General features: G+C 69.5%; 109 protein-coding genes (2 of these 109 only partly in view). 55 read left to right on the forward strand and 54 right to left on the reverse strand.

Translation table 11 applies throughout. The annotated features are described in order from the left end of the window. Both IU476_RS24295 and IU476_RS24300 read right to left on the reverse strand, forming a co-directional pair. Nucleotides 1-174 carry the 5' end (the start) of a phosphomannomutase/phosphoglucomutase gene (locus IU476_RS24295; RefSeq protein WP_195103742.1) on the reverse strand. Its footprint begins 1,218 nt before the window's first position, so only the first 174 of its 1,392 coding nucleotides appear in the window; the start codon lies at nt 172-174; its stop codon lies off the left edge, out of view. A 168-nt stretch (nt 175-342) separates the two neighbouring features. Beyond that, the gene (locus IU476_RS24300; RefSeq protein ID WP_228824266.1) at nt 343-735 is read right to left on the reverse strand and encodes a DUF3499 domain-containing protein; all 393 of its coding nucleotides are present in this window, start codon (nt 733-735) and stop codon (nt 343-345) included. A gap of 79 nt (nt 736-814) precedes the next feature. Here IU476_RS24300 and IU476_RS24305 point away from each other — a divergent pair, with 79 nt between their 5' ends. Further along, on the forward strand, nt 815-1,291 hold the full coding sequence (locus IU476_RS24305; RefSeq protein ID WP_195103745.1) for a metallopeptidase family protein: 477 nt from the start codon (nt 815-817) through the stop codon (nt 1,289-1,291). A gap of 39 nt (nt 1,292-1,330) precedes the next feature. On the opposite strand, the gene IU476_RS24310 is transcribed toward IU476_RS24305, so the two are convergent. Beyond that, nucleotides 1,331-1,564: a WhiB family transcriptional regulator gene (locus tag IU476_RS24310; RefSeq protein WP_024799873.1), complete on the reverse strand. Its 234-nt coding sequence runs from the start codon at nt 1,562-1,564 to the stop codon at nt 1,331-1,333. Nucleotides 1,565-2,121: 557 nt separating this feature from the next. On the opposite strand from IU476_RS24310, the gene cofD reads away from it, so the two are divergent. Genes cofD through IU476_RS24325 form a run of 3 tightly spaced genes read left to right on the forward strand, consistent with a single transcriptional unit; the run spans nt 2,122 to nt 4,994 of the window. Next, entirely contained in the window at nt 2,122-3,120 is a 999-nt protein-coding gene (gene cofD / locus IU476_RS24315; protein WP_324194253.1) for a 2-phospho-L-lactate transferase, read from the forward strand. Beyond that, nucleotides 3,117-4,472, forward strand: a complete 1,356-nt coding sequence (locus IU476_RS24320; protein WP_195103749.1) for a coenzyme F420-0:L-glutamate ligase — start codon at nt 3,117-3,119, stop codon at nt 4,470-4,472. Before cofD ends, IU476_RS24320 begins: the two co-directional genes overlap by 4 nt. A 3-nt stretch (nt 4,473-4,475) precedes the next feature. After that, entirely contained in the window at nt 4,476-4,994 is a 519-nt protein-coding gene (locus IU476_RS24325; protein ID WP_195103751.1) for an NUDIX hydrolase, read from the forward strand. A gap of 229 nt (nt 4,995-5,223) precedes the next feature. Here the strand turns inward: IU476_RS24325 and IU476_RS24330 are convergent, their stop codons facing one another. Next, a complete protein-coding gene (locus IU476_RS24330) occupies nt 5,224-6,576 on the reverse strand; it encodes a cation:dicarboxylate symporter family transporter (RefSeq protein ID WP_195103753.1) in 1,353 nt (450 codons plus the stop codon). Nucleotides 6,577-6,776: 200 nt separating this feature from the next. Here IU476_RS24330 and IU476_RS24335 point away from each other — a divergent pair, with 200 nt between their 5' ends. From IU476_RS24335 to IU476_RS24410, 16 genes are all read left to right on the forward strand, one after another. Then, nucleotides 6,777-8,303 carry a sensor histidine kinase gene (locus tag IU476_RS24335; RefSeq protein ID WP_195103984.1) on the forward strand — a complete coding sequence of 509 codons (1,527 nt, stop codon included), beginning with the start codon at nt 6,777-6,779 and terminating at the stop codon, nt 8,301-8,303. After that, entirely contained in the window at nt 8,300-8,995 is a 696-nt protein-coding gene (locus IU476_RS24340) for a response regulator (protein ID WP_195103755.1), read from the forward strand. The genes IU476_RS24335 and IU476_RS24340 overlap by 4 nt, the downstream gene beginning before the upstream one ends. 380 nt (nt 8,996-9,375) lie before the next feature. Beyond that, complete coding sequence (locus IU476_RS24345) at nt 9,376-10,476, forward strand: alkane 1-monooxygenase (RefSeq protein WP_228824208.1); 1,101 nt, start codon at nt 9,376-9,378, stop codon at nt 10,474-10,476. A gap of 110 nt (nt 10,477-10,586) precedes the next feature. Next, nucleotides 10,587-12,062 (forward strand): adenosylhomocysteinase, encoded by a 1,476-nt coding sequence (gene ahcY, locus IU476_RS24350; protein ID WP_195103759.1) that lies wholly within the window; start codon nt 10,587-10,589, stop codon nt 12,060-12,062. 218 nt (nt 12,063-12,280) lie between these two features. Then, a complete protein-coding gene (locus tag IU476_RS24355; protein ID WP_195103761.1) occupies nt 12,281-12,928 on the forward strand; it encodes a dTMP kinase in 648 nt (215 codons plus the stop codon). Between the two features lie 78 nt (nt 12,929-13,006). After that, entirely contained in the window at nt 13,007-13,684 is a 678-nt protein-coding gene (gene mtrA / locus IU476_RS24360) for an MtrAB system response regulator MtrA (RefSeq protein ID WP_228824209.1), read from the forward strand. Nucleotides 13,685-13,715: 31 nt separating this feature from the next. Continuing rightward, a complete protein-coding gene (mtrB, locus tag IU476_RS24365) occupies nt 13,716-15,572 on the forward strand; it encodes an MtrAB system histidine kinase MtrB (RefSeq protein WP_195103764.1) in 1,857 nt (618 codons plus the stop codon). Next, nucleotides 15,569-17,383 (forward strand): MtrAB system accessory lipoprotein LpqB, encoded by a 1,815-nt coding sequence (gene lpqB / locus IU476_RS24370; protein ID WP_228824210.1) that lies wholly within the window; start codon nt 15,569-15,571, stop codon nt 17,381-17,383. The genes mtrB and lpqB overlap by 4 nt, the downstream gene beginning before the upstream one ends. Before the next feature lie 52 nt (nt 17,384-17,435). Next, a complete protein-coding gene (locus IU476_RS24375; RefSeq protein WP_195103766.1) occupies nt 17,436-18,080 on the forward strand; it encodes a ComF family protein in 645 nt (214 codons plus the stop codon). Between the two features lie 334 nt (nt 18,081-18,414). Beyond that, nucleotides 18,415-19,023, forward strand: coding sequence for a ribosome hibernation-promoting factor, HPF/YfiA family (gene hpf / locus IU476_RS24380; RefSeq protein WP_324194274.1), 609 nt, complete (start codon nt 18,415-18,417; stop codon nt 19,021-19,023). 253 nt (nt 19,024-19,276) lie between these two features. Further along, nucleotides 19,277-19,390, forward strand: a complete 114-nt coding sequence (locus IU476_RS24385; RefSeq protein WP_195103776.1) for a lasso RiPP family leader peptide-containing protein — start codon at nt 19,277-19,279, stop codon at nt 19,388-19,390. 111 nt (nt 19,391-19,501) lie between these two features. Beyond that, nucleotides 19,502-21,334, forward strand: coding sequence for an asparagine synthase-related protein (locus IU476_RS24390; protein ID WP_195103778.1), 1,833 nt, complete (start codon nt 19,502-19,504; stop codon nt 21,332-21,334). Beyond that, complete coding sequence (locus IU476_RS24395) at nt 21,331-21,594, forward strand: lasso peptide biosynthesis PqqD family chaperone (RefSeq protein WP_195103779.1); 264 nt, start codon at nt 21,331-21,333, stop codon at nt 21,592-21,594. The genes IU476_RS24390 and IU476_RS24395 overlap by 4 nt, the downstream gene beginning before the upstream one ends. A 13-nt stretch (nt 21,595-21,607) precedes the next feature. Beyond that, nucleotides 21,608-22,039: a lasso peptide biosynthesis B2 protein gene (locus IU476_RS24400; protein WP_195103781.1), complete on the forward strand. Its 432-nt coding sequence runs from the start codon at nt 21,608-21,610 to the stop codon at nt 22,037-22,039. Nucleotides 22,040-22,129: 90 nt separating this feature from the next. Continuing rightward, nucleotides 22,130-23,419 carry an acetyl-CoA C-acyltransferase gene (locus tag IU476_RS24405; protein WP_195103783.1) on the forward strand — a complete coding sequence of 430 codons (1,290 nt, stop codon included), beginning with the start codon at nt 22,130-22,132 and terminating at the stop codon, nt 23,417-23,419. A 114-nt stretch (nt 23,420-23,533) separates the two neighbouring features. Beyond that, a complete protein-coding gene (locus IU476_RS24410; protein ID WP_195103990.1) occupies nt 23,534-24,574 on the forward strand; it encodes a fused (3R)-hydroxyacyl-ACP dehydratase subunits HadA/HadB in 1,041 nt (346 codons plus the stop codon). A 7-nt stretch (nt 24,575-24,581) separates the two neighbouring features. Here IU476_RS24410 and bluB read toward each other — a convergent pair whose 3' ends face one another. From bluB to IU476_RS24440, 6 genes are all read right to left on the reverse strand, one after another. Beyond that, nucleotides 24,582-25,211 (reverse strand): 5,6-dimethylbenzimidazole synthase, encoded by a 630-nt coding sequence (bluB, locus tag IU476_RS24415; protein ID WP_228824272.1) that lies wholly within the window; start codon nt 25,209-25,211, stop codon nt 24,582-24,584. 130 nt (nt 25,212-25,341) lie between these two features. Further along, complete coding sequence (locus IU476_RS24420) at nt 25,342-26,595, reverse strand: fatty acid desaturase family protein (protein WP_195103785.1); 1,254 nt, start codon at nt 26,593-26,595, stop codon at nt 25,342-25,344. 97 nt (nt 26,596-26,692) lie between these two features. Beyond that, the gene (locus tag IU476_RS24425; protein ID WP_195103787.1) at nt 26,693-28,093 is read right to left on the reverse strand and encodes a fatty acid desaturase family protein; all 1,401 of its coding nucleotides are present in this window, start codon (nt 28,091-28,093) and stop codon (nt 26,693-26,695) included. Between the two features lie 139 nt (nt 28,094-28,232). Further along, nucleotides 28,233-29,396 carry a ferredoxin reductase gene (locus IU476_RS24430; RefSeq protein WP_438944059.1) on the reverse strand — a complete coding sequence of 388 codons (1,164 nt, stop codon included), beginning with the start codon at nt 29,394-29,396 and terminating at the stop codon, nt 28,233-28,235. Nucleotides 29,397-29,480: 84 nt separating this feature from the next. Next, nucleotides 29,481-30,065: a DUF6912 family protein gene (locus IU476_RS24435; protein WP_438944060.1), complete on the reverse strand. Its 585-nt coding sequence runs from the start codon at nt 30,063-30,065 to the stop codon at nt 29,481-29,483. Next, a complete protein-coding gene (locus tag IU476_RS24440; RefSeq protein ID WP_195103788.1) occupies nt 30,049-31,473 on the reverse strand; it encodes a WS/DGAT/MGAT family O-acyltransferase in 1,425 nt (474 codons plus the stop codon). Before IU476_RS24440 ends, IU476_RS24435 begins: the two co-directional genes overlap by 17 nt. Nucleotides 31,474-31,884: 411 nt before the next feature. On the opposite strand from IU476_RS24440, the gene IU476_RS24445 reads away from it, so the two are divergent. The 4 genes from IU476_RS24445 (at nt 31,885) to IU476_RS24460 (ending at nt 36,078) form a co-directional block, all read left to right on the forward strand. After that, nucleotides 31,885-32,190, forward strand: coding sequence for an Rv3235 family protein (locus tag IU476_RS24445; RefSeq protein ID WP_195103789.1), 306 nt, complete (start codon nt 31,885-31,887; stop codon nt 32,188-32,190). Nucleotides 32,191-32,322: 132 nt separating this feature from the next. After that, nucleotides 32,323-35,160 (forward strand): preprotein translocase subunit SecA, encoded by a 2,838-nt coding sequence (secA, locus tag IU476_RS24450; RefSeq protein ID WP_195103790.1) that lies wholly within the window; start codon nt 32,323-32,325, stop codon nt 35,158-35,160. 102 nt (nt 35,161-35,262) lie between these two features. Further along, nucleotides 35,263-35,721 (forward strand): hypothetical protein, encoded by a 459-nt coding sequence (locus IU476_RS24455; protein ID WP_195103791.1) that lies wholly within the window; start codon nt 35,263-35,265, stop codon nt 35,719-35,721. Between the two features lie 3 nt (nt 35,722-35,724). Further along, a complete protein-coding gene (locus tag IU476_RS24460) occupies nt 35,725-36,078 on the forward strand; it encodes a hypothetical protein (RefSeq protein WP_195103792.1) in 354 nt (117 codons plus the stop codon). On the opposite strand, the gene IU476_RS24465 is transcribed toward IU476_RS24460, so the two are convergent. Both IU476_RS24465 and IU476_RS24470 read right to left on the reverse strand, forming a co-directional pair. Continuing rightward, the gene (locus IU476_RS24465) at nt 36,079-37,248 is read right to left on the reverse strand and encodes a macrolide family glycosyltransferase (RefSeq protein WP_228824212.1); all 1,170 of its coding nucleotides are present in this window, start codon (nt 37,246-37,248) and stop codon (nt 36,079-36,081) included. Nucleotides 37,249-37,432: 184 nt separating this feature from the next. Next, nucleotides 37,433-38,251, reverse strand: coding sequence for a hypothetical protein (locus tag IU476_RS24470; RefSeq protein WP_195103793.1), 819 nt, complete (start codon nt 38,249-38,251; stop codon nt 37,433-37,435). Between the two features lie 969 nt (nt 38,252-39,220). Here IU476_RS24470 and IU476_RS24475 point away from each other — a divergent pair. Beyond that, complete coding sequence (locus IU476_RS24475) at nt 39,221-39,982, forward strand: DUF8176 domain-containing protein (RefSeq protein WP_195103795.1); 762 nt, start codon at nt 39,221-39,223, stop codon at nt 39,980-39,982. A gap of 9 nt (nt 39,983-39,991) precedes the next feature. Here the strand turns inward: IU476_RS24475 and rsgA are convergent, their stop codons facing one another. The 3 genes from rsgA to IU476_RS24490 all read right to left on the reverse strand — a co-directional run bounded on the left by rsgA (nt 39,992) and on the right by IU476_RS24490 (nt 43,987). After that, entirely contained in the window at nt 39,992-40,993 is a 1,002-nt protein-coding gene (gene rsgA, locus IU476_RS24480; protein ID WP_195104000.1) for a ribosome small subunit-dependent GTPase A, read from the reverse strand. Then, a complete protein-coding gene (gene aroA, locus IU476_RS24485) occupies nt 40,990-42,339 on the reverse strand; it encodes a 3-phosphoshikimate 1-carboxyvinyltransferase (protein WP_195103797.1) in 1,350 nt (449 codons plus the stop codon). Before aroA ends, rsgA begins: the two co-directional genes overlap by 4 nt. Before the next feature lie 139 nt (nt 42,340-42,478). After that, on the reverse strand, nt 42,479-43,987 hold the full coding sequence (locus IU476_RS24490; RefSeq protein WP_195103799.1) for an aldehyde dehydrogenase family protein: 1,509 nt from the start codon (nt 43,985-43,987) through the stop codon (nt 42,479-42,481). Nucleotides 43,988-44,160: 173 nt separating this feature from the next. Here IU476_RS24490 and IU476_RS24495 point away from each other — a divergent pair, with 173 nt between their 5' ends. Beyond that, the gene (locus tag IU476_RS24495) at nt 44,161-44,958 is read left to right on the forward strand and encodes an SOS response-associated peptidase (protein WP_195103801.1); all 798 of its coding nucleotides are present in this window, start codon (nt 44,161-44,163) and stop codon (nt 44,956-44,958) included. A 27-nt stretch (nt 44,959-44,985) separates the two neighbouring features. Here the strand turns inward: IU476_RS24495 and IU476_RS24500 are convergent, their stop codons facing one another. From IU476_RS24500 to ybaK, 3 genes are all read right to left on the reverse strand, one after another. Then, on the reverse strand, nt 44,986-45,279 hold the full coding sequence (locus IU476_RS24500; RefSeq protein ID WP_195103804.1) for a hypothetical protein: 294 nt from the start codon (nt 45,277-45,279) through the stop codon (nt 44,986-44,988). An 86-nt stretch (nt 45,280-45,365) separates the two neighbouring features. Beyond that, entirely contained in the window at nt 45,366-45,851 is a 486-nt protein-coding gene (locus IU476_RS24505; protein WP_195103806.1) for a MarR family winged helix-turn-helix transcriptional regulator, read from the reverse strand. Nucleotides 45,852-45,895: 44 nt separating this feature from the next. After that, on the reverse strand, nt 45,896-46,387 hold the full coding sequence (gene ybaK, locus IU476_RS24510; protein WP_195103808.1) for a Cys-tRNA(Pro) deacylase: 492 nt from the start codon (nt 46,385-46,387) through the stop codon (nt 45,896-45,898). 258 nt (nt 46,388-46,645) lie between these two features. Between ybaK and IU476_RS24515 the strand changes: the two genes are divergently transcribed. Next, the gene (locus IU476_RS24515) at nt 46,646-47,401 is read left to right on the forward strand and encodes a sigma-70 family RNA polymerase sigma factor (protein ID WP_438944065.1); all 756 of its coding nucleotides are present in this window, start codon (nt 46,646-46,648) and stop codon (nt 47,399-47,401) included. An 8-nt stretch (nt 47,402-47,409) separates the two neighbouring features. Then, nucleotides 47,410-47,673 (forward strand): mycothiol system anti-sigma-R factor, encoded by a 264-nt coding sequence (gene rsrA, locus IU476_RS24520; RefSeq protein WP_195104005.1) that lies wholly within the window; start codon nt 47,410-47,412, stop codon nt 47,671-47,673. Between the two features lie 83 nt (nt 47,674-47,756). On the opposite strand, the gene IU476_RS37390 is transcribed toward rsrA, so the two are convergent. After that, on the reverse strand, nt 47,757-47,831 hold the full coding sequence (locus IU476_RS37390; protein WP_022597109.1) for a 50S ribosomal protein bL37: 75 nt from the start codon (nt 47,829-47,831) through the stop codon (nt 47,757-47,759). A 100-nt stretch (nt 47,832-47,931) separates the two neighbouring features. Here IU476_RS37390 and IU476_RS24525 point away from each other — a divergent pair, with 100 nt between their 5' ends. Beyond that, the gene (locus IU476_RS24525) at nt 47,932-48,147 is read left to right on the forward strand and encodes a biotin/lipoyl-binding carrier protein (RefSeq protein ID WP_195104007.1); all 216 of its coding nucleotides are present in this window, start codon (nt 47,932-47,934) and stop codon (nt 48,145-48,147) included. 71 nt (nt 48,148-48,218) lie between these two features. Further along, the gene (locus IU476_RS24530; protein WP_195103811.1) at nt 48,219-49,733 is read left to right on the forward strand and encodes a sensor histidine kinase; all 1,515 of its coding nucleotides are present in this window, start codon (nt 48,219-48,221) and stop codon (nt 49,731-49,733) included. A 116-nt stretch (nt 49,734-49,849) separates the two neighbouring features. Here the strand turns inward: IU476_RS24530 and IU476_RS24535 are convergent, their stop codons facing one another. Beyond that, nucleotides 49,850-50,104: a WhiB family transcriptional regulator gene (locus IU476_RS24535; RefSeq protein WP_062507827.1), complete on the reverse strand. Its 255-nt coding sequence runs from the start codon at nt 50,102-50,104 to the stop codon at nt 49,850-49,852. Between the two features lie 234 nt (nt 50,105-50,338). Beyond that, nucleotides 50,339-51,298 (reverse strand): diacylglycerol/lipid kinase family protein, encoded by a 960-nt coding sequence (locus IU476_RS24540; RefSeq protein WP_195103813.1) that lies wholly within the window; start codon nt 51,296-51,298, stop codon nt 50,339-50,341. A gap of 74 nt (nt 51,299-51,372) precedes the next feature. Between IU476_RS24540 and IU476_RS24545 the strand changes: the two genes are divergently transcribed. Further along, on the forward strand, nt 51,373-51,816 hold the full coding sequence (locus tag IU476_RS24545; RefSeq protein WP_324194256.1) for a hypothetical protein: 444 nt from the start codon (nt 51,373-51,375) through the stop codon (nt 51,814-51,816). A 71-nt stretch (nt 51,817-51,887) separates the two neighbouring features. Here IU476_RS24545 and IU476_RS24550 read toward each other — a convergent pair whose 3' ends face one another. Genes IU476_RS24550 through IU476_RS24560 form a run of 3 tightly spaced genes read right to left on the reverse strand, consistent with a single transcriptional unit; the run spans nt 51,888 to nt 53,612 of the window. After that, nucleotides 51,888-52,496 (reverse strand): GNAT family N-acetyltransferase, encoded by a 609-nt coding sequence (locus IU476_RS24550; protein WP_195103815.1) that lies wholly within the window; start codon nt 52,494-52,496, stop codon nt 51,888-51,890. Nucleotides 52,497-52,524: 28 nt separating this feature from the next. Then, nucleotides 52,525-52,725 carry a DUF397 domain-containing protein gene (locus tag IU476_RS24555; protein WP_195103817.1) on the reverse strand — a complete coding sequence of 67 codons (201 nt, stop codon included), beginning with the start codon at nt 52,723-52,725 and terminating at the stop codon, nt 52,525-52,527. Next, nucleotides 52,722-53,612 carry a helix-turn-helix domain-containing protein gene (locus IU476_RS24560; protein ID WP_195103819.1) on the reverse strand — a complete coding sequence of 297 codons (891 nt, stop codon included), beginning with the start codon at nt 53,610-53,612 and terminating at the stop codon, nt 52,722-52,724. Before IU476_RS24560 ends, IU476_RS24555 begins: the two co-directional genes overlap by 4 nt. A 474-nt stretch (nt 53,613-54,086) precedes the next feature. Here IU476_RS24560 and IU476_RS24565 point away from each other — a divergent pair, with 474 nt between their 5' ends. Continuing rightward, a complete protein-coding gene (locus IU476_RS24565) occupies nt 54,087-54,680 on the forward strand; it encodes a hypothetical protein (RefSeq protein ID WP_195103821.1) in 594 nt (197 codons plus the stop codon). A gap of 13 nt (nt 54,681-54,693) precedes the next feature. On the opposite strand, the gene IU476_RS24570 is transcribed toward IU476_RS24565, so the two are convergent. The 12 genes from IU476_RS24570 to IU476_RS24625 all read right to left on the reverse strand — a co-directional run bounded on the left by IU476_RS24570 (nt 54,694) and on the right by IU476_RS24625 (nt 65,718). Then, complete coding sequence (locus IU476_RS24570) at nt 54,694-55,449, reverse strand: ESX secretion-associated protein EspG (RefSeq protein ID WP_195103823.1); 756 nt, start codon at nt 55,447-55,449, stop codon at nt 54,694-54,696. A 25-nt stretch (nt 55,450-55,474) separates the two neighbouring features. Then, nucleotides 55,475-56,656, reverse strand: coding sequence for a hypothetical protein (locus IU476_RS24575; RefSeq protein ID WP_195103825.1), 1,182 nt, complete (start codon nt 56,654-56,656; stop codon nt 55,475-55,477). A 9-nt stretch (nt 56,657-56,665) separates the two neighbouring features. After that, on the reverse strand, nt 56,666-57,067 hold the full coding sequence (locus IU476_RS24580; RefSeq protein WP_195103827.1) for a hypothetical protein: 402 nt from the start codon (nt 57,065-57,067) through the stop codon (nt 56,666-56,668). Between the two features lie 116 nt (nt 57,068-57,183). Next, nucleotides 57,184-57,756, reverse strand: coding sequence for a DUF3558 domain-containing protein (locus IU476_RS24585; protein WP_195103830.1), 573 nt, complete (start codon nt 57,754-57,756; stop codon nt 57,184-57,186). 132 nt (nt 57,757-57,888) lie between these two features. Continuing rightward, a complete protein-coding gene (locus tag IU476_RS24590) occupies nt 57,889-58,362 on the reverse strand; it encodes a GNAT family N-acetyltransferase (RefSeq protein ID WP_195103832.1) in 474 nt (157 codons plus the stop codon). Continuing rightward, a complete protein-coding gene (locus tag IU476_RS24595; RefSeq protein WP_228824213.1) occupies nt 58,359-58,967 on the reverse strand; it encodes an acid phosphatase in 609 nt (202 codons plus the stop codon). The genes IU476_RS24590 and IU476_RS24595 overlap by 4 nt, the downstream gene beginning before the upstream one ends. Before the next feature lie 226 nt (nt 58,968-59,193). Then, nucleotides 59,194-59,958 carry an ectoine/hydroxyectoine ABC transporter ATP-binding protein EhuA gene (ehuA, locus tag IU476_RS24600; protein ID WP_195104012.1) on the reverse strand — a complete coding sequence of 255 codons (765 nt, stop codon included), beginning with the start codon at nt 59,956-59,958 and terminating at the stop codon, nt 59,194-59,196. Nucleotides 59,959-59,968: 10 nt separating this feature from the next. Next, nucleotides 59,969-60,646: an ectoine/hydroxyectoine ABC transporter permease subunit EhuD gene (gene ehuD, locus IU476_RS24605; RefSeq protein ID WP_195103836.1), complete on the reverse strand. Its 678-nt coding sequence runs from the start codon at nt 60,644-60,646 to the stop codon at nt 59,969-59,971. After that, nucleotides 60,646-61,371, reverse strand: coding sequence for an amino acid ABC transporter permease (locus tag IU476_RS24610; RefSeq protein ID WP_195103837.1), 726 nt, complete (start codon nt 61,369-61,371; stop codon nt 60,646-60,648). The genes ehuD and IU476_RS24610 overlap by 1 nt, the downstream gene beginning before the upstream one ends. A gap of 7 nt (nt 61,372-61,378) precedes the next feature. Further along, a complete protein-coding gene (gene ehuB, locus IU476_RS24615; RefSeq protein WP_195103838.1) occupies nt 61,379-62,263 on the reverse strand; it encodes an ectoine/hydroxyectoine ABC transporter substrate-binding protein EhuB in 885 nt (294 codons plus the stop codon). A gap of 147 nt (nt 62,264-62,410) precedes the next feature. After that, on the reverse strand, nt 62,411-63,628 hold the full coding sequence (locus tag IU476_RS24620) for an Rv3212 family protein (RefSeq protein ID WP_195103839.1): 1,218 nt from the start codon (nt 63,626-63,628) through the stop codon (nt 62,411-62,413). A 311-nt stretch (nt 63,629-63,939) separates the two neighbouring features. Then, complete coding sequence (locus IU476_RS24625; protein ID WP_438944066.1) at nt 63,940-65,718, reverse strand: DEAD/DEAH box helicase; 1,779 nt, start codon at nt 65,716-65,718, stop codon at nt 63,940-63,942. Between the two features lie 447 nt (nt 65,719-66,165). Here IU476_RS24625 and IU476_RS24630 point away from each other — a divergent pair, with 447 nt between their 5' ends. The 3 genes from IU476_RS24630 (at nt 66,166) to IU476_RS24640 (ending at nt 68,284) form a co-directional block, all read left to right on the forward strand. Then, nucleotides 66,166-67,221: an alpha/beta fold hydrolase gene (locus IU476_RS24630; protein ID WP_195103840.1), complete on the forward strand. Its 1,056-nt coding sequence runs from the start codon at nt 66,166-66,168 to the stop codon at nt 67,219-67,221. A 40-nt stretch (nt 67,222-67,261) separates the two neighbouring features. After that, the gene (locus IU476_RS24635) at nt 67,262-67,960 is read left to right on the forward strand and encodes a ferritin-like fold-containing protein (protein ID WP_195103841.1); all 699 of its coding nucleotides are present in this window, start codon (nt 67,262-67,264) and stop codon (nt 67,958-67,960) included. Nucleotides 67,961-68,056: 96 nt separating this feature from the next. After that, nucleotides 68,057-68,284, forward strand: coding sequence for a DUF3107 domain-containing protein (locus IU476_RS24640; RefSeq protein ID WP_195103842.1), 228 nt, complete (start codon nt 68,057-68,059; stop codon nt 68,282-68,284). 62 nt (nt 68,285-68,346) lie between these two features. Here IU476_RS24640 and fasR read toward each other — a convergent pair whose 3' ends face one another. Continuing rightward, nucleotides 68,347-69,003 (reverse strand): HTH-type transcriptional activator FasR, encoded by a 657-nt coding sequence (fasR, locus tag IU476_RS24645; RefSeq protein WP_195103844.1) that lies wholly within the window; start codon nt 69,001-69,003, stop codon nt 68,347-68,349. Nucleotides 69,004-69,279: 276 nt separating this feature from the next. On the opposite strand from fasR, the gene IU476_RS24650 reads away from it, so the two are divergent. The 3 genes from IU476_RS24650 (at nt 69,280) to IU476_RS24660 (ending at nt 72,923) form a co-directional block, all read left to right on the forward strand. Continuing rightward, on the forward strand, nt 69,280-70,455 hold the full coding sequence (locus IU476_RS24650) for a DUF3152 domain-containing protein (protein WP_438944061.1): 1,176 nt from the start codon (nt 69,280-69,282) through the stop codon (nt 70,453-70,455). 97 nt (nt 70,456-70,552) lie between these two features. Then, complete coding sequence (moeZ, locus tag IU476_RS24655) at nt 70,553-71,737, forward strand: adenylyltransferase/sulfurtransferase MoeZ (RefSeq protein ID WP_195103845.1); 1,185 nt, start codon at nt 70,553-70,555, stop codon at nt 71,735-71,737. Between the two features lie 334 nt (nt 71,738-72,071). Further along, on the forward strand, nt 72,072-72,923 hold the full coding sequence (locus IU476_RS24660) for a TIGR02569 family protein (RefSeq protein WP_195103846.1): 852 nt from the start codon (nt 72,072-72,074) through the stop codon (nt 72,921-72,923). Between the two features lie 356 nt (nt 72,924-73,279). On the opposite strand, the gene IU476_RS24665 is transcribed toward IU476_RS24660, so the two are convergent. Then, entirely contained in the window at nt 73,280-74,764 is a 1,485-nt protein-coding gene (locus tag IU476_RS24665; protein WP_195103847.1) for an MFS transporter, read from the reverse strand. Between the two features lie 177 nt (nt 74,765-74,941). Beyond that, nucleotides 74,942-75,610 (reverse strand): FadR/GntR family transcriptional regulator, encoded by a 669-nt coding sequence (locus tag IU476_RS24670; RefSeq protein WP_195103848.1) that lies wholly within the window; start codon nt 75,608-75,610, stop codon nt 74,942-74,944. Between the two features lie 155 nt (nt 75,611-75,765). Here IU476_RS24670 and IU476_RS24675 point away from each other — a divergent pair, with 155 nt between their 5' ends. The 6 genes from IU476_RS24675 to IU476_RS24700 all read left to right on the forward strand — a co-directional run bounded on the left by IU476_RS24675 (nt 75,766) and on the right by IU476_RS24700 (nt 83,779). Continuing rightward, on the forward strand, nt 75,766-76,914 hold the full coding sequence (locus IU476_RS24675) for an MFS transporter (protein ID WP_195104015.1): 1,149 nt from the start codon (nt 75,766-75,768) through the stop codon (nt 76,912-76,914). 371 nt (nt 76,915-77,285) lie between these two features. After that, on the forward strand, nt 77,286-78,779 hold the full coding sequence (locus tag IU476_RS24680; protein ID WP_438944062.1) for a nitrate/nitrite transporter: 1,494 nt from the start codon (nt 77,286-77,288) through the stop codon (nt 78,777-78,779). 23 nt (nt 78,780-78,802) lie between these two features. Further along, entirely contained in the window at nt 78,803-81,382 is a 2,580-nt protein-coding gene (gene nirB / locus IU476_RS24685; protein ID WP_195103850.1) for a nitrite reductase large subunit NirB, read from the forward strand. 65 nt (nt 81,383-81,447) lie between these two features. After that, entirely contained in the window at nt 81,448-81,843 is a 396-nt protein-coding gene (gene nirD / locus IU476_RS24690; protein WP_195103851.1) for a nitrite reductase small subunit NirD, read from the forward strand. Then, on the forward strand, nt 81,840-83,066 hold the full coding sequence (locus IU476_RS24695; RefSeq protein WP_195103854.1) for a uroporphyrinogen-III synthase: 1,227 nt from the start codon (nt 81,840-81,842) through the stop codon (nt 83,064-83,066). The genes nirD and IU476_RS24695 overlap by 4 nt, the downstream gene beginning before the upstream one ends. Then, nucleotides 83,063-83,779, forward strand: coding sequence for a sirohydrochlorin chelatase (locus IU476_RS24700; protein ID WP_195103856.1), 717 nt, complete (start codon nt 83,063-83,065; stop codon nt 83,777-83,779). Before IU476_RS24695 ends, IU476_RS24700 begins: the two co-directional genes overlap by 4 nt. Nucleotides 83,780-84,043: 264 nt before the next feature. Here the strand turns inward: IU476_RS24700 and IU476_RS24705 are convergent, their stop codons facing one another. After that, entirely contained in the window at nt 84,044-85,108 is a 1,065-nt protein-coding gene (locus IU476_RS24705) for an aldo/keto reductase (protein WP_195103858.1), read from the reverse strand. A 118-nt stretch (nt 85,109-85,226) separates the two neighbouring features. Between IU476_RS24705 and IU476_RS24710 the strand changes: the two genes are divergently transcribed. The 3 genes from IU476_RS24710 (at nt 85,227) to IU476_RS24720 (ending at nt 87,722) form a co-directional block, all read left to right on the forward strand. Next, the gene (locus tag IU476_RS24710) at nt 85,227-86,054 is read left to right on the forward strand and encodes a helix-turn-helix transcriptional regulator (protein ID WP_195103860.1); all 828 of its coding nucleotides are present in this window, start codon (nt 85,227-85,229) and stop codon (nt 86,052-86,054) included. Between the two features lie 112 nt (nt 86,055-86,166). Then, the gene (locus IU476_RS24715; RefSeq protein ID WP_195103862.1) at nt 86,167-86,613 is read left to right on the forward strand and encodes a VOC family protein; all 447 of its coding nucleotides are present in this window, start codon (nt 86,167-86,169) and stop codon (nt 86,611-86,613) included. Nucleotides 86,614-86,744: 131 nt separating this feature from the next. Then, nucleotides 86,745-87,722, forward strand: coding sequence for an alpha/beta hydrolase (locus IU476_RS24720; RefSeq protein ID WP_195103864.1), 978 nt, complete (start codon nt 86,745-86,747; stop codon nt 87,720-87,722). Nucleotides 87,723-87,725: 3 nt separating this feature from the next. On the opposite strand, the gene IU476_RS24725 is transcribed toward IU476_RS24720, so the two are convergent. Beyond that, nucleotides 87,726-89,429 (reverse strand): metallophosphoesterase, encoded by a 1,704-nt coding sequence (locus tag IU476_RS24725; RefSeq protein ID WP_195103866.1) that lies wholly within the window; start codon nt 89,427-89,429, stop codon nt 87,726-87,728. Between the two features lie 122 nt (nt 89,430-89,551). Here IU476_RS24725 and IU476_RS24730 point away from each other — a divergent pair, with 122 nt between their 5' ends. The 3 genes from IU476_RS24730 (at nt 89,552) to IU476_RS24740 (ending at nt 93,483) form a co-directional block, all read left to right on the forward strand. Continuing rightward, nucleotides 89,552-89,887, forward strand: coding sequence for a TfoX/Sxy family protein (locus tag IU476_RS24730; protein ID WP_195103869.1), 336 nt, complete (start codon nt 89,552-89,554; stop codon nt 89,885-89,887). 186 nt (nt 89,888-90,073) lie between these two features. Further along, nucleotides 90,074-91,711 carry a steroid-24-oyl-CoA synthetase gene (gene casG, locus IU476_RS24735; protein ID WP_228824214.1) on the forward strand — a complete coding sequence of 546 codons (1,638 nt, stop codon included), beginning with the start codon at nt 90,074-90,076 and terminating at the stop codon, nt 91,709-91,711. Between the two features lie 35 nt (nt 91,712-91,746). After that, complete coding sequence (locus IU476_RS24740; protein ID WP_195103871.1) at nt 91,747-93,483, forward strand: N-acyl-D-amino-acid deacylase family protein; 1,737 nt, start codon at nt 91,747-91,749, stop codon at nt 93,481-93,483. A 90-nt stretch (nt 93,484-93,573) separates the two neighbouring features. On the opposite strand, the gene IU476_RS24745 is transcribed toward IU476_RS24740, so the two are convergent. From IU476_RS24745 to IU476_RS24775, 7 genes are all read right to left on the reverse strand, one after another. Next, nucleotides 93,574-94,026, reverse strand: a complete 453-nt coding sequence (locus tag IU476_RS24745) for an anthrone oxygenase family protein (protein ID WP_324194259.1) — start codon at nt 94,024-94,026, stop codon at nt 93,574-93,576. 169 nt (nt 94,027-94,195) lie between these two features. Further along, nucleotides 94,196-94,939, reverse strand: coding sequence for a respiratory nitrate reductase subunit gamma (gene narI, locus IU476_RS24750; RefSeq protein ID WP_195103873.1), 744 nt, complete (start codon nt 94,937-94,939; stop codon nt 94,196-94,198). Continuing rightward, entirely contained in the window at nt 94,936-95,616 is a 681-nt protein-coding gene (gene narJ, locus IU476_RS24755) for a nitrate reductase molybdenum cofactor assembly chaperone (protein ID WP_195103874.1), read from the reverse strand. The genes narI and narJ overlap by 4 nt, the downstream gene beginning before the upstream one ends. A 31-nt stretch (nt 95,617-95,647) precedes the next feature. Then, nucleotides 95,648-97,381: a nitrate reductase subunit beta gene (gene narH / locus IU476_RS24760; RefSeq protein WP_228824292.1), complete on the reverse strand. Its 1,734-nt coding sequence runs from the start codon at nt 97,379-97,381 to the stop codon at nt 95,648-95,650. A 36-nt stretch (nt 97,382-97,417) separates the two neighbouring features. Beyond that, entirely contained in the window at nt 97,418-101,176 is a 3,759-nt protein-coding gene (locus tag IU476_RS24765; protein ID WP_438944063.1) for a nitrate reductase subunit alpha, read from the reverse strand. 302 nt (nt 101,177-101,478) lie between these two features. Next, complete coding sequence (locus tag IU476_RS24770; RefSeq protein ID WP_195103876.1) at nt 101,479-101,796, reverse strand: hypothetical protein; 318 nt, start codon at nt 101,794-101,796, stop codon at nt 101,479-101,481. Nucleotides 101,797-101,864: 68 nt separating this feature from the next. Further along, on the reverse strand, nt 101,865-104,162 hold the full coding sequence (locus tag IU476_RS24775; protein WP_195103877.1) for an arylsulfatase: 2,298 nt from the start codon (nt 104,160-104,162) through the stop codon (nt 101,865-101,867). A gap of 149 nt (nt 104,163-104,311) precedes the next feature. Here IU476_RS24775 and IU476_RS24780 point away from each other — a divergent pair, with 149 nt between their 5' ends. Genes IU476_RS24780 through IU476_RS24795 form a run of 4 tightly spaced genes read left to right on the forward strand, consistent with a single transcriptional unit; the run spans nt 104,312 to nt 109,405 of the window. Further along, nucleotides 104,312-105,901 (forward strand): ABC transporter substrate-binding protein, encoded by a 1,590-nt coding sequence (locus tag IU476_RS24780; protein WP_324194260.1) that lies wholly within the window; start codon nt 104,312-104,314, stop codon nt 105,899-105,901. Further along, on the forward strand, nt 105,898-106,857 hold the full coding sequence (locus tag IU476_RS24785; protein ID WP_195103879.1) for an ABC transporter permease: 960 nt from the start codon (nt 105,898-105,900) through the stop codon (nt 106,855-106,857). Before IU476_RS24780 ends, IU476_RS24785 begins: the two co-directional genes overlap by 4 nt. Continuing rightward, on the forward strand, nt 106,854-107,705 hold the full coding sequence (locus tag IU476_RS24790) for an ABC transporter permease (protein ID WP_195103881.1): 852 nt from the start codon (nt 106,854-106,856) through the stop codon (nt 107,703-107,705). The genes IU476_RS24785 and IU476_RS24790 overlap by 4 nt, the downstream gene beginning before the upstream one ends. After that, complete coding sequence (locus IU476_RS24795) at nt 107,702-109,405, forward strand: dipeptide ABC transporter ATP-binding protein (protein ID WP_195103883.1); 1,704 nt, start codon at nt 107,702-107,704, stop codon at nt 109,403-109,405. Before IU476_RS24790 ends, IU476_RS24795 begins: the two co-directional genes overlap by 4 nt. A gap of 3 nt (nt 109,406-109,408) precedes the next feature. On the opposite strand, the gene IU476_RS24800 is transcribed toward IU476_RS24795, so the two are convergent. The 5 genes from IU476_RS24800 to IU476_RS24820 all read right to left on the reverse strand — a co-directional run bounded on the left by IU476_RS24800 (nt 109,409) and on the right by IU476_RS24820 (nt 114,051). Then, the gene (locus IU476_RS24800) at nt 109,409-109,882 is read right to left on the reverse strand and encodes a GtrA family protein (protein ID WP_195103885.1); all 474 of its coding nucleotides are present in this window, start codon (nt 109,880-109,882) and stop codon (nt 109,409-109,411) included. 398 nt (nt 109,883-110,280) lie between these two features. After that, a complete protein-coding gene (locus tag IU476_RS24805; protein ID WP_195103887.1) occupies nt 110,281-112,017 on the reverse strand; it encodes an NTP transferase domain-containing protein in 1,737 nt (578 codons plus the stop codon). 75 nt (nt 112,018-112,092) lie between these two features. After that, on the reverse strand, nt 112,093-112,821 hold the full coding sequence (locus tag IU476_RS24810; RefSeq protein ID WP_195103890.1) for a VOC family protein: 729 nt from the start codon (nt 112,819-112,821) through the stop codon (nt 112,093-112,095). A gap of 173 nt (nt 112,822-112,994) precedes the next feature. Further along, nucleotides 112,995-113,288: an MGMT family protein gene (locus IU476_RS24815; protein ID WP_195103892.1), complete on the reverse strand. Its 294-nt coding sequence runs from the start codon at nt 113,286-113,288 to the stop codon at nt 112,995-112,997. Between the two features lies 1 nt (nt 113,289). Further along, a complete protein-coding gene (locus IU476_RS24820) occupies nt 113,290-114,051 on the reverse strand; it encodes an alpha/beta fold hydrolase (protein WP_324194262.1) in 762 nt (253 codons plus the stop codon). A 102-nt stretch (nt 114,052-114,153) separates the two neighbouring features. Here IU476_RS24820 and IU476_RS24825 point away from each other — a divergent pair, with 102 nt between their 5' ends. Beyond that, nucleotides 114,154-114,732, forward strand: a complete 579-nt coding sequence (locus IU476_RS24825) for a dihydrofolate reductase family protein (protein ID WP_195103895.1) — start codon at nt 114,154-114,156, stop codon at nt 114,730-114,732. 31 nt (nt 114,733-114,763) lie between these two features. Here IU476_RS24825 and IU476_RS24830 read toward each other — a convergent pair whose 3' ends face one another. After that, nucleotides 114,764-115,343 carry the 3' portion of a TetR/AcrR family transcriptional regulator gene (locus IU476_RS24830; RefSeq protein WP_324194263.1) on the reverse strand. The gene runs 47 nt beyond the window's last position, so the window shows 580 of its 627 coding nt (coding positions 48-627); its start codon lies beyond the right edge, outside the window — the gene reads right to left on this strand; the stop codon is at nt 114,764-114,766.

Consider the following 115,343-nt stretch of genomic DNA (forward strand, 5'->3'; position numbering starts at 1 on the left):
CCGCATGTCGTGCCCGATGACGACGCGGGCCGCGTCCTCGCCGCGCATCAGCCGGGCGAACGAGGCGCCCACGTCTCGCACGAAGTCGGCGTCGATCTGTTCCCCGACGACACCGCGAACGTCGTACGCCTTGACAACTGCATTCACGGACTCGGCAGACCGGGCGACTGTCATGGGGAACACCCTAGTAGGCCGACGGTGTGGAACGTATTCGGTACACCTGTGGGTGTGCCGAGAACGGCGCTACTTCGCCGTAGGCGAACACGCGGCCCGGACATCCCCGACATGTCGATCGATCAGGGGCGGGAGGAGGGCCGGGCGGACCGGCCGAGGGGAGCGACCTCAGTTGGGCGGGTCGGGGAGCACGCGCAGGTGTCCGCGGCGGCCGGTGCGCGGTGGGCGGCCGGTGCGGGCGGTGGGGTGCGGGGCGGGCTGGTAGTCGGAGTAGCCGCGCTGGTCGGGTTCCGGTGCGCGGCGGCGCATTCCGGCCTCCCGGACGGCCTCGGCCAGGGCGGTCAGGTCGTCCTCGTCGGGGGCGGAGAAGCCGCCCTCGTGGCGGACCAGTTCCCAACCCTTCGGCGCGGTGATGCGGGAGCCGTGGGTGTCGCACAGATCCCACGAATGCGGCTCGGCCACAGTGGCGAGCGGACCGACGACGGCCGTCGAGTCGGAGTACACATAGGTGAGCGTCGCGACGGCCGGATTCTTGCAGCCGGGTCGGCAGCAACGACGCATGGGTATCACGCCAAGGAGAGTAACCCTCCGCGGGCCCTCGCGCGGTGAGACACGCGAGCCGGAGTACTAGATTCGACACATGACCCGTTCACGCAAGCGGCCGCCCACGGCGCGGTCGGTGATCCGCCGTGGGCGTGGGGTGCGAGGGCCCATGCTGCCGCCGACCGTGCCCGCCTGGCGCACCCGGGGGCAGCAGTTCGACCGCCTGGTGCTGGAGGCGTTCGCGCCACTGGACAGCCGCTGGCACGACCGGCTCACCAAACTGGACATCGCGGTCGACGACGTGCCGAAGATCCGTCCGCTGCATCCGGATTCGGTGACCTGGCCGGACGAGGTGGTCGCGGACGGCCCGGTGCCGCTGTCGCGTCTCATCCCGGCCGGTGTGGACCGGCACGGCGCCGCGACCCGGGCCCGCGTCGTCCTGTTCCGCAAGCCGCTGGAGTTGCGCGCGGGTGACCCCGACGACCTGGTGGACCTCCTCCGCGAGGTGCTGGTGCAGCAGATCGCCACCTACCTGGGTGTCGATCCGGACGTCATCGATCCGGAGGAGGGCTGAGAAAGCCTGGGGGCCAAGGTATTTCCCTGACCCCCGGGCTCAGCTGATGCCGCGCTTGAGGCGCCGGCGCTCCCGCTCCGACAGACCGCCCCAGATGCCGAAGCGCTCGTCGTGGGCGAGCGCGTACTCCAGGCACTCGTCCCGGACCTCGCAGCCCATGCAGATGCGCTTGGCCTCGCGCGTGGAGCCGCCCTTCTCGGGGAAGAACGCCTCCGGATCCGTCTGGGCACACAGTGCCCGTTCCTGCCACTGCTCCTCGATGCTGTCGAACATCGCGTCGAAGTCGGTGACGATGAGGCTCAGTTTCGGCGGTTCGGGCGCGTGTTGCGTCCGTGCCCACTGTCCTCCCTGCGGTGGTGTCACCGTAGCTCCCCCCTCTCGGTCGTCGATCCAACTGTCGGCGCAGGCGCCAGGTGCTGCGCCTGCTGTGGAATCGGTTTGCGATACACCGCCCGGATTGCCCGACGGGGCCACGTCCTCGGCCATCGCTCCGCCTCCTCACTGTGTGTTAGCGCAGAATGATTATCCGTCGGAACCGATCTGCCCACCGACGGCCCAACACCGCGACGTTGTCCCGCGGACATCCCCGAGCGCGTCATCCCGGTACGAACGGGTGTTCGAAAAACGGTCAGCGCCTTGAACTCTCGCGCCGACCCGGAATGACATGTCTGTGATTAGACACGCCGGACGCGGCGATGGTCAAGCTGCCGACACAATTCCGTTACTATCCGCAGCCGTCTTCGGCGCGGTTCGGTAACCGCCGAGTAGCAAATGACCAGCAAATATGCTCTGGAGCATGCTGTTCGGGGCACCGCATAGGCTGTGCGGATGTGACTGGAGAACAAGCGGACATCGCGCCGGAGATCGGCCCGCGCATTGCCGTGTTGGTCGGCGGAGTCGGTGGCGCGCGCTTCCTGCTCGGCGTGCGCGAACTGCTGCCCGAGGCCGAGATCTCGGCCATCGTGAACGTCGGTGACGACGTCTGGATGCACGGCCTGCGCATCTGTCCCGACCTGGATACCTGCATGTACACCCTGGGTGACGGCATCGATCCCGAGCGCGGGTGGGGTCGGCGCGGAGAAACCTGGCATGCCAAGGAAGAGCTGGCGAAATACCACGCCCAGCCGGATTGGTTCGGACTGGGCGATCGGGATATCGCCACACACCTGGTTCGCAGCGAAATGTTGCGTGCCGGGTACCCGCTCTCGGCGGTTACGGAGGCGTTGTGCAATCGGTGGCAGCCCGGCGTGAAACTTGTACCGGCAACCGACGACAGATGTGAAACGCATGTTGTCATCAGCGACACGGAGAAGCCTGGCGAACGTCGCGCGATTCATTTCCAGGAGTGGTGGGTACGCTATCGGGCGGACGTCGAGACCCATGGATTCGTCACAATCGGGGCGGATCAGGCCAAGCCGGCCCCAAGTGTGACGCAAATCATAGAGTCGGCTGACGTTGTCCTGCTGGCCCCTTCGAACCCTGTGGTGAGCATCGGTGCCATCCTCGCGGTGCCCGGTATTCGCGGGGCGCTGCGCACTACGCGCGCCCGGGTCGTCGGGCTGTCGCCGGTGATCGATGGAAAGCCGTTGCGCGGCATGGCCGACGAGTGCCTGTCGGTGATCGGCGTGGAGACCACGGCGGAGGCGGTCGGCCGGCACTACGGGGCGCGGTCGGACACCGGCATCCTCGACGGCTGGCTGGTGCACTCCACCGATACGGCCGAGGTGCCGGGCGTGGAGGTGCGCAGCGTGCCGCTGCTGATGACCGACCCCGCCGCCACCGCCGAAATGGTCCGCGAGGCACTGGATGTCGCGGGGGTGAAGCCGTGAACGCTCCGCAGGGTACCGACCACGCGACCGGCGGGGAACTGCGCATCATTCCGGTGACCGGGCTCCCGGAGTTCCGGCCCGGCGACGACGTCGCCGAACACCTTGCGGCACAGGCGCCCTGGCTCGAGGACGGCGACGTGCTGGTCGTCACCAGCAAGATCGTCGCCAAGGCCGAGGGCCGGGTGGTGGCCGCGCCGCTGGACCCCGAGGAGCGGGATGCGCTGCGGCGCAAGCTGGTCCGCGAGGAGGCGGTGCGGGTGCTGGCGCAGAAGGGCCGCACGCTGATCACCGAGAACAAGATCGGCATCGTGCAGGCCGCGTCCGGCATCGACGGTTCCAACGTCGAACAGGACGAACTGGTGCTGCTGCCCACCGATCCCGACGGCAGCGCCAAGTCGCTGCGCGCCGCGCTCGCCGAGCGGCTGGGTGTGGATGTCGCGGTGGTCATCACCGACACCATGGGGCGCGCGTGGCGGGTCGGCCAGACCGACGCCGCGATCGGCGCGGCCGGGCTGCGCGTCGTGCACGACTACGCGGGCTCGATCGACGGGCAGGGCAACGAACTGCACGTCACCCAGGTCGCCGTCGCCGACGAGCTGGCCGCGGCGGCCGATCTGGTGAAGGGCAAACTGGGCGGCGTCCCGGTCGCGGTGGTGCGCGGCTGGGCCACCGACGACGACGGCTCCACCGCGACGGCGCTGCTGCGGCGCGGGGACGAGGACCTGTTCTGGCTCGGCACGGCCGAGGCGCTCGCCCGCGGGCGCTCCGAGGCCGTGCTGCTGCGCCGCTCGGTACGGCAGTTCGCCGACACCCCGGTCGATCCCGAGCTGATCCGCTCCGCGGTGTCGGTGGCGCTCACCGCGCCCGCGCCGCACCACACCCGGCCGGTGCGGTTCGTGTGGCTGCGCCGTGCCGAGGTGCGCGAGCGCCTGCTGACGGCGATGGCCGACAAGTGGCGGGCCGATCTCACCGCCGACGGGCTGCCGCCGGACCGGGTCGAGCGCCGAATCGCGCGGGGCCGCATCCTGTTCGACGCGCCCGAGGTGATCATCCCGTTCTGCGTGCCCGACGGCGCGCACGACTATCCCGACGAGCGTCGCCGCGCGGCCGAGTCGACGATGTTCACCGTGGCGGTCGGCGCGGCCGTGCAGGGACTGCTGGTGTCGCTGGCCACCGCGGGCGTCGGCAGCTGCTGGATCGGGTCCACCATCTTCGCCCCGGAGATCACCCGCGAGGTGCTGGGGTTGGAAGGCGACTGGAATCCGCTGGGCGGCATAGCGATCGGCTATCCCACCGAGGAGCTGACGCCCCGCGCGCCGCGCGAACCGGGCGTCGGCCTGCTGGAGCTGTAGCGGATGAGCGCGGAATCGCTGCACCGGTCGGCTACCGACCTGCTCGAAACCTGGTCTCCGCCAACGGGATCCGACCAGTCGCTGCGGCAGGCGATGCTGGCGTTCCTCGGCTCGGCGCCGCGCGGGTGCCTGCGCGAGCACGCGCCGGGGCACATCACCGCCTCGGCCATGGTGTTCTCGCACGACGAGCGGGAGGTGCTGCTGACCCTGCATCCCCGGGTCGGGTTGTGGATCCAGCTCGGCGGGCACTGTGAGGAGTACGACGACACCGTGCCCGCCGCCGCCCTGCGCGAGGCCACCGAGGAGTCCGGAATCGCCGCTCTCACACTGGAACCCGGGCTCTACGGGGTGCAGGCGCACCCGATCGTCTGCTCGCTCGGCGTGCCCACCCGCCACCTGGATCTGGTCTTCAAGGTCACGGCCCCGAAAGGTGCGGTGCCGGTGCGCAGTTCGGAATCCACCGACCTGCGCTGGTGGCCGGTGGACGCCCTCCCCGCCGACACCGACCTGATCCTGCGCTGACCCTCGGCCGCCCCCTCATGTCGGCGGCCGAGGGTGCGGGCAGGGCACCCACGCGGTGCGCGTCGTCGGCGCGGAAGCGATGCCGGGGCACCCGCGCGGCGCGGGTCGTCGGCGCGGAAGCGATGCCGTGTCGCCCGCGCGGCGTCGGCGTGGAAGCGCCGGCGCACTCACGCCCGGGGGGACGGCGGAGTGCGCCGGCGCGCTGGGCCCGGCCCGGGAACAAGGCGGGTTAGGCCGGGACCAGGTCTTTCTTCTCCTCGGGAGAGTCGGTGGGATGGGTGTCGACCATGGTGGTCTCGTCGAACGGGAGTTCGCGGTCCAGCACCGCGCGCACCCGTTCGGGGTCGATGGTCCTGGTCCAGGTGCCGACCAGGACGGTGGCGACGGCGTTGCCGGAGAAGTTGGTGACCGCGCGGGCCTCCGACATGAACCGGTCGATCCCCACGATCAGGCCGACGCCGTCGAGCAGTTCGGGCCGGTGGCTCTGCAACCCGCCGGCCAGCGTCGCCAGGCCCGCGCCGGTCACGCCCGCCGCGCCCTTGGACGCCACGATCATGAACAGCAGCAGCCCGAGCTGTTCGGTCCACGTCAGCGGCTTGCCCATGGCGTCGGCGATGAACAGCGTCGCCATGGTCAGGTAGATCGCGGTGCCGTCGAGGTTGAACGAGTAGCCGGTCGGCACCACGATGCCGACGGTGCCGCGCTCCACGCCCAGATGCTCCATCTTCGCGATCAGTCGCGGCAGCGCCGACTCCGACGACGACGTCGACACGATCAGCAGGTACTCCCGCGCCAGATACCGCACCAGCTTGAAGATCGACACGCCGGATGCGGCCCGCATCAGCACGCCCAGCACGCCGAACACGAACACCACACAGGTCAGATAGAACGCGACCATCAGCAGCGCCAGCTGTTTCACGGCCTCGAGCCCCGTGGACGCCACCACGTTCGCGATCGCGCCGAACGCGCCGATCGGCGCCAGCCACAGGATCATCGTCAAAATCCGGAAGACCAGTTTCTGAATCAGCCCGACCGCGTGCAGGATCGGCTCGCCCGTGGTCCCCATGGCCTGGATGCCGAAGCCGACCAGCAGCGCCACGAACAGCGTCTGCAACACACTGCCCGCCGTCAGCGAGGACAGCAGCGAGGTCGGGATGATGCTCTCCAGGAAGTGCCAGGTGCCGCCGGCGCCCTCCGCCTGCTTGGCGTACTTGGCGGCGTCGGACGCGTGCGAGGCGATGTTCAGCCCGGTGCCCGGCTCCAGCAGATTGCCGACCACCAGCCCGATCGCCAGCGCGATGGTCGACATCACCAGGAAGTACCCGATCGCCAGCCCGCCCACCTTGCCGACCCGGGAGGCCGCGCGGACCGACCCGATGCCCAGCACGATGGTGCAGAAGATGACCGGCGAGATCATCATCTTGATCAGGTTCACGAACATGGTGCCCAGTTCGCCGACCGACTTGCCGAACCCGGGCGCCAGCCAGCCGGCGAGGACGCCGGCCACCACCGCCACGACGACGGCGAGATAGAGCCAATGGGTGCGGTCGCGGCGGTGCGGCCGGGCGGTCTGGTCGGACATGAGACTGTGTTTCCTCCGGTACTGCGGTGTCCCTCGGTCGCCCTCGCGGGATCGCCGCGTGCGGGCCGGTCGCGGGCTCCGGCGGTGAGCCGGGCCACGCGTCCTGCCGACTATGGTGGTGGCTACCGTGACGGGGGTCACTATTTCGTACATTTCGTTCACCGGGAGGCGTCGTGCGGGTGAAACGCCGCGGCCGCGGCATGACGCTGGCGGGGCAGGTGTTCGCCGTGCAGCTGGTGGTGCTGGTCGCGGTGGTCGCGGTCGGGGTGGCGCTGACGGTGTGGGAACTGCGGCGCGATCAGGACGACGCGACCGCGCGGCGGGTCACCGGCATCGCGGTCGCCGTCGCGCAGGCGCCCTCGACCGCGGCCGCTGTGCAAGGTCCGGACCCCACGGCGCTGTTGCAGCCGGTGACCGAACGCATCCGGCTGGCGACCGGCGTGGACTTCATCGTCGTGATGGCCCCGGACCGCACCCGCTACACCCACACCGAGCCGGACCGGATCGGCAAGCCGTTCACCGGCAACATCGATCGCGCGCTGGCCGGGCAGACGTTCACCGAGACCTACGTCGGCACCCTCGGCCCGTCGATCCGCGCGGTGACGCCGGTCTACGCCGACGGCCGCATCGTCGCACTGGTCTCCGCGGGACTGACCCGCGCCCGCATCGGTGACCAAGTGCGCCAACAGCTTCCGCTGATCCTCGGTGCCGCCGGCGCGGGCCTGCTGCTGGCGGTGCTGGGTTCGCTGCTGCTGCGCCGCCGCCTGCTGCGCCAGACCCACGGCCTGGCGCCGGCCGAGCTGCGCAGTCTCTACGAGCACCACGACGCCGTGCTGCACTCCATCCACGAGGGCCTGGTGGTGTTCGACCGCGACGCCGACACCGCCGCGGTCGTCAACGACCAGGCGCGGCGCCTGCTGGAGCTGCCCGAGGGCCCGGTGCGCCGCGCCGACCTGCCGATCTCGTTGCGCCGGTTGGACATGCAGGTGGTGCGCGACGAGATGCACGTGACCGCCGAGCGCGTCCTGGTGGTGAACCAGGACGTCGTGCACTGGTCGGGCCGGCCGCTGGGCACGGTGCTCACGGTGCGCGACCACACCGAGCTGCGCGACATGATGGGCGAGCTGGATTCGGTACGCGGGCTGGCGGATTCGCTGCGCGCGCAGGCCCACGAGTCGGCCAATCGCCTGCACGCCGTCGTCACCATGGTGGAGCTGGGCCGCTACCGCGAGGCCGTCGAGTTCGCGACCGCCGAGCTGCGGCTGTCGCAGGCGCTGATCGACCGGCTGACCGGTGCGGTGCGGGAACCGGCGCTGGTGGCGCTGCTGCTGGGCAAGGTCGACCAGGCGATCGAGCGCGGCGTCGAGCTCACGGTGGCCGAGCAGACCCTGCTGGACACCGCCGCGCCGCTGACCGCCCACGAAATGGTCACTCTCGTAGGCAATCTCGTCGACAATGCCCTGGACGCGGTCGCCCAGACGCCCGACGCCTGGGTGGAGGTGACCGTGCGGCACGAGGCGGACGAGCTGTTCCTCCGGATCGCGGACAGCGGCCCGGGCATGTCCGAGGAGGTGTTCGCGCGCGCCATGGAACGCGGCTACTCGACCAAGACCGACCACCAGGGGCTCGGGCTGGCCCTGGTGCGGCGGCTGGTGGCACGCTACGGCGGCACGCTGCGCGCCGAACGCTCGCCGGAATCCGCTGTCGTGGTACGGATTCCGCGATGACCATCCGGGTACTGATCGTCGAGGACGAACCGCAGATCGCCGCCGCCCACCACGCCTACCTGGATCGGCTGGCGGGTTTCGCGACCGCCGCGGTCGCCCACACCGGCCGCGACGCGCTGCGCACGGCGACCCGCGCGGCCGAGGCGGGCGAGCCGATCGACCTGGTGCTGCTGGACATCGGCCTGCCCGACATCAGCGGTCTCGAGGTGGCGGCGGCCCTGGCCCGGCTGCGCCCGCGCCCCGACGTCATCGCCATCACCTCGGCCCGCGATCTCGAGATGGTGCGGTCGGCCGTCGCGCACGGCGTCGCGCTGTATCTGTTGAAGCCCTTCACCTTCGCGGCGTTTCGCGAAAAGCTGGACCGCTACCTGGAATTCCGGGCCGCGCTGCCGGCGGGCGAGGTCACCGTCACCCAGCACGACATCGACCGCGCGTTCAGCGCGCTGCGCACCGCCGACCCGAAGACCACCGCGCCCAAGGGCATCGCCCCGCACACCCTCGACGAGATCGCCCGCGCGGTCCGCGCCGCGGACGACGGGTTGTCGGCCACGGAAACCGGTCGGGCGGTAGGGGTTTCCCGGGTGACCGCGTGGCGCTATCTGGAGCGGCTGGCGCAGGATGGTGCGGTGCACCGGCGCACCGACTACGGCCGCGCGGGCCGCCCGCAGGTGCGGTACGTCTGGCGCCGCTGAGCGAGCACTCGATTTTCGAATCTCGTTGTGTTGTACAACAATTACCCCGCATCCCTATTGTGGAACATCGTGGTCGGCTGGCAGGGTTTCGGGCTGTCGCGGACGGCCGGCGACGCGGTGTCACGGTAGGGGGTGCCCGTGCACGCGGCGTTTGCCTGTGGTGTGCGGTGACAGACAACACCTGTGTAAAGGCTGAGAATGCGCTACGAGGTTTGTGACGACTACCACTGTTCCCTGTCGTGGTGAGGTGTAACGCCCCTACTGCCTGTACATATTAACTAGCAACCGTTCCAGGGTATTTTTAGCGGGGCAAAAACGTGCAAACGGTCGGCAAACGCTCGGGTTCGCCAGATCCGAAGCGGTATCTGTGGGTACTGGGGTTGTTGGCCCCCAGTTGCGCGCTGCTGCCGTCACAACTCGTGCTGCACACCGGATATCCGGTGTTCTGGTGGCTCGGGCCCATCGTCGTGCTCATCGTCATCCCGGTCCTGGACTGGGTGGTGGGCGAGGACGGCAACAACCCGAGCGACGAGGACTACGAGCGCCTATCCAACGACCGGTACTACCGGTGGTGCACCTATCTGTTCCTGCCGATCCAGCTCATCGGGCTGGGCATCGCCGCGTACATGTGGGCGAGCGACGAACTGAGCGTGGTCGACAAGCTCGGGCTCGCCGCGACGCTGGGCTTCATGAGTGGCATCGGCATCAACGCCGCGCACGAGCTGGGCCACCGGGTCGAGCACCTGGAGCGGTGGCTCGCCAAAGTCGCGCTGGCGCAGTCCGGCTACGGCCACTTCTACGTCGAGCACAACAAGGGCCACCACGCCCGGGTCGCGACGCCCTCGGATCCGGCCAGCGGCCGGCTGGGGGAGTCGCTGTGGGAATTCCTGCCGCGCAGCGTGATCGGCGGCTTCCGCTCCGGCATCCGGCTCGAGCGCGACCGCCTGCACCGCCGGAACCTGTCCTGGTGGAGCGTGCACAACAACATCCTGCAGGCCTGGGCGATGACCGCCGTGCTCTACGCCGGGCTGGTGCTCGTCTTCGGCCCGAAGCTGCTGCCCTACCTGCTACTACAGGCCGTCCTGGCGGCCGGGCTGCTGGAGACGGTCAACTACGTCGAACACTACGGACTGCTGCGCAGCAAGCGGCCGAACGGCATGTGGGCGCGCTGCTCGCCGGCCGACAGCTGGAACTCCGACCGGCTGGTCACCAACATCTTCCTGTTCCACCTGCAGCGCCACAGCGACCACCACGCCAATCCCGGCCGCCGCTACCAGACCCTGCGCAGCTCGCAGGAGGCGCCGCAACTTCCGGCCGGCTACGCGTCGATGATCCTGCTCGCGGCGATCCCGCCGCTGTGGCGGCGGGTGATGGATCCCCGGGTGCTCGCGCACTACGGCGGCGACATCAGCCGCGCGAACATCGCCCCGCGCAAGCGCGAGCGGATCCTGTCGAGTTACGGCCGGACCGCCGCCGCGTGAGGCAACAGGCCCTCGGCACAAGGGGTTTCGGCGCCGGACCCCGCCGTGCGTATCGCGTACGCAGCCGAGCGGCTAGCCTTTCCTGAGTACACGCCGACCAGGAGAGGCAGATGACGACCGCAGTGAGCAGCAAGATGACTGCCGACCACCGCAACGGGATCGATTACAAGGTGGCGGACCTGTCCTTGGCCGAGTTCGGCCGCAAAGAGATTCGACTGGCCGAACACGAGATGCCGGGCCTGATGGCGCTGCGGCGCGAGTACGCCGAGGTGCAACCGCTGAAGGGCGCCCGGATCTCCGGGTCGCTGCACATGACCGTGCAGACGGCGGTGCTGATCGAGACGCTGGTCGACCTGGGCGCACAGGTGCGCTGGGCGTCCTGCAACATCTTCTCCACCCAGGACCACGCGGCCGCGGCCGTGGTGGTCGGCCCGCACGGCACCGCCGACGAGCCAAAGGGCACCCCGGTGTTCGCCTGGAAGGGCGAGACCCTGGAGGAGTACTGGTGGGCCGCCGAGCAGATGCTGACCTGGCCCGGCGAGCCGGCCAACATGATCCTCGACGACGGCGGCGACGCCACCATGCTGGTGCTGCGCGGCGCCCAGTACGAGAAGGCCGGTGTGGTGCCGCCGCCGGACGAGAACCACTCCGCCGAGTTCACGGTCTTCCTGAACCTGCTGCGCGAGCGGTTCGAGACCGACAAGGGCAAGTGGACCGCGATCGCCGAGAGCGTCCGGGGCGTCACCGAGGAGACCACCACCGGCGTGCTGCGGCTCTACCAGTTCGCGGCCGCGGGTGAGCTGTCGTTCCCGGCGATCAACGTCAACGACTCGGTCACCAAGTCCAAGTTCGACAACAAGTACGGCACCCGGCACTCGCTCATCGACGGCATCAACCGCGGCACCGACGTGCTGATCGGCGGCAAGAAGGTGCTGATCTGCGGCTACGGCGACGTCGGCAAGGGCTGCGCGGAGTCGCTGGCGGGCCAGGGCGCGCGCGTGCAGGTCACCGAGATCGACCCGATCAACGCGCTGCAGGCGCTGATGGACGGCTATGACGTCGTCACCGTCGAGCAGGCCATCGCCTCGGCCGACATCGTGATCACCTCCACCGGCAACAAGGACATCATCACCCTCGACCATATGAAGGCGATGAAGGATCAGGCCATCCTGGGCAACATCGGCCACTTCGACAACGAGATCGACATGGCCGCCCTGGAGCGCTCCGGCGCCGAGCGGCTCAACATCAAGCCGCAGGTCGACCTGTGGACCTTCAAGGAGTCCGGCAGGTCGATCATCGTGCTGTCCGAGGGCCGCCTGCTCAACCTGGGCAACGCCACCGGCCACCCGTCGTTCGTCATGTCCAACAGCTTCTCCAACCAGGTCATCGCGCAGATCGAGCTGTGGACCAAGCCGGACGAGTACGACAACGAGGTCTACCGCCTGCCCAAGCACCTGGACGAGAAGGTGGCGCGGATCCACGTGGAGGCGCTGGGCGGGACGCTGACCAAGCTGACCAAGGACCAGGCGGAGTACATCGGGGTGGATGTGGAAGGGCCGTACAAGCCGGATCACTACCGGTATTAGTTCGCGCTGGATTTTTGGCCTTCGCTTCGCTCCGGCGGGTTCGCGGCCCTGAAGTCTCGCAGCTGGGACCCGTGTCGGGTACTCGTTCCTCGCACCCGCCACGCGTCCCAGCTGCGAGACGGGCCGCGAACCTCGGTTGTGTACGAGCCGGGGAAGTCGGTCCAGAAGTGGTGCATGCCCGTGTGGGGCTTGGTGGGGGTGGGTCTACCCTGCATCGCATGGGTGCGTTGGTTGCGGTGGAGGGTCTGGACGGGGCCGGGAAGCGCACGTTGATCGAGGCGGTCGCCGAGGGGCTGCGGGAGCGCGGGTTGCGGGTGGGGAGCCTGGCGTTTCCGCGGTACGGGCGGTCGATCCACGCCGATCTCGCGGCGGAGGCGCTGCGGGGGCGGCACGGGGACGTGGCCGCCTCGGTCAACGCGATGGCGCTGCTGTTCGCGCTGGACCGTGCCGACGCGCGCGACGAATTGTCGAAGTTGTTGGCGGACAACGATATCGTGCTGCTCGATCGCTATGTCGCGTCCAACGCTGCCTACAACGCGGCGCGGACCGGTCAGTCCGCCGACGGTGAAATCGCCTCGTGGGTGGCGGAATTGGAATTCGGCCGGTTCGAGCTGCCGGTGCCCGACGTGCAGGTGCTGCTCGACGTGCCCACCGAGGTGGCCGCCGAACGTGCCCGCCGCCGTGGCGAACTCGACCGGGCCCGCGCCCTGGACGCGTACGAAAGCGACAAAGGCCTGCAGGAGCGTACGGCGGCGGTCTATCGTGTGCTGGCCGAGTCGCGGTGGCACGGCCCGTGGTGGATCCATGCGCCGCATGACGATCCGGCAACACTGGCCGCGCGCCTCTCGGAAAAGGTTGCCCGATAGGGTTGGATGTGCGTCGGTAATGTACCAGTGTTGGCGTGGTTGCCCGTTCCGAGCCGGAGAGATGACAACATAGTAGTTATGAAGCCGAAGATTCTGGTCGTCGACGACGATATGGCGCTCGCGGAGATGCTCACGATCGTCTTGCGCGGCGAGGGTTTCGACCCCCACGTCGTCGGCGACGGCACGCAGGCGCTCACCGCGGTCCGGGAACTACGTCCGGACCTGGTGTTGCTGGATCTGATGCTGCCCGGCATGAACGGCATCGACGTATGCCGGGTGCTGCGGGCCGATTCCGGCGTGCCGATCGTCATGCTGACGGCCAAGACCGACACGGTCGATGTCGTGCTGGGGTTGGAATCGGGCGCCGACGATTACATCGTCAAGCCGTTCAAGCCGAAGGAACTCGTCGCTCGGGTGCGGGCCCGCCTGCGCCGCACCGAGGAGGAGCCGGCCGAGCTGCTGTCGATCGCGGACATCGTCATCGATGTGCCGGCGCACAAGGTCACCCGCTCCGGTCAGCAGATCTCGCTGACCCCGCTGGAGTTCGATCTGCTGGTGGCGCTGGCCCGCAAGCCGCGCCAGGTCTTCACCCGCGAGGTGCTGCTCGAGCAGGTGTGGGGCTACCGGCACGCCGCCGACACCCGCCTGGTCAACGTGCACGTGCAGCGGTTGCGCGCCAAGGTCGAGAAGGATCCCGAGAATCCGGAGATCGTGCTGACCGTCCGCGGCGTGGGCTACAAGGCCGGACCGCCGTGATCGAGCGGCCCTCCGGCACGGGGTTCGCGCCGTGATCGATGCCTCCAGAGACCGCGTGCAGCGGTTGCTGGCGGCCGTGGTGGCCTGGTCCAAATCCGTCGGAGAAGCACTGGGTCACGTGTGGCGGCGTTCGCTGCAGTTGCGTGTCGTGGTGTCCACGCTCACCCTGTCGCTGATCGTCATCACGATCCTCGGCGTCGTGCTGACCAGTCAGATCACCGACCGCCTGCTGCAGGCCAAGCAGAACGCCGGCATCGAGGAGATGGGCCGGGCGCGCAACACCGTCGAGACCCAGCTGACCGGCGCGAACGATTCCAGCAGCCAGGCGATCCGGCTGCAGGACGCGCTGCGGGCGCTGTCGACGGGCACCAGCTCGCAGTCGGTCGGCGCCGCCGGCAGCTACGAGGCGGCGCTGGTGATGGTCGGCGACGGCCAGCAGGAGATCCCCGCGGGGCCCATCCAGGACGTGCCCGCCGAACTGCGCCGGTTCGTGCAGCAGAACCAGGTGAGCTACCAGTTCACGACGGTGTCGGATCCGGAGCGCTATCGCGGCCCGGCGCTGATCATCGGCAGTCCCAGCCTCGAGGTGCCGACCCTCGAGATCTACCTGATCTTCCCGCTCACCAACGAGCACCGCAGCCGCGACCTGATGACCGGCACCATGCTGATCGGCGGCCTCGTCCTGCTGGTGCTGCTGGCCGCGATCACCGCGCTGGTGACCCGGCAGGTGGTGCTGCCGATCCGTTCCGCGGCGCGCATCGCCAGCCGCTTCGCCGACGGCCGGCTCAAGGAGCGGATGCTGGTCCGGGGCGAGGACGACATGGCCCGCTTGGCCATGTCGTTCAACGAGATGGCCGAGAGCCTGTCCAACCAGATCACCCAGCTCGAGGAGTTCGGCAACCTGCAACGCCGCTTCACCTCCGACGTCAGCCACGAACTGCGCACCCCGCTGACCACCGTGCGGATGGCCGCCGACCTGATCCACGGCTCCAGCGACGAACTGGATCCCGCGCTGGCCCGCAGCGCCGAACTGCTGGTCACCGAGCTGGATCGGTTCGAGGGCCTGCTCAACGACCTGCTGGAGATCAGCCGCCACGACGCGGGCGTCGCCGAGTTGCAGGTCGAGTCGCTGGACGTGCGGATGTGCGCGCGGGCCGCCATCTCCACCGTGCGGCATCTGGCCAAGGAGTCCGGTTGCGAACTGGTGGTGGATCTTCCGGAGGACCCGCTGGTGGCCGAGGTCGACCCGCGCCGCGTGGAGCGCGTGCTGCGCAACCTGCTCGCCAACGCCATCGACCACAGCGAGGGCAAGCCGGTGCTGATCCGGATGCGCGGCGACCTGGACGCCAACGCGGTCGGCATCGTGGTGCGCGACCAGGGTGTGGGCCTGCGGCCGGGCGAGGAGAAGCTGGTGTTCAACCGGTTCTGGCGCTCGGATCCGTCGCGGATGCGGCGCTCCGGCGGCACCGGTCTGGGCCTGTCGATCAGTGTCGAGGACGCCAATCTGCACGACGGCCGACTGGAGGCCTGGGGCGAACCCGGGCAGGGCGCCAGCTTCCGGCTGACGCTGCCCCTGGTCCGCGGCCGCAAGCTGGGCGCCAGCCCGCTGACGCTGGAACCGCCGAAGCGCAAGGTGCTCACCCCGGAAGCCGCTGCGCCGCAGGATGATCCGGGAGCCGACACCGTGCCCGCCGACGTCTTCGCCGACGATTCCGCCGAAACCCGTACGCCCGCACCGGACGAACCTGACGCGGCGGCGGGCAGCGCCTCGAACGACACCGAATCCACTGCGACAGAAGGAGACTCGCCGACTTCCGGTCGGAAGTCCACCGGCAACGGGGCCGGGGCGGCGGATGTGCTCAGCGACTCCGGAGATCCGAAGATATGAGCCTGTGGACTGCAATGCAGCGGTGGCGCGCCGCGCTCGGCCTCGCGCTGGCCGGCCTGCTCGCCCTGACCGGATGCGCCAACCTGCCCGACAACTCGGCTCCGCAGGCGCTGGGCACCATCGACCGCGGCACCACGACCCCCGGGCCGCCGCCGCCGAGTGCCGGCCGCGACCCGGACCTGCTGCTGCGAGATTTCCTGCAGGCCACCGCGGATCCGTCCAACCGGCATCAGACCGCGCGCCAGTACCTGACCCCCGCGGCGGCGGCGAGCTGGGACGACACCGCCCGCACGGTCATCGTCGAGAAGCCCGACACGCTGCGCGAATCCCGGTCCGGCGACACCGCGACCTACCAGATCCGCGCGCACAAGATCGGCGAACTGGAAGCCGACGGGTCCTACCGGGTCGCCGACAACACGCTCGAGGACCACATCGAGATGACCAAGGTCGGCAACGAATGGCGGATCGATGAGCTGCCGCCGGGCGTGGTGATGGACTCCACCGCGTTCGCCAAGACCTACCGGCGCTATCCGGTGAACTTCTCGAATGTGGCCGGGACCGCGATGGTTCCGGACCTGCGCTGGGTCGCGGTGCAGAAGGACCAGCTCACCCAGCGGATGCTGACGCTGCTCGCCGAGGGGCCGCAGCCGGCGCTCGCCCCGGCGGTCCGCAACATTCTGTCCGGCCCGGTCGCGGTGCGCGGCAGCATCACCAAACCCAACGGGGACACCGACGGCGTCGGCGTCGGATTGGGCGGTGTGCAAATAGATTTCGCCGCTGGTTCGACCCTCGACCAGCGCAGCAAGGAACTGCTCGCGGCGCAGGTCGTGCTGACGCTGGCCGACGCCGGCATTCTCGGGCCGTACTTCCTGCTGGGCGACGGCAAACCGCTCGACGAACGCTACGCGACCACGGGCTGGACCGTGCCCGACGTCAGCTCGATGAGCCCGACGGCCAACGCGCACAACCGGATCGGCCTGCACGCGGTCCGCGACGGCGCGCTGATGAAGGTGACCGACAGCGGAATCGCCCCGGTGCCGGGCTATTTCGGCGCGGCGCGCAATCTGCAGTCGGTGGGGCTCACCCCGGACGGCCAGCTGGTGGCGGCGGTCGCCGACAGCGGCCGGCCCGCGCCGGAACCCGCGCGCACCCTCGTGATCGGCAGCAACGACGGCACCGCCCTGGCCGTCGCCGAGGGCAATACCTTCACCCGGCCGTCGTGGACCGCCGACGGCGGTTCGGCCTGGTCCGTGGTCGACGGCGACCGCGTGGTGCGGGCCGTGCACGACCGCACCACCGGCAACGTGTCGGTGCAGGACGTCGACACCTCGGCCCTGTTCTCGTCGTCGGCGACGACGGCCGAGCCCATGCTGCGCACGCCGATCACCGAACTGCGGATGTCGCGCACCGGCGCTCGCGCCGCGATCGTGGCCGGGGGCCGGGCGTACGTGGTGGTCGTGGTGCCGCAACCGGACGGGAAGTACGCGCTGGCCTCGCCGCTGCCCATCGCCCTGAGCCTGAGCACGGCCGTGGTGTCGCTGGACTGGCTCAGTGGTGACACGCTCATGCTGGCCCGCGAGGGCAATGTCGACCCGGTGAAGACCGTGCTGATCGACGGCTCCCAATCCGACGCGGTCACCAGCCAGAACCTCACCCCGCCGGTGCGGACGCTGAGCGCGTCGATCGACACGCAGTACATCGCCGACTCCCGCGCGGTCATGCAGCTGCAGTCCGCCGAGCCGGGCGGGGAACGCTTCTGGCGCGAGGTCCCGGGCCTGGGCTCGAACGCCACCCCGGTGCTGCCGGGCTGAGCGGTCCTTCCCACTGCGGGGACTTGTCGGTGGCGAACGGCACACTGTGCCGATGCGAACGCTGCTGGATCTGATCCTGCCGCACGCGTGCGGAGGCTGCGGGGCGCTCGGCACCGGCTGGTGTGCCGCGTGCGCGGAAAGCCTTGCGGGCCCGCCGGTGCGGGTGCGCCCGCGCGCCGACCCGGGAGTGCCGTGCTGGGCGCTGGGCCCCTACGCGGGGTCGCGGCGGCGCGCGGTGCTGGCGGCGAAGGAACGCGGCCGCCGCGATCTGGCCGCACCGCTCGGCCTGGCCCTGGCGAGGGGCCTGGATGGGCTGCGGTCGCGCGATCGGCCGCTGGCGCTGGTCCCGGCGCCGAGCAGGCGGGTGGCCGCCCGGCGCCGCGGCGGCGACCCGGTGGCCCGGGCCGTGCGGGTCGCCAGCGGTTGGCTACCGGATTGCCGGTACGCCCCCGTGCTGGCCGCGGCCGCCGGCGTGCGCGACTCGGTCGGCCTGGGCCCGACCGACCGTCAGCGCAATCTCCGCGGCCGCGTCCGGCCCACCCGCGATTCGCTGCTCGCTGTCCTGCGCGACCCGAATATCGAGGTAGTACTGGTCGACGACGTCCTCACCACGGGCGCCACGGCCGGTGAGTCGGTGCGGGCACTGGCGCGATCGGGCGTGTCGACGCGTGGCGTGTTGGTGACATGTGCCGCTTGAAGCTTTGAAATTTGCGTGAACACTGGCGGTCGGATCGCTGTCGTAATAGCGTTGCTGACAGAGCGATCTGACACCCGAACCAGAGAGTTTGGAGGTGGCACCTCGGACGACTTCGTGCCGAGTTTCCCGGCATAGTGCTCGACTCGGCGCGGTTGAATCCCGCCGCACATGCATCAGGTTGTGTGGCCAAATCCGGGAGGTACGCGTGACGACTTCACGACCTTCAGTGAAAGCAGCAGATCCCTCGACCCGTGACGGCTCCGCGTTCGAATACGAACGCAACGGTGTCGAGCAACCTGCAGCGGACCGGCCCAGGACGCCTCGTGCGGACGTCGTGGTGAAGGGCCGCAACGTCGAGGTTCCCGATCATTTCCGCATCCACGTCGCGGAGAAGCTCTCCCGACTCGAGCGGTTCGACCCGTCGATCTACCTGTTCGACGTCGAGCTGTTCCACGAACGAAATCGCCGCCAGCGCAAGAGTTGTCAGCGCGTCGAGATCACCGTCCGCGGCAAGGGGCCGGTCGCCCGGTCCGAGGCCTGCGCGGAAAGCTTCTATGCCGCACTGGAATCCGCGGTGGAGAAGCTTGAGAGCCGGTTGCGCCGCAGCAAGGACCGGCGGCGCGTGCACTACGGGGAGAAGACCCCGCTGTCCGTGGCCGAGGCCACGGCCACACTGGTCGAGGAGGCACACCCGGCCGGTACCAACGGATCCGAGATCCACGACCACCGGCCCGACGAGGCGGAGTCCGGTGAGTACGCCGGCCCGGGCCACATCGTCCGGACGAAGGTGCATCCGGCCAACCCCATGTCGGTCGACGACGCGCTCTACCAGATGGAGCTCGTCGGCCACGACTTCTTCCTCTTCCACGACCGCGAGACCGACCGACCGTCGGTGGTCTACCGTCGCCACGCCTTCGACTACGGCCTGATCAGGCTCGCGTAGCAGGCGTCACCGTCCCCGCCCGGGGCCGTGCGGCCACCCGCCGCGCGGCCCCGGTTCGCATGTCCGGGCCGGACATTATTCACCTTGATTTCCGGTGGGCGTGCACTATTATGGGTTTCAGCGGTCTGTGACCGAGGGGAGGGGAATTCTATTATTGCGTCGTCGGGCGCGCAGACCGAGTCCGCCGATGGGTCGAGTCCTATTCGCGCGGCTATTCTCGAATTCATACGCATTGCTGGGGAGGAGCATACTCATGCTCGCATACGAACGACCGGCGCTGGTCCGGATCGGCAACTTCGCGGAAATCACCGAGGGCTTCTCGAGCTTCCTGCCCGAGTTCCCCTTCGGCGACCAGAACTGGCCCTGATCGGGGCCGCTACCAGGCGATCCGTGGCTCAGGCCCCGGGAGCCGGGCCGAGGCGCGGATCGCGTCGGCGGGGTTTCTACACGTAGTTGATGCGCACTCGAGGGGGGAGCGTTGGATATTCCATCGACCGCGCCGAAATGGTTCGTAGCCGTCGCGGACAACGACGAATCGGAATTCATCGCGCGCCGCGTCCGTGCGCATTACGGAGCCGTGCGGGAAATCGCCCATCCGAGCGGACGCCCGTGGATTCTGGGCGCCTGGGCAGATTCCGAAATCGTCGTGACTCGCACCGCCGACAGCGCGGGTGCCGCACTCGGTGAACACACGCTGTCGCCGCATCGGCTCGCCGGACTCTTCGGCAACGGGGCGCAGTCCGCGGAACCGGTTCCCGGCAGCTTCCATCTGATCGACTCGCGGTCGGGCCGCGTGCGGGTGCGCGGCACCGCCTCGGGATTGCGCCGGGTCTTCCACACGATGGTCGACGGCGTCCGGATCGCGAGCGACCGCGCCGATGTGCTTGCCGTCCTGGCGCATTCCGCCGTCGACGAGCACCGGCTCGCCATGCTGCTGCTCTACGTCGTGCCGTGGCCCTTGTCCTTCCGCTCGGTCTGGTCCGGGATAGACGTGGTGTCGCCCGGATACGAGGTCGAGTTCGACGAGCGCGGTCGCGTCGAGCAGCGCCGGTGGTGGCACCCACCCGCCGCCGAGCTCTCGCTGGCGGAGGGCGCGGAGTTGTTCCGTGCCCGGCTGCGCGCAGCCGTCGGCCTGCGAGTGGCGGGCAAGCACACGGTGGCAGCGGATTTGGGCGGTGTCGACTCGACAGCGCTGTGCTGCCTCGCGGCCGAGCGCGACGCCCGGGTCGTGGCCATCACCGCGGCGGGCGCCGACGCCCTGGACGACGACGTCCACTGGGCGCGGCAGACCGTCGCCGCGCTCGGCACCGTGACCCACGACGTCGTGGCCGCGGACGCCCTGCCGCTGACCTACGCCGGAATCGCCGCCACCGCCGACCGATTCGACGAGCCGTGCCTCGTCCAGGTCAACAAGGCCAGGCTCGAGGCGGTCTGCCACCGCAGCGTCGAGCAGGGCGCGCAGGTCAGGCTCGTCGGGTTCGGGGGCGACGAGATCCTGCGCGTCGGCTGGGGGTGGCTGCACTCGGTCGCGCGGAGGCATCCGGTGGCCGCGCTGCGCACGGCCCGCCGCTGGGCCGCGAAGCACAGGTACCCGCTGTGGCGAATGAGCCTGCGCATGGCCGCCGACCGGCCCTACAGCGACCACCTGACCGAGATCGCCCACGGCATCACCACCACGCCGTCCTGGGCGCCCGAACCGGCCGTCGACTGGGGGCTGGGCCTGGTGGCCCCGCCGTGGCTGACCGCCGATGCCACGGCAGCCGTGCGCGCCGCCGTGCTCGACAGCGCCCGCGACGCCTCCCCGGTGTCGCCGGATCGCGGTCTGCACCAGACCCTCGAGCAGCTGTACGGCGTCGCCCGCGGCGCCCGGCTGTGCGGCCAGTTCGCCGACCGCATCGGGGTGCCCATCGCGGCCCCCTACCTCGACGACGCGGTGGTGGCGGCGGCCCTGTCGGTGAATCCCGTGGACCGGGTCGACACCGAGCGCTACAAGCCGCTGCTGGCCGAGGCGATGGCCGGCATCGTGCCGGAGGCCACCCGCCACCGCGGCACCAAGGCCAACACCAGCGCCGGCGTGGCGCGCGGTCTGCGGCGGCACCGCGGCGAGATCGGCGCGCTGCTGGCGAACTCGCGGCTGGCCGACCTCGCCATCATCGACGCGCGCACCGTGCGGGAGTGCTGCCGGGAACCACTGCTGCTCGAAAAACACCGCGCCGCACTCGATCTGACCATCGCCGTCGAGGCCTGGCTGCAGGCCGAGGACCGATGGACGCGCAGCCACCGAACCGACCGCGAAGGCGTTACCTCATGAATACCTTGTTCCGGGACGGCGTGTCCCTGGCCGAGACCGACGACGGCATCACGCTGCTCGACGAGAAGAGCGGAATCTACTGGGGCCTCAACGGTTCGGCCGCCGTGGCGCTGCGGGAGCTGGCCGCGACCGGCAGCCTCGCCGCGGCAGCCGCCGCCGTCGCCGCGAAGTACGACGTCGGCACGCCCGACGCGGAGCGCGACATTCGCGCCCTGCTCGACGAATTACGTTCCGCCGCACTACTCGCCGACCCGGCGTGAGTTCGGAGCCCTCGTGACGACGCACCATCCGCTGTACCACGCCCCGGGCCGCGTGCCCGTGCGCGAACGAATCCTCATCCACGCGCTGGTCGCCCTCGCCCGCGTCCTGACGAAGGTGCCGCCGGCGCGCCTGCGCGCGGTGCTGGAACTACTGCGCCACCACGCCGCGCCCGCGACATTCCACGACACCCTCGTCGCGCGCGAGCACGTCGTCGCGGTCAGCTACGCCTGTGTCGGGCCGCGGTCCTGCCTGCTGCGCTCGATCACCGTCGCCCTGCTCTGCCGCACCCGGGGACAGTGGCCGACCTGGCGCGTCGGCGTCCGCAGGATGCCGCCGATCGCCGCGCACTCCTGGGTGGAGGCGGAGGGCCGCCCGGTCGGCGAGTCCTTCACCGGCGACTACTACGCCGCCCTGATGACCGTGCCGCCGGTCGCGCGGGCCTGACGCCCGCACTTGTGTGTGACATGGTGTATCGCCTTATTCCTTACCGTGCAGTAAGTTGGTAGTCCAGCATTCGTCGTGGAAGGACTGGCCGTGACCACCAAGGCTCGCCGTGCAGTGATCGTCTCCGGGGCCCGCACGCCGTTCGTGCGCGCGTTCACCGACTACACCCGGATGGACTCCATCGACCTGGCCGACGCCGCGGTCGCGGGCCTGCTGGAGCGGACCGGGCTGCCGAAGGACCTCGTGCAGGCGATCGTCTGGGGCGGGGTGATCCTGCCCGGCGCGGCGCCCAATATCGCGCGCGAGATCGCGCTGGACCTGAAGCTCGACCCGGGCTGCGAGGGCCACACCGTGACCCGGGCGTGCGCGTCCGGACTGCAGGCGGTCACGTCGGCGGCGGCCGCCATCGAGCGCGGCGAGTACGACATCATGATCGCCGGCGGCAGCGACTCCACCAGCAATGCCGAGGTCAAGCTGCCGCAGAAGATGGTGCACGCGGCGGCCCCGCTGGCCCTGGGCAAGCCGAAGGCGAAGGACTATCTCTCCGCGGTGGCGCAGCTGGCCCCGTTCACCGACCTGCTGCCGAAGCGGCCGAAGATCGAGGAGCGCACCACCGGCGAGGTGATGGGCGAGTCGGCGGAGAAGATGGCCGGCATCCACGGCGTCACCCGGGCCGCGCAGGACGAGTTCGCCGCCCGCTCCCATCACCGCGCCGCGGCCGCCATCGAGTCCGGCCGGTTCGACCGCGAGGTGCTGGAAGTCGTTACCCCCGAAGGGAAGTCGGTGACCCGCGACGGCCTGGTGCGGGCGGACACCAGCGTCGAGAAGCTGTCGAGGCTGGCGCCGGTGTTCGCGAAGGACGGCACCGTCACCGCCGGCAACGCCAGCCCGCTCACCGACGGGGCCGCCGCGGTGCTGCTGATGAGCGAGGAGAAGGCCCGCGAGCTCGGCCTGCAACCGCTGGCGGCGATCCGTTCCTGGAGCTACGTCAGTGTCGACCCGCGCGATCAGGTGCTGATCGGCCCGGCCATCTCCATGCCGCGCGCGCTCGACAAGGCCGGAATGTCGCTCGGCGACGTCGATTTCGTCGATATCCACGAGGCCTTCGCCGCCCAGACGCTGTCGGTGCTGGCCGCACTGGCCAGCGACGACTGGGCCAAGACCCGCCTCGATCGCGACACCGCGGTCGGCGAGATCGACCCGGCCGTCCTGAACGTGCACGGCGGATCGGTGTCGCTGGGCCACCCGTTCGGCGCGACCGGTGCGCGCATGGTCACCACCATGGCCAACGAATTGGCGTTGTCCGGCAAGAGCGCTGCCCTGCTGGGCATCTGCGCGGCCGGCGGCATCGGCGCGTCGGCCGTGCTGGAACGCGTCTGACCTGGTACAGCACAACGGGTTCCGGTTCGATCCTGGCCTGCGTCACAGCCCGGCCCGGCCGCGTCGTCCGCTAGTCTCCGGTGGGCAGCGTTCCTAGGTGAAGGGCTGGTGACTGTGACTGTTGAGGTCGATGCACCCGATGTGGCATCGCGGGTCGGGCACTACTACCGGGTGGAGAACCCGTACGAGGTCGGACGGGAGAAGGTCCGGGAGTACGCCAGAGCGGTGCAGGACGCGCATCCGGCGCATGCGACGGAGGACGCGGCGCTCGAGCGCGGATACCCCGGCCTGGTGGCGCCGCTGACATTCGTGTCCATCCCGGCCATGGCGGCCAACCGCAAGCTGTTCGAGGACGTCGTGGTCGGCTACGACATGTTCGTGCAGACCGAGCAGGTCTTCGAGCAGCACCGGCCGATCGTGGCGGGGGACCGGCTGCACACCGACGTGGAACTGTCGGCCGTGCGCCGCGTCGCGGGCAAGGACCTGATCACCGTGACCAACACCTTCACCGACGAGACCGGTGAGGTGGTGCACGTGATGCACACGACGGTCGTCGGCGTCACCGGGGAGGACGTCGACCCCGCCATCACCGGCGCGGTCGACGACCTGATGGTGCACGACGTGAAGCTGCTCGGCCGCACTCGCGCGGCGGACTCCGCGGCCGACGGACCGGTGCCGGTGCGGCCCGAGGGTGAGATGCGGCTCTCCACAAGGGGTTCCGAGCGGGCGCCGCACACGGTGGCGTCGTTCGACGACCTCGCCGTCGGCGATGAACTGCCCGTGCGCGACGCGCGCCTGTCCCGCGGCGATCTGGTCAACTACGCCGGCGTCTCCGGCGACTCGAACCCGATCCACTGGGACGACCACGTCGCCCGCCTCGCCGGGCTGCCGGACATCATCGCGCACGGCATGCTCACCATGGGCCTCGGCGCGGGCGTCGTGTCCGCCTGGTCCGGCGATCCCGGCGCGCTGACCCGCTACCGGGTCCGGCTCTCCAACTACGCGGTGGTGCCGCGCGCGGGCGGGCGGATCGAGTACTCCGGCCGGGTGAAGTCGCTCGACCCGGACACGCGCACCGCCGTGGTGGCCATCGTCGCGAAGTCGGACGGCCGCAAGATCTTCGGCCTCGCCACCGCCGAGGTCCGCTTCCGCTGACCCGCGGTCAGCTCCGGAACCGCTCCCAGTGGACGGCGTGCTCGAGGGGACGGCGGGCACGCCAGCCGAAGCGCTCCAGATCCGGCGTCTGCTGGAACTCGCGCACGGGACCGACACAGAGCCAGGCGATCGGGCGGATGCCCGGCGGCAGTTCGATCAGCTTGGTGAGGAACAGGGTGTCGTAGAAACTCACCCAGCCCACGCCGACCTGCTCGGCGGTGGCCGCCAGCCACAGGTTCTGGATCGCGAGAATCGTGGAGTAGAGCCCGGTTTCGGGCACGGTGGCGCGGCCGAGCACCTGCGGGCCGCCGCGGCGGTCGTCGTGGGTGACGACGATGCCCGTGCCGCTCTCGGTGATGCCCTCGATCTTGATCGGATCGAAGGTGCGGGCCCGCTCGGGCGGCAGCGCGGCGCGGAATTCGACGCGCTTCTCGGCGACGTGCGCGGCGAAGCGCGCCAGCCGCTTTCGATCCCGCACGACGACGAAGTCCCACGGCTGCGAATTGCCGACGCTGGGCGCGCGGTGCGCGGCATCGAGAATCCGCAGCAGCGTCTCGTCGTCGACCAGTTCCCCGGTGAATTCCGCGCGCACATCGCGTCGCTGCCGAATGACGTCGTAGATACCGGGTTGAGCCAACACGGGCCTCAGTCAATCAGGCGATGGTCGACCCCGACCCGCCGCACCCCCTACCCGAAGCGACCCCCTACCCGAACGCACCCCGCATCGGTGAGGGAAAACCGATGCGGGGTGCGTGGATACGGGAAGCTCAGCCGACGGCCACCGCGTCGCGGCGGGCGGCCAGGCGACGCCGGCCCTGCCGCAGCGCCGTGCGCAGGCCGCGCCGGCGGCCGGTGGCCGGGTCGATCGTGGCGGCGCCGCCGAAGGCCCGCTCCGACCTGGTCTCCGGGGCGTCGTCGGTGGTGCGGCGCAGGTACTTGTTGGGCAGCGACAGCTTGATGATGGTGCGCCACGACTTGGCGTACTGCACCGGCAGCGAGCCGGTGGTGTAGGGCAGGTCGTACTTGTCGCACAGTTCGCGCACCCGCACCGCGATCGCGGCGAGCCGGTTGCTCGGCAGGTCCGGGAACAGGTGGTGCTCGATCTGGTGCGAGAGGTTGCCGGTCATGAAGTGCAGCAGCGGGCCGCCGGAGATGTTGGCGCTGCCCAGCATCTGCCGCAGGTACCACTCGCCCTGGGTCTCGCCGTCGATGTCGGCCTTGGTGAACTTCTCGGCGCCGTCGGGGAAGTGGCCGCAGAAGATGACCGCGTTGGTCCACACGTTGCGCACGATGTTGGCGGTGAGGTTGGCCGTCAGCGTGGAGAAGAACGCGGGGCCGGTGAGCAGCGGGAAGATCAGGTAGTCCTTGGCGACCTGCTTGCCGACCTTCTTCAGCACCAGGCGGCGGTCCGCCTCGAACTGCTTGCGCTCCGGGCTGTCGGCGGGCCACTTCTTCTTGGCGACCTTGCCCAGCTCCAGGTGCTGGATCGCGACGCCGTACTCGAAGAACATCTGCAGCAGCAGGTTGTACACCGGCTGGCCGAGGTAGAACGGCGCCCAGCGCTGGTCGCGGGTGACGCGCAGCAGGCCGTAGCCGATGTCGTCGTCCATGCCCAGCACGTTGGTGTACTTGTGGTGCAGGAAGTTGTGCGTGATCTTCCAGTGTTCGGAGGGGCCGACGTTGTCCCACTCCCACGACGACGAGTGGATCTCCGGATCGTTCATCCAGTCCCACTGGCCGTGCATGACGTTGTGGCCGATCTCCATGTTCTCGATGATCTTGGCCGCGCTCAGCAGCGCCGTGCCGGCCAGCCAGGCCGGGGGCAGGAAGCTGGCGAACAGCACCGCGCGGCCGGAGATCTCAAGGCCGCGCTGGAGCCGGATCACGTTGCGGATGTATTTGGCGTCACGCTCGCCGCGGGACGCCTCGATCTCGCGTCGGATCGCGTCCAGCTCGGCGCCGATGGCCTCCACATCCTCGGGGGTGAGGTGGGCGTATTCCTTGACATCCGAGATTGCCATGCTGGTTACACTACCGTAGGTTACGGCTCCGTAGGTTGCCGACGGATTGATTCACAACTGTGGCGTACGCCGCATTGTGATCGTGACCAACATATGGTCAAATCGCCCGCTGACGTCGGCGCACCCGGCGAATCGCGCGCTCGCGCAACGCCCGCCGGCGCAGCAGCAGCTTCTCCTGCCGGGCCTTGTCCTGCAGCGCCGATTTGGCCTCGCGCAGCGCTTCCTTCTCCTGCCGCGCCTTCTCCCGCAGCGCCACCTTCGCCTCGGCCAGCGCCGAGCGCAGCCCGCGTCGCTCACCGGTCACCGGGTCCACGGGCCAATGGTTCTCGGCCCACTGCTCGGTGCTCGGCAGCGCCGGCAGGGTCAGCCCGGCGAACTTGCGTTCCGAGGAGGTCTCGGGGGCGTCGTCGGCGGTGCGCCGCAGGAATCGGTCCGGCAGTGCCAGCTTGTGGATCGTACGGAACGCGAGCAGATATTGCTTGCCGAGCGAACCGGTGGTGTACGGAAGATCGTATTTGTCGCACAGCTCCCGGACCCGGCGCGCGACCTCCGGATAGCGATTGCTCGGCAGATCGGGGAACAGGTGGTGCTCGATCTGGTAGCAGAGGTTACCGCTCATGAACGCCATGACCGGGCCCGCGGAGAAGTTCGCGCTGCCGAGCATTTGCCGCAGATACCACTCGCCGCGGGTCTCGCCCTCGAGCTGTTCGATCGTGAATTTCTCTGCGCCGTCCGGGAAATGGCCGCAGAAGATCACCGCGTAGGCCCACAGGTTCCGGACCAGATTGGCGGTGGCATTGGCCTTCAGCGTCGACTTCCAGCCCGGCCCGGTGAGCGCCGGGTAGATCACGAAGTCCTTGGCCACCTGCCGGGCGATCTTGCGGCCGAACGCCCGGTTCGGCTCGGACATCAGCTCCCAGCGCGGGGTGTCGGCCAGCTCCTTCTCGATGCTCCAGTCGTGCAGCGCGATTCCCCACTCGAAGGTCGCCGCCAGCACCAGGTTGGCCGCCGGCTGCGCCAGATGCAGCGGCTTCCATTCCTCGTCGCGGGTCATCCGCAGGATGCCGAAGCCGAGGTCCTCGTCCTTGCCGAGCACGTTGGTATAGGTGTGGTGGGAGTAGTTGTGCGCCCGCCGCCACTGCGCGGAGGGGCCGGTCATATCCCACTCCCAGGTGGTGGAGTGGATCTCCGGGTCGTTCATCCAATCCCACTGCCCGTGGCTGATGTTGTGCCCGAGCTCCATGTTCTCGATGATCTTGGCGACCGAGAGCATGGCGGTACCGGCCACCCAGGCCCAGCGGTTGCGCCCGGCGAACAGCGTCGCGCGGGCGGCCGTCTCCAATATCCGCTGGGCGCGGATGGTGCCCCGGATGTATCTCGCATCGCGTTCGCCGAGTGATTGCTCCACATCACGGCGAATCGTGTCGAGTTCCTCTCCCAGGGTCTCGATATCGGCTGCCGTGAGATGGGCGAACGCCTTGATATCGGTGATGGCCACCGCGTCTCCCTGCTCCTGTTGCTCGATGCCGCGGCTTCGGCGCGGCGTGTCCGCTGCCCTCGGGCGGCGAACCGGCTCGACTTCCCCGAGGGTATCGGGTTTCGACGAACCCGGTGTTCACCGCTCGTGGGGCGACCGGCTACACATCCAGTGTGCAGTCACCCGCCGCGGCGGAGATACAAGTCTGGATCTTCTCTCCCGCCTGGTGTTCCGCGCCGTTGCGCAGATCGCGCACGTGGCCGTCGGTGAGAGACACCACACACGTCTGGCAGATGCCCATGCGGCAGCCGAACGGCATCTGCACGCCGGCGTCCTCACCGGCCTGCATCAGCGTGGTGGCGCCGTCGACGGTCGCGGTGCGACCGCTGCGCGCGAAGGTGACGGTGCCGCCCTGCCCGACCGCGGAGCGTTCCACCTCGAACCGCTCGATGTGCAGCTGCTCGCTCAAACCGGCTGCGGCCCAATGCTTCTCGATATCGTCGAGCATGGCCAGCGGGCCGCACGCCCAGGTCTCGCGCTCGCGCCAGTCGGGGAACAGCTCGTCCAGGCTGTCCAGCGTGAACTTGCCCTGCTCGCCGGTCAGGTGCCGGTGCGAGGTGAAGCTCGGGTGCCGGTCGTGCAGCTCGCTCAGCTCCGCGCCGAACAGCACGTCCTCGGCGGTGCGGGCGGAGTGCACGTGCACCACGTCGGGCCAGTTGCCGCGCCGGTCGAGCGTGCGCAGCATGGCCATCACGGGGGTGATGCCGCTGCCCGCTGTCAGGAACAGCACCTTCGCCGGCGGCGGCTCGGGCAGCACGAAGCCGCCCTGCGGCGCTGCCAGCCGCACGATCGTGCCCTCCGGCACGCCGTTGACCAGGTGGCTGGACAGGAAACCCTCCGGCATCGCCTTGACCGCGATCGAGATCAGCCGCTTGGACCGGCTCTGCGGGTCCGTCCAGTCCGGTGGACAGGTCAGCGAGTAGGAGCGCCAGTGCCACCGGCCGCCGACCAGCACGCCGATGCCGATGTACTGGCCGGGGGTGAACTTGAAATCGAAGCCCCAGCCCGGCTTGATGACCAGCGTGACCGCGTCGGTGGTCTCCTTGCGCACCGAGACGATGCGGCCGCGCAGCTCACGCGCAGACCACAGCGGGTTGATCAGATGCAGATAGTCGTCGGGCAGCAGCGGGGTGGTGACGCGGGCGGCCGCGCCGCGCAAAGCGTTGAGCCGGGTGCGGCCGGACATCTTCGCCTCGGCGACCGGGGCCTCCAGCCACTCCCGAACGCCTTGTACCGATTTCAGGACCATCGTGCGGATGCTCATTTCCCTGTGTTGAACGACGCTCGCGCGCCGACCGCGCGCTCTCCCGGTGCAAGGTTACGGCATCGTAGGTTACGGCGGCGAGACCTACATGAGTTCGAGCAGAAACGGCAGTTCCTGGGTGGCGTACCAGGCCAGTTGATGATCTTCGGCGTCGCCCAGCACGAATTCGGCGTCCTCGTCGCCCAGGTCGGCGGCGTCGACGACGTCCACGGCCTTGGCCACCGCGGGCTCGGCCTCGGCGAGGTCCACGTGCACCGAGGCGATCCGGGCATAGGGGATCGGCGCGGACAGCCGCACCACGGCGTCGTCGAGGTCGGGGCGCAGGGTCGCGCCGGTGACGTCGGCGGCGATCACCGCGCGCCGGTAGACCGGGCCGGCATAGGGGTGGTCGGGGTCGTCGCCGGCGGGCTCGGTCGCGGCCTCGCGTTCGTCGGCGAGCAGCCGCAGCGCCGCGCGCGCCGCCTCGCCCATCGCGACCTCGGCCAGTTCCTCGTCGTCGCCGGAGGCGTAGGCCTCGCGCAGGGTCGGGGTCACCGCGAACGCCGTGTCGTTGATCGCGCGCAGCTCCCGGTCGGCCACCAGCTGCCGCAGCATCGGGACGGTCGCCGGGACGTAGACGCGTAGCTTCTTCTCGCCCGAGGGCGTGCCGGACTCACTGGACGCAGGCACCGAGCATCTCCTCCATGGATTCGTGCACCGCCGCGGACAGTACTCCGATATCGGCCATCGCATCGCGATCCGCGTTCAGGCCGTAGCACACCTGCCCGTCGTAGGACGTGATCCCGATGCTCGAGGCCTGATTGCGCAGCAGCGGCGACACCGGGTACATCTCCAGCATCCGCGCGCCGCCGATGTACATCGGCCGCTGCGGACCCGGCGCGTTGGTGATCACCAGATTGAACGTGTGCTCTGCGAACGTACTCGCCGCCCGCACGCTCATGGCGTGCAGGCTCGCCGGGGCGAAACCGGCCATGTGCACCAGCGTGCGGGCGCGCACGCCGCGCCGGTGCCGGGCGTGCGCCTCGGTCGCGTGCGAGATGTGCGAGAGCCGCATCACCGGATTCGGCTCGCCCACCGGCAGATCGATCACGAACGTCGACACCTCGCTGGCCGGTTTCAGCCGGTCGCCGTGCGGGCCCTCGACGTAGACCGACATCGGGACCACGGCCCGCAGCACCGCCGACGCGGTCAGCACCTCGTCGCGCGACTGCAGGAAGATCCGCAGCGCGCCGGTCACCACGGCCAGGATCACGTCGTTGATCGAGCAGTCGAAGCGGCGGCGGATCTTGCGGTAGTCCTCCAGGTCGGTGCGCACCACGTCGACGCGCCGATTGCGGGAGGTGCGGGTGTTGAACGGGCTGTCGCGGCAGCCGGTGGCGGCCCCGCGCGCCAGCGACAGCAGCCGGTCGACCGCCCGCCCGCCCGCACCGACCAGCGCGAACGCGTTCGCCCCCGCATGCCGCAGCGCCTCGAACGCCTCGCGCGGCTGCCCGGCGAGTTCCACCAGTGCCAGCGCCAGCAGCTCGACCTCGCCGGGCTCGCGGACGGCGATCCACGCGTCGTCGGCGACCTCGCGCGGCGACGGGCTCGAATCGAGGATGACGTGCCCGATCTCCAGTGCCGTGACGCCGTCCACCAGCGCCGAGTGCGTCTTGGTGAAGACCGCGCGGCGCCCGCCGGCGAGCCCTTCGATCAGGTACATCTCCCACAGCGGCCGGGTGTTGTCCAGGGGCCGCGACGCGAGCCGGGCCACCAGGTCGTGCAGTTGGTCGTCGGTGCCCGGGGCCGGCAGCGCCGAGCGGCGCACGTGATAGGTGATGTCGAAGGCGCTGTCGTCCACCCACACCGGCAGGCCCAGCCCGAAGGGGACCTCGCGGACCTTGCGCCGGTAGCGCGGCACCAGCGGCAGCCGGTTCTCCACCAGTTCGACCAGCCGGTCGTAGTCCAGCGGCGGATGCTCGGAATTGTCGCCGGGCACAGGATCGCCGACGATCGCGAGGGAGCCGATGTGCATCGGGTGGCTGCTCGATTCCAGCCGGTAGAACGACGCGTCCTGCGGCGTCAGTCTCGTGATCACGCTGGCCGGTGCTCCTTCCGATACCCGCTCCATTCTGGTGTCACCCGACCCGTCCGAGCCGGGCGTGTGGGACATTTCGCGATACCGGGGAAAACCTTCACGCGCGGCGGCCTCCGTGGCATGCTGGTGCGATTCGTGCCAGGGGGAGCCGACTACGAGGGGGAATTCGTGGGCAGCCGACGTCGATCACTGTCACTCGCGCCGTGTTTCGAGCCGCCGCTGGACGGCGCCGGGAGTTCCGGCGGTCCGGTGCGGCACGGTGGACCGGCGAGCCGAGCCACGCTGCCCTGCCATCACCGTGCGTCCGGCCCCGCGTCCGCGGCCGGCGCCCCGAGCCGGGCGCACCGCCGTTCGCCGCACGGCGGACGTCCTACATCGTACGCTTCCCCGGACGAAACCGATTCGGGGGCAATGCGATTCGCTGAACGATCGCTGCGCCGGGTGCTGGAGGCGGTGGACGGGCGGCGCCCGGTCGCGCAGCTGACACCGATCGCCGAGCCGACGGTGGTCGCGGCGGTCGCGACGCTGGCCCGCACCGGGGCGGCCGAGCGGCGGCTGGGCCCGGCGCTGCTGGTGTCGGTGCGGGCCAGTGTCGTGGCGCCCGGCACGGCCGAGGTCTTCGGCGGTTACGATCGCGGCAACCGGCGCTTCGCCGTCGCGGCGCGCATCGTCGCGCGCCGCGGTGAGTGGCGGTTGGCCGCGCTGCGGCTCAGGTGAGGGCGGCACCTACCATGGAGGCCGCATTACCATGGGCGTTGCCGCGGCATCCGCGGAACCGGACCCCGCCCGCGGGGAACCGGGGATGGAGCGCCGCAAACCACGACACCGACCAGAGGACTGACGAGACCCGTGCCTGCGCTGACACTGACGAGGTTGCTACGGATTGGTGAGGGCCGTGTCGTCAAGCGGCTCGCGCGGCTGGCCGACGAGGTGCTCGCCCTGGACGACGAGTACGCCGACCTCACCGACGGCGAGCTGCGGGCCAAGACCGACGAGTTCCGGGAGCGCTACGCCGACGGCGAGTCCCTGGACGAGATGCTGCTGGAGGCGTTCGCGGTCGCGCGCGAGGCGTCCTGGCGGGTGCTCAACCAGAAGCACTACAAGGTCCAGGTGATGGGCGGCGCGGCGCTGCACATCGGCAACATCGCCGAGATGAAGACCGGTGAGGGCAAGACCCTGACCTCGGTCCTGCCCGCCTACCTCAACGCCCTGAGCGGCGACGGCGTGCACATCGTCACCACCAACGACTATCTGGCCAAGCGCGACTCGGAGTGGATGGGCCGCGTGCACCGCTTCCTCGGTCTCGAGGTCGGGTCGATCCTGTCCGGCATGACCCCGGCCGAGCGCCGCGCCGCGTACAACGCCGACATCACCTACGGCACCAACAACGAGTTCGGCTTCGACTACCTGCGCGACAACATGACCCACTCGCTGGACGATCTGGTCCAGCGCGGGCACAACTTCGCCGTGGTCGACGAGGTCGACTCGATCCTGATCGACGAGGCCCGCACCCCGCTGATCATCTCCGGTCCCGCCGACGCCTCCTCGAAGTGGTACGCCGAGTTCGCGCGCATCGCGCCGCTGCTGAAGAAGGACGTGCACTACGAGGTCGACATCAAGAAGCGCACCATCGGCGTGCACGAACAGGGCGTCGAGTTCGTCGAGGATCAACTCGGCATCGACAACCTGTACGAGGCCGCCAATTCGCCGCTGGTCAGCTATCTGAACAACGCCATCAAGGCCAAGGAGCTGTACGTCCGCGACAAGGACTACATCGTCCGCAACGGCGAAGTGATCATCGTCGACGAATTCACCGGCCGCATCCTGGTGGGCCGCCGCTACAACGAGGGCATGCACCAGGCCATCGAGGCCAAGGAGAAGGTGGAGATCCAGCCGGAGAACCAGACGCTGGCCACCATCACGCTGCAGAACTACTTCCGCCTCTACGACAAGCTGTCCGGTATGACCGGTACCGCCGAAACCGAAGCGGCCGAACTGCATTCGATCTACAACCTCGGCGTGGTGCCGATCCCGACCAACCGGCCGATGGTCCGCGTGGACCAGTCGGACCTGATCTACAAGACCGAGGAGTCGAAGTTCGCCGCGGTCGCCGACGACATCGTCGAGCGGCACCAGCGGGATCAGCCGGTGCTGATCGGCACCACCTCGGTCGAGCGTTCGGAGTACCTGTCGAAGCTGCTGACCAAGCGCGGCATCCCGCACAACGTGCTCAACGCCAAGTTCCACGAGCAGGAAGCGCAGATCATCGCCGAGGCCGGTCGTCCCGGCGCGGTCACCGTGGCGACCAACATGGCCGGTCGCGGTACCGACATCGTGCTGGGCGGCAACCCCGACATCATCGCCGACACGCTGCTGCGCCGGCAGGGGCTGGACCCGGTCGAGACGCCGGAGGAGTACGAGCGGCACTGGCTGCCCACCCTCGAGCGGGTCAAGCAGCAGGTCGAGGAGGACGCCGAGCGGGTGCGCGAGGCCGGCGGCCTGTACGTGCTGGGCACCGAGCGGCACGAGTCGCGGCGCATCGACAACCAGCTGCGCGGCCGCGCCGGCCGTCAGGGCGACCCGGGCGAGTCCCGCTTCTATCTGTCGCTGGGCGACGAGCTGATGCGCCGCTTCAACGGCGCCGCGCTGGAGTCGATCATGACCCGGCTCAACCTGCCCGACGACGTGCCGATCGAGGCGAAGATGGTCTCGCGGGCCATCAAGAGCGCGCAGACCCAGGTCGAGCAGCAGAACTTCGAGATCCGCAAGAACGTCCTGAAGTACGACGAGGTGATGAACCAGCAGCGCACGGTCATCTACGCCGAGCGCCAGCGCATCCTGTCCGGTGAGGACATGGAGGGCCAGGTCGAGAACATGATCACCGACGTGATCACGGCCTACGTCAACGGTGCCACCGCCGATGGCTACGTCGAGGACTGGGATCTCGAGAAGCTGTGGACGGCGCTGAAGACGCTGTACCCGGTCGGCCTCGACTACCGGGACCTGACCGGCGAGAACGAGCACGGCGAGATCGGCGACCTGTCCCGCGAGGAACTGCTGGACGCCCTGCTCGACGACGCCCACCACGCCTACGAGCGTCGCGAGAAGGAGATCGACGACCTGGCCGGTCCGGGCAGCATGCGCAACCTGGAGCGGCAGGTGCTGCTGTCGGTGCTGGACCGCAAGTGGCGCGAGCACCTCTACGAGATGGACTACCTCAAGGAGGGCATCGGCCTGCGGGCCATGGCGCAGCGCGACCCGCTGGTCGAGTACCAGCGCGAGGGCTTCGACATGTTCGCCGCGATGCTCGAGGGCCTGAAGGAGGAGTCGGTCGGCTTCCTGTTCAACCTCCAGGTCGAGGTCCAGCAGCCCCAGCCGCAGCCCTCCGCCGTGGCCCCCGGTCTGCGCTCCCCGGTCGGCGCCGGCGCCCCCGCCGCCCCGGCCCCGATCGAAGAGCCGGTCAACGGCGCTCCGGCCGCTCTGCGCGCCAAGGGCATCGACCAGCGCGACGTCGGCGGCCTCACCTACTCCGGCCCGGACGAGGGCGGCCACGCCGCCCGCCACAGCGACCGCGAGGAATACGGCGACCACGACGCCGACGGCATGACCCGCCGCGAGCGCCGCGAGGCCGCCCGCGCCGACTCCCGCCACGGCGCCAAGCCCCCGAAGTCCAAGCGCCGCAGGTAATTCCAGCAACGAGAAGCGCCCACCCCGTCGCGGGGGTGGGCGCTTTTCGCGTCGGTCGGCGAGTGGCTTGCCAACAATCATGAAAAAGTTCAGAATTGTGGCATGGTCACCGAGGTGCAGTGGAGCGAGCTACAGCGCGATCCGAAGCAGGTCGCTCGTCTTGCCGAGGAGGGCACGGTTCGTGTGCGTCGGCGTGACGGTGCTCCGCTGCTCCTGATTCGGGAGGACAGCGCTCGGTCGCTGTCCGAGGGCTCCGTGGCGGCAGCGCGGGCTTTGCGCAATGTGCTGGTCCATCTTCCGCACGAGGCCGCGGCGCATTGGCTGTTGGACGAATTCCCTTGGGCCGATGTGCTTCCCGAGCCCTCTCGCATCGGATTCGTGCGCGATTTCGCCCGCGCGTTCCAGGCCTCCGCCGAGCTCGGCGAGTGGTCGGTACTGGCACAGACGATCCGGGAGTGGCGCAGCACGGCCGCGATCTACGCCGACCCCGCCCTCGCCGAGCAGCTCTCGGAGCCGATCGACGACGACTTCGGTCCCATCCTCGCACCGACGGACGATTGACGCGTGTCGGCCAAGCGGGGGGATCGCGTGGCGCCACCCGGGCGTCCGGGCATGTGGGAGGCGCGCTTCGCCACCTCCGAGGCGGCGAAGGGCTGGGAGGATCTGTGCCGGGCGGCGCGATCCGCTACGTGGGAAGCGTGGATCGTGCTGACGGAGCGGCCGACCGCACCGGAGAATCCGGCGCGACAGCATCGTCTCCGGGACTGTTTCGCCCACCGAGCAATCGGTGGGCGTCAGTTGGAGCAATGGCAGTACGAGGTCACCAGCGGCGGCCGGATCTGGTACTGCCCGGATGTCGAGCGACGGATCGTCTGGGTCGTCCTGGCGAGCGCGGCGCACCCGAAGTCGACGGAGTGATCAGCGGTCCAGCATTTCCTCGATGAGGTCGGCGGCTCGTAGGGTGCCGCCTTCGGCTCGGGTGGCGGTGCGGAGTTCGCGGGAGCGGCGGGTGCGTTCGGGGTCGGCGACGAGGGTGTGCAGGGCTTCCCGGAGGGTTTCGGGGGTGGCCGCTTCGGTGTCGATGCGGCGGGCTACGCCGAGTTCCACGAGGCGGTCGGCGTTGAGGAACTGCTCGGCGGCCTGGGGGACGGCGATCATCGGGACGCCCGCTCGCAGGCCTTCGCCGCAGCCGCCCATGCCGGCGTGGGTGACGAAGGCGTCGGCCTGTTCGAGGATGGCGCGCTGGGGGACCCAGGAGTGCACCTCGACATTGGCCGGGATGTCGCCGAGTTCCGTTGGGTCCGTGTACTTTCCGACCTGCAGGACGACGTGCCAGCCCGGCAGTCCGCCGAACGCGGCGAGGCAGCGGCGGTAGAACTCGGGCTGCTGCGTGTAGGCGGAGCCCAGGGAGATCAGCAGAATCCTCTCGTCCCCGGCGGGCCGCGTCCAGCCGGTGGCATCCTCGCGCGGATCGAAGCAAGGACCGACGAATGTCACCGCCTCGGCGTCGACGCGCTCGGCATGCGGCTGCATAGCCCGCGGAATCAATGCCAGAGTCCGCGCGGGCGGCCCGGAGAACGCGTCCACATCGGTCGTGGACGCACCACACTCGACCAGCCACCGCGCGAACTTCGCCCGATACGCATCCGCCCCCGGCAGCCCGTACAGCTGCGCCGCAACCTCTTCCCCATACCCTTCCCACGCCACGAACGTCGGCGACAACTGCATCACCGGCCGCCCCTGCCCCTCGGCAAGCGCCCGCCCCGCATAGGCCCCGATGTCATACAGATACAAATCCGCCGGATCATCGTCATAAGCTCCCCGCAACTGCGGCAACGCACCCATGGCGTTGTCCAGAAACAAATTCATCGCCCCCACCGGATCCCCGGGCCAGTCATTATCCGCAACCGGCAGCACCGAAGCGCACGAAACCAATTCGGCCCCCACCCCCACCACAAGCTCCCCAACCCCCACATCATTGGCATAACTCACCCGATGCCCCCGCCCCACCAACTCCCGAACAACCTCCAGACTCGGCAACACATGACTCACGATGGGCACACCGATCATCGCGATATGAGCAGGCATTAGAGATCACTCGTTTCGGGTCGGCGGTGAAGGTGCAGGTCGAACGCATCGGGACCCCGACCGCTCATTAGTGCAACATATGTCGCGTTAGCATGCTGTCATGTAGGTACCGCCTCGGGCAATCGAAAATGGGCGCCCGCTCCGAAGTGGAGCGAGCGCCCATCGGCGGTGCGTGGTGGAACCCTCAGCGCTCCGCGGCCGAACCGGCGAACAAGGCGTGTTCGGGGCGGTGGGTGGCGGCGGTGGTGGGGGCGAAGGGGAGGCGGATGGTCAGGCGCTCCAGGTCGGTGGGGGCGGGGTGCTGGGGGCGGGCCTCGGAGTGGGGTTGGGGAGTGGGGTGCGGGGTGGCCTGGCGGGCGACCGTGCGGGGGGTGCTGGGTGACTCCGGGTAGTGGGGGAGGCCGGGGGTCGGCTGGGGGGCCGTGTCCGGGGCCGGGGTGGAGGGGCGGTCGGTGGCGGCGGCGCGGTCGGTTCCGCGCAGGGGCATGACCGAGGTCAGGGCGAGCAGCAGGGCGCCGAGGGCGGTGATGCCGCCGAGCAGGGCCGCCATGCCGAGGCCGACGCTGGCGACCTCGCGGACGTTCGACGAGCCGCCGAACAGGTCGCGCAGGCCGCCGGTGCCGGAGTTTTCGACGAGCGTCTTGAACGCCGGGCCCTTGCCGTTCAGGTACAGCAGCGTGCAGAACACCGAGAGCGCTTGTCCCGCAGCGGATCCCAGGACGATCAGGGCGAGCGTGGCGCTGCCGTCGCGCAGGTACAGGCCCACCGCGAAAATGGTGAGGATCGCCAGGGCGGCGGTGAGAATTCCCCAGCCGCCGCTGATGTGCGCCGGGTACGCGCCTTCACCCCACTGGTCGCTGGTCGAGTCGGTGATGCCCTGCGTCCGGCCGAAGGCGTCGGAGACGACGCGGCCGTTGGGCCCCTGCGCCCGCAGCCAGGGCTGGAACAGCAGGACGACGGTGGAAAGACTCAGCGCTGCCGAGCATAGGAAACCCCAGTACATGCGTAGATCACGGCTGCCGGCCGGGAGATCGCGTGGGGCCCGCGCGGTTTCGGGCCGACCGTACTGAATTTCGTTGCTGTGCCGAGGGTTTGGCTGAGCCATTTTCTTCTGAGCCTGAGGCTTTCTTCGTCTAGGTGACCGGTGTGGTGAACGGGGATCGCCCATTCGCGCCGGTCGAATATCGGGTTCGAATTCGCAATGGGCGACATCGACCATCGGAAATGTACCGTAGAACCGACCTGTTCGCAGGTCAACCGCAAGATTCGCGGTACCCCGAGAGCTGGATCACAACGGCCGTTGCGAAATGTCCTCGACTCAGAATTTTCGCCGATCGTTCGTACGCCGTCCGATTCGGCTCTCCCGTGGGGGTTTGCCTGAAACTGGCCGACCGGCGCGCGACGCCGGCGTTCGGGCCGCGGGCATGCCCCACGCCCTGTACTTGTGATCGGACTAACAGGACAATCGTGAGACGCGGGTCACGTTTGTGCTGCTCGCAGCGCTGAGCGCGGCTGGCCAGACCACCTCTCGGCACCCGTCGCCGAGCCGGTGCGCCACCGAAGTCCGTGTTTCCGGGAAGTTACTGATAGCGAGCGGCGGTTGTCGCCCGTCGCCCGCCAGGGTCCAGCGTCGACGTCCCGGGGCCTGCCCGCTCGCACGATGATCGTGAATTAATCGGTCCGCTCCCGCCGTAGATTCGGCAAAAATTGTCGACGGTCCCCGAGGTGATCTTTTTCCATCCGGGAATATCGGAAGGTGATAAAGCGCCGATCGCCATACCGGGCCCGGTTTCCCCGAACTGATCTTGTTCCGCTGGCGCGAACTGTCCACATGCGAGAGACTGTTCGCGGCGCGACGCAACCAGCCATTGTTGCCAATGTTGGGAAGGCGGCGTTGTTGTGATAACCGGCTGTGCGGTGGCATCGTCATGCCGGCGTGAGACCTCTTGCGGGACAGGAGGGAAGGAGAACAGTGGGCGCGGATACCGGCCGGTCGAACCGGCCCACTGAAGCCGGCCCGAAACCGGCCACCGGATTCGGGCCCCCGCTCGGTCCGCCCGAGTGGCTGATGCGTGACGTGCCCGCCCAGCGGCCGGGCCTGACCTGGCAGCCGAGCGATCCGCCCGCCGTCGCCGCGCCGACACCGCCCCCGCCGCCGGAATGGGCGCTCGACCCCGACGTCGTGCAGCGCACCCTGGCCCCGCCGCCGCGCAAGACCCGTCGCGTGCCGGGCCGGATCCGCGTGGTGCTCGCCGTCGCGCTGGTGGCCACCGGCGTCGCCGTGGGCGCGATCGTCACCCTGGTCGTCGGCGGCGCCCGCGACGAGCCCGGCGCCCCCGTAGCCGCCCCGATCCCGCCGAAACCGTTCTGCGCGCCCGAGCAGACCGGCGGCCTCACCATCGGCAACGGCCCCGGCGACACCGCCAGCGGAACCGGCGCCATCCTCGGCTTCGAGCACGCCTACTACGCCGAGCGCAGCGGCCGCGGCGCGCAGGCCTTCGTCGCGCCCGACACGGTGAACGTCTCCGACGCCGAGAACATGCAGCGCGGCATCGATGCCGAGATCCCGATCGGCACGGTGCACTGCGTCCGTGTCGTCGAGCGGGCCTGGGACTCCTTCGACGTCGACATCGAGGAACGCCGCCCGAACGGCACGGTGAACGTCTACAAGCAGCACATGCGCACCGTCATCCGCGACGGCCGCCACGTGGTCTACGAGATCTCCGACCGCTGACCCGGCGCGCTAGCCGCTGCCGACCACCCACGGATCGTTGGAGTTCAGGGCGACCAGCAGCAGGCGGATCGCCGCGACCCGCCGCTGCTTGCCCGGCAGCTGGTCCAGCGCGCACTCCGGGTCGGCGGGCGGGCCGAGATGAGTGCAGCCGCGGGGACAGTCCTCGATGGCCTCGGCGAGATCGGCGAAGGCCTGGATGACGTCGTCGGGCGTGATGTGCGCCAGGCCGAAGGACCGGATGCCCGGGGTATCGATGACCCAGCCGCCGCCGGGCAGCGCCAGCGCCACCGACTGGGTCGAGGTGTGCCGCCCCTTGCCGACCCCGGACACCTCGCCCACGGCTCGTTCCGCTTGCGGCACAAGACGATTCACCAACGTCGACTTGCCGACCCCGGAATGCCCGAGCAGGCAGCTGAGCTTGTCGCGCAGCAGCGCCTCGATCCGGTCCAGCGGGTCGTCGCGACCCCCGAACACGATGGTGAGACCCAAATCCTCGAATTCCGAAGCGAATTCGGACTCGGCCGCCAGATCGTGTTTGGTCAGGCACAGAATCGGTTCCAGCCCACCGGCATACGCGGCGGCCATGGCCCGCTCCACGAAACCGGTGCGCGGCGGCGGGTCGGCCAGCGCCACCACGATGAACAACTGCTCGGCGTTGGCGACCACCACCCGCTCGAACGGATCGGTGTCATCGGCGGTGCGGCGCAACACCGTTCGGCGCTCGGCCACCCGCACGATGCGGGCGAGCGTGTCGGGCCGGCCGGTCAGGTCGCCCACCACGTCGACCCGATCGCCGACGACGATGGGGGTGCGGCCCAGTTCCCGGGCCCGCATCGCCACGATCGGCCGCTGCGGGTCGCCGTCCAGCACGCAGCTCCAGCGACCCCGGTCGACCGCGATCACCATGGCGGGCACCGCATCTCGATGCTCGGGCCGGGTCTTGGTGCGAGGACGCGAGCCCCTGCCCGGGCGCACCCGGACATCGGACTCGTCGTACTCGCGGCGTCTCAGTGCACCGCTCCCGCCGGGCCGGCGTCGACGTGGCCGTCGGAGAGCATCGTGTCCCACAGCTCGACGAAGTTCGGCAGGGTCTTGGCGGTGGTGCCGATGTCCTCGATCTCGACGCCGGGCACCCGCAGGCCGAGGATGGCGCCGGCGGTGGCCATGCGGTGGTCGGCGTAGGAGTGCCACTGCCCGCCCCGCAGCGGCGTCGGGTCGATCTGCAGACCGTCGTCGGTCTCGCTGACCTTGCCGCCCAGGCGGTTGATCTCGGTGGACAGCGCCGCGAGCCGGTCGGTCTCGTGCCCGCGCAGGTGCGCGATGCCCCGCAGCCGCGACGGCGAGTCGGCCAGCGCGGCCAGCGCGGCGACCGTCGGGGTCAGCTCTCCGACATCGTGCAAGTCGATATCGATGCCCGCAAGACGGTCCGGGCCCCGCACGACGAGCTTGCCGTCGTAGCGGCGGGCCTCGGCGCCCATGCGCACCAGGATCTCCCGGATCACGTCGCCGCCCTGCGTGGTCAGCGACGGCCAGTGCGGCACGGTGACCTCGCCGCCGGTGACCGCCGCCGCGGCCAGGAACGGAGTGGCGTTGGACAGGTCGGGCTCGACCTCCCAGTCCACGGCGTGGATCGGGCCGGGCTCGACCACCCAGACCTGTTCGGCGCGTGGGCCGCTGGGCGCCCGCACCACCACGCCCGCCTGCTCCAGCATCTGCACGGTCATCGCGATGTGTGGCAGCGACGGCAGCGGCGCACCGTCGTGCCGCACGGTCACGCCCTGGTCGAAACGGGCGGCCGACAGCAGCAGCCCGGAGACGAATTGCGAAGAGCCCGAGGCATCGATGGTCACCTCCCCGCCGCGCAGGGCGCCCTCGCCGCGCACCACGAACGGCAGCGAATCGCCCTCGATCTCCGCGCCGAGCTGCCGCACCGCGTCCAGGATCGGGCCCAGCGGGCGCAGCCGCGCCTGCTCGTCGCCGAAGAACGCGACGTCACCGTGCGCGAGCGCGGCCACTGGCGGCAGGAAGCGCATCACCGTGCCGGCCAAGCCGCAGTCGACGGTGGCGTTGTGCAGCGTCTCGGCCGGGGTGACGGTGAGTGTGTCCGCGTCCCCGTCGATCCGGGTGCCCATCGCTCGTAGCGCGCCGATCATCAGGTCGGTGTCGCGGCTGCGCAGCGCACCGGTGATGGTCGAGGGCCGGTCGGCGAGCGCGGCCAGGATCAGTGCCCGGTTCGTGATCGATTTCGACCCGGGCAGGGTCACGGTCGCGTGCACGGAATGGTCGGTATGGGGCGCGGGCCAGAAACTCACCCCCCTATCTTCTCCTACGAGCGGTCGGAGATACCGCTCGGTCATGAAGTTGTGTTCCGGCGAGTTCAGAATTTCCGCTCCGACCAGGTGTTTTCTCGGTTACTTCAGAGTAGGGGAGCAGCGCCCCGCCGCGTCCGACCGCCGGGGACGAGTCGGAAACCGCGGCGGGGCGCCCGCGTCGGAACTACTTGTGCCGGCCGTGCAGCAGCGGGACGACCCGGCGGAGCAGCTTCATGGTGCTCTCGGTGCGGGAGTAGCTGAGCAGCGCCATGCCCGGAATCTGGAAGCGCTGCACCGCGATCGAGTGCGGCGCGGTGAACTCCAGCATGCCGGGCGCGCCGTGGATGCGGCCGATCCCGGAGTCGCGGCCGCCGCCGAAGGGCAGCGCGGAGATCGCCGCGAAGCCCAGCACCGAGTTGACCGAGGTGGCGCCGGCCTTGATGCGCCGGGCGATCTCGAGCCCGTGCTTGCGCGAGAAGACCGCCGAGCCCAGCGAGTAGGTCGAGTTGTTGGCCAGGTCGACGGCCTCGTCGACGCTCGCGACCGTGCGGATGGTGACCGTCGGACCGAAGGTCTCCTCGCGCACCGCCGCGGCGCTCTCGTCCACGTCGACCAGCACGACCGGCTCGATGTAGGGACCCTGTACCGACTCCGGGCCGCCGAGCACCGCGGTGCCGCCGTTCTTCAGCGCGTCCTCGATGTGGCGGCGCACGACGTCGATCTGGCTCGGCATGGTCATCGGGCCGTAGGAGGCCTTGTCGTCGGAGCCGGGGTGCACGCTCGTCAGGATCTTCTTCACCTCGGCGACGAACTCGTCGCTGATCGAGGCGTCCACGTAGACGCGCTCGACGCCGGCGCAGGTCTGGCCGCTGTTCATGGTGGCGCCGTAGGCGACCGCGTCGGCGGCGGCCTTGATGTCGGCGTCGGCGGCGACGATGACCGCGTCCTTGCCGCCGCATTCCAGCAGCACCGGGGTGAGCCGGTCGGCGGCGGCCGCCATGATCTTCTTGCCGGTGGCGGCCGACCCGGTGAACGCGACCTTGTCGATGTCGGCGCGCACCAGCGCGGCGCCGGTCTCGCCGTAGCCGTTCACGGTCTCGAAGATCCCGGCGGGCAGTTCGGGGTTGGCCTCGGTGAAGGCCTTGGCGACGAAATTGCCGATGCTGGTGGAGTATTCGCTGGGCTTGTACACCACCGCGTTGCCGGCGGCCAGCGCGTAGGCGATCGACCCGTTCGGCGTGTAGACCGGGTAGTTCCACGGGCCGATCACACCGATGACGCCCAGCGGGCGCTGCTCGATGTAGGCGCCGAAGTTCGACATCAGCGCGCCGGGCGAGACCTTCTTGGGCTTGAGCACCTTCTCGGCGTTCTTCGCGGCCCAGGAGATGTGCTCGAGCGCGAGCAGCAGCTCGAGGAACGCGTCGTCGCGGGGTTTGCCGTTCTCCAGGTGGATGAGCTCGCACAGCTCGTCGGATTTGGCGACCAGGCGGCTGGCCCAGCGCAGCAGGTGCTTCTTGCGCTCGGCGTAGGACAGCGCGCCCCAGACCTCGGCGGCGCCGCGGGCCTTGTCGACCGCCGCGCGCACGGCCTGCGCGTCGGCGATCGGGTGGGTGGCGATGACCTCGCCGGTGGCCGGATTGACCGACGTCAGAGCGGTCTCGCCGGCGACGGCGGTGGACTCGGTGGTGGACATGGTTCGGCGACCCCTAGTGAGAGAGTTACGGCACGAAGTTCTCATACCCTAGATGTGAAGTCAACCGCCTTCAGTTGCATTTCCGGCCATCTTTCGCTCCGTTCGGCCATCGGTCGGTAGCGACGTCGGCGAGAGCGCCGGAATTCGTCGGTGGGCGGTGGCAGCATGGGGGCATGTGCGGCAGATATGCGACCACGGCCAACCCGGCCCGGCTGGCGGCCGAACTCGACGCGATCGATGAAACCGGCGACCCGCCCGACCTGGACCGCGCGAACTACAACGTGGCCCCCACGAATCAGGTGCTCACCGTGGTGGAGCGACACGACCACGACCACCCCGACGACGAGGCGAAGCTACGGATCCGGCGCATGCGCTGGGGCCTGATCCCGGTCTGGACCAAGGCCGCCGAGCCGGGCGTGCCCGCGAAGGGCAAGCCGCTGTTCAACGCCCGCTCCGATCGCGCGGCCACGGCGCCCTCGTTCCGCGACGCGGTGAAGAAGCGCCGCTGCCTGGTACCGATGGACGGCTGGTACGAATGGCTCGTCGAGGCCGCCCCCACAGGGAAGTCGAAAGCTGTCAAGCAGCCTTTCTACATGTCCTACGCCGACGGCTCCCGGCTGTACATGGCCGGCCTGTGGTCCACCTGGCGGGACCGCTCGGTCGAGGGCATGGACCCCATCCTGTCGTGCACCATCCTGACCACCGACGCGGTCGGCGACCTGACCCGCATCCACGACCGGATGCCCCTGGTCATGCCGCGCGAGCACTGGGACGCCTGGCTGGACCCGGACCACCCGGCCCCGCACGAACTCTTGGAATCGCCCGGCCCGGAACGGGTTTCGGGCATCGTCGCGCGGCCTGTCTCCCCGCTGGTCAACAGCGTCCGCAACAACGGGCCGGAATTGCTCGCCCCCGCCCCCGGCGCACCGGCGGCCGACAGCGAACAGGCCGGGCAGATCAGCTTGATCTGAACCCGGCCCGCACGGCGAGGGCGTCCCTCACAAATCGCACTTCACCGCCGGAGTGGCGATGTTGAGCCCGCACTTGATCAGGCTCGCGCCCAGGTCGAGGATCTTGGCGGTGGTGCTGCCGCCCAGCTTCTCCGCCTTCTCCGGGGCCTTCTCCAGCCGTTTCTCCGGCTGCTGCTGACTCGGCACGCCGGGGCTGGTGCCGAGCGGGAAATTCGGGTCGGGCGCCGCGCCCGCGGGGGCGACGGCGAGAGCGCCGGATCCTACGACGAGGACCGCGCCGCAGGCGACGACCATGGTGCGCACACGCTGCCGGTGGGACATTTTCGCATCACATCCTCACGCTCGAACGACTCTGGCCTGATCAAGTAAGGCACAGATACGCGTGGGGTTGATGTGATTTGTGTGATTTACACCTGTGGGCGCGGCGTGTCTCCGGTGGTCAGCAGCGCGGGCCGGGCCGTCTCGTAGTCGTCGACGAACCGGCGCAGCAGGGTGGCGAGCTGTTCGCGGTCGGCGGGATCCCAGTCCGCCACGATGTGCTCGAGCATCTCGACCCGCCGCTTGCGGAGCTGTGCGGCGAGGTCGCGGCCCGCGTCGGTGACGGTCAGCACGCTGGCCCGCCCGTCGTCGGGGTCGGCGCGGCGCTCGATCAGCCCGCGCTTCACCAGCCCCGCCACCTGGCGGCTGATGGTGGACGCGTCGGAGAACATCGCCTCGGCCAGCGTGCCCGAGCGCATCGGCCCGTCGGCGAGCAGCCGGAAGATGATGCTGTAGGCGGAGATCTCGATCTCACCGCCGGAGGCGGCCGCGATCTGCGCGTTGGTGCGTTCCCGGATGCGACCGAGCCGGATCAGCTGCTGGCCGATCGTGTCGATCACCTCGTCCTGGTTCACGCGTCGCTCACCTCCTCGACTACCGATTCTCCAGCGGACACTGCTCAGCCGCTCACCGGGGCCGTCACGGCGCTGGTCAGCCGGGCCAGATCCGCGGGCGCCAGCTCGATCTCCAGACCCCGTTTGCCCGCGCTGCACAGCACCCGGTCCCAGCGCAGCGCCGACTCGTCGAGCACGGTCGGCAGCGCCCGCTTCTGACCCAGCGGCGAGATGCCGCCGAGGACGTAGCCGGTGGTGCGCTCGGCCTTGGCGCGGTCGGCCATCGTCGCCTTCGGCGCGCCCAGCGCCGCCGCCGCGGCCTTGAGCGTCAGCGTCCGCGGCACGGGCAGCACGGCCACCGCCAGGCTTCCGGTCGACAGCTCGATGACCAGCGTCTTGAAGATCTGCTCGGCCACCACGCCCAGCTCGTCCGCGAGCGCGGCGACGGCCTCGGCCCCGTAGGAATCGCTGCGCGGGTCGTGCGCGTAGGAGTGCACCCGGTGCGCCACCTTCGCCTGGGTCAGCGCGCGGATCGCGGGAGTCGAAGCACCTGCCATGCCGGTCAACCTTAAGGGCCGAGCCGGGGCGGCGGCGAAATGCCGGGAACACAGCGGGGTCGAGTCCTGTTGCACGCGGTACGCCGAATGTCCGCCCAGCGCCCGGACGAGGCGAAAGAATTCCGGTCGACACGTTAGGAGATGCCGGTGACCGTGCTGGTCGACGAACGCCCGGTGGCCGTCGCTTGGTCGCCCCGCACCGGGTTCCCGCTGCCCCTCCCGCGCGCGGTAGATTCGAAAGCTACGGCGATCGAAGGGATGGGCGTGACGAGCGACGACACCGCGAGCAACGCTGAGGGCGAGAATGCCGAGCGTACGGACGTCGGCGCCGCCGACGACCCGGCGATCGACAACCCCGCCGACGACATCGAGGCGGAGTCCGACGAGGCGCAGTCGGGCGTGACCCGCAGCACGGCCGGCGACGCGGAACTGGCGGAGCGATTCGAGCGCGACGCTCTGCCGTTGCTGGACCAGCTCTACGGCGCGGCGCTGCGGATGACCCGCAACCCGGCCGACGCCGAGGATCTGGTGCAGGAGACCTTCGCCAAGGCGTACCAGGGCTTCCGGTCCTTCCGCGAGGGCACCAACCTGCGGGCCTGGCTGTACCGCATCCTCACCAACACCTACATCAACTCCTACCGCAAGAAGCAGCGCCAGCCCGCGCAGTATCCGACCGACGAGATCACCGACTGGCAGCTGGCGTCCACCGCCGAGCACACCTCGACGGGTCTGCGCTCGGCGGAGATGGAGGCGCTGGAAGCGCTCCCGGACGACGACATCAAGGCGGCGTTGCAGTCGCTACCCGAGGAATTCCGGATGGCGGTCTACTACGCCGACGTGGAGGGCTTCCCCTACAAGGAGATTGCCGAGATCATGGGGACTCCGATCGGCACGGTGATGTCCCGCCTGCACCGCGGCCGCAAGCAGCTCAAGGGTCTGCTGGCCGACGTGGCGCACGAGCGTGGATTCGATCGGGACCGAACGGGAAGTGCGCGGCAGGAGGTATCCCAGTGAGCGACGACATGGAACTGGATTGCTCGGCGGTCCTCGCCGACGTCTGGCTCATGCTCGACGGCGAGTGCGACGACGCCACGCGGGAGCGCCTCAAGCACCACATGGACCACTGTTCACCGTGCATCGAGGCCTACGGCCTGGAGGAGAAGCTGAAGCGGCTGCTCAGCACCAAGTGCGGCGGCGACCGCGCCCCGGAGTCCCTGCGCGAGCGGCTGACCCTGGAGATCCGCAAGTCCGTCGTCATCACCGAGACGCGGATCGAGAACCCCTAGCCGAAACGGCAGAGCGGCACGTCATCGACGAGATGACGTGCCGCTCAGTGCTTTTCGGCGCTACGCGCCTGGTCGCGGGCGACTCAGGCGTTGGGACGCTTGCCGTGGTTGGCCGCGTTGCCCTTGCGCGAGCGCTTCTTACGTCCTCGCTTACCCATGGGTATCCTCCTTCTGATCGAGCGCCATTGTTTCACGTGTGATTGGCTGTACCTCCAGCGGATGGGGGCGGCAACCGTGTCGATCGACCGAGAGGGTGTCATGGCCGAGGAAGTACTCGCCGAGATGGTGTCGACCGTCTACGAGATCGTCGCGACGGTGGGGGCGACGGTGCAGGAGGGCGACACCCTCGTGATGCTGGAGTCGATGAAGATGGAGATCCCGGTCGTGGCCGAGGGCACCGGCACCGTCACGTCGATCAACGTCGAACCCGGCCAGGTGCTGCAGAAGGGCGACCTGATCGCCGTGATCTCCTGACCCGGGAGGCCTACCCGCGCACCAAGTCCGACGGTTGAGGGAGAATCGCGTCGGGTGAAGGAGCGTGGTGCATGTCGACACTGAGTGACCTGCTGGCCGAGCACACCGATCTACCGGGTGCGGCGGTGGATCATCTGCAGCGGGTGGTGGGGGATTGGCAGTTGCTGTCGGATCTGTCGTTCGCGGATCTGCAGCTGTGGGTGGGCGCCGGCCCCGTCTCGGAGGGCGCCGACGTGGTGTGTGTGGCGCAGGCCCGGCCGACCACCGCGGCCACCGTGCACCCCGAGGACGTGGTGGGCACGCTCGCCTCCAAGGAGGATCATCCGCAGGTCTTCGAGGCCCTGCTGGGCGGGGAGATCGTGCGCGTGGAGTCCGACGGCGAGTCGGCGGGCGTCTATCACCCGAATCCGGTGCACGCCATCCGCGAGGCGATTCCGGTGCGGGTCGGCAGCGACGTGATCGCGGTGCTCGGCCGCGACACCGAGGTGCAGCGGTCCAAGACACACGGCACCCTCGAGCACGCCTACATGGCCTGCGCCGACGACCTGTGCCAGATGATCGCCGACGGCACCTTCCCGACGCTCGAGGATCGCACCGGTTCGCACTCGAGCCCCCGCGCCGGTGACGGATTCATCCGCATCGATACCGAGGGCACCGTGGTCTACGCCAGCCCGAACGCGTTGTCGGCGTATCACCGGATGGGCCTGCAGAGCGATCTGGCCGGTCAGGACCTCGCGCACACCACGCGTTCGCTGATCACCGATCCGTTCGACGCCCAGGAAGTGGTCAACGACATCCAGGCCGCGCTGGCCGGCAAGTCGGGACGCCGCATGGAGGTGGAGGCGCGCGGCGCGACGGTGCTGCTGCGCACGCTGGTGCTGCGCCCGCACGGCGAACTCGCCGGGGCCGCGGTGCTGGTGCGCGACGTCACCGAGGTCAAGCGGCGCGATCGCGCGCTGCTGTCCAAGGACGCCACCATCCGCGAGATCCACCACCGGGTGAAGAACAACCTGCAGACGGTGGCCGCGCTGCTGCGTTTACAGGCCCGCCGCACCGAGAACGAGGAGGCGCGGCTGGCGCTGACCGAATCGGTGCGCCGCGTCACCTCGATCGCGTCCGTGCACGAGATGCTGTCCATGTCGGTGGACGAGGAGGTCGACCTCGACGAGGTCGTGGACCGGCTGCTGCCGATCATGGCCGACGTCGCGACCGTGCACACCGCGCGGATCAAGGTCCGCCGGGCCGGTTCGCTGGGCGTGTTCTCCGCCGAACGCGCGACGCCGCTGGTCATGGTGCTGACCGAGCTGGTGCAGAACGCCATCGAGCACGCCTTCGACGCCGGGGAGAACGGCACGGTCACCATCCGCTCCGAGCGCTCGGCCCGCTGGCTGGACGTCATCATCAGCGACGACGGGCGCGGCCTCCCCGACGGTTTCAGCCTGGAAGGTTCCGACCGCCTGGGCCTGCAGATCGTCCGCACCCTGGTCACCGCCGAACTGGGCGGCTCCATCGGCCTGCACCCGGGCGCGGACATCGGCACGGACGCGGTCCTGCGAGTTCCCTTGGGCCGCCGGTCTTCTCGATAAGGTCACACTGCGCCCCACACACAATGAAGCCCGGCACCTTATCGGTGCCGGGCTGAAAACTGCGTTACGAGCCGGGGCTGTGCGGGTACCGCGGGTGGCCGTAACGCCCGGTGTCGTCAGACGACGCTGCGGGTGCGAGTGCGCGCGTTGCGACGCTTCAGCGCCCTACGCTCGTCTTCGCTCATACCGCCCCATACACCGGCGTCCTGTCCGGACTTCAGGGCCCAGGACAGGCATTCGGCGGTCACGGGGCAGCGGGCGCAGACCAGCTTGGCATCGGCAATCTGCGCGAGTGCGGGACCACTGTTACCGACCGGGAAGAACAGCTCGGGGTCCTCATCGCGACAGATGGCCTTGTGGCGCCAGTCCATTCTCTCTGCTCCTTTGCTGGGCGCACCAGGGCGCCTCGGGTTTGTGGTCCGTTCACTTGTGCGACTCGAATGTTTCCGCACGGTTGCTTGTGAATGCTTTCACGAACACCGTAGATGTCAATAGCTTTGTGGTGCACCGTGGGGAAGCTCACGCTGTAAGACCCCTACATCGGGGGCCTGCCGAGTCCTTTGTACTCGCTCGAGCCGGTTTTCGCAGCCCAACTGCGATGTTTCTCAGTTGTGTCGACCCGAATCGGGCCGTGGTGCGATCATCTCGAGCACCTCGGGGACCGAGGTGAAATCCACCACGTCGCGGCGGCCGATGAAGTCGCCATCGATTTGCAGGCCGATCGGTTGGTCGGCCGTGACCCGGACCGACGGCACATCGTCGTCGCGAAACAAATTGCGCGACTTGGGATTTCCGTCGGAGGCCAACAGCTGCCGAGCGACCCACAGTGTGGGCAGTACCCGCATCGTCTGCATGGCAAACACCCCGAGACCGGTTTCGAAACGAGTATCGGGATTGGTGACCACCGGAGTGGCGTCGAGATAGGTCCACGGACTGGTATTGGTCACGAAGGCGTAATGCACGTCCGTGACCGGTTCGTGATCGGGAATGTGCAGGGTGGCCGAGGGCTCCCGGCGCTTGGCGCGGAAGAACTGCCGGATGGTGGTGCGCAGGTAGCGGGCCGGTGTCGCGGCGTGGCCCTTGGCGCGGCTGTTGTCGATGGCCTCGCACACGTCGGCGTCCAGGCCGACGCCGGCGGAGAAGGTGAACCAGCGGTCGTCGGCGATGGCCAGGCCGATGCGGCGGTCCTTCGACACCGACAGCAGGTCGATGAGCTGATTGGTGGCGGCGACCGGATCCGGCTTGATGCCCAGCGAGCGCGCGAAGACGTTGGCCGAGCCGCCCGGGATGACGCCGAGCCGCGGAATCCACGCCTGCCCGTCGGCGACCTGCGGCAGCGGCAGGAAGCCGTTGATGGTCTCGTTGACCGTGCCGTCGCCGCCGTGCACCACGATCAGATCCATCTCGTTGGTGGCCGCCCACTGCGCGAGTTCGGCGGCGTGCCCGCGGTGCTGGGTGTGCGCGACGATCAGCTGGGTCCGGCTCTCCAGCGCGTGGGCGAGCAGATCGCGGGTGGCCGGTGTCGTCGAGGTGGCATTCGGATTCACGATCAGCAACGTCCGCACCCCAGCAGCCTACTGAGACAGGGCCCGCGACACCGCGACGGGGACAAGAGAATCGGCGGATCTAGGCTGGCGGGGTGGCGAAGCGGAACGCGGACGAAGGCCCGGCGGGCGAGAACACGGCCCCGGAGCGGGTGCCCTCGACGGTGCGCGCGGCCGGCGCGCTGGCCGCGCTCGAGGGCGGCATCGGGGTGATCGTGGCGGTGGTGCTGGTCGTGCGCGGTCTCACGGGTGTCGACCAGAGCCTGACCAGCGCCTACGGTACGGCGGCCTGGTTCCTGATCCTCGGCGGCGCGGTGCTGGCGGCCGGGATCGCGCTGCTGCGCGGGCGGCGCTGGGGCCGTGGCATCGTGATGATCGCGCAGATCCTGCTGCTGCCGGTCTCCTGGTACATGATCGGCGGCCAGCCTCAGTTCGGCATCCCCCTCGGCCTGGTCGCGTTGGTCGCCCTCGGCCTGCTGTTCTCGCCGCCGTCGACGCGCTGGGCCGCCGAGGTCTACGACACCGTCGACGAGGACTGAGGGAGCAGCGGGTCGTCGTCATCGGCCGGACCCGCCGTGATCACCGGCACACGTGCCTGCGAGCGGGACGGTCAGCGCGGCGCGCGCCACATCGGCCACACCGGCGGGCCGCCCGCGGTCACGTCGAGTTCGCCGGTGCGGTCGAAGCCGTAGCGCTCGTAGTACGGAATGTTCTCGCGCTTGCTCGACTCCAGGTAGGCGGGCACGCCGGTCGCATCGCACTGTTCGATGCGCGGCCCGAGCAGCGCGTGCGCCACCCCGCGCCCCCGCACACTCGGCAGCGTACCGACGAACGCGAGATACCAGTGCGGCTCGGTCGGATGCTCGGCCTGCATCCGCTGCGCGAGCTGCCCCGCCACGAGCAACCGGGTCCGAAACGCCCGAGCCAGCCCCGGCAGCGCCCGCAGCTCGGCGGCCGTCGAGGGCTTCCGATCACCGGGCGGCGACCACACCGCCGCCCCAACCATGCTCCCCGTTTCATCGAACGCCGCATCCACAGCCCCGAGTCCGATGAACTGGTGTCGCACGAGCGCCCCGAACATATGCGCGGCCCGCCGCGCCCGAACCCGCTCGTCCCGAATCAACCACCCGATAACCGGATCATCCGCAAACGCCTCCCCGAGCACCCGCGCAAGCTCCCGCACCTCCGGGCCCTCCGCCGAGCGGACCGTGATCTCCATCGCCCCACGATACGAGAACGCGGTCTTGTCAGCCGAGATCGCCCTTCCGGACCGTCGCCACGAAGGAGTCCCACTCACCAGGGGTGAAGACGAGTGCCGCGCCGGCTTGGTCCTTGGAGTCTCGCACCCCGACCGCACCACCGCTCAGGTATGCCACCTCGACGCACTCCTTGCCCGACGAGCTACGGCTCGACTTGAACCACCGTGCCCCGCAAAGGTCGATGTTCACTCGTACTCCCTCAATGCGTCCAGGATCAGCTGCCTCGACTGGGCCGAACCCGATGCTACACGGGCGATCTCGGCCAAAGCAGCCCGATAACGCCGGACTTCGCTCTCCCGCTCCAGGTACAAGTCGCCCACATACCCCTCGACGTAGACGATCGGGGGCTCGTTGAGCTTGGACTGGGGAAGATTCGGAAATTCGAGCAGGATGAACGAACCCGTGAGCGATCCGAGATGAGTGGCGGAGGCATACGGAACGATCCGGAGCGAAACATTTTGGCGCTCTGCAACTTTCGCGAGATGGTGCAGTTGGTGCTTCATCACGCCCGGCCCGCCCACCTGGTCGTGCAAGACTGCCTCGGACAGCAGGATATCTGCTCTGAAATCCGGGTCGTTCAGCCGAAGCTGTCGGTGAGCTGCGATCTCGAGACGTCCCTCGATGGCCTCGGGCGAGAGCTGGGGGACTTCCGACCACGCCAGCGCCCGCCGGTACTCCGGCGTCTGCAATAGGCCCGGAATGATGGTTGTCTTCCAAGCTGTGAGTCGTGAGGCGGCTTCCTCCAGCGACAGGTAGTGATCGAAACCTTCCGGTGTCTCGGCATCCACGTAGGCCCGCCACCAACGACCGCCGTACTCACGTGTTGCTCGTATTTCCTGCACGAGCCCCAACAGGATTCGCCGCTCCTCGTCTGTCGCCCCGTACGCATCGCACAGGGCGTTCACCTGGAGGCTGGTGATGCGGGTGGATCGACCCTCTTCGAAGCGGGAGATCGACTGCGCCGAGGTTTCCGCCAGCCGCGCCGCCTCCGCCTGGTACATCCCCTTCTCCAGCCGCAGGCGGCGCAGCTCGCGACCCAGGGCGCGACGCGCGAGTGTACTTCCGGCAACGCTCATCTCGTTAGCCTCGCTACTCAGTGAGTGGTTTTCTGGAAGTCCGCAATCGGCGACTTCCTCGCGATGGTCTCCGTGGTGGAAGTCCGGCGGAAATCGCCCGAAATCGCCTGCCGTTAGCGTGATTTCCCGGACCCACGGGTGTGTACTCGAATCGGAACGCGCCCTCAATGCCTTCGGAGAACATCATGTCATACGGTCTGCCTTTGACCAATCACCTTGCGGTACAGGTGATGTCGGCTGAATACGCGCACGTCGTCATGCAACTTCATATCGATTGTCCAATTTCGGTGTGCCCACTGAAGTTGCAGGCCAAAGCACGTCTCATCGAATGTGGTCGGCTGGTGCCCGCCGACGCACCGCATATCGGGAGTTGAATTGCTCTCTGCGAAGTCGCAATTGAATGTTCCGTCATGGCCGGACCAGAAATCGCCGTGCCGATGCAGGCTGGCCGAAAACTCGGATACGGGAGTCGAGATGCCGGACGCGGGTCTACTCGCGGAGCTGCGTCGGATCGTGAGCTGCGGTCACACCGACCTGGATGTGGCTGTGCAAACGTTGAGCGATCGCGAAATCGCCTTTCTCTCAGGTCAGCTCGCCAAGGTGGCCGTGCATCTCGCCACCAGGATCGGTGGCGCGGCCGGCCTGCCGCCGCCGGGCACTCTGCCCGGCGCAGGTGCCGAACAGCTCGATCTCTCGGCCCAGCGTTCCGCTTTGCCGGTTGCGCGAATGTTTGTGCGCAATAGCCTGTTTCGATGGCAGTGGGGCGACGTCCTGCACGACGCGGACGGGGTCACGCAAGTGATGTGCCGCTCGTTCGTTGCCGCCGTCGAGGCCTATGGCCTCGGCTATCCCACCCGGATGACGCTCCGTCTACGCGTTCTCTCCGCCGCTCGATTGATCGTCGAACTGCACGATTCCGCCGAGAACGCCGCGCTGGTATCAACTTCCGACCAGCTCGTCACCGCCGAGATCGAACAACGAAGCGTGCGGTGCGGACGACACCGAGCCGGAGGGCGAACTGTCCTCTGGGCCGAGTTGGCGCGACCAGAGTTCGGACGTTGGCAATGAAACCAACTGGTAGTCACCAGGGTTCGTACTCTTGCTCGCGTTGGAGGGCTATGGCGCGTTCGAACCAGGCGTGGAAGTGTGCGGCCAGGTCTTGGGTGGTGGCGGGGCGGAGGGTGAGGTGTTCGCCCTGTGTGCGGAGGTAGCGGCCGTCGGGGAGGTCGCACCACTGCACCTCGTTCGAGGGTTGCGGGTCGGTGTTGAAGGGGCCGACCAGGAGTTCGGCGGAGCCGTTGCCGTCGGCGGGGCCGGACAGCAGTCGGCGGTAGCGTTCGGCGGCGGAATTGCCTGTGCTGGAACGGCGTCCGTCGCGGACGTCGTCGGGATGGACGGTGAGTGGTGGGTGGGTGCCGGGCTCGCGGGCGGGGACTACGGCCGCTGTCCGGGAGGCCAGGGTGTCGGGGTGGCACAGTTGCAGTCTGATTCGGCCGTCGATCTCGCCCTGGGTGAACTGGTGCAGGATCGCCGCGTGGTACATGTTGCGGGCGCCGATGATTCGGTACATGCGCACCGTGCCGTCGCTGCCCTGGTATCTGCTTGTGCCGCCGAATATTTCGATGCGCATATCGGAGGTGGTCAGGGTGTGCAGGGCGAGTTCGATGCGCTCGAACTCGTCGCTGTCGTACCGTGCGCGGACGGTCGATCTGTGGCGCTCGAAATCGTCTCGCAGGGCGAAGCGGCTGGTGTAACGCAGCAGACCGGGGATCCGGTCGTTGGCGTCACTGAACCACAGCACCGCGAAATCGTCCGGCTCCCAAACCCATTCAGACATTCACAATCCCTGGTCGTGCGGTCGGTCAGCGGTCGGTCCGACCGGAGTCCCCATAGTCGCCGCCGATGACGCCGCCGGGAATCGTCCGTGGCGTCTCGCCGAGCAGTTCCTCCGCGTTGGCGGCGTTGATCAGGTAGTCGGGCGTCTTGTGATCCCGATCCTCGTCGCCCTCGCCTTTGCCGCGGCCCGCGCCGCCCATACCTGGCATGCCGCCCATGCCCGGTGCGCCGGCTGTCCCCGCCCCGCCGCGCGCGGCCGCCGCGGCCGGATTCCACCCTGCGCCAGGCACTCCCGTGCCGGGCACGCTGCGGCCGGGTCCGCCGCCGGGTGTCGGTCCGGAGCCGCCCATGCCGCTCGTCCCGCCCGTGTGGCCGCCACCGGTGACGCCGCTCGGCGACACACCGGCGGCCGTGGTCGAAGCGCCTGCGCCGGTGCCTGCCGGGCTTGCGGCATTCGGGTCGGCACCGGCCGTTTCCGTGCGCGAATCGTCGGAGCCGGGTGATTCCCGGCCGTCCTGGCTGCCGGACTGCTGTTCTTCCGAACCGGTCCCGTTCTCGGGTTTCGGTTCCTGGGTTCCGTTGGGACCGGTGCCGCCAGGGACCGGGTTGCCGCTGTCGTCGCCGCCCGGCCGCCAAGTATCGCCGCCGGGCACTACGCCGCCCGGCTGCGTCGGGTTGAAACTGGGCGGAAGCAGCGGGACGTTCTCGTCCAGCTTTCCGAAGGGCGTGACGTAGTGGTCGAGCATCGCCTGGCGCGACTCGGATTCCGCCTGATTGCGCGACCGTTCCTCCTCGGCCGCCCGGCCCCGCCCGAAGAACGGGATATTCGCCGTCCACGAGTGTGCGGCAGCCGGTTTGATGTTCTTCTTGGTCTGCACGATATTGTCGGCGGCCGCCTTGATATCGGTGCTCAGACTGGACAGCAGATCGGTGAGCTTCACCGCCTCGTCGACATACTGCGTGATAGCCCGCTTCGCCGACTCCGCCGCCGCCCCCTCCCAAGCCTCGGCGATAGACCCGTGGACCGACCGCTTGAACGTCTCGAGCCCCTGATCCCAATACGTCGCCGCCGACCCGTACTGCTGCGCCTGCCGCTGCGCATCGGCCGTATCGAGATGCGAAAACGCATCCTCGATCTGCCCCCGGCTCCACCCGAACACATTCTCCCCGGCCCCGGGAATCTTCTTCCCTTCGTTCTCCCTGGTCACCAGACGACCTCAGAACTCGAAGGGCAGGCCCGCGCCGAGCCAGCGCTGTGGTGCGGGGTTCTGCTGGGGGAGTGTGGCTTCCAGGTCTCGATAGTGGGCGGCGGCGTCGGTGTCGACGCCGGTGATGTTCTCCCGGATGGTGCGGAAGAGGGTTTGGAAGTCGTCCACGGTCTGCCAGTGGGATTCGAGGACCGCGTGGACGCTGTTGGGACTGCCGTGTGCTTTCTGGCGCCAGCGGCCGACCATTGTCTTGGCGGAGATCAGGTCGCGGTCACCGTCGGCCACGTGGCCCTCGCCGAGGCCCCAATGCTGTTGCTGGGCTATGAGTGTCATGCGCTGCTGGATTTTTCGGATGCTGTCCTTGAAGAAGGTGCAGTCACGATCGATGTAGACGAACTTCTCCAAGTCCATCCGAACGGTTATGTTCCCCTCCTTGGCGCTGTCCAGCACTCCTGTCAACGGTCGCGGTGGCGCGGGTGGTGTATCGCCGTCGGCCATCGTAGGTCCCCTCCCGGTTGATGCTTCTTCTACGCTGTGGCGGGCACGGAAGGCAGTACCTTCTCGGCCAGCGTCCGGGCGATCTGGCACGCGTCGAGACGCCCGGTATCCGGATTCGACGGTGGATTGTCGACATTGAATTCCAGTGTGCCGCCACGCAGTTCGGTGTTCAGGGTGCATGCCTCGTTCATCGAGGGCCCATCGAACTGGCGCGACGAGACCGCCTTGCGGCCACCGACCTGTAGGTCTTGTGTCTCAGGAAAGTTCTTGCCGTGAATCGCGTCGATAGTGAGGTTGGTCGTGCGAATGGACACCGTGTAACCGTTGCTGCGGACCCACATGCATCCCCGCCACTTGATTCCGCCACTCGCTTGATTGTCGGCATTCTCTTTGCCGTGCAACTTCTCGGAGTCCAGGACTGCCTGCGGGACTCCGTTACACGGGTCGTACCCGCGAGGGACATCCGCCGCCAGTGTCGAGCCGGTATCGGTGGCGGTACCGGTCGGCTGCGGGTCACCGTTTGTCGACGACCCGCACCCGGTCAGGAAAGCGAGTGCGGTGATGGTGGCGAGTGTTGTGGTTACCGGGCCCCGGCTGATCATGTGATCCTCTCGCCGGTGGGTCACGGTGGTTCGGCCGGGTCGGACCGGCTCCCCGCCCTGCTCGGTCGGGGTCGACGGTACCGTTCGGTGGGAGGGGGTGCAACAGAACTCGCGGGTGGCCGAGCGAAAGGGCTACTGGCCCAGGCGGTTCAGGGGTTCGCCTTGTAGGCGGTAGCCGGTCCATTCGTCTTGGGGGGTGGCGCCGAGGGATTTGTAGAAGTCTATGGAGGGGGTGTTCCAATCGAGGACGGCCCAGTCGACGCGGTGGTAGCCGCGGGTGACGGCCTCGCGGGCCAGTTCGGCGAGGAGGGCCTTGCCGAGGCCGAGGCCGCGGGCTTCCGGTTTGACGTAGAGGTCTTCCAGGTAGATGCCGTGGGTGCCGGTCCAGGTCGAGTAGTTCAGGAACCAGATCGCGCAACCGAGTACCTCGCCGTCCGAATCACGTTGTGCGACATGGGCGAAGAGGGCCGGGTTCGGGCCGAACAGGGCGGTGTGCAGTTGGTCGGCGGTGAGGTGGCATTCGTGCCGGGCCTTCTCGTACTCGGCGAGGTCGTGGACGAGGCCGACGAGGGCGGGGACGTCCTCGGGGGTCGCGCGGCGGATCATCGGACACCTCCGTCGAGGGTGGGGACCAGGTTGTGGGCCAGGACGGTGCGGGCCTGATGGTCGTGGCCCAGGACGCTGACGCCCGCGGTGGACATGAAGAAGCGCCGGCCCTCCCGGACGTCGAAGCCTGCCCAGCGGGCGATCAGGGCGCGGGAGAAATGGCCGTGGCCGACCAGGACCACATCACGCTCGCGCAGCGCCGGCTCGACCGACGCCAGCACCCGGTCGGCACGGGCCTGGACCTCGGCGCGAGATTCGCCGCCGGGCACCTCGCCGGTGAAGATGGTCCAGCCCGGGACGGATTGCTGGATCTCCGGCGTGGTGATGCCCTCGTAGTCGCCGTAGTCCCATTCGAGCAGGTCGGCGTCGGTGCGGGGATCGGTGAGCCCGGCCAGTTCGGCGGTGCGGACGGCGCGCTGTTTGGGGCTGGTGAGTACGAGCGGGTCGTGCAGGTCAAGGGTGCTCAGCAGGCGGGCGGCCGCGCGGGCCTGCTCCTCGCCGAGCGGCGTCAGCGGCACGTCGGTGCGCCCGGTGTGCCGGCGTGCCCGCGACCATTCGGTTTCCCCGTGGCGCAGGAGTACCAGCCGGAAGTCTGTGTCGCCCATGCCGTCGATCATGCCGGACCGGAGGTGGGGCGCGGTCAGGGAGTGTTGTGTGCGGGGCGGTGGATCCCGGCCAAGGGCGTGCCGGAATGGCGGTGGGGCGTGGCGGGATGATGGTGGGGCGTGGCGGGATGATGGTGGGGCGTGGCGGGATGACGGTGGGGCGTGCCGGGATGACGGTGGAGCGTGCCGGGATGACGGTGGAGCGTACTGGGACGACGGGCGCGGCTCACGACCTGTCCAGGACCGCGCGGAGGAAATCTCGGGTGCGCTGGTTCTCCGGGGCGGTGAAGATGTGTTCCGGCTCGCCCTGCTCGATGACTCGGCCGTTGTCGAACATCATGACGCGGTGCGAGACGTCGCGGGCGAACTGCATTTCGTGGGTGACGCAGAGGAAGGTGATGTCGGTGGTGGCGGCGATGTCCTCGAGCAGGCGGAGGACGCCGGCGACGAGTTCGGGGTCCAGCGCGGAGGTGATCTCGTCGAGCAACAGGACCGACGGGTCCATCGCGAGCGCGCGGGCGATCGCCACCCGCTGCTGCTGACCGCCGGACAGCTGGGTGGGCCGCGCGGTCACCTTGTCCGACAGGCCGACCAGTTCCAGCAGCTCCCGGGCGCGCGCCTCGGCCTCGGCCTTCGGCTTGCCGAGGCTGCGCACCGGGCCCTCGGTGACGTTGCGCAGCACGTTCATATTGGGGAACAGGTTGAACTGCTGGAACACCATCCCGATCCGGCGGCGCGCGCGGCGCAGGTGCGCCTCGTCGGCGGGCACCAGCCGCTCGCCCCGGCGCATGTGGCTCAGGTACTCCCCGCCGACCTCGATGGTGCCGGAGGTGACCCGCTCGAGGGTCATCAGCAGCCGCAGGATGGTCGTCTTCCCGGACCCCGACGGACCGATCAGAGTGACGAATTCGCCTGGCGCGACGGTGAAGTCGAGCCCGTCGAGGACGGTGTTCGCGCCGTAGCGCTTCACCACGTCGGTGAACCGGATCAGGGGCGAGACCTCAGAGTGTTCCGACACGCTGTGCCAACTTTCGTACCAGGAGTGAGCACGGATAGCTCAGCGCGAAGAAGGTGAGGCCGACGGCCAGCCACGCCTCGGGACCCGCCCCGCCGATATCGGCCGCGTACTCGGTCTTGACCTGATAGACCATGTCCAGCACGACGATCGCCGAGAGCAGCGGCACCTCTTTGAACATGGCGATGGTGTAGTTGCCCAGCGCCGGCAGTACCCGCGGAATCGCTTGCGGCAGCACGACATCGGTCCACGTGCGGGTCCGGGGCAGGTTCAGCGCGCGAGCGGCCTCCCACTGCGCCTGCGGCACGGCCTCGATCCCGGCCCGGTACACCTCCGAGGTGTAGCAGGCATAGTGCACCCCGAGCGCCGTCACGCCGACCACCAAGCGCTGCACGTCGGTCGGCAGCCCGCTCAGCAGCTCCGGCCGCACCAGCCAGTACAGCACGAAGATCTGCACCAGCAGCGGTGTGCTGCGCACGAATTCGATGAAGGCCCAGAGGATCTGGTCGACCACCGGAATACGCAGCCGCCGCAGCACGGCGAACAGCAACCCCAGCGTATAGGCCACCAGCGACCCGAGCAGCGTGAACTCGACCGTCACCCGCAGGCCGTCCCAGATGTAGGGGAACGCCTCGAAGAACCTGTCCCAGCGCCACTTCTGCATCAGGCACCCACCGCCATCGACAACCGCCCGCGCCGCCGCACCGGTGCGCGCCCCACCCGGCGCGCGGCCAGCCGCTCCAGCACCCGCATGACCATCGTGATGATCACCGCGATCACCAGATAGACGACCAGCTCCATCGCGTAGATCAGCCCGAGTTCGTCGGCGAAGGCGGGCACGGCACGCAATTCGTCCGCCTTCTTGAAGATCTCGGGCACGGCGATGAAGCTCAGCAACGCCGTGGCCTTCAGCAACTGGATGAACAGATTGTTGAACGGCGGCAGCATCTCCACCACCGCCTGCGGCAGCACCACCCGCCACAGCCGTTGCGGGGCAGAGAGATTCAACGCGACAGCGCCCTCGATCTGCGCCCGCGGCACGGAATCGACGGCGCCCCGGACGATCTCCGCGCCGTACGCCCCGTGATTGAGCCCGAGCACGACGATGCCGACTAGCAACAGGCTCTGCGCGGTGGCGCCGATCCGCACCCCGAAGAAGATCGGCACGGCCACCGCGAAGAAGAACAGCTGCACCACTTCGGAACTGCCGCGAAACCCTTCCACGTAGACGCGCGCCACCGCCCGCATGAGCCGCCGCCGCGACAGCATCGCGAGACCGGCGGCGAACGACAGCACCACCGTCAGTGCGATGCCGCCGACCGTCGCCCAGAGCGTGAACGGCAGCCCCGCCGCGATGCGCTCGAGATAGGTGTCGAAATTGCCGGACACGGGAGCGTCACCGGCAGTACTGCTCGGTGGTCATCGTGGGCGCCGGCTCGTTGGCCTGCGTCAGCCCGTACTTCTCGACGATGCGCAGCCACTCGCCACTGGTGTGCAGCTTGCGCAGTTCGCGGTTGAAGTCGTCGCGGAACTGGTTGTCGCCCTTGCGGAAATTGAAGGTGCCGACCTCCGGCTTGTCGGAGGCCTGAATCGTCGGGGTGACCTCGAGCCCGGTGCCCGGGTTGTTCTTCACCAGCCATTTCGCCGTGACATCCAGCAGTGCGGCGCCGTAGACGTCGCCGTTGCGGACCGCGCGCAGGATGTCGTCCTGTTTGGCCATCGGCTCGATCAGCGCGCCGGGCACACCCGCCTGCTCGGCGAATCCGTTCTCCACCGCGCCGCCGAGGGTCGCGATCTTCGCGCCGGACGCGGTGATGTCGGTGAACTTCTCGATATGTTTCGGATTGCCCGCGGGCACCAGGAACGCGGACCCGACCTGGAAATCGGGATCGGCGAAATCCGAACTCTCGCAACGCTTCGGCTTGATGGACATGCCCGCGGCGACGAAGGCGTAATGGTTCGCCCGCACCCCGTCGATCAGGCCGTCGAAATCGGTGACCACGCCCTCTATCTCGTCGATCCCGAGGTTCTTCAGCACCGCGCGGGCGACGTCGGGCGCGTAGCCGGTGAGCGATCCGTCCTTGTCGAGATAGGCCCACGGCGCCTCGTTCGCGAAGCCCACCTTGATCTTCCCGGAGCTCTTCGCCTCGTCGTAGGTGACGGCGGCCGACCCGCCCCCGCCGGTGCCGCAACCCGCCAGCGCCACGGTGGCCACGGCCAGTGCGACGGCCGCGAGCCGCCGCCACCGATTGCGCCCGCGTTGTGTCCCGGTGTCGTTCATCGCAAAACTCCTCATCCGGGTGCCTGCGCCGAACCTCCGGCAAGGTCCGTGCGCGCCCCGCACAGGCGATCTTCGCTCGAGCGGGCGCACCTATGACGAACGTCACACAAAAGCAACGGTTTCGCAGTGATTCCGCAAAAAAGACGATCAGCCGAGTGCGTAGAGCGCGTCGCCGCGGCGCTCCAGGACCGTGCTGCCGATGACGGCCAGGGAGATGGGTTCGCCGTGATAATCGCTGCGCCGCACCGGAATTCGGCCGACCTGCGCGCCGCTCGCCGGATCCACCACGGCCAGGCCGTCGGCGACCGGCATGAGCAGCTGCCCCGCCATCAGCGCGGGCGTGCCCAGGGCGTCGGACGCGGTCCAGATCGGGTCGAAGGTGGTGGCGTTCAGCGCGATCACGCTGTTGCCGGTGAAGACCAGGTAGGCCGAGCCGACCCGGGTGGCGGCGAGGTCGCCGGTGAGCGGCGCGCTGAGCCGGTGCGCGGCGACCGGCGTGGCGGCCTGGTCGTAGATCGCGAATTCCGGTGCCTCGGTGGCGGTTCCGGGCAGGTACACCGCGATCCTGGTATCCGACACCGCGATCACCCGGGCCTGGTCCGAGACCGCGCCGGGTTCGGTGAGCACGTGCGAGCCGTACTCCTCGGGCACGCTGTTGTCCTTCGGCGCGGGATTCAGCACGGTCAGGCGATCGGCGGCCTCGTCGGGGCAGCGTTCCAGGACCGCCAGGCGGGTGGTGCTGGAACCGCCGGACAGCAGCGTGCAGTTCTTGCGCGGCTGGGTGCGGACGTTGACCGGCGCGTCCACGTAACCGTATTCGAGGGTGCGCACCAGGTCGGAGCGCCACATCTCCAGCCGGTCCGAGCCCAGCGCCAGCGTGTAGGTGCCGTCCACCGACAGTTTCACCCGCCGGTCCATGTAACTGCTGCGGGCGGTGCGGCGCGCGCCCGTGTCGGCGGACAGCAGGGCGGTCTGGCTGCACCCGCGCTGATCGAGGAAGGTGGCGACGACCGTGCCGAACTGGCTCTCCACCCCGCACAGCGGGAGATCGCGCTGATACTTCCAGACCTGTTCGCCCGTGCGGGGATCGCGGCCGGTGACCGTGCCGCCGTCGCCCGTGATCGCGAGTCCGCTCGACGCCAGCGCGCGACCGGTCGCCGCGTCCGGCTGGTGCCACAGCTCGCGCAGCGTCTGCGGCAGCGCGGTCGCCGTGGTGGGCACCGCGACCGCCTGGACGGCCGTCTGCGACACCGTGCTCCGGGCATCGCTGCGCACCCACACGACCACGGCCGCGATCGCCAGAACGACGACGATCGCGACGGCGGCTTGGATATCGGCGCGCGTCCGCCGCTCGGGTGCGAGCACGTCAGCGAGGGTAGCGGATCGAGCGTCCGGTTCTCACCACGGCATCGAGCGGCCGGGCTGATGCCCGCTTTCCGGTCCGGGACCCACCGCGCGCCCCGGTATCCGGGCGGCGGGACCCGTGATGGGTCCCGGAATCCGGGCGACGGGACCCGTGATGAGTTCCGGAATCCGCGCGACGGGACCCGTGGAGAGGCCCGGAATCCGCGCGACGGGACCCGCAGTGAGTCCCGAATCCGCGCGACGGGACCCGTGGTGAGTCCCGACATCCAGGCGGCGGGACCCGCAGTGGGTCCCGGCATCGGGCGGCGGGGTCAGGCCGAGGTGCGGACGGCCGTGTCCGAGTCGGCGGCCGAACCGTTGTGGGCCTCGTCGGAGCCGCTGGGGGACTCGCCTGCCGGCTTGCGGCGGCGACGACGGCGCCGCGCGGGCTTCTCGGGCGTGTCGGCGTCCGTGTCGGCCTGGTCGGACTCGCCGTCGCTCGCCGCGTCGGCCTGGTCGTTCGAAGCGTCCGCTGCGGCGTCTCCACCCTCGCCCGGCTTGCGGCGACGTCGGCGGCGACGGCGCGCGGGCTTGTCGGCGTCGTCGGCGTCGGAACCGCCCTGTACCGCAGTCGAATCCGCGGCGGCGTCATCGGAAGCTGTTGCCTCCGAGCCGTTCTCGCCCTCCGGGCGGTCGATCGGCCGGCCGCGCACGGTCCGCTTGCGATTGCGCTTGCGGGGGGCGCGCTGCTCGCGCTCCACGACCACGGCGTCCTCGTCCCGGGCGGGCTTGCGCCGCAGCGTGCCGCTCACACCCTCGGGGATGCCGAGGTCGGAGTACAGGTGCGGGGACCGCGAGTACGTCTCGACCGGCTCCGGGATACCCAGATCCAAGGCGGAATTGATGGACGCCCAGCGGTTCAGCTCGTCCCAGTCGACCAGCGTGACGGCGACACCGGTGCGCCCGGCGCGGCCGGTGCGGCCGATGCGGTGCACGTAGGTCTTCTCGTCCTCGGGGCACTGGTAGTTGACCACGTGCGTGACGTCGTCGATATCGATGCCGCGCGCGGCGACGTCGGTGGCGACCAGCACGTCGATCTTGCCCTTGCGGAACTTGTCCAGGGCCTTCTCGCGGGCGATCTGCCCGAGGTCGCCGTGCACGGCGCCGACCGCGAAACCGCGCTCGGCCAGATCGTCGGCGACCTTCTGCGCGGTGCGCTTGGTGCGGGTGAAGATCATGGTGGCGCCGCGGCTCTCGGCCTGCAGGATGCGCGCCACCAGCTCGCTCTTGTCCAGCGCGTGCGCGCGGTAGACGAACTGCGCGGTGCGGTCGTGCACCGCCGAATCGTGCGGCTCCTCGGCGCGAATGTGCGTCGGCTTGTGCAGGAAGGTGCGGGCCAGCGTGATGATCGGGCCCGGCATGGTCGCCGAGAACAGCATGGTCTGACGCTGCTCGGGCACCATGGTCAGGATTCGCTCGATATCGGGTAGGAAGCCCAGGTCGAGCATCTCGTCGGCCTCGTCCAGCACCAGCACCCCGACCTTGCCGAGGATCAGATGCTGCTGCTCGGCCAGATCCAGCAGCCGGCCGGGCGTGCCGACGACCACGTCGACACCCGAGCGCAGCGCGGCGATCTGCGCCTCGTAGGGACGGCCGCCGTAGATGGAGGCCACCCGCAGCGGGCCCTGGTGATTGGTCAGGTACTTGCTCGCGTTCTCCAGATCCGAGGTGACCTGGACGCACAATTCGCGCGTCGGCACGATGACCAGCGCGCGCGGCGTGCCGTCCAGCGCGGTGGTGCCGGAATCGGCGGTGGCGATGCGGTGCAGCAGCGGCACGCCGAATCCGAAGGTCTTGCCCATGCCGGTGCGGGCCTGCCCGATGAGATCCTCACCGGCGAGCGCCAGCGGCAGCGTGAGTTCCTGGATGGCGAAAGTGCGTTCGATGCCGATCTCGCCGAGTGCGCGGACGATTTCCGGGCGCACTCCCAATTCGGTGAAGGTGGGGGCGGTGTGAGTCGGGTCGAGTTCGGCCGTCAGCAGCGTCTCCGACAGCCCCGGCTCCTGTTCGACAGTGATCTTGCTCAGGTTCGTGCCTTTCCTCGTGTAAATCGCATCTCGCGCGCACGAGGCGTGAGGCGGACCCCGTCGGTCCGCGACGACCACGTATCCGGCAGTGTTCCCACCCGAGCCGCTGCGGGACACCGTGATGGCATCGACCTGGCGCGGCGCGGTGGTGGTGCGGATCTGGTGCGCGCACAATTTTCCGTGGACGACGGTCTTCCGGCCCGGTCGCGATCGGTGTCGCAAGTGGGGTGAATTTCCGTTGCCCACGCAGATTGTAGCGTGATAGTTTCTTGAACCCGATTTCCGGCTCCGGTCGATCCTCCGGAGGTATTAGCCGGACGCTTCGCCGTACCCTCCCGAGCTTGCGTGTGCGCCGCTGTCGCGCAATGCGTTTCGAGCGTCGCGGCGCAATTTCCCGGGCGCGTCGCGGCGGCGACACGGTGGCCGATCCCACATATGTGAGACGCGGTGTCACAGGATAGATTTGTGCCCGTGAGTCTGGCAGACACCGTGACCGACGCCGCCCGCAACGCGTGGGCACTGACCTTCGGCGACGGCATCGAGGAACCCGCGCCCACTCCCGCCACGGTGCTCTGGGACGAGCCGCACCGGCGGTTGCTGCGATTCGAGCGCTCCGCCGCCGACCCGATCGGCACCGACGACGCCGCGGTGTTGCTCGTCCCGCCGCTCGCCGCCCCGGCCAGTTGCTTCGATCTGCGGCCGGATCAGAGTGTCGCGCGATTCCTGCTCGAGTCGGGCCGGCACCCGTACGTGATCGACTACGGCGAGATCACCTTCGCCGACCGGCGCCTCGGCTTCGAGGACTGGATCGACGACATCCTGCCCGCCGCGATCGGCCGCGTCTCCACCGACCGCGACGGTGCGCCCGTGGATCTGGTCGGCTGGTCGCTGGGCGGCGTGCTCGCGCTGCTGACCGCCGCCGCGGACGCCGCGCTGCCGATCCGCTCGATCACCGCGATCGGCTCGCCGCTGGACTACGACAAGGTCACCGGCGTGCCACAGGTGCGGGCGCTGGCCCGGTTCACCCGCGGCATGGCCACCTCGAACCTGATCCGCGCCGCGGGCGGGGTGCCGGCGCCGCTGACCCGGCTCGCCTACCGGGCCACCTCGTGGGAGCGCGAACTGCGTCGGCCGCTGTTCATCGCCGCCAACCTGACCGACCGCGCGACGCTGGGCCGGATGGAGACGGTCGACCGCTTCCAGTCGCAGCTGCCCGGCTATCCGGGCCGGCTGTACAACCAGCTGTGGAGCCGGTTCATCCTGGCCAACGACATCGGCCGGGGCGTGGTGCGATTCGGCGAGCCGCTCGCGCTGGCCGATGTCACCGCGCCGGTGCTGCTGGTCGGCGGCCCCGACGACGTGATCACGCCGGCGGCGGCGGTCGAGCACGGCGTCACCACGCTGACCGGCGCGTCCGAGGTGCGCTACGAGACCGCGCCCGGCAGCCACCTCGGGATACTCACCGGACCGGCCGCCCGCGACACCACCTGGACCTACCTCGAAAAGTTTCTGCGGGATCGGGCGTGACGATCACGCGGCCGCCGCGGCCCCGACTAGGGTGGGGGACATGGGAGTAAACCCGTCTGCCGCGCTGGGTGTCTCGAACGAATCCGCCGCCCGCATTCCCGCCGACCACCCCGGTGTCCTGGACCTGTTCGCGGTGCTCGCCTACGGCGAGATCTCGGCGTTCTATCGGCTCGCCGAGGAGGCGAAGCTGTCCCCGTCGCTGCGCGGCCGGGTGGCCGTGGCGAAGATGGCGGCCGCGGAGATGGCCCACTTCGACACCTTGGAGAGCGCGCTGGCCGAGCGCGGCGTGGACGTGTTCGACGCGATGGCGCCGTACGTGCGCGCGCTGGACGCTTACCACGACTCGACCGACCCGTCGACGTGGCTGGAATCGATGGTCAAGTTCTACGTCGGCGACGGCATCGCCGCCGACTTCTACACCGTGCTGGCCGACGCGCTGGCGCCCGAGGTGGCCGGCGTCGTGCACGACGTGCTCGCCGAGACCAGCCACTCCGAATTCGTCGTCGAGGAGGTGCGCCGCGCGGTCACCGAGAGCCGCTCCGAGCGCGACCGGCTCACCCTGTGGGGTCGCCGCCTGCTCGGTGAGGCGATCACCCAGGCGCAGTACGTGATGGCCCAGCGCGACGAACTCACCGAGCTGGTCCTCATCGCCACCGGCGATCTCAACGGCATCGCCGCGCTGTTCGAGCGCATGCAGACCAGGCACGCCGAGCGCATGCGCGTGCTGGGCCTGGCCTAGCCGAGCGCGGCTCGTCGTTCGCCGACAGCGTTAACTTCGCCCCCTCGTCCTGCATTAGCCTGAGCAGGACAGCATCAGGACTCTAGGAGGTCGACCGTGGAGGTCAAGATCGGTATTTCGGACAGCCCGCGTGAGCTGGTGATCACCAGTTCGCAGACCCCGGAAGAGGTCGAGGCGCTGGTGTCCGGCGCGCTGGACGGTACCGGCGGCGTGCTGGCGCTGACCGACGAGAAGGGCCGCAAATACCTGATCCAGGCCGCCAAGGTCGCCTACGTGGAAATCGGCACGTCGACCAGCGGCCGCGTGGGTTTCGCGGCGGTGTAATTCCCCGACAGCGAAAACGCGGCGAAGCGGAATTCCGCTTCGCCGCGTTTTTCGTCGGTGACTCAGTGGTGCAGCGGCACCCGCGACAGTCCGCCCCAGCAGAGCGCGACCGTGGTGTCCACGGCCTCCTCCTTGGGGATCGGGCGGTCGGCCTCGAGCCAGTAGCGCGCGGTGATCTGGCTGGCGCCCACCAGGCCCACGGCCAGGATCCGGGCCCGGTACGGGTCCAGCCCGGAGTCGTGCGCGACCAGGTCGAACACCGCGTCCACGCACGCCTCGGTGGCCTGCTCCACCCGGCGCTGCACCTGCGGCTCGCTGGTCAGGTCCGACTCGAAGACCAGCCGGAAACCCTGGGTCTCGTGGTCCACGAAATCGAAGTAGGCCTGCACCGCGGCGCGCACGCGCTGGCGGTTGTCGGTCGTCGAGCGCAGCGCCTGGCGCACACTCGACACCAGCGCGTCGATATAGTTCTGCAGCACGGCCAGGTACAGCTCGAGTTTGCTCGAGAAGTGCTGGTACAGCACGGGTTTGGAGACTCCGGCGCACTGCGAGATCTCGTCCATACCGGAGGCGTGGTAGCCGCGTAGCACGAAGACCTCGCTGGCCGCGGCGAGCAGTTGGGCACGGCGCGCATCGCGGGGCAGGCGGGTTCCGCGCTTGCTCGGCATGGCCTCGGACGACAGTCTGCGCGACGTCATCCGGTCCACGAGGTCTGTCATTTCGGTTCTCCCAATCGATTCCCGGCGGAAAAATAGTTATGTGCACGGGTATCCCACGAACGATACCCGCACCTGGCTCACCTCGCTGATGCTCGGTGCACCATACGCGAAGTGCGGGCTACGGATGGCGCACTTCGTCGACGGCACCTCTATTGGCAACTTGCCAGTAAATGCTCTACGAGAGCAATCTCGCACAGCCGTGAGAAATATCGCAACCCTGGGCGGCCGGAGTTGGGTTGTGACGTGCGGTCGGAGCGGTTGTGAGACGCTGGTGAAGTGACCGACGAACGGGGCAGATCGACCGGCGCGCGGGATTCGGGCCGCCCCGGGTCCGCCCTCACCGCGCGCGGCGACGAACCGGCGACCGGCCGCGAGATCGAGCCGGAAAGCGGGATCTTCGACCGGCACGGCCGCTACACCAGCGCGAACAACCCCTACGGCGGCGGCTATCGCCCCGGCGACGACCACTTTCCGCACGCCTTTCCCGAGGACGGCACGGACCCCGCGCAGGAACCGCTGCGGGCCCGCTGGAACCCGACCGTGCCCGAGGAATTCAGCGGCCGGCCGCGGGCGGAACGCGAGGCGAAGAAGCGGGGCGTGCTCGGCCGCTTCGTCTCCACCTACGGCTGGCGGGCCTACGCGCTGCCGGTGCTGCTGGTGATCACGGTGCTGGTGGTGGTGGATGCTGTCAAGGGGGGTGGCGACGCGGTCGGTGCGGGCGGCCCCGGACTCGGGCGGCTCAGCCAGCACGACGACAAGGCCGGCATCATCGGCGCGCCGCCGAAGGGAGACGGCAAGTTCTCCGCCGAACTGTCCACCGGCGCGCTGCCCGACGGCGGCAGGTTCGCCGAAACAGGCACCGGCTCCTGGCATCTCGTGCGCGGCACCTCCGCACAGGTGGGCGCGGCGCAGGGACATCTGTTCAGTTACACGGTCGAGGTCGAGGACGGCGTGGACACCGCCGCGCTCGGCGGCGACGAGGCGGTGGCGCGGATGGTCGAGGCGACCCTCGCCAATCCCAAGAGCTGGACCCACGATCCCAAATTCGGCTTCCGCCGCATCGACTCGGGCGAGCCCGACTTCCGGATCTCGCTCACCTCGCGGCAGACCACGAAAACCGCGTGCGGCTTCGAGATCCCCCTCGATTCCTCGTGCTACAACGCCGACCTCGGCCGGGTGGTGCTCTCGGAGGTGCGCTGGGTGCGCGGGGCGTCGGCCTTCGAGGGCGATATCGGCTCGTATCGGCAGTACCAGATCAACCACGAGGTCGGGCACGCCATCGGCTATCACGAACACCAGCCGTGCGAGACCGACGGCGGGCTGGCGCCGGTGATGATGCAGCAGACCTTCGGCACCCGCAACAACGACATCGCCGCGCTCGATCCGCAGGGCGTGGTGCCGATGGACGGCAAGAAATGCCGGTTCAACCCCTGGCCGTACCCGCGCGGCTGAGGAGGCGGCCGGTACGGCACGATGGACGGGGAAGAACGGTCCGATTCGCGGTGTTGCACGGGTGTAATCGGCGAATTCGATTCGAGGAGTCCAGGACGTGTCATCACCACAATCCCTGCCGCCATTGGTCGAGCCGGCTGCGGAGCTGACCAAGGATGAGGTCGCCCGCTACAGCCGCCATCTGATCATTCCGGATCTGGGCGTGGATGGTCAGAAACGACTGAAGAATGCCAAGGTGCTCGTGATCGGCGCGGGCGGCCTCGGTTCGCCGGCGCTGCTGTATCTGGCCGCGGCCGGAGTGGGCACGCTGGGCATCGTGGAGTTCGACGAGGTCGACGCGTCGAATCTGCAGCGCCAGATCATTCACGGTGAATCCGATATCGGCCGCAGCAAGGCCGACAGCGCGCGCGATTCGATTCTCGAGATCAATTCGGGAATCGACGTGCGGCTGCACAAGATTCGGCTGGAGCCGGAGAACGCGGTGGAGCTGTTCGCCGAATACGACCTGATCGTCGACGGCACCGACAACTTCGCGACCCGGTATCTGGTCAACGACGCCGCGGTGCTGGCGGGCAAGCCCTACGTCTGGGGTTCGATCTACCGCTTCGAGGGCCAGGTGTCGGTGTTCTGGGAGGACGCCCCCGACGGCCGCGGCATCAACTACCGCGACCTGTACCCGGAGGCCCCGCCGCCGGGCATGGTGCCCTCCTGCGCCGAGGGCGGCGTACTGGGCGTGCTGTGCGCCTCGATCGGCTCGATCATGGTGACCGAGGCGATCAAACTGATCACCGGCATCGGCGAGACCCTGCTCGGCCGGCTGATGGTCTACGACGCACTGGACATGAACTACCGGACGATCAAGCTGCGCCGCGATCCCGAACGGCAGCCGATCACCGAGCTGATCGACTACGACGCGTTCTGCGGCGTGGTGTCGGAGGAGGGGCAGGCCGCCGCGGCCGGCTCGACCGTCACCGCGCGCGAACTCAAGGAGATGCTCGACGCGGGCAAGGACGTCGCGATCGTGGACGTCCGGGAGCCGGTGGAGTGGGACATCGTGCGCATCGAGGGCGCGACGCTGGTGCCCAAGGACCGCATCCTGTCCGGCGAGGCGCTGGCCGAACTGCCGCAGAACCGCCCGATCGTGCTGCACTGCAAGACCGGCATCCGCTCGGCCGAGGCGCTGGCGGCGCTGAAGAACGCCGGTTTCTCCGACGCCACCCACCTGCAGGGCGGAATCATCGCCTGGGCCAACCAGATCGACCCCAGCCTGCCCGTGTACTGACCCGAACTCGCGCGTCTCGTCGGATCGCGGGCAGGGGAATGATCTCCGTGCCCGCTTCCCGCGCCTGAGAACCGGCCGGTACGAAAGGTCGTTATCGCGTATATTTTGCCCTGCGTACCAACGGAATTCGGATGTGGACGGCAACTCGCCGGGTGCGGCCGAGCGGTAACCGGGCAATTGCGCAGGACCTGTCACGACGTCCCGCGGCACCTGCCCGTGCGGCCTGACACGCGAAGAGGCGGGTTGGCAACGCGGAGAGGCGGGTTAGCTCGTGCTGATCGCTACCTCGGCGCGGCTTCCTGGGTGGACAACGGTCCGGGAGTACGGTACGGCCGTGACTTCTGTGGAACCTCCCGAGCATGTTCGGGCCACGTTCGGTCTTCGCGAGGTGACGCCGGTCGCGCTCGGCGACTGGGACGGCGGATGGCGCTGCGGTGACGTGGTGCTGTCCCCGGTGGCCGACCACGCCCGCGCCGCCTGGTCGGCGAAGGTGCGGGAGACGCTGCAGGTCGACGGCCTGCGACTGGCCCGGCCGGTGCGCGGCACCGACGGGCGCTACGTCGTCTCGGGCTGGCGCGCGGACACGTTCCTGGAAGGCACACCCGAACCGCGGCACGACGAAGTGGTGTCGGTGTCGCTGCGACTACATCAGGCCACGGCGACACTGGAGCGCCCGCGGTTCCTGATTCAGCAGCCGATCGCGCCCTGGGTGGACGTCGACGTGTTCGTCGCCGCGGACCGGGCCGCGTGGGAGCCGGTGCCGCTGCGCAGCCTCAAGGTGGGCGGGATGCTGCCCGCCACCTCGCCCGACGGGCGGCGGAGCCTGGAGTTGCTCACCCAGCTCGCCACCCTGCGCAAGCCCGTGCACACCCCGGCCCAGCTCGTGCACGGCGACCTGTTCGGCACCGTGCTGTTCGCGGGGACTCTCACGCCGGGCCTCACCGATCTCACGCCATACTGGCGACCGGCGCCGTGGGCGGCGGGCGTGATCGTGGTCGACGCGCTGTCCTGGGGCGGTGCCGACGATGGGCTGATCCAACGCTGGTCGGATCTACCCGAATGGCCGCAGATGGTGTTGCGGGCGGTCATGTTTCGGCTCGCGGTCCACGCGCTGCACCCGCGTTCCACGCCGGAGGCGTTCCCGGGACTCGCGCGCACGGCCGATATGACGCGCATGCTGCTCTGAGCGAGTCGGCACGAGCGGAAATCCTTGGGACGCAGCCGTAATGGCCCTTGGGGCACAGCCCGGCAGCGGCCTTGTGCGCAGAGCCGTGACGTCTCTGGCGCACAGCCCGGTAGTGGCCTTCTGCGCAGAGTCGTTACGTCTGACGCACAGCTCGGTAGTGGCCCTTCAGCGCATTTCTGGCGCACAGCGCCGTGAGGCTGAGCATGCGGGGGAGACAAGCGGGTGGGCACGGACGCCGACGGCAGGGGGGACGACGGCGACCGTGCCCGGGGGGATCCGGCTTGGTCAGGGCCGGATCGGTCGGTGGCACAGAGCGTTACCCGCTTACTTGATCATCTGTTCGGGAACGCGAAGCGTTACACATGCGCGTAGGCCAGTGACGGCGCCCGCCGCACCGCGAACGACGACCGCAGATAGCACCACCACGTCAGCGCGCCCATCGCCAGGAACGCCACCGCGTAGGCCCAGAAGGCCGGCGACATGCTGCCGAAGTGGTTGTTGGACAGGCGCAGTGCCTGTTGCAGCACCCAGCCGCCGGACGCGCCCACCGCGCCGATCACCCCGATCGCCGCGCCCGCCTGGCGCTTCGCCGAGATCATCGCCGCCGCGGTGTCCTCGCCCGCCTCGCTGGCGCGGCGCTTGGACTCGGCGATGAAGATCGACGGGATCATCCGGTAGGTCGAGCCGTTGCCGACCCCGCTGAGCACGAACAGCAGCAGGAACGAGATCAGGTACAGCGGAAAGCTTTTCGCCGACAGCGCGGCCATGATCAGCACCGTCGACACCGCCATTCCGGCGAACACGTAGAACGTGATGCGGCCGCCGGTCAGCCGGTCGGAGATCCAGCCGCCGAACGGCCGGCTCATCGAGCCCACCAGCGCGCCGAGGAAGGCCAGGTTGCCGATCGTGCTCATCCAGCCGATCTTGGCCAGGTCGGGGAAGTTGGCCTTGAGCAGGGTCGGGAAGGCGAAGGAGAAGCCGATGAACGAGCCGAAGGTGCCGACGTAGAGCACCGCCATCACCCAGGTGTGCGGGTTGGTCAGCGCCAGGCGGTAGGACCGGCCGTCGGCCTTGGCCCCGGTGATCGAGTCCATGTAGCGCAGCGCGCCGACCATCGCGACCAGGATGAACGGAATCCACATCAGGGTGGCGAGGGTGATGCCGAAGCGGTAGCCGCCCGCGTCCTTGGCCATCAGGTGGGTGCCCAGCGTGATGATCAGCGGGACGAACAATTGTGTCTGTGCCACACCGAGATTGCCGCCCGCCGCGTTGATGCCCAGGGCCGCGCCCTTCTTGCCCTCGGGGAAGAAGAAGTTGATGTTGGCCATCGACGACGAGAAGTTGCCGCCGCCGACGCCGGCCAGCGCGGCCAGCAGCATGAACACCCAGAACGGCGTGCCCGGCTGGTTGACGAACCACGCCAGCCCCAGCGTCGGCAGCAGCAGCATGCCGGCGCTGAACACGGTGAACGCCCGGCCGCCGAAGCGCGGGATGGCGAAGGTGTAGGGAATCCGCAGCGCCGCGCCGACCAGCGTCGGGGTGGAGGTCAGCAGCAGCGAATTGCCCACGGCGACCGGATCGCCCTTGCCGAGCCCGGCCAGGAAGTCGAAGCCGGCCGGGCCCATCGCGGTGACCACGCTGGCCCACAGCACCCAGATGCTGAAGCCGAGGTTCTCGGCGAACACCGAGAACAGCAGATTCTTGCGCGCGGTGCGCTTTCCCCCACTCTCCCAGAAGGTTTCGTTGTCCGGTTCCCAGTGCTCCAGCCAGCGCCCGCGGGTCTGATGCTGGAAGACGGCTGCGTCCGGCTCGGTGCGCACACCGGCGTCGGTGGTGGTCATCGGCGCTTCCTCTCACGAAGGGCGACCGCCCTCGTCGTGGCGTCCCGGCCGCGTGCACGGCGGGACCACCTGCGGTCGCGACCACCGTACGAATGTGGCGTTACGCACACGTCGCGCGAGATGACGGGCCGGGCAAATCACGCTCACCCGTGCCCCGACGCCGCGGTGACGACTCGTTTACTTGTCCGGATACTCGGCGAGGAGGGAGCCGAGGAAACAGTTGGCGGCCCGCGCCGCGCGCTCGGGGTCGCCCTCGATCACCGCGTGCACCAGCTCGGCGTGCTCGGCGTGGAAGGTGTCGCCGGATTTCGCTGTGCGACTGCGGATTCCCTCTTCGATCACCGGCAGCAGCGAATCGTAGAACTCCAGATACACCGCGTTGTGGCTCGCCACCACGATAGCCCGGTGCAGCTCCACGTCGGCCTCGATGGCTCCCGGATTGTCCTCGTCCCAGGCCTGTCGGCGTTCTTCCAGCAAGCGCAGCATATTGGCGATGTCGGTGTCGTCGCGGCGCTGCGCGGCCAGTCGCGCGGCCTGCGTATCCAGGGCCTGCCGCAGCTCGAGGATGTCGCGCTCGACGGCGTCGGCGAAGTATTTCGCCAGGGTGCCGCCCAGGTCGGAGGTGGCGATCACGTAGGTTCCGGAACCTTGGCGACGCTCCAGCATCCCGGCGTGCACGAGCGCCTGCACGGCCTCGCGCACCGTGTTGCGGCCGGTGCCGGTGAGCTCGGTCAGCTCCGGCTCGGTGGGGATGCGGGAGCCGACGGGCCAACGGCCGGAACGGATTTCGGCACGCAGCTGCTCGGTCACCTGAGCGATGAGACTGGTGCGACGGACGGGCTGCACGCAGAACAGAGTACCCCTGCTCACATTCTTTGCGTCCGATCATCCAATCATCCTATGATTTTTACGTGACGGTAACCGTTGAGCACACCACGGCCGAGGTCCGGCGCCGCCGCTCGTTGATCGAGGGGCGGCTGCTCGTGTTCGCCGCCATCCTCATGTCGGCGTTCACGCTGCGGCTCGCGGTCACCGCCTTCACCCCGCTGGCCGAGCGGATCGGCGCCGATATCGGCTACTCGACGGCCGTCGTCGGCGTATTCGGGATGATCCCCACCGCCATGTTCGCCTTCGCCGGGGTGCTGACGCCGATCTTCGTGCGCCGGCTCGGCCTCGAGCGCACCGCGCTGGTGGCGATGCTGATGGCCGGCGTGGGACAGCTGGCCCGCGCGGCCGTGCCCGACACCTGGGAGCTGCTGGTGCTCTCGGCGCTGGCGCTGGCCGGGATGGGCATCGGCAACGTGGTGATTCCGCCGCTGGTCAAGCGGTACTTCGCCGATCACCTGGCGGTGCTGAGCTCGCTCTACATCACCATGGTGCAGCTGGGCACGGTGCTGCCGGCGCTGATCGCGGTGCCGGTCGCCGACGCGGCGGGCTGGCGGGTGTCGCTCGGACTGTGGTCGCTGGTGGGCTTCGCGGCCGCGCTGCCGTGGCTGGGCGTGCTGCGCGGGCGTCGCGGGCACGATCAGGCCGACCGCACCGCGCTGCCGGCCGAGGCGCGGCCCGCCGGGGCCAAGGTGTGGCGCTCGCCGGTGGCGTGGGGCATGGCCGGAATGTTCGGCATGACCTCGCTGAGTACCTACGCCATGTTCACCTGGCTGCCCAAGATCCTGTCCGACGCCGGCGCGTCCGCGGCGTTCGGCGGCACCATGGTCGGCGTCTTCGCGATGATCGGTCTGGTCGCCGCGCTCGGCGCCCCGAGTGTGACGGCGCGCGTGCGCAATCCGTTCCCGGTCGTGATCGCCTGTGCCGTCTGCTTTTTCGTCGCCTTCGCGGGTCTGCTGACCGCGCCGATGGCCGCGCCGTGGCTGTGGGTGGTGCTGCTGGGCCTGGGGCCGAGCACCTTCCCGATGGCGCTGACCCTGATCAATCTGCGCACTCGCACGCAGGCCGGCTCGGCCGCGCTGTCGGGGTTCACCCAGGGCGTCGGCTACCTGGTCGCCTGCGTGGGGCCGCTGCTGTTCGGCGTGCTGCACGACGTGACCGGCGGCTGGGGCGCGCCGTTCGCGCTGTTGTCGGTGGCGGTGCTGGTGCTGCTGACCGGGGCGTGGCAGGCGTGCAAGCCCCGCATGCTGGAAGACACCTGGTGAGGCTCCCGGCATCCCGGCGAAAAGCGTGCCGGGATGCCGGGAATGGGGAGTCGCGGGATGGTGGGGCGGTGCGCGCCGCGAATTCACCGTAGGACTTGCCGTGCGGTGAGGTGTGGGCCAATATGTTGGCCATCGGGTGTGAGTGTGGGCCAAAACACTTGCCGCCGTTGACCTCACCGATCCGTCGGCGTCGGGTGGGCGCTTTTTGACGCGCCGAAACCGTTGTGTCACACGGACGAAACAATCGGCCGGTTCTCACGGGCACCCCCCGATATTCGTGAGCAACCGTTGATTTGACGGTCATTTCGCGCAGCATCGGCGCAATACCCGTTTCCTACCTTGGGGCCATCCCGGATTTCAGGAGGCCTTTGGTGAGCACGCTGACGCGCAATCACGACATCGAGCATTGGGATGCCGAGGACGTCGAGGCATGGGAGGCGGGCGGCAAGAATGTCGCCCGCCGGAACCTGGTCTGGTCGGTGTTCGCCGAGCACATCGGGTTCTCGGTGTGGTCGATCTGGTCGGTGATGGTGCTGTTCATGCCCGCCGACGTGTTCCACATCGACACCGCGGGCAAGTTCTTCCTCGGCGCGGTCCCGACGCTGGTCGGCGGCGTGCTGCGGATTCCCTACACCGTGGCCACGGCCAAGTTCGGCGGCCGCAACTGGACCATCTTCTCCGCGCTCGCGCTGCTGGTGCCGGTGCTGCTGACGCTGTACTTCATCAACCAGCCCGGCACCTCGTACACGACATTCCTGATCGTGGCGGCGTTCGCGGGCCTGGGCGGCGGCAACTTCGCCTCCTCGATGGCCAATATCAACGTCTTCTACCCGCAGCGGCTCAAGGGCTGGGCGCTGGGCCTCAACGCGGGCGGCGGCAATGTCGGCGTCCCGGTGATCCAGTTGATCGGCCTGGCCGTCATCGCCACGCTGGGCAACGCCTACGGGCACGCCTCGGTCGTCTGCCTGGTGTACCTGGCGCTGGTGGTGACCGCGGCCACCGGCGCGGCGCTCTACATGGACAACGTGCGCAACCAGAAGGCCGACTACTCCTACATGATCACGGCGCTGAAGGTGCCGCAGTCGTGGGCGATCGCGTTCCTCTACATCGGCACGTTCGGCTCGTTCATCGGCTACAGCTTCGCCTTCGGGCAGGTGTTGCAGGTCAGCTTCGTGGCCGGGGGCGGCAAGCCCGCCGAGGCGGCGCTGCACGCCGCGCAGATCGCGTTCATCGGCCCGCTGCTCGGCTCGATCACCCGGCCCTACGGCGGCAAGTGGGCCGACCGGTTCGGCGGCAGCCGGGTCACCCTGTACAGCTTCGGCGCCATGACGCTCGCCACCCTCGCGGTCGCGGTCGCCAGCGCGGTCGCCGACGGCAACAACCACGTGCCCACCGGCGCGGTGATGGCGGCCATGGTGATCGGCTTCATCGCCCTGTTCGTGGTGTCGGGCATCGGCAACGGCGCGGTCACCAAGATCATCCCGTCCGTGTTCGACGCGAAATCCCGCAGCCTGCAAGCAGATTCGGCCACTCGGGCGGCCTGGTCGCAGAACACCTCGGGTGCGCTGATCGGTTTCGTCGGCGCGGTCGGCGCGCTCGGCGGCGTCGGCATCAACCTGGTGCTGCGCTCCTCCTACGCCTCCACCAAGTCCGCCACCACCGCCTTCTGGGTGTTCATGGTCTTCTACCTGGTCTGCGCCGCGGTGTGCTGGGCGGTGTTCCTGCGCCGGCCGAGCGCCCGCCGCCGCCCGGAGCCGGATGTGGTCGTGGAGGCCGAGACCTTCGTGCTCGAGGCCGAGCTCGAATCCGAAAACCACTTGTCCGGCAACGCATCCCCGTCCACCAACCGTCGGCCCGGGGCCTGACGAGAACCACTCGGAGGACAGACATGAACCCCACTGTGGAACCCACCCAGCGCAAGACCGTGGTGGTCGTCGGTCACGGCATGGTCGGCCACCGGTTCGTCGAGGCCCTGCGCTCGCGCGACACCGACGGCCGCTGGCAGGTCGTGATCCTCAGCGAGGAGCCGCGCCCGGCCTACGACCGCGTCGGCCTGTCGTCGTACGTCGGCGCCTGGGACGCGAGCGCGCTGGCGCTGCCCGGCAACGAGTACGCCGGTGACGCTCTGGTCGATCTGCGGCTCGGTGTCTCCGCCGAGGCCGTGGACCGCGCCGCCCGCAAGGTCACCACCTCCACCGGCGACGTGATCGGTTACGACGCACTGGTTCTCGCGACCGGGTCGTACGCCTTCGTGCCGCCGGTGCCGGGCCACGACCGGCCGGAGTGCTTCGTCTACCGCACCATCGAGGATCTCGACGGCATCCGCGCGGCGGCGGAAGCGGCCGGGGAGGGCGCGGTCGGCGTCGTGGTCGGCGGCGGACTGCTGGGTCTCGAGGCCGCGAACGCGTTGCGGCTCATGGGAATCACGCCGCACGTGGTCGAATTCGCGCCGCGGCTGATGCCCGTGCAGGTCGACGAGGGCGGCGGCGCGATCCTGGAGCGCCTGGTCACCGATCTGGGCCTGCACGTGCACACCGGCGTCGGCACCTCCGCGATCGAGGCGGCGGAAGACGGTGCGGGACTGCAGGTCACGCTGTCGGACGAATCGACCATCGACGCCTCGCTGGTGGTGTTCTCCGCCGGCGTCCGCCCGCGCGACCAGATCGCCCGCGACGCCGGGCTCGAGGTCGGGCCGCGCGGCGGCGTCATCACCGACCTGGGCCTGCGGAGTTCCGACCCCAACATCTACGCCGTCGGCGAGGTCGCCGCCGTGGAGGGCACCTGCTACGGCCTGGTCGCCCCCGGCTACACCACCGCCGAGATCGTGGCGGACCGATTGCTCGGCGGCGCAGGCGAATTCCCCGGTGCGGACCTGTCCACCAAGCTGAAGCTGCTCGGCGTGGACGTGGCCAGCTTCGGCGACGCACACGGCACCACCGAGGGCGCGCTGTCGGTCGTGCTGCACGACGCGGCCAAGGGCACCTACGCCAAGCTGGTCATCTCCGACGACGCCAAAACCCTGCTCGGCGGCATCCTGGTCGGCGACGCCTCGCAGTACGCGGCGCTGCGCCCGCTGGTCGGCAGCGAATTACCCGCCGAGCCCGCGGCCCTGATCTCGCCCGCCGGTGCGGAACTCGGCGCCGACGCGCTGCCCGACGACGCGCAGATCTGCTCCTGCAACAACGTCTCCAAGGGCGCCATCTGCGGCGCCATCGCGGACGGTGCCTGCGACATCCCGGGCATCAAGAGCTGCACCTCCGCCGGAACCTCCTGCGGCGGTTGCGTTCCCATGCTCAAGAAGCTGCTGGAGCAGTCGGGCGTGGCGATGTCCAAGGCGCTGTGCGAGCACTTCGAGCAGTCGCGCGCCGAGCTGTTCCAGATCGTCCAGGTCACCGGCATCCGGACGTTCTCGGAGCTGATCACCAAGTACGGCAAGGGAACCGGCTGCGACATCTGCAAGCCGACGGTCGCCTCCATCCTGGCCTCGACCTCGAGCGACCACATCCTCGAGGGCGAGCAGGCCGCCCTGCAGGACACCAACGACCACTTCCTGGCCAACCTGCAGAAGAACGGCACCTACTCGGTGGTGCCGCGGATGCCGGGCGGCGAGTGCACGCCGGAGCAGTTGATCGAAATCGGGCAGATCGCCAAGGATTTCGGGCTCTACGTGAAGGTCACCGGCGGCCAGCGCATCGACCTGTTCGGTGCGCGGGTCGAGCAGCTGCCGAAGATCTGGCAGCGCCTCGTCGATGTCGGCATGGAGTCCGGGCACGCCTACGGCAAGTCGCTGCGCACGGTGAAGAGCTGCGTCGGATCCACCTGGTGCCGCTACGGGCAGCAGGACTCGGTCGGCATGGCGGTGCTGCTGGAGAAGCGGTATCGCGGGCTGCGGTCGCCGCACAAGCTGAAGCTGGCCGTGTCCGGGTGCGCTCGCGAATGCGCGGAGGCGCGCGGCAAGGACGTCGGCGTCATCGCCACCGAGAACGGGTGGAACCTCTACGTCGGCGGCAACGGCGGCCTCACCCCGAAGCACGCGGTGCTGCTGGCCGGCGACCTCGACGACGAGACGCTGATCAAGTACATCGACCGGTACCTGATGTTCTACATCCGCACCGCCGACCGGCTGCAGCGCACCGCGCCCTGGCAGGAGGCGCTCGAGGGCGGCATCGAGCATGTCAAGCAGGTGGTGTGCGAGGACTCGCTCGGCATCGCCGACGAGCTGGAGGCGGCCATGGCCAAGCACGTCGCCGGGTACAAGGACGAGTGGTCGGCGGTGCTCGAGGACCCGGAGAAGCTGTCGCGGTTCGTGTCCTTCGTCAACGCGCCGGAGGAGAGCGACCCGACCATCGGCTTCGACGACAGCGGCGAGCGTAAGGTCCCGGTGCTGCTCGGCATGCCCGAGGTGCCCGTCACCAGCGGCGTTGCGGCCCAGGCCGGCGCCGTCCAGAGCGCCACGCACGGGAAATAGGCGCGTAATCGCCCGGAAACAGGGCGCCGGTACCAATGGGTAGGGCGTTCGGAGGAGAGTTACCGATGACCGTGATCGACACACCCGGCATTGCTCAGGTCACCACCGCTGGTTGGACCTCGGCCTGCCGGCTGGACTATCTGATTCCCGGCCGCGGCGTCGCGGTGCTGCTGCGCGGTGGCCGCCAAGCCGCGCTGTTCCTGCTGCCGGACGGCTCGCTGTACGCCGTCGGCAACATCGATCCGTTCGGGCGGGCCGCGGTGATGTCGCGCGGCATCGTCGGCGATCGCGGCGGCGTGCCCGTGGTGGCGTCGCCGCTGCTCAAGCAGGCGTTCTCGCTGATCGACGGGCACTGCCTGGACGACGAGTCGACGGGCCTGCCGGTGTACGCCGTGCGCGTGGTCGACGGCATCGTCGAGGTGTCCAACGAGCCCGTGGGTTGTCCCGAGGACTCCGCATGAGCAGTGATCTCACCGGTAATGCCGCCTGCCTGGAGGGTTTCACCATCGGTGTCACCGCCGCGCGGCGCGCCGACGAACTGGCCACGCTGCTGACCCGGCGCGGGGCGAACATCATGTCCGCTCCCGCGATCCGGATCATTCCGCTGGCTGACGACAACGAACTGGAGCGGGTGACCCGGCAGCTGGTCACCGACCCGCCGCAGGTCGCCGTCGCTACCACCGGCATCGGTTTCCGCGGCTGGATGGAAGCCGCGGAAGGGTGGGGCCTGGCCGAGGATCTGCGCACGACGCTGGGCTCCACCCGCCTGCTGGCGCGCGGCCCGAAGGCCAAGGGCGCCATCCGCGCCGCGGAGTTGCGCGAGGAGTGGTCCCCGGCCTCGGAGTCCTCGGCGGAGGTGCTCGACCACCTGCTCGCCGAGGGCGTCGAAGGCATCCGGATCGCGGTGCAGCTGCACGGCGCGACCACCGAATGGGAGCCCGTGCCCGACTTCTGCGAGGTCTTGCGCTGTGCCGGAGCCGATGTCGTGCCGGTGCCGGTGTATCGCTGGATCCCGCCGCAGGATCCGACGGCGATGGACCGGATGATCGAGGCCATCGTCACCTCGGCGCTGGACTGCGTCACCTTCACCAGCGCGCCGGCCGTGGCGTCGACGCTCATGCGCGCCAAGGAAACCGGGCTGCTGGAAGCGGTGCTGCACGCCTTCCGCTCGCGGGTGCTGCCCGCGTGCGTCGGGCCGATCACCGCAGCGCCGCTGGAGGAGCTGGGCGTGGCCACCACCATGCCCGGCCGGGCGCGACTGGGCGCGCTGGCCCGGCACGTCGCCGAGGAATTGCCCCGGCGCGCCAACCGGATTCACGCCGCGGGGCACATTCTCAGCGTGCGGGGCGGGTGCGTGGTGGTCGACGGCCAGGTGCGGCAGCTGGCGCCCGCGCCGATGGCGCTGATGCGAGCCCTGGCGCGACAGCCCGGACGGGTGGTGTCGCGCGAAGATCTGCTGGCGGCCCTGCCCGGCGGCGGCGACGACACCCACGCGGTGGAGACCGGCATCGCCCGGCTGCGCGCGGGCCTCGGCACCCCGAAAGCCATTCAGACCGTGGTGAAGCGGGGCTACCGCTTGGCACTCGACCCCGCCGAATGCATCGACAACAACCCCCGCCCGCCCGTCGGCTACGGCCCGTCGCTGCGCCCGCAGCGGCCCACGCCCATGGCGGGAGTGTGGTGACCGATCCCGCCCTGGTGCTGGTCGCCCACGGCACCAGGAGTTCGCGGGGCGTGCAGATGATCGCCGATTTGGCAGAGGCGGTGTCGCGGGAGTTGGGGGCGGGTGTGCCCGAGCCCGTGGTGCGTACGGCGTTCGTGGACGTGCTCGGGCCTTCCCCCGCAGAGGTGCTGCGCGACCTCGGTTCCGTTCCGGTCGTGGTGGTTCCGGCGTTCCTGGCGTCCGGATACCACGTGTATCAAGACGTGCCGCGCGAGGTCGCCGAGAGCGGGCACCCGTCCGTCGCGGTGACCCCCGCGATGGGCCCGGAGCCGGCACTGGCTCGCATCATGCGGGTGCGGTTGCGCGCCGCGGGCTGGCGTCCCGGCGACGCCGTGGTCTTCGCCGCCGCCGGCTCCTCCGACGCCCGCGCCCGCCACGACGTCCGCCGCGCGGCCCGGCTGCTCGGCGACGACCTCGACGCCCCGGTGCGGGTGGGCTACATCGCCACCGGCGCGCCCCGCGTACCGGAAGTCGTTGCCTCCCTCCGGGAATCGGGCGCCCGCCGAGTGTTCATCGCCTCGTATCTGCTGGCCCACGGACTCTTCCACCAACGCCTGCACGACTGCGGCGCGGACGGCGTGGCCGAGCCCATCGGCGTCCACCCCGCCGTGGTCCGCCTCCTCGTCGACCGCTACCGCACCGCCGCCCGCGAACTCGCCCGCGCCGCAGCCTGATTCACATCGCACGTGCTCCGGCCGCGACATCACCGCTGCGGCCGGAGCCGAACTTCATGGCCCGGCCGCCGGGCGACCGTTCGAACTCGATGCCCTTCGCGGTTACGCACCGGTTAGATGCGCGAGATGTCCCGCGCCGCAGCCCGATTCGCTGACGCATACCGTCAGCGGTGGGGCTGGATAGTGAGGCCGCCGGTATCACTGGTGCACCGCCTCAGTGGCAGGGCTCGGTGGTGAGGCCGCCGGTTTCTCTGGTGTACCGCGTCAGCGGCGGGGTTCGATGGTGAGGCCGCCGGTGGTGACCGTGCGGGTCATGTCTCGGGCCAGCATGTCGTGGGGGAAGCCGAGGGTGATGGCGCTGGACTCGTCGAGGCGGGTTAGTTGGGTGGTGTCGAATTCGATGTCGAGCGCGCCCAGGTTGTCCTCGAGTTGGTCCGGCGTGCGGGCACCGATGATCGGGGCGGTGACGGCGGGGTTCTGCAAGGTCCAGGCCAGGGCTACCTGGGCGGGGGTGCGGCCGAGTTCGGTCGCGACCTGCTTGACCACGTCGGTGATCGCGAGTCCTCGTTCGGTCAACTGGTTCTGGGCCAGGGCGATGTTCTTGCGGGTGCCCTCGGGGGAGCCCACGCTCTCACCGTCGAGGTCGGCCCGGGTGTACTTGCCGGTGAGCACGCCGCTCGCCAGCGGTGACCACGGGATCACGCCCAGGCCCAGTTCGCGCGCCATCGGGATCAGGTCCCGTTCCGCGGTGCGCTCGATGAGGTTGTACTCCACCTGCAGAGCCACCAGCGGCGACCAGCCACGCAGGTCGGCGATGGCCTGCATGCGCGAGACCTGCCAGGCCGGCGTATCGGAGATCGCCACGTACAGCACCTTGCCCTGGCGGACCAGATCGTCGAGCCCGCGCAGAATCTCCTCGACCGGGGTGTGGAAGTCCCAGGCGTGCAGGTACAGCAGGTCGATGTAATCGGTATTCAGTTGCCGCAGACTGGCTTCCACTGAGCCGAACATGCTCTTGCGGTGATTGCCACCGGCATTCGGGTCGCCCGGCCGCCGCTGCATCGTGTATTTCGTTGCCAGCACCAGGCTTTCGCGATTGTCGCGAGTGAACTCGCCCAGCAGCCGCTCGGAGCTGCCGTTGGTGTACATGCTGGCCGTGTCGATGAAGTTGCCGCCGCGCTCGAGGTACAGGTCGAGCAGCTTGCGCGACTCCTCGCGCTCGGCGCCCCAGCCCCAGTCGGCGCCGAAGGTCATGGTGCCCAGCGCCAGCGGGGAGACCCGCAGCCCGGAGCGGCCCAGCAGCCGGTAGGTGTCGAGGGTGAGGGACATGGTGTCCTCCTGTGTCGATTCCGTCGTCGGAATCGAGTCTGCGACGGCCGCGAGCAGGGGGTAAGGGAAGGTTTTTCCTGGGAGCGCCGGTCCCAGGCTGCCCGTAGGATCGATCCCGATGACTGGCACGGTGGATGCGACACAGGAGTTGGGCGCGTTCCTGCGGGCCCGGCGCGAACGGCTGGACCCGCGGGATGTCGGGCTGCCCGCGCGGCGGGCCCGGCGCACGCCCGGGTTGCGGCGCGAGGACGTTGCCGAGCTGGCGGGCGTCAGCACCGACTACATCGTGCGGCTGGAACAGGGGCGGGGGTTGCGGCCTTCGGCGGAGGTGCTGGAGGCGCTGGCCAGAGCGCTGCGACTGGGCGCCGACGAGCGCGCCTACCTGTTCGACCTGGCCCGCCAGCGCCAGCCTGATGACGGCAAGCCCGCCACGACTGCGGCCCCGGCGCTGGAGCTGCTGGTGGCCGACCTGTCACCGCTGCCCGCGATGGTGGTGAACCACCGCTACGACATCCTGACGTGGAATCGCGAGATGTGCAGGCTCCTACTGGATTTCGACACCCTGCCGCCGTCGCAGCGCAATTCGATGTGGATGTGCCTGCTGCATCCGGGGATGCGCGAGTTCTTCGCCGACCGCGAACGCACGGTGCGCGAGGGCATCGCGGACCTGCGGGCGGCCTGGGCGGCGCATCCGGACGATCGGGTACTCGCCGATCTGATCCGCGAATTTCGTTCCCGCAGCGAGGAATTCGAGATGCTGTGGGCGAAGCGGGATGTCCGGGTGAACGGGCGCGGCCGCAAGACGCTGGTGCACCCCGACGTCGGCGCGGTCACGGTGGCCTACGAGGCGCTGATGCCTTTGCAGGATCCCGATCAGCGGTTGATCATCTACCGCGCCGCCGACGAGGCCAGCCAGGCGGCGTTGGACCGACTGGCCGAGAGCTAGTCCGACAGCGTCGCGGAAAATTTCGCGGAAATCTCGAGAAGTGTGTCGAATCGGCGTGACGGGCTCCGACCTTCGGGTGACACCACGTTGGAACAACCCACAGGAGCACCTCATGACCGGCATCAGCACCTTCCTCTGGTTCGACAGCGAGGCCGAGCAGGCGGCCGAGTTCTACACCTCGGTGGTCGCGGATTCCCGCATCACCGGCGTCACCCGCAATCCCGACGGGTCGGCGTTCGTGGTCTCCCTCGAGCTGGCGGGCCACGCCTTGACCCTGATGAACGGCGGTCCCGGCCACCCGTTCACCGACGCGGCTTCGATCCAGCTCGTCGTCGACACGCAGGACGAGGTCGACGGGCTCTGGTCGGCGCTGACCGCGGGCGGCGCGCCCGGCCCGTGCGGCTGGCTGACCGATCGCTACGGGCTGTCCTGGCAGATCGTTCCCGCGCAGCTGCCCACGCTGCTGGGCGGCGACCGGGCCGACGCGGTGGCGGCGGCGCTGCGCACCATGTCGAAGATCGACCTGAAGGTCTTGCAGGACGCGCACGATCGCGGCTGAGGACCACCGCCTCCTCGGTTGCGGAACGAGTGCGGTCAGGTAGCCGGAAGGTCCCGACGGCACGGCATCGCCTGCCGAACACGCCGGGAGCCACACCGAGATACGCTGCGCGCCGGTGCGATACTGCCTCCATGCCCCGGCTTCTGCGCTGCCTGACCGTCCTGTTCGCGATGTTTGCCACCATTGTGCCGGTCACCGCCACCGCCGCACCCGGCGACGGCCCGGCCATCCTCGACGTGCGCCCGCTCGGCGGCCGCCAGTTCGAGGTGGTGGTCCATTCGGCCGCGATGAACCGCCCGATCACGGTGTGGGTATCGCACCCCGACGCGCCCGCCCCGGCGTTGTACCTGCTCAACGCCATCGACGGTGGCGAGGACGGCGGCCCGTGGACCACTCGGACCGACGTCGCGCAGTTCTTCGCCGACAAGCCCGTGAACCTGATCGTGCCGATGGGCGGTCGTGCCAGCTACTACACCGACTGGGTCTCCGACGATCCGGTACTGGGCCGCAACCAGTGGTCGACGTTCCTCGTGCGGGAACTGCCGCCGCTGCTGGAACAGCGCTTCCAGATGACCGGCCGCAATGCCGTTGCGGGAACGTCGATGTCGGCGACCTCGGCGCTGGATCTCGCGATCGAGGCGCCCGGCATGTATCAGGCCGTCGGCTCCTACAGCGGCTGCCCGCGCACCAGCGACCCGGCGGCGCGCGCCTATGTTCATTCGCAGCTCGGTATCTTCGGAGCCAATGCCTCGAACATGTGGGGCGGCCCGGACAATCCGGCGTGGTCGGCGCACGACCCGGTGCTCAACGCCGACCGGCTGCGCGGCACCGCCGTCTACCTCTCGGCCGGCACCGGCGGTCCGGGCGTGCACGACACCCTCGCCGACCCGTCGATCGCCGGCAACGCGGCCAAGCTCGCCGATCGGCTCGCGGTGGGCGGCGCGATGGAGTCGGTCGTCAACGGCTGCACCCGCGTACTGTCGGATCGCCTTGCGGCACTGGGCATCCCGGCCACCGTCGCGCTGCGGCAGGGCACCCATGCCTGGCCCTACTGGCAGGACGACGTGCACGACTCCTGGCCGCTGTTCGCCGCCGCCCTGGGAGTATGAGCGTCAGGCGCGCACCTGGCGGCGGTAGGTGACCTTGTCGAACTCGCGCCCGTACTCGTCGACCGCGACGACGTCCATCTCGCTGGCGAAGAAACCCGGCCGCACGTCGACCCGGATGAAGGAATAGTTGCGGAACCGCACCCGTGACCAGGGCGCCGACTCGTCCTGCCGGTCGCCGCCCGCGGTCCACACGTAGCTGTTCGGCACGGTGGTGTCGGCGACCTCGTGGCCGCGGTAGGTCTCCTCGGAGCCGGGCTGGAAGCCGTAGCGCGGCCGCCCGCCGCCGCCGACGGTGTAGTACACCGTGCCGTCGGTCTCCGGGTAGACGACCGCGTTGTCGCCCGCGGCCTTCGTCGGCCGTCCCGCCCGGATCGGGTCGGTGCGTTCGAAGATGTGATTGTGGCCCTGAAGCACCAGATCCACCTGGTAGCGATCGAACAGACCGCACCACGCGTCGCGCAGGCCGCCGTCGCTGGCATGCGAATCGGTCGTCGAGTACGCGCAGTGGTGGAAGAAGCAGACCAGGAAGTCGATGTTCGGATCGGCCCGGTACCCGGCGAGAGTGCGCTCCACCCAACCGGTCTGGCCGCCGCCGGAGTATCCGGTGTTGGCCTTGATCTCGTAGGAGACGTCGTTGGCGTCGAGCGAGAGTACCGCCACGTTGCCGTAGGTGAACGAGTACGCCGACGGGCAGCCGCTCGGTCCGTTGCCCGGAAAGTCCAGGCGCGCAAGGTGTCCGCCGTAGCCGTTGGTGTCGTAGGCGGCCTCCATGTCGTGGTTGCCGGTGGCGAACATCCACGGCGTGGTCGACGCGCTGGCCTCGATCGCCCCGAAATACACGTCCCACACATAGGGATTGAACTTGTCGAAGCCGCCGGGCGCGTGGCCGCCCGCGGGGACGAACTGGGGGCTCTTGCCCGCGCCGGAAGGGTCGGCGTAGGCGATGTCACCGGCGAGGACGTGGAAATCCGGTCGGGCGGCGACGATTTGGCGCATCACGTTGTCGGCGTGGCGCACCGTCGGCTCGTTGTCGGCCTTGTAGTACATGTCGTCGTAGTCGCCGGGCGCGACACCGGCGGGCAGGCCCGGCGTCTCGTCGGTGCCCTGGTCGCCCATCATGGTGAAACGGAAGGGCAGCACCGCGTTTCGAGCCGTCGGCATGGCGGTGGCGGCGGCGCGGACGTCACCGGTGAAGCCGTCGGAGGTGCGCCAGCGGTAGAAGTGCGGCACCCGGCCCGGGAGTCCGTCGACCGGCGCGTGCACGTAGAACTGCTCGGCCGCCAGCACACCGCCGTCGCTGCTGGGGATCTGGGTCACCAGGTTACGCACCTCGGCCTCTAGGCTCGCGCCGAGCGCGGGGGTCGGGCCGTGGTCGAGAAAGACCTTCGCGCCGTGCGGATTTCGGGACAGCTGGGCCGAAAAGCGGAGCTGGCCCGCGGCATCGGCGCCGAAGCCGACGCGCCGCCCGGCGACGGTCAGCTGGGCGTCCTGCGCGTAGGCGCGGCCCGCGAACGGTGTGGCGCCCGCTGCCGCTACGGCCGCCGCGGCGGCCGAGCCCCGCAGGAAATTGCGCCGCGAGACCGCGTGCCGGCGCAGGTACGCGCGGTGCCATTCGTACTGCTCGGCCATGGTCATGCTGGCGGCCAGCGGCTCCGGGATGCCCGTGTCGGGGATGTCACCGGCCGGGTTCAGGCGATTCGACGGCATGGAAGTGGATGCTCGTCCAGGGCGGGGGTCCTGGCAACCGCCGACCTCGCCGTCGGTGGGGAATTCTCGATGAATTCTGCGTGCGGGGCGAACTTGTCGGTGGTGCGGGCCACAATGCCGGTATGGCCTACGACGAGGAACTGGCGGAGCGGATCCGGGACCTGCTCGGTCCGGCCCTGCCCGACACGGTCGAGAAGAAGATGTTCGGCGGGCTGGCCTTCCTGGTCGGCGGCAATATGGCGGTCGCCGCCAGCGGCAAGGGCGGCTTGATGGTCCGGGTCGACCCGGCCGCGGCCGAGGCGCTCGTGGACGGGGAACACGTCGCGCCGATGGTCATGGGCGGGCGTCCCATGCGCAACTGGCTACGGGTGGATACGGCCCTGATCGCCGAAGACGACGTGCTCGAGGAGTGGATACAGCGCGGCGTCGAGTACGCGCGCGGCCTTCCGCCCAAGTAGGCCGCGGACAGGGCCGGCCGCAGGCCGTGAGCGGCCGATCCGTGGTCAGCGGGTCCCGTCGGGTGCTACCGTGTGTGCCACGTCACGATAACTGCAACGGGTTCTATTTTGTGGGCGGACTCGCGGCAGCGTTCGGCGGCGCGTACCCGCAGGCGGCGTTCGCTGCGGTGCGGAGGAGAGGGTGCCTTGACGAATACTGTTGATCCGCAGGCCGTGGCGGCCCGTGTCACCGCCGAGTTGACCGGTCCGGGCGGGCCGTTCGAGATGACGGTCGAGCAGGTGCTGGGCGCTCCGATCCCGGTGCTGCGCGAGCGGCGGCGGTCGCTGGGGGAGATGCTCGACGACTCGGCCGTCTGGGGCGAGCGGGAATACCTGGTGACCGCGGACGGTCGGATGTCGTTCGGCGAGCACGCAGCCGCGGCGGGAGCGCTCGCGCAGGCGCTGGCGGACCGGTACGGCGTCGGCAAGGGCGACCGCATCGCGATCCTGGCGGCCAACACCCCCGAGTGGGTGGTGGCGTTCTGGGCCGCACAGTGCCTGGGCGCGATCGCCGTCGGCTACAACGCCTGGTGGGCGCCCCGGGAGATCGAATACGCCCTCGCGCACACCCGCCCGGCCGTGGTGATCGCGGATGCGAAACGGGCCGGGCGGCTTTCGGGTGTTCCGGTGCTCACCATGGAGGACGACCTGCCGCACTTGATCGCCGAGTATTCCGGTGCGCGTCCGCGCGCGGCTGTTGCCGAGGACGATCCGGCGGTGATCCTCTACACCAGCGGCACCAGTGGGCGGCCCAAGGGCGTGGTGCATTCGCATCGAAACCTGGTGGCGGTCACCGACTATCACCGCTTCACCGACGCGATGGTGGCGGGCCTGCGCGGTCAGCCGCACCGGGAGCCCAGCGACAAGCGGTTCCTGCTCACCTCGCCCCTGTTCCACATCGCGAGCCTGCACAATCTGGTCATCCCCCGCCTGGCCACCGGCGCCGCCGTCGTGCTCCACCAGGGCTCCTTCGACGTCGACCGGGTGCTGCGGCTGGTGGAGCGCGAGCGGGTCACCAACTGGGGCGCGGTGCCGACGATGGCGAGCCGGATGCTCGACCACGACCTGTCCGGCTACGACCTGTCCTCGCTGGCGGCGTTCTCGCTCAATGCCGCGCCCTCGTCCCCGGCGTTCCATCAGCGGCTGCGCGAACGCCTGCCGGTCGCGCAGATCGCGCTCACGACGAGTTACGGGCTCACCGAAAGCGGCACGGCCGCAACGGTTGCCACGCCGCCCGAGCTAGCTGCGCACCCGGAGACCGTGGGCCGCCCGATTCTCGGTGTGGCGGTCGAGATCCGCGACCCGGAGGGCCGTCCGCTGCCCGACGGCGCGGAGGGCGAGATCTGCATCCGCAGCCCCTACGTGATGCTGGGCTACTGGGACGACGAGTCCGCCACCGCGGCGGCCATCGACGGCGAACGCTGGCTGCGCACAGGCGATTTCGGCACTCTCGAAGACGGCCGCCTCCGATTGTCCGGCCGCCGTAGCGATCTCATCCTGCGCGGTGGGGAGAACGTGTACCCCACCGAGATCGAGAACGTGCTCGACGAGCATCCGGCGGTGCTCGAGTCGGCGGTGCTCGGGGTGGCGCACGCCGACCTGGGCCAGGAGGTCGCCGCCGTCGTGGTGGTCGCCGACCCGGCCGCCGTCGCCGCGGCCGACCTGCGCGATTTCGCCGCCGAGCGGCTGGCGTACTTCAAAGTGCCCGCCCGCTGGGTGATTACCGACAAACCCTTGCCGCGCAACGCGACCGGGAAAGTCGTCCGCCGTGAGATAACGATCTGAGGGCGGGGCGGTCCGCCGTCGAAAGAGGAAAGCCGATGTACGACAGCATCATCAAGGGCGGCCGCTGGTTCGACGGTACCGGCGCCGCGTCCGCCGTCCGCAACCTGGGCATCCGCGACGGCCGCGTCGCCACCGTGTCCGCGGAGCCGCTCGACGAAAACGGTTGCGATACGGTCGTCGACGCGGCGGGCAAGTGGGTGATCCCGGGCATGATCGACATCCACACCCACTACGACGTGGAGGTGCTGCTGGATCCGTCGCTGTCGGAGTCGGTGCGGCACGGCGTCACCACGGTCCTGCTCGGCTCGTGCTCGCTGTCGACCGTGCACGTCGGCGCGGAGACGGCCGGTGACCTGTTCGGACGGGTGGAGGCGATTCCGCGCCGGCACGTCATCGAGGCCGTCGGCGATCTCAAGTCCTGGCGCGACGCGCACGAGTACGCCGCAGCGCTGGAAGCGCTGCCGCTCGGCGCGAATGTCGCGAGTTTCCTGGGTCATTCGGACGTCCGAGCCGCGGAGATGGACCTGGATCGGGCCACGCGCAAGGAGGTGCGGCCCACCGCCGCCGAGCTCTCGGCGATGCGGCGCAAACTGGTCGAGGCGCTGGACGCGGGCTTCGTCGGGATGTCCTCGCAGCAACTGCTGTTCGACAAGCTGGACGGCGAGCTGTGCCGATCGCGCACTCTCCCTTCGACTTACGCGACCAGCAGGGAGCGCGGCAAGCTCAACGCGGTGCTGCGCGAGCGGCACCGGGCGCTCCAGGGCGGCCCGGACGTCTCGCGACCGCAGAGCGTGGTGACCATGGCCGCGAGCAGCCTCGGGATCTGGCGCGAGCCGCTGAAGGTGAGTCTGCTGTCGGCCGCCGACATCAAAGCGATTCCGTTCATCGCGTACCTGTTCCCGGCGCTGGCGCGGATCCTGAACGGGCTCGGCGCCGATTTCCGGTGGCAGCACCTGCCGGTGCCGTTCGAGGTGTACGCCGACGGTATCGACCTGGTGGTGTTCGAGGAATTCGGTTCCGGCGCAGCGGCTCTGCACCTGTCGAACCAGCTCGAGGAGCGGCAGGAGTTGCTGCGGAGCGAGGACTACCGGCGGCGGTTCCGCAAGGACTACGACAAGAAGTACGGGCCGCGGGTGTGGCATCGCGACTTCTTCGACGCCGAGATCGTGGACTGCCCCGACCGGTCGGTCATCGGCAAGACGTTCGGGCAGGTCGGGGTGGAGCGCGGCGTGCATCCGGTGGACGCGTTCCTGGATCTGGTCGTCCGACACGGTGGCAAGGTGCGGTGGCGTACCACCATCTCCAATCACCGGCCGCGGGTGCTGGACCGGTTCGCCGCCGATCCCGGTGTGCAGCTGGGCTTTTCGGACGCGGGTGCGCACCTGCGCAATATGGCCTTCTACAACTTCGGGCTGCGGTTGCTGCGGCGGGTGCACGAGGCCGAGCGGGCGGGGCGGCCGTTCCTCCGGCTGGAGCAGGCCGTGCACCGGCTCACCGGCGAACTCGCCGACTGGTACGGGTTGGCGGCGGGGCGTCTGCGCGTCGGCGACCGGGCGGACGTGGTGGTCATCGATCCGGAGCGCCTGGACGACAGTCTCGACGCCTATGCCGAGCAACCGGTCCCGTACTACGGGAACCTGCCGCGCATGGTGAATCGCAACGACGCCACGGTGTCGTCCGTATTCATCGGCGGCACATACGTATTCGGCGAGGGCAAGGCCGATGCGGTGCTGGGGACCCGGCGCACCGGGCAGTTCCTGCGCGCTGCCTGACTCGCGAAGGAGAGGTCGGTACAGGGAACGCAGACGAGGCCCGACCGGATAGTCGAGCCCTGCCTGTCTCTCGCGGTCGTCGATGTCTGCTCATCCGCGCCCGGCGCACCGCAGTGCCCAGGCGAGGGCGCCGACGGCAGCGGTGTTGGCGACGCCGCGCAGAATGTTCAACCGCACCCACGAGTCCTCGAACTGCTCGCGCAGCGCCGCGAAATCGCCACCGGTGGTGTCCGCGAGCTGGTTGTTCAGCGGAATGTTGCCCCCCGCGCTGATCAGGAAGCTGATCACATTGAGCGCCAGCGCCGCCAGCACCCACCACAGCACCATCCGCTGATCCGCCCGCAGATGCAGCGCCGCCGCCACCCCCGTGAACACGATCGACCCCAGAAAGCTGAACATGAACACCGGATTGACGATCACCACGTTGATCCGATTCATCACATCCACGAACGTCCGATCATCCACCTCCCGCAACGCCAACATCACCGAGCTGGCATAGGCATAGAACACCCCGGCCAACAACCCGGTCGAAATGGTGGCCACCACAAGAGAAGCGGAGCCGAGAGCCGAAGTAGCGGAACTTGCCTGCGTCGTTGTCATGCCCCAAGTACACCGCCCCAGGCGAGATCCCAACATCGCTACAACGCTCCACCACATAATCGAGCGTCCAGGGGGAGAGCTGGCCGCGCGGGTCGTCGGTCGTGAAGGCGGGTCAGCGGGTTCGGGTTGGGGGGATTACTGGGGAGTCCCAGGCTCGGGCGTAGCGGCGTTTGTCGGGGGCGTTGGATTCTTTGGCGCGGTAGACGATGTAGGGGCGGAGGAAGTAGCCGAGGGGGGCGCTGAACATGTGGACGAGGCGGGTGTAGGGCCAGAAGGCTATGAGGGTGAGGACTATGAGGGCGTGGGCCTGGAAGGTCCAGGGGGTGCCGGTCATGAGGTCGGGGGCGGGGTGGAGGGTGAACAGGCTGCGGAACCATGGGGAGACGGTTTCGCGGTAGTTGTGGCGGCCCCACAGGAGGTTGCTGCCGACCGTGTTGAGCAGGCCGGTGAGCAGGGCGGCGGCCAGCAGGACGTACATCGCCTTGTCGTTGGTGGTGGTGGCCTGCCGGACGGCGGGGACGGTGAGGCGGCGGTAGAGCAGGATCGCGATGCCCGCGATCACCGCGACGCCGGCCAGCGTGCCGGCGGACACCGCGACCACGTGGTAGAGGTGTTCGGAGATGCCGACGGCCGCGGTCCACGACTCGGGGACGAGCACGCCGAGCACGTGCCCGCCGATGACGCCGAGCATCCCGAAGTGGAACAGCGGGCTGCCCAGGCGCAGCAGCCGGCTCTCGTAGATCTGCGAAGACCTTGTGGTCCAGCCGAATTGGTCGTTGCGGTAGCGCCACAGGTGGCCGAGGAGGAACGACGTGAACGCCACGTAGGGCAGGGTCATCCAGAGCATCGTGGTCATCGTCGGCCTTCCGATCCGGCGAACAGCGTGGGGTCCATCGCGAACGGATCCAGGCCGACCTCTTCCTCGGGCGGTCCCTGGGCGGCGAGTTCGGCGATGCGGCGGCGGTCCGCGGTGGTCAGCGGCGGCAGCGTCGCGACGACCGCGGCGAGCACGCTCGCATACGGAGAACCGCTGTCGGACAGCGAGAGTCGAAGCAGTTCGATGACGGGGACGTGCTCGCCGAGCAGCCGCTCGCCGCCGATCGGGTCGACGGTGGCGGCGAATTCGAGCAGTACCGGCAGGTGGTCGGGCAGCTCGCTGTCGCCGAGTTCGACTCCGGCGTGGCGGTAGGCGTGCTTGAAGCGCAGCAGCGCCATGCCGCGTTTGCGGGTGTCGCCGTAGGCGTAGTAGGTCAGGTGCAGGCTGGCGCGGCGGCGCAGGTCGAAGGTCTCGACGTACTGCTGAGCCAGGGCGAGGGGATCGGTCTCGCGCAGGTGTTGCAGGAACCGGTCCAGGTCCGCGCGCACCTCCGGCGGGAGTTCGGCTGTGGCGTCGGACAATTCGCCGGCCATCGCCAGGGTTTCCCGGCCCGGGTAGTCGAGGAGCAGGGCGGCGATCCTCCACACCAGGCGGCGGTCGCGTTCGGACATCTGCACGGCGGGCTGGGGTCGCCGACGCACTTTCAACAGGCTCACAGTGCGGATCCTCCGGGGCGTGCGGTCGTTCTCATCGGGGCGCTCCGCTAGGTGCGCGCGCCGTGACGCCGTTGCTCGCGGCGTCTGCACCGTTGCCGTTCGCAGCCCCGTTGCCGTTGGACCCGTTTGCCGCGGACCCGTTGTGCGCCGGTCTGTCAGCTTCCGACTCGTTCGCCCCGTTGCGCTCGGGTACCAGCCCGTTGGTCGACTTCCCGTCCCAGTTCAGCAGATTCACCCGATTCGACTTCTCCTCGGGCGCGGCCCCGTTGGTGTCGGTGAGGTGGAACTTCTCGGCCATCGTGTCGAACGCCGTCATCCCCGGACCGCCGTCGGTGTCCAGACTGCAGCCGGTGGCGAGTGAATCCAGCTCGTGCGCACGGGAAGTCGCACCGCTGGGGATCACGTAGCGGTGCTCGTACTTGGCGATGGCCAGCAGCCGGTACATGGCCTCGATCTCCTCCGGTTCGAGCCGCACCGACTCCGGGATCGTGAGGTCCGGCTCCTGTCCGAGGTTGATCGAGCGCATGAACGCCCGCATGCCCGCCAGCCGTTGCAGCGCCGCCCGGACCGGGCCGACGTCACCGGCCGTGAACAGTTCGGCCAGGTACTCGACGGGGATGCGCAGCGCGTCGATGGCGCCGAACAGGTTCGACATGTTCTCGCCGTCGTGCCCGGTCTCCGACAGCACGTCCACCACCGGCGACAGCGGCGGCACGTACCAGACCATCGGCATGGTCCGGTACTCCGGATGCAGCGGCAGCGCGATCTGGTAGTCGACGATCAGCTTGTACACCGGCGAATCCTGCGCCGCCTGAATCCATTCCGGCGAGATCCCGGCCCGCTCGGCCTCGGCGATCACGCGCGGGTCGTGCGGGTTGAGGAACACCCCGAGCTGCGCCGGGTAGAGATCCTTGTCGTCGGTGACCGACGCCGCCTCCAGCACCGCGTCGGCGTCGTAGAGCAGCACGCCGATGTAGCGCAGCCGCCCGACGCAGGTCTCCGAGCACACCGTCGGAATGCCGACCTCCACGCGCGGATAGCAGAACGTGCACTTCTCCGCCTTGCCCGTCTTGTGGTTGAAGTAGATCTTCTTGTACGGGCACCCGGTGACGCACTGCCGCCAGCCGCGACACTTGTCCTGGTCGACGAGCACGATGCCGTCCTCGGCGCGCTTGTAGATCGCGCCCGACGGGCACGAGGCCGCACAGGACGGATTGAGGCAGTGCTCGCAGATGCGCGGCAGATAGAACATGAAGGTCTGCTCGAATTCGAGCTTCACCTGCTCGGACAGCTTGGACAGCAACGGATCCCGGCCGACCTGCTCCGGCCCGGAACCCAGGTCGTCGTCCCAGTTGGCGCCCCAGGTGACCTTGGTGTCCTCGCCGGTGATCAGCGACTTCGGCCGCGCCACGGGGGTGGTGTCCATGGCCGGGGAGCTCAGCAGATTGTCGTAGTCGTAGCTCCACGGGTCGTAGTAGTCCGACACCGTGGGCAGATCCGGATTGGCGAAGATGTTGAGCAGCCGCTTCATTCGCGATCCGGACCGCAGGGTGAGCCGGCCGCGGCGGTTCAGGGTCCAGCCGCCCTTCCACTTCTCCTGATCCTGATACTGCCGCGGATAGCCTTGTCCGGGACGGGTTTCCACGTTGTTGAACCACACGTACTCGGTGCCGCCGCGGTTGGTCCACGCCTGCTTGCAGGTGACGCTGCAGGTGTGGCAGCCGATGCATTTGTCCAGGTTCATCACCATGGCCAGCTGTGCCATGACACGCATGTCAGTACTCCTTCCGACCCGGCACCGTCAGTACTCCACCTGTTGGGAGCGGCGGCGGATCGTGGTGACCTCGTCGCGCTGATTTCCGGTGGGGCCGTGGTAGTTGATGGCGAACGACTGCTGCGCGTAGCCGCCGATCAGGTGCGTCGGCTTGATCATGATCCGGGTCAGGGCGTTGTGGATGCCGCCGCGTTTGCCCTTGGCGCCGTTGACGTTCGGCGTGCCTTCGATGCGGGGCACGTCCACGGCGCGGTCCTGCGCGTGGTACATGAACACGGTGCCCTCGGGCATCCGGTGGCTGACGATCGCGCGGGCGACGACGATGCCGTTGCGGTTGATCGCCTCGATCCACTCGTTGTCCGCCACGCCGATCTTCGCGGCGTCCTTCTCCGACATCCAGATCGCCTGCCCGCCCCGCGAGAGCGTGAGCATGTGCAGGTTGTCCTGGTAGGCCGAGTGGATCGACCATTTGGAGTGCGGGGTCAGGTAACGCACGGTGACGCCGCGCTCGCTCACCTCGCCCACGCCGGGCTCCCGGAACAGCGCCGCCATGTCCAGCGGCGGCCGGAAGACCGGCAGCTGCTCGCCGAGTTCGATCATCCAGTCGTGGTCGAGATAGAAGTGCTGGCGGCCGGTCAGGGTGTGCCAGGGCTTGAGCCGCTCGGTGTTGATGGTGAACGGCGAGTACCGCCGCCCGCCGGTCTCCGACCCGGACCACTCCGGCGAGGTGATCACCGGCACGGGCCGGGATTGCGTGTCCGCGAACGTGATTCGCTTGCCCTCGTGCTCGGCCGCGAGGTCGGCCAGTCGCGTCCCGGTGCGACGTTCGAGCGCCTCGAAGCCTTCCACCGCGAGCCGGCCGTTGGTGGTCCCCGACAGCGCCAGGATGGCCTCCGCCGCGTGGACGTCCTTGGCCAGCGACGGGCGGCCCTGTGCGGCACCGGAGATCACGGTGCCGTTCACCCCCGCCAGGTACTCGACCTCGGCGTCGGGCAGCGTGGTCACGCCCTTGGTGGTGACTCCGAGCGTCTCGACCAGCGGCCCGAGCGCGGCCATCTTCTCCGCCAGCTTCGGGTAGTCCCGTTCGACCACAACGAGTTTTGGCATGGTCCTGCCCGGCACGGGCTCGCACTCGCCCGCCTTCCAGTCCAGCACCCGCCCGCGGGGCTGAGCCAGGGCGTCGGGCGAATCGTGCTGCAGCGGAACGGCTACCAGGTCCTTGCGCACCCCGAGGTGCTTCTCCGCCAGCCAGGAGAAGCCGCGCGCGATGCGGTGGAACGCCTCGAAGTCGGTCTTGGCCTCCCACGGCGGCGAGATGGCGGGGGAGAAGGCGTGCACGAACGGATGCATGTCGGTGGAGGACAGATCGTGCTTCTCGTACCAGGTGGCGGCGGGCAGCACGATATCGGAGAACAACGTGGTCGAGGTCATCCGGAAGTCCAGCGACAGCAGCAGATCCAGCTTCCCGGTGGCCGCCTCGTCGCGCCACTCCAGCTCCTGCGGGCGCACCCCGGCGACGTCGGTGGTCTGGAGGTTGGAGTCGGTGCCCAGCAGGTGCTTGTGGAAGTACTCGTTGCCCTTCCCGGAGGACCCGAGCAGATTGGCCCGCCACACCGTCAGCACGCGCGGGAAGTTCTCCGGTGCGTCGGGATCCTCGCAGGCGAAGCGCAGGTCGCCGGACTTCAGGCCGTCGACCACGTACTGCTGCGGCGTCTTGCCCGCGGCCTCGGCCTCGTCCACCAGATCGAGCGGATTGCGGTTGAGCGTGGGATAACTGGGCATCCAGCCCAGCCGCGAGGCCAGCGCGATGTTGTCGGCGGCGGTGCGCCCGGCGAACCGTCCCGAACCCGTCGGCGAGGCGAACGACTCGGCGGTGAACGGGTCGTAGCGCCACTGGTCGTTGGCCAGGTACCAGAACACCGTGCCCTGCATCTGTCGCGGCGGCCGCTGCCAGTCCAGGCCGAAAGCCAGTGTGGCCCAGCCGGTCACGGGGCGGCACTTCTCCTGCCCGACGTAATGCGCCCAGCCGCCGCCGTTCACGCCCTGGCACCCGGTGAGCAGGGTGAGGGTGAAGAACGACCGGTAGATCTGATCGGAGTGGAACCAGTGGTTGGTGCCCGCGCCCATCAGGATCATCGACCGGCCGCCGGAACGCTCGGCGTTGTCGGCGAATTCGCGTGCGATGCGGGCGGCCTGGACGGCGGGCACGCCGGTGACGGCCTCCTGCCAGGCGGGGGTGTAGGGCGCGTCGGCGTCGTCGTAGCCGGTCGCCCAGTGGCCCGGCAGCCCGTCGCGGCCCACGCCGTACTGTGCCAGGAGCAGATCGAAGACGGTCGTGACACGCTTGCCCGCAACGATCCTCGTCGGGACGCCGCGCGTCAGCACGGTGGCGGAGCCGGACTCGGCGTCGAAGCGGGGAAACTGCACGGCCGCAACATCGTCGGTGCGGCCGTGCAGCGTCAGCAGGGGATCGACGTCCCCGAGATCCAGGTTCCAGCGACCCGTGCCCGACTCCGAGAAGCGGTCGCCCAGTGTGCCGTTGGGCACCACCGTGTTGCCGTCGGCGTCCAGCAGGACCGTGCGGTGTTCCGCGCCCTCGCCGGTGTGGCCGAGATCGGCGGCGGTGAGGAACTTTCCGGGTGCGAAGGTGTGACCGCCGTACTCGCCGTCGCCGTTCCAGCCGCCCGCGTGCTCGTCGAGGGTGATCAGGAACGGCAGGTCGGTGTAGCGCTTCACGTAGTCCAGGAATCGGGGCGTGTCCCGGTCGACGAAGAACTCCTTGAGGATCACGTGGCCCATCGACATGGCAAGGGCCGCATCGGTTCCCGGGCGGGCCGGGACCCACTCGTCGGCGAACTTGGTGTTGTCGGCGTAGTCGGGGGAGACCACCACGACCTTCTGCCCGCGGTAGCGCGCCTCGGTCATGTAGTGGGCGTCGGGCGTGCGGGTCACGGGGACGTTCGAGCCCCACATGATCAGGTAGCCGGCGTCGAACCAGTCCGCGGACTCCGGGACGTCGGTCTGGTCGCCGAAGACCTGCGGCGAGGCCACCGGCAGGTCGGCGTACCAGTCGTAGAACGAGAGCATCGACCCGCCGAGCAGGGAGATGAACCGCGCGCCGACCGCGTGCGACACCATCGACATCGCCGGGATCGGGGAGAACCCCGCCACCCGGTCCGGCCCGTAGCGCTTGATGGTATGGACGTGCGCGGCGGCGGCGATCTCGGCGGCCTCCCACCACTCGGCGCGCACGAACCCGCCCTTGCCGCGCGCGGACTTGTAGCGCTTCGCCTGCTCGGGGTTCTCCACCAGCGACTCCCAGGCCGCGACGGGATCCTTCAGCCGGGACTTGGCCTCGCGGTACATCTCCAGCAGCACCCCGCGGACGTACGGATATCGCACGCGCGCAGGGGAATACGTGTACCAGGAGAACGACGCGCCGCGCGGGCAGCCGCGCGGCTCGTACTCCGGCTTGTCCGAGCCGACGGACGGGTAGTCGGTCTGCTGGGACTCCCAGGTGATCACGCCGTCCTTGACGTAGATCTTCCACGAGCACGATCCGGTGCAGTTCACCCCGTGCGTGGAGCGCACCACCTTGTCGTGCGCCCACCGGTCGCGATAGAACTCGTCGGCGCCGCGCCCGCCCACCTTGTGCACCGAACGCAGGTCTTCCGACACCTCGCCGCGGGCGAAGTACTTGCCCAGCCGGAGCAGGGCGTCGCCGGACGCGGCGGATCGTCCGTTCGATTCGGAGGGGGACGAACCCTTTGTCCGCGAAATAACCACAACGCCCCCTTCGAGCTGTGAACCGGGCTGCTGCACCCGAGAGTAGGGACGCCGCGGGAGCGGGCAAAACGGTTCTCTCACAACGCGCGCGGGCCCGTGGTGAACTGTGAGGCCGGGGAAACGTGGTGGTCACTGTGCGGGGCGGAACTCGCTCGACCTGGGCGGGGGCGACCTGGGCCGATGCCGATCCGAGAGGGCCCGGAGGGTGCTCTTCGGGTATTCGGGTGATGCTTTGGAAACGACCGGTTCTCGGGCGCTTTACATTTGTTTACATTTCCGCAGACTCGTTCCCGCCGGAATTCTCACCAGCAGAAGCGCACCGGATGGGCGAACATCGCCGCGACCACGACCAGGTCGATCACCACCGCCGCCCACGCCGCCGGCACCACCCAGCGAGACCGGAACACGAACGCGCAGACCGCGAACGGCAGCGTCCAGACCGCGAGGGTGGCGATGACCCACCACCCGCCGGTCATGTCCACTCTGGCGGTCGTGTCCCCGCAGCGGGTGTCGGCCGCCGCCCACAGCCCGATCGCCACGCTCCACGCCGCCGCGGCCGTCCATGCGATCGCCGCGGCGGCGGCAGCCAGCCGGGGAATGTGCCGATGCACGGTCCTCATCCTGCATCGGCGGTCACCCGGCCGGGGCGGTTTCGGCGGAGACGGGGGCGGTCGGTTCGGGAGCGGGGCTATTCGGCGACGAGTTCGGCCTCGGCCTCCACCGCGCGCACGGTGCGCTCGGGGACGCGGAGCGCGCCCGGGGTGTAGGTGATCGCGCGCAAATCACCGGTGTATCGGAAGGGCCCGCGGCGTTCGCGCAGCTCCCAGGCGACCGGACCGCGGGCGTCCACACCGACGGAGATGCCGGTCCACGGGGACATTCCCACCAGCTGGACCTGGTCCGGCAGGTGACTCACCGGCGTGCCGTCGACGCTGAGGGTGAAGTCCCAGCGCAGCCTGGGACGGACCCGCGCGGCGAGCTCGATCTCGCGCGCGCCCGCGGGCAGCGGCGTCGCCACCTCGGCGTAGCGGCCGTAGGCGTTGTACCCGAACACGACCCGGCCGTCCTCGACATACAGCAGGTAACCGCCCTGCGGATCGCCGTGCGCCACCAGCACGCCCTCGTCGCCGTCGGCGTAACCGGCCAGCTCCGCCGTGACGGTGAAATCGCGATAGGCGATCAGCCGTTGCGAGCGGTACCGCTCCAGCGTCGGGGTGCCGGGCAGCAGGCGCAGCGGCTCGGACAGCCGCGCCTCCTCGGGCCTGCGACGAGCCAGGTCCGCGCGGGTCAACAGCGGGAAGACCGTGTTGTGCCAGGCCGCGTCGTCCCAAGCACGGGCCAGCTCGGCCACCTTGTCGGGGAGTTCGCTTGCCACGTCGTGCAATTCGGTGGGATCGGTGCGCACGTCGAACAGCTGCCAGCGCGGGTCGTCGATATCCGTGCCGGGTTCGTGCAGCGCGAGCAGCTTCCAGCCGTCGCGGTAGAAGCCGCGGTGCCCGGTCATCTCCGAATACTGTTCGACGTGCGCGGAGACCGTCTGCGGGTCGCGCAGCAGCGCGACCGCCGAGACGCCGTCGAACTCCTTGGCGGGCAAGCCGTTCCGCACGCTCGGCCGGTGCAGTCCGGCCAGCTCCAACAGCGTCGGGGCGAGATCGGTCACATAGGCGTATTCGCGGCGGACCTCGTTGGCGGGCAGACCTTTCGGCCACGACACCAGGAACGGCACCCGGACGCCACCGGCGAACGTCTGGCCTTTGTAGAACCGGAACGGCGTGTTCGAGGCCTGTCCCCAGCCGCGCGGATAGTGCACACCCAGCCGTGCCGTGCCGATCAGCTCCTCGTCGTGCGGCACGTCGCCGACCCAGTCCGGATCGTCGACGTGCGCGAATTCCGCCAGGTAGCTGCGGGTTCCGACGGGTCCGCCCTCGGCGGTGCCGCCGTTGTCGGAGGTGAAGACCACGATGGTGTCGTCCAATTCGCCCAGCCGGTCGACCGTGTCGAGCAGTCTGCCCAGGTTCTGGTCGATGTTGTCGACCATCGCCGCGTACACCTCCATGTAGCGGGCGAAGCGCCGCTGCTGGTCGGCGGGTAGCGAATCCCACTCCTGCGCTTCGTATCCCGGCTCGGTGTTGCGCGCCTTCTGCTGTGTCCCCGCGGGGAACAGGCCCTGGGCCAGTTGCGCGGCGAAACGGCTGTGCCGCAGCCGGTCCCAGCCCGCGGCGTAGCGTCCGCGGTACTTCTCGAGGTCGATCCGCTTGGCCTGCAACGGACCGTGCATCGCGACGTGGGCGAAGTACAGGAAGAACGGCTTCGTCGCGTCGTGGGCGCGCAGATCCTTCAGATACGAGATCGCCTTGTCGGTGAGATCGTCGGTGACGTAGTAGTCGTCGGGGTAGGTCTCGACGTCGACCACCGAACTGTCGGAGACGATCTGATTCGGGTGGAAGAAGGAGTTGAAGCCCTCCAGCGAGCCGTAGTAGCGGTCGAAGCCGCGCTGGGTCGGCCACGAATCCCGGTGCGCCGCAGGGTTCATGGTGGCATCGCGCACCAGATGCCATTTGCCGACCGCGTAGGTGGCGTAGCCGTTCGCGCGCAGGATCTCCGGCAGCGTGAGTACGTCGTCGGCCAGCTCCAGGCGCAGTCCCGGATAGCCCGGGTCGGCGTTGGCCACGAACCCGAAGCCCGCGCGATGCGGATTGAGGCCGGTGAGCAGCGCCGCCCGCGACGGCGAGCACAGCGGCGTGGTGTGATAGTTGGTGAGCCGGATGCCGCGCGCGGCCAGGCGGTCCAGCGTCGGCGTCTCGATCTCGGAGCCGAACGGGCCGATATCGCTGAAACCCATGTCGTCGACGAGCACCACGATGATGTTCGGGGCCTGCGCGGGCGCGGCGGGCGGGTAGTCCCAGTGCGGGCTGGAGTCGGCCGTGGTCCGGCCGATCGTGCCGGTGAAGTTCTCGTAGCCGCGGGCGTGGTCAGGCACAGACATCGCTCCAGCGAAGCCCGGCGGCGGAGGTGTTCGCCAGGGTTTCACGCAGGGTGCGCGCAACCGGTGCCGCCACCTGGCGCGCTGATTACCGTAACCGCCATGCACATCAGTCGACGCCGCGCGCCCCGACACGGAACGGGCGACCCGTCGTGCTGAGTTCTCCCTCCGGCGTCCTGGGGCGCCGCACTTTCCTGCGCGGGGCGGGCGCCGCCGTGCTCGCCGCGGCCGCCGGCGGCGCCCTGGCATCCTGCACCTCGGCGGTGCGCGAACTCGACGCCACGGGCGACGACGCCACCCCGGTGCGCGGCGGCACGTTGAAGATCGGCACGCCGTGGGACATCGTCCCCGCCAACATCCTCACCAACACCGCGACCACGCCCATGCTGATCGGCCTGGTGTACGAGTCGCTGATCCGCTACCCGAACGATCGGCTGGAACCGCAACCGCTGCTGGCGAAGTCGTGGACCCTGGCGCCCGACGGCTTGTCGCTGGCGCTGGAGCTGCGCGACGACGTCACCTTCCACAGCGGGCGGCCGTTCACCTCCGCCGATGTCGAATTCGCGCTGCGCACCTACGCCGACCCGAAATGGTCGGCGCAGCTGAAGAGTACGGCCGCGGCCGTCACCGAGTACGACACCAGCGCGCCGCACCGCATCGTGCTGCGGTTCGCGCATCCGCTGGGCAACATCTTCGACCTGCTGGACACCGTGCCGATCCTGGACCGGGAGAGCATCGGCCGGCTCGCCACCGGCGAGGCGTTCATCGGCACCGGGCCGTTCCGGTTCGTCGATCGAATTCCCAACAGCCGCTTGGTGTTCGAACGCAACGAGCACTACTGGGTGCCGGAGCGGCCCTATCTGGACCGGGTGCAGCTGTCGGTCATCCCGGACAGCCAGGCGCAGCTCAACGCGCTGCGGTCGGGCCAGATCGGGCTCGCGCACGGGCTCAACCCCCGCGACATCGAAAACCTCGCCGCGCGACCGGGTTTCAAGTCCATCACCTACGACGGCGCCGAGTTGCAGATGTATGTCGGTGTGAACGTGCAGAATCCGGCGCTGGCCGACGTGCGGCTGCGGCAGGCGATCGCCTACGCCCTCGACCGCGACCGCATCATCACCGAGGTGTTCCGCGGGGCGGGATATCCGCTGAACGTGCCGTGGCCGCGCAACTCGCCCGCCTACGACGAGGCACGCAACACCCGTTATGCCCGTGACCTCGGCAAGGCCCGGGAGCTGCTGGCGCAGGTGGGGAAGCCGCCGGTGATTCCGTTGTCCTACAACACCAGTACGCCCTCGCACGCGGCGACCGCGCAGATCGTGCAGGCGAATCTCGCCGAAGCCGGCATCGAGGTGACCCTCGACCCGAACGACGACGGCACCGCGGTGAAGAAGCTGATCGGCGGCCAGTATCCGGGCCTGTGGGTCACCGACCACTCGTGGGCGCAGTTCGTGCCCTCCACGCTGACCGTCAGCGCCTACCCGTTCAACGCGCGCAAGAACGCCTCGCACTACGAATCGCCCGCCTACCTCGCGGCCGCCGACGCCGCCTGGCGGCGCACCGGGAGCACGGACGGCGCGGCGGTCGCCGCGTACCGGGCCGTCAGCGACCAACTGCTCGAGGGACTGTTCCTGATCGAGATCGGGGTCCGGTTCAACCAGGCGGCGGCGTCCAAGCGGGTGCACGGGGTGGCGTGGACCAAACGCCGCGAGACCCTGCTCACGGAGGCCTTCTTGTCGTGACCCGATATCTGTTGCGCCGCTTGCCTTCCGCGGTCCTGGTGCTGTTCCTGGCGTCGGTGCTGATCTTCCTGCTCATGCGCCTGGTGCCGGGTGATCCCGCGACGACCCTGGCCGGACCCGACGCGACACCGCAGACCGTCGAGGCGATCCGGCATCAGCTCGGCCTGGACCGCTCGATTCCGGCGCAGTACCTGAGCTGGCTCGGCGGCCTGGTGACCCTCGACCTCGGCCGGTCCTATGTGCTGGGCGGGCAGATCTCCGAACTGGTTTCGGAGGGCCTGACGAATACGTTGGTGCTGACGGCGGCCGCGCTGCTGCTCGCGGTCGCGGTGAGCTCGAGTCTGGGTGTGGCGGCGGTGGTCCGGCCGAACCGGTGGCTGAACGCGGTGATCGCGGCGGCCAACACGGTGGCCGTGGCGCTGCCCACCTTCGTCACCGGTGTGCTGCTGGCGCTGGTGTTCGCGGTCGTGATTCCGGTACTGCCCGCGGGCGGGGTGCCGCCGAACGGGTTCGTCGCGCGGCCGGACATCGCCGTGCAGTATCTGGTGCTGCCCGCGGTGTGCCTGGCGTTGCCGGTGGGCGCGGCGCTGACCCGGTTCCTCACCGAGGCGCTGCGCACCGAACTCGGCAAGCCCTACGTGCTGACCGCGCGGTCGCAGGGAATCTCGCAGTGGCAGATCGTCACTCGCGGCGCGCTGCGCAACGCGCTGCCCGCGATGCTGACCGCGCTGGGCATCCAGACCGGCCACCTGCTCGGCGGAGCGGTCCTGGTCGAGGCCATCTTCGCCTGGCCGGGCATCGGTCAGCTGATCGAGCAGGGCATCAACCGGCGCGACTACCCGGTCGTGCAGGTGCTGCTGTTGCTGTCGGTGACCGTCTTCGTGGCGCTGCAACTGCTCACCGACGTCGTGCACGCGTGGCTGGATCCGCGGATCCGGATCGGCGGTCGATCATGACCGAGGTGGTGACCGTCGGCGAGCCCGACACAACCTCCCGAGGCAGGTTCGCCTTGCTGCGCGGCCAAGGGCTGGCCGGTCTGCTGCTGGTGGGTGTGATCGTGCTGGCGGGGCTGTTCGCCGGCTTGCTGAGCCGGCAGGATCCCGTCACGCAGATCACCGGCGCGAACCTGCTGACACCCACCGCGGAGCATTGGCTCGGCACCGACGAACTCAATCGGGACGTGTTCGCGCGGGTGCTGCACGGCTTGCGCGTGGATCTGCTGATCGTGTTCGTGGCGGTGCCGCTCGCGGCCGTGCTGGGATCGGCGATCGGCTTGCTGGCGGGCGTGAATCCGTTGGTGGACACCGTGGCTCAACGCGTCTTCGATGTCGTGCTCGCCTTTCCCGCGCTCATTCTCGCCATCGCGCTGGCGGCGATCACCGGGCCCGGGGCGCACGCGGTGATCATCGTGATCGTCGCCGCCGAGGTGCCGGTGTTCGGGCGGCAGATCCGCACCGCGATCCTGCGAGTGCGCGAGCAGGCCTTCGTCGAGGCCGCCGAGGTGATCGGCGCGGGCACCTGGTGGACCGTCCGGAAACACGTGCTGCCCAACGTGTCCGAGCCGTTGGCGGTGCAGCTGGCGCTGTCGATGTCGATCGCCGTGGCCGTGGACGGGGCGATGAGCTTCATCGGTCTCGGGGTGCGGCCGCCGCAGCCGTCGCTGGGAGCGGTGGTCGCCGAATCGGTGTCGAACATGGACGCGAATCCGGCGATGGCCGTCGGCCCCCTCGTGGTGGTCGCGGGGCTGACGCTCGGGTTCCTGCTGATCGCCCAGGGACTGGGCCGGGCCAGGAGGATCGGATGAGTACCACGGAGACCGCGGAACCGAAAAGCGCTGTGGTGCTGGAGGTCCGGGACCTGGTGGTCCGGTTCGGGGCGCGCACGGTGGTGGATCGCGTCGGCTTCGGTGTGCGGCGCGGCGAGGTGGTCGCGCTGGTCGGGGAGTCGGGCTCGGGGAAGTCGCTGACCGCCCGCGCGGCGCTCGGCCTGCTGCCCGACGGGGCGCGCGCGACCGGCTCGATCCGGTTGAACGGCACCGAGATCGTCGGCGCGAGCGAGGCACAGCTGCGCGGTGTGCGCGGGACGCGGGCGGCGATGGTGTTCCAGGAGCCGCAGACCGCGCTGAACCCGGTGCAGAAGATCGGCACGCAGATCGCGCAGGCGCTGCGCGCGCACGGGCCGATCGGCAAGGCCGACGCTCGCGCCCGCGCGGTGGAACTGCTTGCGCTGGTGGATATTCCGGAGCCCGAGCGACGCGTCGACTGGTATCCGCATCAGCTGTCCGGCGGGCAGAAACAGCGAGTGGTCATCGCGCTGGCGCTCTCGGGCGACCCGGATCTGCTCATCGCCGACGAGCCGACCACGGCGCTGGATGTGACGGTGCAGGCCGAGATCCTGGAGCTGCTGCGAGATCTCCAGCGGCGCAAGGGAACCGCCGTCCTGTTCATCACGCACAATCTCGGGGTGGTCGCGGAGATCGCCGATCGGGTGGTGGTCCTGCGCGGCGGGCGGGTCGTGGAACAGCAGCCGGTGCGCGAGCTGTTCGCCGCACCGCGCGAGACATACACGCGCACACTGCTGGCGGCCGTCCCGCTGCTGCCGGAGCTCGGCAGTGCCAGGGCATCCGAGGTGTCCGCCAGCAGGGCGGCCGAGGACACCGCGACCGCGTCGCGCGAGGTCGAGCTGGGGATCGCCGAGCCGACGCAGTCCGAGCCGGTCGTGCGGCTCGATGACGTCACCGTCGTGTATCGGGCCCGCGGCAAGCAGTTCCGGGCCTTGGACCAGGTGTCGCTGTCGGTCGCGCCGCGCGAGGTGATCGGGCTGGTCGGTGAATCCGGTTCCGGCAAGAGCACACTCGGCCGCACCGCACTGGGGCTGGTGCCCGCCGCGTCGGGTGAGGTGGTGCTGCAAGGTATTCCGTTGCGGGGGCTGCGTCCACGGGAGTTGCGCGGGCTGCGCAAGCACGTGGCATTGGTGCACCAGGACGTCACCGCCTCGCTCGATCCGCGGCGCAGCATCGAGGACTCGATCGGGGAACCGCTGCGGGTGCATCGGGTGGCGAGCGGGTCGCTGCTGCGGGCCAAGGTCGCGCGGTTGCTCGAATCCGTGCGGCTGCCAGACGATTACGCGGGGCGCCGGCCCGGCGAGCTGTCCGGTGGGCAGCGGCAGCGGGTGGCCCTGGCGCGGGCGCTCGCGCTGGCGCCGCGGCTGCTGGTGGCGGACGAACCCACCAGCGCCCTGGACGTCTCCGTGCAGGCGCAGGTTCTCGAACTGTTCGCGGACCTGCGCGCCGAGTACGGGTTCGCCTGCCTGTTCATCAGCCACGATCTGGCGGTCGTGCATCAGGTCGCCGACCGGGTGGTGGTGCTGCGGGCCGGATCGGTCGTCGAAACCGGAACGCCCGCAGAGGTTTTCGGGCGGCCGCGCGAGGAGTACACGCGCCGGTTGCTGGCCGCGGTGCCCGTGCCCGATCCCGCCCGCGAGCCGCTGGCGCTCGGCGCCTGAGCGTCAGCGCCGGAATACGACCCACCGCATGGCGCAGTACATGTAGACCGCCTCGCACGCGCCCGCCGCGACTCGGGCCACGTGGTACTCGACACCGACCGCGCTCAACACGCTGGACACGCCGAGGATGAAGGCCAGGTAGTTCACCACGATGACCACCACGTACACCGTGATCTGCGGCCCGACCGCCGCGTGCGAGCGAAAGTTCAGCGTCCGGTTGGCCAGGTAACTCAATCCGAACGCGCAGGCGTAGCCGACGGTCACCGCCACCGGCAGGGCCACGCCCCACCAACTGTGCAGCACCGTCAGCAGAATCAGATCGATCGCGAACGTACACCCGTTGATCAGCGCGAACCCCAGAAATGTCGCAGGCACCAGCGCGCCCAGCCCCCACGGCAGCCGCCGCACCACCCCCGCACACCACCGCGGAAACCACTCGGCCCGCCCCGCCGCCTCCGTACTCGTATCGACCCGCACCCCGCCACGCTCCCACCACCAGATGTCGAGCAGGTGATCAGCGGGTTATCCGCGCCCCGCGCCATCCGGGCACTCGCGCCGCAGCATCGCGCGAGGACGCCGTTCGGGATCCGAGGGCCTGCGGCTGCTGACCGCCGAGGCCTTCCTCGAGCGCCTGACCTGCGCTGGCGTGCGTCCCGGCGATGTCGACGACGTCGTGAAGTGGTCGACGATTCCGATGGACGCGGTTCCCGGCGTCCTCGCCCCGGAAACGCCGTGGGTGGACGTCTCACATCGGCACCGCCGGGCGTTCGCCCTCGGGGCCGTCCGGACCCGGTGGCGCGGAATCTCGGGACACGGTGATGCGGAACCTCCGGCACGGTGGCGGGGAACCGTGGGTGCGGTGGGTGGAGCCTGGTTCAGGTGGGGAGGGGGAGGTATTCGACCTGGGTGCCGTCGGTGGCGTGTGGGGGGACTATGACCAGGGCGTCGCGGTGGAGCAGGCCGGCGAGGTGGGCGGTGCGGATGTGGGGATCGCCGAGCCAGCCGCCTTCCGGGGCGGCGCGGGCGGGGACGATTCTCGGTGCGGGACCGGAGATTTCGGCGGCATTGAGAAGCGGGGCGAGGCGTCTGCGGGACGGGGTGCGGGCGGTGCGGCCCTCGACGATCGCCGGTGCCAGAGCGAGCAGGGTGGCGACCGCGGCGAACGGATTGCCGGGGAGGCCCAGAATGGTGGTGCCGCCGGCGGTTTCGGCGACCACCGTGGAGCCGCCGGGGCGCAGGCGTAAGCGGTGGACCAGGATTCGGGCGTCGATGCGATCCAGGGCGTCGCGCAGCTGGTCGGCCGCGCCGCCGCCGGTGGCGCCGACCACCACCAGCAGTTCGCATTCCGCGTCGGCCGCGAGCACCTCGTCGAAGCCGTTCGGGGTGTCGCGCAGGTGCACTCGGTCCAGGGCTTGAATCCCGCACCACCCCAACAGGTCCGGGAGCACCGGTCCGATCGAGTCGCGGGTCTGGCCGGCGTGCAGCGGGCCCTCGCTGCGGATCTCGTCGCCGGTCATCACGATGCGGGCGCGCACCGGTCCGCGCACCGGGGCGGCGGCGACCTCCGCGGCGGCGGCCACCGACAGCAGGGCGGCCGTCACCGGCGTGCCTTCCGGGGCCACGATGTCGCCGGGCTGCCAGTCCTCGCCGCGGCGGCGGACATCGTCGCGGACGGGGGCGTCCGGCAGTCGTCGCAGTGCACCGTCCGGGTCGGCGTGCACGAATTCGTCGCGGACCACCGCGGTGGTGCCCTCGGGCACGTGCGCGCCCGTGGCGATGCGCACGGCCTCGCCGGGGAGCAGCCCGACCGGGCGCTGTCCGCCCGCGAAGCCGACGTCGTGCCGCAGCCGCCACGGACCGTCGCCCGCCACCGCGTAGCCGTCCATCGCCGACACGTCGAACCGGGGCAGCGCGTCGGCGGCGGCGAGCGGGGCCGCCAGCGTCGCGCCGGGCACCGAGCGCAGCGGAGCCTGCCGCGATGGGAGCCGAGAGGAGTTGCGGCGCAATATGCTTCGGGCCTCGTCCAGGGTCACGGGCGCGGCGTGGGCGCGGGCCCGTCGCACGTCGTCGGCGGTGTCGCAGTCGGCGACTCCCGGCAGGGGCACCATCATCGTGTCCACCGGCACCAGCGCCTTCATGGGCGCGTTGGTCAGCGAGTCGAGCCGGTCCAGGCCCGTCAGCAGGGCCGTGCGCCGCCACACGCCGACCAGGTACTGCGGCCGCCCGGACTCGTCGGCTGCGAAGACCGCGTCGGCATCGGATTCCGCGGCGTGCGTGAGCAATTCGCCGATCGCGTCGGCGGTGAGGAAAGGCATGTCGGCGGCGAGGATCACCAGCAGTTCGGCGGGGAAGTCGCACTCCTCCAACGACCGCAGCCCGGCGGCGATCGCGGCCACCGGGCCCGATCCGGCCGGGACCTCCTGCGCCTGGCGGACTTCCGGCGGAAGTTCGGGTCGGTGCGGTCCGACCACGACCGTGCGCGCGCAGGCCGCGACCGCGCTCAACGCCGCATCCAGCAGGGAACGCCCGCCGACCACGATCGCGGGCTTGTCCACCCCGCCCATCCGGGTGGCCCGCCCGCCGGCCAGCACGATCGCGTCGGCGTCGGTCACGAGTCGGCGCCCGGTAGGTTCGTCATGGGGCCGATCGTAGTTCGTCGCGGTCGCGGAGAGTCGCCCACGGCCGCCCTATTCACTCGGCGCGCGCAGGCAGAATTCGCAGGTCTCCGGATCGGCCAGCACCGTCTGGGCGGTGCGGTCACCGACGGTCGACGCCGGTCGCGCGCCCGCGGCCGTGAGCCGGGCGATCTCCGCGCCGAAGTCGTCGGTGGGGAACGAGACGAGATCCAGGCGGACCCGGCCCGGCGGGCGCGCGTCGGGACTGTGCAGAAATTCCAGCCAGGGGCCCTGCTGGGTCGCCGAGCGGATACCGGCGAACCGGTCGTCGTCGTGGGTCAGCGGCCAGCCCGCGGCCGTCGACCAGAATCGTGCCAGCCGTCCCGGGTCAGGGGTGTCGACCACGATCGCGGCGACCGCGCCGGTGTCGACGTACTCCTCCCGCGGTTCCAGCACGCAGAATTCGTTGCCCTCCGGGTCGGCGAGTACCGACCAGGGCACCGCGCCCTGACCGATATCGAGGTGGCGGGCACCCAGCATCAGCGCCCGATCCACCTGTGCGCGTTGATGATCCATCGAGCGGCTGGCCACGTCGAGATGGATGCGGTTCTTCCCCGCCTTGGGGCGGCGCGCGGTGAGAAAGGTCAGCGCCACATCGGGCGCGTCGGGATCGGGCGCGGCCACGTCGACCTCCCCGGGCCGATCCACGGTCACCTCCCAGCCGAGCAACTCGGCCCAGAACCGTGCAACGGCTCGCGGCTGTTCCGCGTCGAACACCACGCACGCCAGACGGGTGGACATCTGTCCACGGTAACCGTCGCGCCCACTCCGCACGGGCCGATTCGACCCGGCGTTTCCGATACCGCTCGGTCGGGGCGGAGTGTGCGGGGTGGGCAACCGATGCCGCTCGGGCCGGGGGCGTTGTGGCGGGCGTTGCCGATTCCGCGCGGCAGGGGGTGCTCGAAGGCGTTCGGTCAGAAGTGGTGGCGGGCGGTGGACAGGTCCACTCGGTCGCCTCGGATCGGGCAGCCCTCGGCGGCGAGCCGCTGTAGTTGGCGGCCGGCCAGGTGGGGTGCGGGGGTGCCGTTCGCGCGGAGCACGCGGTGCCAGGGGAGGTCGGCGGCGTCGGTGCGCATGATCCAGCCGACCGTGCGCGGCGTCGACAGGCCCGCCGCGGCGGCGATGTCGCCGTAGGTGGCGACGCGGCCCGGCGGGATCGCCGCGACCAGTGCGCGGACCCGCTCGATCTCGGCGTCGGTGGTCGCCATGTCAGAGCGCCGCGCGCACGACGGCGGCCGTGTCGGCGGGGCGGGCCTGGGCCACCATGTGGTCGCAATCGAATTCGTGCACGGTGAGTTCGTCGCCGAGGCGGTCGCGCAGCACCGCGCGGAATTCGGCAGTGACGAACGGCGACTTGCTCGCGTACACCAGCACCGTCGGCACGCCTTCGGGCGGCAGGATCGCCGCGCGGGCGAGCTGCCCCCAGTAGGACACCACCGCGGGCAGATTCATCCGCCACGCCATCCGGCCGCCCGCGGTGGGCGTCAGGTGCTCGGCCAGTTCCGCCTCGAGCAGTTCCGGCGCGACGTCGCTCCACGCCGTTTCCAGCTTGTCCAGGCGCGCGGCCTCGAGATCGGGATAGTCGGGCCTGGACAGCGTGCTCTCGGCGATGTCGAGCAGCAGCGCCGGGTCCAGGCCGATCGCCGGATCCAATAGCACGAGCTTGCGCACCAGCTCGGGATGCCGGTGGGCGAGGTGAATCGCGACCGCACCGCCGAACGAATGCCCCACGACCACGGCCGGTGTGCCGTCCACCAGCGGCGCCACATCGTCGACGACGGCCTCGAAGGTCCACGGCGGCAACGCGGTCGACCGTCCGTGTCCACGCAGATCGGGCGCGATCACCCGCACGTCCGGCAGGTGCCCGGTGGCCAGCGCCTCCCACCGTCTCCCGTGCCCGGTGAGCCCGTGCAGCGCGAGCACGAGCGGACCGTCGGCGGGACCGTAGCGATGGACGTGCAGATCGGACACCCGACCATTGTGCCGGTTCGTACCCGGACAACGGAGGTGGGCGTCGATGAGTTTCGGCGCGGCCGGGCGTCTGGATCTACGAACCCTCACTAGGAGAGCGCCATGACCACCACTTACACGTTCGACGTCTTCTCCAGTCTCGACGGCTTCGGTGCCGCCGGGGGCGACTGGACCGGATACTGGGGAAAGCAGGGGCCCGAACTGCTCGCGCATCGCTTCGAGCAATACGGCGAGAAGCAGCGAATGGTCCTCGGGGCCAACACGTATCGGGCATTCGCGCAGATGCTGGCCGCCGACGACGAGGACTCCGAGGTGCGTGATCCCTGGGTCACCCGGATGGTGAACCTGCCCGCGACCGTGGTGTCGACCACGCTCGAAGGACACCTCGACTGGCCGGACGCCACCGTCGCGCACGGCGACGCGGTCGACGTGGTCGCCCGGCTGAAAGAGGAGTCCGCGGTGCCGTTGCGTTCGCACGGCAGCCTGTCGATGAACCGGGCACTGCTGGCCGCCGGGCTGGTCGACCGCGTACAGGTGACGCTCTTCCCGGTGATCACCGGCCGCACCGGACTGGACCCGATCTTCCACGGCGCGGCCGACTTCGACCTGGAACTGCTCGAAACCCGCACGCTCGACGGCGACATCCAGGAACTCGTCTACCGACCCACCCTGCACCCCTGAATTCGCCTACCGGCCAAGGTGTTCGGCGAAACTAGCGCGAAAGGCCTTGCGGGGAGGTCAGATAGGCGAGCGCCAGTTCGGTGGTCTCGTCGGCCCAGTCGGTCCAGGTCGACCCGTCCGGCCAGGACCGGCAGGTGGCGGCCCGGTGCACGCACGAGCCGGTGATGGTGCGGGCCGTGAAGCGCAGGGCCGCTTCGGGTTCCGCCCGCCGGATCTCGTCCCGATGAGGCCGCGCGGCCTCGGCGAGGGCGTCCTGCACGGTCGCGAGCGCCCGTAGGCCGCGCTCGACGCCCTCCGCCCGCTGACCGCTGAGCAGTTCGGGGAAGACCCGATTGTGCTGGGCGAAGGTCCGCGCTACGGCGTGGGTGAACGCGCCGACCACGCCGCGCACTCCGGGCTCCGCGGACCGGAGCGCTTGCGCGACATCGGTTTCCAGCTGCTCGAGCAACTGCACCTTGACCGCGTGCAGCAACTGCTCCTTGCCGCTGAACCGCCGGTAGATCGCACCGACGGACAGACCGGCGTGCTGGGCCACCGCCGCGACCGTGAACTCCTCGATCCCGCCGGTGGCGAGTACGTGCTCGGCCGCGGCGAGCACTTTCTCCAACGAC

The sequence above is a fragment of the Nocardia blacklockiae genome (assembly GCF_015477355.1).
In the GTDB taxonomy this organism is placed as follows: Bacteria; Actinomycetota; Actinomycetes; order Mycobacteriales; family Mycobacteriaceae; genus Nocardia; species Nocardia blacklockiae.

Coding starts and splice junctions, on each gene's coding strand:
- narI (WP_195103873.1), bottom strand. CDS start 94,939: ATGACCACGATGCTCTGGATGACCCTGCCCTACGTGGCGTTCACGTCG.
- IU476_RS24550 (WP_195103815.1), bottom strand. CDS start 52,496: ATGGAGATCACGGTCCGCTCGGCGGAGGGCCCGGAGGTGCGGGAGCTT.
- IU476_RS24665 (WP_195103847.1), bottom strand. CDS start 74,764: ATGACCACCACCGACGCCGGTGTGCGCACCGAGCCGGACGCAGCCGTC.
- IU476_RS24675 (WP_195104015.1), top strand. CDS start 75,766: ATGTCGGCGTTCACGCTGCGGCTCGCGGTCACCGCCTTCACCCCGCTG.
- IU476_RS24430 (WP_438944059.1), bottom strand. CDS start 29,396: ATGAGCATCCGCACGATGGTCCTGAAATCGGTACAAGGCGTTCGGGAG.
- IU476_RS24635 (WP_195103841.1), top strand. CDS start 67,262: ATGGGAGTAAACCCGTCTGCCGCGCTGGGTGTCTCGAACGAATCCGCC.
- IU476_RS24465 (WP_228824212.1), bottom strand. CDS start 37,248: ATGCCTGCTCATATCGCGATGATCGGTGTGCCCATCGTGAGTCATGTG.
- IU476_RS24335 (WP_195103984.1), top strand. CDS start 6,777: ATGACGCTGGCGGGGCAGGTGTTCGCCGTGCAGCTGGTGGTGCTGGTC.
- IU476_RS24810 (WP_195103890.1), bottom strand. CDS start 112,821: ATGTCCACCCGTCTGGCGTGCGTGGTGTTCGACGCGGAACAGCCGCGA.
- IU476_RS24570 (WP_195103823.1), bottom strand. CDS start 55,449: ATGTCTGAATGGGTTTGGGAGCCGGACGATTTCGCGGTGCTGTGGTTC.
- IU476_RS24305 (WP_195103745.1), top strand. CDS start 815: ATGACCCGTTCACGCAAGCGGCCGCCCACGGCGCGGTCGGTGATCCGC.
- IU476_RS24565 (WP_195103821.1), top strand. CDS start 54,087: ATGCCGGACGCGGGTCTACTCGCGGAGCTGCGTCGGATCGTGAGCTGC.
- IU476_RS24395 (WP_195103779.1), top strand. CDS start 21,331: ATGAATACCTTGTTCCGGGACGGCGTGTCCCTGGCCGAGACCGACGAC.
- IU476_RS24580 (WP_195103827.1), bottom strand. CDS start 57,067: ATGGACTTGGAGAAGTTCGTCTACATCGATCGTGACTGCACCTTCTTC.
- ehuB (WP_195103838.1), bottom strand. CDS start 62,263: ATGAACGACACCGGGACACAACGCGGGCGCAATCGGTGGCGGCGGCTC.
- IU476_RS24340 (WP_195103755.1), top strand. CDS start 8,300: ATGACCATCCGGGTACTGATCGTCGAGGACGAACCGCAGATCGCCGCC.
- IU476_RS24770 (WP_195103876.1), bottom strand. CDS start 101,796: ATGAGGACCGTGCATCGGCACATTCCCCGGCTGGCTGCCGCCGCCGCG.
- mtrA (WP_228824209.1), top strand. CDS start 13,007: ATGAAGCCGAAGATTCTGGTCGTCGACGACGATATGGCGCTCGCGGAG.
- nirD (WP_195103851.1), top strand. CDS start 81,448: ATGACCGTGATCGACACACCCGGCATTGCTCAGGTCACCACCGCTGGT.
- IU476_RS24790 (WP_195103881.1), top strand. CDS start 106,854: ATGACCGAGGTGGTGACCGTCGGCGAGCCCGACACAACCTCCCGAGGC.
- IU476_RS24595 (WP_228824213.1), bottom strand. CDS start 58,967: ATGGGCGACACAGACTTCCGGCTGGTACTCCTGCGCCACGGGGAAACC.
- IU476_RS24535 (WP_062507827.1), bottom strand. CDS start 50,104: ATGGACTGGCGCCACAAGGCCATCTGTCGCGATGAGGACCCCGAGCTG.
- IU476_RS24310 (WP_024799873.1), bottom strand. CDS start 1,564: ATGTTCGACAGCATCGAGGAGCAGTGGCAGGAACGGGCACTGTGTGCC.
- IU476_RS24695 (WP_195103854.1), top strand. CDS start 81,840: ATGAGCAGTGATCTCACCGGTAATGCCGCCTGCCTGGAGGGTTTCACC.
- IU476_RS24795 (WP_195103883.1), top strand. CDS start 107,702: ATGAGTACCACGGAGACCGCGGAACCGAAAAGCGCTGTGGTGCTGGAG.
- IU476_RS24775 (WP_195103877.1), bottom strand. CDS start 104,162: ATGTCTGTGCCTGACCACGCCCGCGGCTACGAGAACTTCACCGGCACG.
- IU476_RS24720 (WP_195103864.1), top strand. CDS start 86,745: ATGCCCCGGCTTCTGCGCTGCCTGACCGTCCTGTTCGCGATGTTTGCC.
- IU476_RS24375 (WP_195103766.1), top strand. CDS start 17,436: ATGCGAACGCTGCTGGATCTGATCCTGCCGCACGCGTGCGGAGGCTGC.
- IU476_RS24560 (WP_195103819.1), bottom strand. CDS start 53,612: ATGAGCGTTGCCGGAAGTACACTCGCGCGTCGCGCCCTGGGTCGCGAG.
- IU476_RS24500 (WP_195103804.1), bottom strand. CDS start 45,279: ATGTCCCACCGGCAGCGTGTGCGCACCATGGTCGTCGCCTGCGGCGCG.
- ybaK (WP_195103808.1), bottom strand. CDS start 46,387: ATGGCAGGTGCTTCGACTCCCGCGATCCGCGCGCTGACCCAGGCGAAG.
- IU476_RS24420 (WP_195103785.1), bottom strand. CDS start 26,595: ATGGCAATCTCGGATGTCAAGGAATACGCCCACCTCACCCCCGAGGAT.
- IU476_RS24710 (WP_195103860.1), top strand. CDS start 85,227: ATGACTGGCACGGTGGATGCGACACAGGAGTTGGGCGCGTTCCTGCGG.
- aroA (WP_195103797.1), bottom strand. CDS start 42,339: ATGACCGAGCGGTATCTCCGACCGCTCGTAGGAGAAGATAGGGGGGTG.
- ahcY (WP_195103759.1), top strand. CDS start 10,587: ATGACGACCGCAGTGAGCAGCAAGATGACTGCCGACCACCGCAACGGG.
- lpqB (WP_228824210.1), top strand. CDS start 15,569: ATGAGCCTGTGGACTGCAATGCAGCGGTGGCGCGCCGCGCTCGGCCTC.
- IU476_RS24495 (WP_195103801.1), top strand. CDS start 44,161: ATGTGCGGCAGATATGCGACCACGGCCAACCCGGCCCGGCTGGCGGCC.
- IU476_RS24385 (WP_195103776.1), top strand. CDS start 19,277: ATGCTCGCATACGAACGACCGGCGCTGGTCCGGATCGGCAACTTCGCG.
- IU476_RS24815 (WP_195103892.1), bottom strand. CDS start 113,288: ATGGCGACCACCGACGCCGAGATCGAGCGGGTCCGCGCACTGGTCGCG.
- ehuD (WP_195103836.1), bottom strand. CDS start 60,646: ATGCAGAAGTGGCGCTGGGACAGGTTCTTCGAGGCGTTCCCCTACATC.
- IU476_RS24585 (WP_195103830.1), bottom strand. CDS start 57,756: ATGATCAGCCGGGGCCCGGTAACCACAACACTCGCCACCATCACCGCA.
- IU476_RS24490 (WP_195103799.1), bottom strand. CDS start 43,987: ATGTCCACCACCGAGTCCACCGCCGTCGCCGGCGAGACCGCTCTGACG.
- IU476_RS24740 (WP_195103871.1), top strand. CDS start 91,747: ATGTACGACAGCATCATCAAGGGCGGCCGCTGGTTCGACGGTACCGGC.
- IU476_RS24715 (WP_195103862.1), top strand. CDS start 86,167: ATGACCGGCATCAGCACCTTCCTCTGGTTCGACAGCGAGGCCGAGCAG.
- nirB (WP_195103850.1), top strand. CDS start 78,803: ATGAACCCCACTGTGGAACCCACCCAGCGCAAGACCGTGGTGGTCGTC.
- IU476_RS24455 (WP_195103791.1), top strand. CDS start 35,263: ATGGTCACCGAGGTGCAGTGGAGCGAGCTACAGCGCGATCCGAAGCAG.
- IU476_RS24705 (WP_195103858.1), bottom strand. CDS start 85,108: ATGTCCCTCACCCTCGACACCTACCGGCTGCTGGGCCGCTCCGGGCTG.
- IU476_RS24300 (WP_228824266.1), bottom strand. CDS start 735: ATGCGTCGTTGCTGCCGACCCGGCTGCAAGAATCCGGCCGTCGCGACG.
- rsrA (WP_195104005.1), top strand. CDS start 47,410: ATGGAACTGGATTGCTCGGCGGTCCTCGCCGACGTCTGGCTCATGCTC.
- IU476_RS24325 (WP_195103751.1), top strand. CDS start 4,476: ATGAGCGCGGAATCGCTGCACCGGTCGGCTACCGACCTGCTCGAAACC.
- IU476_RS24445 (WP_195103789.1), top strand. CDS start 31,885: ATGCGATTCGCTGAACGATCGCTGCGCCGGGTGCTGGAGGCGGTGGAC.
- IU476_RS24825 (WP_195103895.1), top strand. CDS start 114,154: ATGACCACCACTTACACGTTCGACGTCTTCTCCAGTCTCGACGGCTTC.
- IU476_RS24730 (WP_195103869.1), top strand. CDS start 89,552: ATGGCCTACGACGAGGAACTGGCGGAGCGGATCCGGGACCTGCTCGGT.
- IU476_RS24525 (WP_195104007.1), top strand. CDS start 47,932: ATGGCCGAGGAAGTACTCGCCGAGATGGTGTCGACCGTCTACGAGATC.
- IU476_RS24590 (WP_195103832.1), bottom strand. CDS start 58,362: ATGATCCGCCGCGCGACCCCCGAGGACGTCCCCGCCCTCGTCGGCCTC.
- IU476_RS24530 (WP_195103811.1), top strand. CDS start 48,219: ATGTCGACACTGAGTGACCTGCTGGCCGAGCACACCGATCTACCGGGT.
- IU476_RS24330 (WP_195103753.1), bottom strand. CDS start 6,576: ATGTCCGACCAGACCGCCCGGCCGCACCGCCGCGACCGCACCCATTGG.
- IU476_RS24725 (WP_195103866.1), bottom strand. CDS start 89,429: ATGCCGTCGAATCGCCTGAACCCGGCCGGTGACATCCCCGACACGGGC.
- fasR (WP_195103844.1), bottom strand. CDS start 69,003: ATGACAGACCTCGTGGACCGGATGACGTCGCGCAGACTGTCGTCCGAG.
- IU476_RS24470 (WP_195103793.1), bottom strand. CDS start 38,251: ATGTACTGGGGTTTCCTATGCTCGGCAGCGCTGAGTCTTTCCACCGTC.
- IU476_RS24355 (WP_195103761.1), top strand. CDS start 12,281: ATGGGTGCGTTGGTTGCGGTGGAGGGTCTGGACGGGGCCGGGAAGCGC.
- IU476_RS24515 (WP_438944065.1), top strand. CDS start 46,646: ATGGGCGTGACGAGCGACGACACCGCGAGCAACGCTGAGGGCGAGAAT.
- narH (WP_228824292.1), bottom strand. CDS start 97,381: ATGGCACAGCTGGCCATGGTGATGAACCTGGACAAATGCATCGGCTGC.